This window comes from Actinoalloteichus caeruleus DSM 43889 (genome assembly GCF_000429185.2).
GTDB lineage: Bacteria > Actinomycetota > Actinomycetes > Mycobacteriales > Pseudonocardiaceae > Actinoalloteichus_B > Actinoalloteichus_B caeruleus.
This window is the reverse complement of record NZ_AUBJ02000001.1, coordinates 1844643-1959985: the sequence shown is the minus strand read 5'-3', so window position 1 is coordinate 1959985 and position 115343 is coordinate 1844643. Positions and strand designations below refer to the sequence as shown.

Below are 115343 nucleotides of genomic sequence, written 5' to 3'. Positions count from 1 at the left end.
CCGCGCCGGACGAGCTGGTCTTCGTGTCCTCGTTCAGCGGCGGCGAGGTGTTCCGCAGCGGTGTCACCTTCCGCCGGGGCCACGGCCGGATCTTCTACTTCAGCCCCGGCGACCAGGACTACCCCGTCTACCACCACCCCGACGTGCGGCGGGTGATCGCCAACGGGGTGAGGTGGGCGAGGCCGGACCGGCCGGTCGGGTCCCCGCCGAGGTTGCGCCGCTCCCCGGTGGGCTGGTGGGACGACGAGCCGGCGACACACTCGGGGGCCGCGTCCCCGGGTGCGGACCGATGACCGTCGGAGCCTTCCGCACCGTCGACCACCACGGCCCGCTGCGCGCGGTGGTCGTGGGGGCGGGAGCGATGGGGCGGGCCTGGCTGAACACGGTGGACGCCTCACCCACGGTCGACCTGGTCGGCGTGGTCGACCTCGACCCGAACGCGGCGACGGCGGCACTGTCGGCCTGCGGGGTGCCCCCGGTTCCGGTGTCGACCTCGCTCAGCGCCCTCGCCGAGGCCACCCTGCCCGATCTGGTCGTCGACGTCACCATCCCCTCCGCGCACTACTCCGTCACCCGGGAGGCCCTCGACCTGGGGTTGGCGGTGCTCGGCGAGAAACCGCTCGCGGCGACCCTCGCCGAGGCGATCGGCCTCGTGGTGGCCGCCGAACGCGCCGGCCGCCTGTTCGCCGTCAGCCAGAACCGTCGGCACAGCCCCGGGTTGGCCGCGCTGCGGCGGCAGGTGTGGACCTTGGGGGCGGTGGGCACGGTCAGCACCGAGTTCTTCCGCGCGCCGAGGTTCGGCGGGTTCCGCGAGGAGATGGAGCACCCGCTGCTGCTGGACATGGCGATCCACCCGTTCGACGCGGCCCGGTACCTGGTGGGCGGCGACCCGGTGACGGTGTGGTGCGAGGAGTTCAACCCGCACTGGAGCTGGTACCGGGGTGACGCGGCGGCCACCGCGATCTTCGAGATGACCGGGGGAGTGCGTTACCTCTACACGGGGAGTTGGTGCGCCCCCGGGTTGGAGACCTCCTGGAACGGGCGGTGGCGGGTCAGCGGGCGGCACGGGGCGGCGGTGTGGGACGGCGAGGGTGAACCCGTCGTCGAGCACGCGGTGCCGGTCGCCGGCGCCGCCGAGGCGGCGGCCGAGTCCCGGGCGCGCGGGTGGGGGTCCCCGTCGCCGACGGACATCGCCGGTTCCCTGGCCGACTTCGAACACGCCCTCCGGACCGGGCTCCCGCCGAGCACGGTGGCAGCCGACAACCTGCTGAGCCTGGCGATGGTGCACGGCGCCATCGCGTCGGCCGGCACCGGGACCAGGGTGGTCATCGCGGACCTGCTCGCCGAGGCGCACCGCGACGCCGTGGACGGGGCGGACGAGGACCTCCGACCCGCGCTGCGGGACTGGCGGCCGCCGACCCCCGGCGGGAACGGCGGCGGCAGCGGTGCGGGGACATGACGGTTTCCGGTCGTCCCGCACCACTCCCGCCTCGCGGCGGGGCCCGAGGCGGCCCACCGCCCCGCACCCCCGGATGGGAAGGCGGGCCAGACCGGGTGGCCCTGGCCCCCGCCCTGGGGCGGCCCATCCCACCGCACGCCCGAGCCATGTCCCGTGGGGCGCCCCGGCCGCACGCCGGCCCCCACCCGGTTGTCGGTTCCGGACGCCCAGCGCGGCCGGCTCCGGTGTCCTGACAGGAGGTGCAGATGTCCGATCCGACCAGTCCGATCCTCTCGACACCCCCAGCGGTGCAGCTCTACACGGTGCGGGAGCAGCTGGCCGCTGACCGCGTCGGCGTGCTGGCCGCCCTCGCCGGGTTCGGTTACGGCGCGGTGGAACCGTTCGACGTGCTCACCGACGCCCCCGGGCTGCGTGACGATCTCGACGCGGCCGGCCTGGCCGTCTGCGCCGTCCACGCCCCCGTCCTGTCGGAGGACGTGGACGCCCTGTTCGACGGGGCCCGGACGGTCGGCGCCGACACGGTCATCGTGCCGGTCGCGCCGCCGGAGCGGTTCGGCGACCGGGACGCGGTCACGGCGCTGGCCGCCGAGCTGAACGCGGTGGCGTCCCGGGCGGCCGACGCGGGTCTGCGGCTCGGCTACCACAACCACGAGTTCGAGTTCACCGACGTGGACGGCACCCCCGCGCTGGTGGTGCTCGCCGACGCCCTCGCCCCCGAGGTGGTGTTGGAAGTGGACACCTACTGGGCGGCGGTGGCCGGGCAGGACGTGCCCGCCCTGCTCCGACGGCTGGGGGACCGGGTCCGGTACCTGCACGTCAAGGACGGGCCGGTGACCAGGACCGACCCGATGACCGCCGTCGGCGCGGGACGCATGCCCGTCGCGGAGGTCCTCACGGCGAACCCGGCGGTGGAGTGGCGGGTCGTCGAACTCGACGACTGCGCCACCGACGTCCTCGCGGCGGTCGGGGACAGCCTCGACTGGCTGCGGGACAACGGGTTCGCCCACCCGGCCGGCGGCGGGAGCGACCGGTGACGGCCCCGGACCCGGTGGCGCCGCTCGGTGTCGCCGTCGTGGGCTGCGGGTCGATCAGCGACCAGTACCTGACGAACCTGACCTCGTTCCCGGAGGTCTCGGTGCTGTTCTGCGCCGACCTCGACGTCGACCGCGCCGCCGCCCAGGCCGCCCGGTACGGGGTGCCGGCCTCGGGGACGTTCGGGCAGGCCCTGGAACACCCCGGGGTGGAGCTGGTGGTGAACCTGACCGTTCCCGCCGCCCACGTCGAGGTGGCCTCGGCGGCGTTGGAGGCCGGGCTGCACGTGTGGAACGAGAAGCCGCTGACCCTGGACCTGGAGGACGGCCGGGCCCTGGTCGCCCAGGCCGGCCGGGTCGGCCGCCGACTGGGGTGCGCCCCGGACACCGTGCTCGGCACGGGTTTCCAGGCGGCTCGGCGGCTCATCGACGCCGGGGCCATCGGCACCCCGCTGACGGCGCTCGCGCTGGTGCAGGAACCGGGCCCGGACCGGTGGCACCCCAACCCGGCGTTCCTCTTCCAGCGGGGCGCCGGCCCGCTGTTCGACCTCGGCCCCTACTACCTGACGGTCCTGGCGTCGCTGTTCGGGCCCGCGCACCGGGTGGGAGCGGTGGGCCGGCAGGCGCTGACGACGCGGCGGATCGTCGCCGGTGACCGGGCGGGCACCGAGTTCCGCGTGGAGGTGCCCACGCACGTCTCCGCGTTGGTCGAGTACGCGGGAGGACCGGCGGCGACGCTGCTGTTCAGCTTCGACTCCCCGCTGCGCCGGCACGGGTTCGTGGAGGTCACCGGGACCGAGGCCACCCTGGCCCTGCCCGACCCCAACCACTTCGCCGGTGAGGTGCGGATCCGGGACCGGGGCGACGAGGAGTGGCGGGTGGCCGCGCCCCCGGTTCCCTCCGCCGGGCGGGGCCTCGGCGTCGTGGACATGGTCCGCTCGCTGCGGGCCGGCACCCCGCACCGGGCGAGTGGCGAGCTGGGGTTGCACGTCCTGGAGTTGATGACGGCGATCGAACGATCGGCCGCCGCCGGCGAGTTCGACACCGTGCGTGGTTCCTTCCCCATGCCCGAGCCGCTGCCGCCGGGGTGGGCGCCCGGGACGGCCACGGGGAGCTGACCGCCGCCGAGGACGCCCCGGTTCCCCGTGCGGGGAACGCGCACCCGGGGTGTCCTCTCCGGTAGCCGACGCCACCGGTGGCGTCGATCGACATCGACGGTCGGGGCGATCGTCGGGAGCCACGATGGCGTTCCGCCTGCTCCGCCGGGCCGTCCTCCGCCCGGCGGGCGCTCCCTCGTCCGCGCCGTCCGGCGCGCGTGCGTGTTCGCCGACCGGGAGTCCAGCCGAGACCGGGTCCGGACGAACCGAGGAGCCCGCACCGTCGGCACGGCCAACGCATGACGAGCCGCGTTCTCGACGTGCTCGCTTCGAGGTGGAAGTCCGGTGCCCGTCAAGGGCCTGGCCGAGGACCACCTGACCAGCGAGCCAGCGAAGCCAGCCAACCCGGCGGCCCGGCGACCCGGCGGCCCGTCGGACGGCGGCGTCCGGGGTGGCCGGCGGCGTCCCGCGCCGGCCGCGCCGTCGACCTGGCCGTTCCTGGCCCGTCCCGGAAGTGGCCGGACCGCTCCTCGCGCAGCGCCCGTGCGGTGGCCGTGCTCGCCGCACCGGCCGGTTCGGGCGCCCGCCCCGGCCGCTTCCGGCCGGGACACCCGCACCCCCGTGGGACCGCGTCGGGGGAGGGGGCCGGCGTTCCGGCAGTCGGGGGACGAGTACCGCGAACACCTCACATCGGACCCCGCGCACTCGATACACTCCCGCGCACGGCCAGCGGAGGAGCCAGCAGTGTCGGAGGACAACGCCCTCCTGCGCACCGCGCGGGAAGGCGCCCAGTCGCCCTCGTCGCCCGGCGAGTCGATGACGAGGCAGGAACTCGCGGACGCGGTGAACGTCCAGGTGAACCGCCTCAGCGGGGGACGCCACATCACCCCGGTGAACGCCAACCACATCGGCAAGTGGGAGCGGGGCGTGATCCGGTGGCCGGCCGCCCACTACCGCGCCGCGCTGCGCGACGTCCTCGGGGCCGCCACCGACCGGGAACTCGGGTTCACCCGGCCCGCCAGGGCACGGCGGTTATCCCCAGGCCCCACCACCGCCCCGCCCGAAGCGGACCACTCCCCACCCGCGTCGCACCGCCGGGCCGCCGCCGGGGGGAACGCCCGGGACCTGCTCGCCTCCCTCGCCGGCCCCACCGCCCACTACCGCCGGATGGAGCAGACGGTGTCCTCGGCCAGCCTCGGCCCGGCCGCCGAGGCGCACCTGACCCTCGCCGGCGAGGTCGTCCGCACCCGGTGCCGCACCCCCGAGGGCTACACCGTCCTGTCCGAGATCGCCGGCCTCTGCGCCTGGCTCGCCGCCGACCGGGGAGACGTCGACACCGCGCGGCGGCACTACGCGCGGGCGGTGCGGCACGCCGAACGGGCGGACAACCCGCTGCTGGTCGCCTACATGGTCGGCTCCCTCGGCCAGTACGTGGTGGAGACCGGCCAGCCCCGGGACGGGGTGGCCCTGTTGGACCGCGCCACCACCCAGCTCGGCGCGTCGTCCCCACCCGTCGCCCGGTCCTGGCTCTCCTCGCTGCACGCCGTCGGCCACGCGGCCCTGGGCGACCGCAGGGCGACTGCGGTGGCGCTGCGGCGTGCCGAACGGGACGCCGGCAGCGGCCGGGTGGAACCGGTGTGGCCCTGGGTGTTCGCCTTCGACGACGCCAGGGCGGCCCGCCACCGGGCGACCGCGCTGGCCCGCCTCGGGGACACCCGGGGCGCGATGGGTGCCCTCGCAGCGGCGGCACCCGCCCTGACCGCACCCAAACCCCGGGCCCTGGCGCAGCTCGACCAGGCCAGTGCCCTGGCCAGCGCGGGCCGGTGGGAGGAAAGCGACCGGCTGGCCGCCGAAGCGCTGCGCGTCGGGCGGGACCTGGGCAGCGAACGCATCCTGGTCCGGGTCCGTGCCCTCCACACGGCCCTGCCCCGCCGTGGCGGCGCCACGGCCCTCAACGAGGAGCTGACCGTGACCGACTGACGGGAGGACCGATGACCTGCTTGGCCATCACCGGGCACCGAGGACTCGGCCCGGACACCGAGGAACTCGTGGCCACCGAGCTGCGGCGCACCCTCGCCAAGCGAGCCGACGAGCTGCTGGTGGGGATGTCGTGCGTCGCCGACGGGGCGGACACCCTCTTCGCCCGGTCCGTCCTCGACGCCGGCGGGTCACTGGTCGTCGTCGTCCCGGCCGCCCAGTACCGCGACAGCCTGCCCGCCGGGCACCGCCCCGTCTACGACGCCCTGCTGGCCAGGGCCACCGACGTGGTGCGGCTGGGTTACCAGCGTTCCACCTCGGAGTCCCACATGCGGGCGGGGGTGCGGATGGTGGAGGAGGCCGACGAACTGGTGGCCGTGTGGGACGGGGAACCGGCGCGGGGCTACGGGGGAACGGCCGACGTGGTCCGGGCTGCCCGGGAACGCGGGGTGCCCGTCACGGTCGTCTGGCCCGAGGGAGCCCACCGCGACTGACCATTCCGGGAGCCATCCGGTGGCCCGGGCCCCGCGACGGCGTGGCCCGGCGTTTCCGCTGGCCCTGTTCCTGACGCTGGCACCCCTCCGGTGGACCGTGCCCGGTGTGTCGGGGAGCCGCCGGCCGAACGGTCCGCCAGGCCTCCCGCACGGGGGCGTCGTGCCCCACCGGCGGGAACTCCACGGCTCGGCGGCACACGCCCGGGACCTCCAGCTCGCGGCCCGCCGGCCTGGGCCAGGGAACGGCCGTGGCCGGTCCGGAACCGGACCGCCCCTCCCGGGCGGCCGGGCGGTCCCCCGTCTCCCGCGCCCCCCAGCCCGAACCCCTTCGCCGCCGGATCCGGCGGCGAACACCACGACCACGCGTCACGGCACCAGACCACTTCGGTCCCCTGGCGATGGCCGTGGTCTTCCCACCACCACAGGAGGAGCCGCGTGATGTCCCTCGCACCACCACCGCAGGACGTGCTCGTCGATCCGGGCGGGTCCACCCCCGGAACGCTCGACGCCGCCGACCCGGGCGGCGAACCCACCGCGTTAGCCCGCCCGCTCACGGACGCGCCCGAGGGAGCGGCCAGCGGGATCAGCGACCATGACCCCGACGGCGACCCGGTCGGGGGCCTCACCCCGCCCGAGTTCAACACCCCGACCGGTTTCCCGGGCGCCCGCGCCGTCGCCGTCCTCACCGGGGAGACCCCGAACCGCGCGGACGACGCGGTCCGGGGCACCCACCCGCGCGGGTGGGTGCGGCACCCCGCCCCGGTCCACCACCGGCCCGACGCGCACCGGCCCAGCCGGCCACGCGTGACGGGCGGCGCGGGCACCCCCGCGTCCTCGAAGGAGCGGGGCGGCGACCCGGTGGACGACAGGGTGCCGGACGAGGAGATCACCCACACCGACGCCCACGACCTCCAGGCCGGTAACGGCCCGGACCGGCAGTTGTCCCGGGGCGACCTCGCCCCGGCCTGCGCCCCGGTCGGGATCGGTGGCCGCGCGCAGGAGGCCGGCCAGTGACGGATGCCCTGGTCTGCCAGGACCTGACCAAGCGGTTCGACCACCACCTGGCCGTCGACTCGATCAGCCTCACCATCGCCCGCGGCGAGGCCTACGGCCTGCTCGGGCCCAACGGAGCCGGGAAGACCACCACCATCTCCATGCTCTCCGGGCTGCTGCGTCCCGACGCCGGCAGCGTCCACGTCGCCGGCCACGCCCTCGCCCAGGACCCGAGGGCCGCCAAAGCCCGCATCGGGTACGTGCCGCAGGAGATCGCCCTCTATCCGGAACTGACCGGGCGGGAGAACCTCCGCTACTTCGGACGCCTCTACGGCCTGGCCCGCCGGGCACTCCAGTACCGCATCGCGGAGGTCCTCGACCTGGTGGGGCTCACCGGCCGCGCCGACGACAAGGTCGGCGACTACTCGGGTGGCATGCAACGGCGCATCAACATCGGAGCCGCCCTGCTCCACGAACCCACCCTCCTCATCCTCGACGAGCCCACCGTCGGCGTCGACCCGCAGAGCCGCAACGCCATCCTGGAAGGGGTCGACGAGCTGGTCGCCGGGGGCATGAGCCTGCTCTACACCTCCCACTACATGGAGGAGGTGGAACGGGTGTGCCAGCGGGTCGGCATCATCGACAAGGGCCGGCTGGTGGCCGAGGGCACCAAACGGGAACTGGTGTCCCGGCTGGGCACCTCCGACCGGGTCGAACTGGTGCTCGACGGGGACCTGACCGCCGCCGCCGACAAACTCCGGGCCGTCGCCGGGGTCACCGAGGCGGTGCCCACCGGGACGTCCAGCCTCCGCCTGCTCGCCGAGGGCAGCAGACACCTGCTGCCCACCTTCATCGGCGCGGTCGAGGGGGTGGCCACGATCACCGGAGTCGAGATCACCGAGCCCGACCTCGAGGCCGCCTTCCTGCACCTGACCGGCAGCACCCTCCGGGACTGAACGGGACATGATCAGATCACTTCTCGTGGTGAGCGGCCACGAACTCCGCTCCCGGCTCCGCGACGGCACGGCCCTGCTGCTCGCCCTGGTCGCCCCCGTCGCCCTGGCCTCCCTGTTCGGTCTCGCGCTCGGAGGTGAGGACCCGCCGCTGCGCGCGTCGATCGGCATCGTCGACCTCGACGGCGGCGAGTTCCCCACCAGCGTCCGGCGTGAGGCGCTGGCCACCGACGAACTCCGGGACGTCCTCACGCTGCGCGACTACGACGACGAGGACCAGGCCGGCGTGGCCGTCGACGACGGCGAGATCGGCGCGGCGATCGTCTTCCCCCCGGGCTTCAGCGACAGCGTGGGAGCGGGCGAGGGCGGCGAGGTCACCGTGCTCACCTCCGACTCGACCCCGCTGGCCGGGGTGATCGCCAACAGCATGGTGGACCAGATCTCCGCGCTCGTCGAGGCCAGGACCCTGGCCGTGCGGGCCTCCCTGGACGCCGGTGTTCCGGCCGACGAGGTGCGGCTCTTCGTGGAGGAGAACGGTGCCGCCGGCCCCACCCTCACCCTCGACGCCGACCCGATGGCCGGCGGCAAGGTCGACGGCGCCGTCCACTACGCGTCGGGGATGGCGGTGCTCTTCGCCTACCTGGTGGTCTCGACCTCAACCCGCGGCCTGCTCACCGACCGGCAGTTGGGCACGCTCAGCCGGCTGCGGGTCGCCCCGGTGCCCCGGTGGACACCGGTCGTCGGCAAGGGGATCGTCGGTTTCCTGCTCGCCATGACCAGCGTCTGCGCCACCTGGGCCTCCTCGGTGCTGTTCTTCGGGTTGAGCTGGGGGGACCCGCTGGCCGTGCTGGCGCTGTGCGGGGCGCACGTGCTCGCCGCCACCGCGATCACCATGCTCGTCGCCGGCAACGCCAGGACCGACGCCCAGGCCGACGGGTACAACCTGGGCATCGCCTTCGCCTCCGGGATCCTCGGCGGCAGCCTCGTCCCCCTCCACGCCCTGCCGGACTTCCTCCAGGCACTCGCCCTGTTCACCCCCAACGGGTGGACGTCGACCGGGCTGGCCGGCCTCGCCGCCGGCGGTGACCTCGCCTCCGTGGCCGGCCCGATCGGTGTGGTCTGCCTGATCGCCGTCGTCGCCGGGAGCCTGGCGGCCCTCCGGTTCCGGAAAGGACTCCTCGGATGAGCCCGTCCCGTCGGCGACCCCGGCCGATCCTGGCCCTGGTGGCGGCGAACCTGCGACGCCAGGCCCGGGACCGCACCGGCCTGTTCTTCATGCTCGTCATGCCCTTCGTGACCATCGCCTTCGTCGGTCTCGCCCTCGGCGGCGGGTCGGACGGGGGGACCCGGCTGCCCGTGGGGGTGGTCGCCGGGAACGACGACCCGGTCGCGGCTGCCGTGCTGGAGGAGCTGGCGGCCAGCCCGAACCTCGACGTGGAACGCCGGGACACCGAGGAGGAGGTGCGGGCCGGCGTGCGGGAGGGACGCCTGGCCGTGGGCCTGCTCATCCCACCGGGCTCCACCGAGCTGGAACTCGTCATGACCCAAACCAACGGCACCGGCATGGCCGCCCGTGGCGCCGTCGACGTCGCCGTGGGCCGGGTCTCGGCCGTCCTGGAGGCCACCCGCGCCGCCGAGGCGGCCGGGGCCACCCCCGAGGAGGCCGCCGCGTCCGTGCGGGCCGCCCGGGAGGACCTGGCCGGGGTGGAGGCCCGCGCCCCCGACGACGCCGGCCAGGGAACGGACCCGAGGGGGTTCGCCTACACCGCGCCGGCGAACCTCGTGCTGTTCACCTTCATCAACTCGATGGCGGTGGCCGCCGCGCTGGTCGAGACCCGCCGGCTGGGCATGGTCCGCCGCTCACTGGCCGCCCCCGTCCGGCCGAGCACCGTGCTGGCGGGGGAGGCGTTGAGCCGGCTGGTGGTGGCGGTGGGGCAGGCCCTGCTCATCATCGTCGTCAGCGCCCTGATGTTCGACGTCTCCTGGGGCGACCCGCTGGGCGTCGCCGTGGTGGTGGGTGCCTTCTGCCTGGTGGCCACCGGGGCCGCCATGCTGGTCGGCAGCCTGGTCCGCTCCCCGTCCCAGGCCCCGGCGATCGGCCCGCCGGTCGGGATCGTGCTCGGGATGCTCGGCGGGTGCCTGTGGCCGCGTGAGGTGGCCGGGGAGACCCTCACCACCGTCGGCTACCTGTTCCCGCACGCCTGGGCGATGGACGGCCTGCTGACCCTCGCCCGCCCCGGGCAGGGCGCGGGCGAGGTGCTGGTGGAGACGGCCGTGCTGTTGGGGATGGCGGCGGTGCTGCTGGTGGTTTCCCTGGTGGTGTTCCGCCGCCGGGCCATGACGATGCGCTGACCGGTCCCGCTGGTCGGGGCGGTCGGGGCGGCGCGCCCACCGCCCCGACCGGCGCCGGCGGAACCACCACCCCGCCGCCCCGCCACCCCGTGAGCAAGGGGGCCGCCGCCTCCGACGGCCCCCAGAAGCCCTGACCGGCGTTCCGAGGGTGCCGCGAGGACGAGGGGGAACGAGGTCGGCGGCACACCCTGACGGTCGATCGCACCCACCGGCGCGCTGGTCCGATCGCCGCCGTGCCGGGGGCGCGAACACCGGGAACGCTGGTGCTGCCGTCGCCGCCGGCCACATCGGCCACCCGGGCACCAGCACGGTCCGGCGAGCTCCCACCCACGACCGACCGTCCCGCCCGCCATCCGTCGACCCGGGAATCGGGAGGACGGGGGGCAGGGTTCCGCGCCGAGCCGTCGCCCTCAGGCCGCGACGCCCATGCGGTGGGCCATCCCCCTTGCCTCCCGTGCGGCGGGCTCGGCGAGCCGGCGGCCCAGAACGAAACGCACGGCCTCCCGCACCAGGGGATTGTTCCTGGTCAGCTGCGGCGCGAGTTCCTCGGCGCGGCGAAGCACCCGGACCCCCCGCTCCCGGGTCCGGCCCGCCCGGACAAGGGAACGGCCGTAGTCGGAGTAGAACTGCGCCTGCCGGCCCCGGTCGGGCAGCGTGCCCGGGTCGACGCCCTCGGCGAGCCGTTCCACCAGGGTGTGCTCCCCGAGTTCCGCCGCGATCGAGACCCGCCAGAACGTGACGTTGGTGCGGCCGAACCACAGGTAGCCGAAACGTCCGGCGTCGGAGGAGAGCCGGTTCGCCACCACCTCCGCCTCGTGGAGGTGGTCGGCGGCACCTCGGGCGTCGGCGAGGGTCGCGTGCGCGAACGCCGCCGTCAGGTGCAGCTGCCCCGCCGCCTGCGCCACCCGGTGGTCGGACATCTCGTCCGCGAGCAGATCCAGCCAGCGGCCCGCCTGCCGGATCTGACGTTCCCGCCCCACTCCGCCGATCATGTGCGTGCGAACCCACAGCGCGTGCGCGGTGTGCTCGGGCCGTCCCAGGCGCTCGGCGACGCCCATGAGCCGGTCGGCCGCCACCCACGCCAGGGGGCGGACCCCGGTGTTCTTCGCGATGACCGCCGCCGCGTGGTAGCAGTCGGCCAGCGCGACCAGGGCGTCGGTGCGGTGTGGCGAGGACGCACGGCCCGCTGTCACGAGAAGTTCCTCGACGAGCCGGGGAAGCAGGTACCCCTGGGCCGCGTAGTCGGCGCGGGGCCGCAGGTCGGAGTTCAGCCGGCGCACGTCGGCCGCCACCTCGCCCCACGGCCGGACGGGCCGGTCCGGGACGTCACCCACGCGGTGGTCGGCCAGCACGGCGGCGAGGTCCTCGGTGACCGCACGCGCCTCGGCGGCGACCGGGTCGGGTGCGGACCAGGCGAGCGGCCCGCTGATCTCGGACGGGGCGACCCGCAGGGCGGCGGCGAGGGCTTCCAGCGTGGACCGGCGTTCCACCGGACGCGTGCCGGTCTCGATGTGGGAGAGGTAGGACTTGGTGAAACCGGACAGGTCGGCGAGGACCTGCTGCGACATCCCCCGGGCGTGGCGCAGGGCGCGAATCCGCCGCCCCAGGTGTTCGGTGTTGTCCATCATGGTCCTCCTCGGCGGCGGGACCGCCCACGACACCTCGACCTGCTCGTCCCTGGCTTCCAGCACGTGCCTCGTCCTGGGGGGTCGCGCGGGGAAGTGGCTCCGTCGCTCAGTGTAGCGGCGGCGGGGGTGCCAGCGTGCGAGCGGACGGGGCCCGCTCCGCTGTGGACAGGGGCTCGCAGGGCCTGGCCGCCGCCTGGCCGTGACCGGCCGCCGCCGGAGCAGGGCCGGCAGGCGCCGGCGGGGCCAGCGGTCGGCCCGACCCCCCAGCTCCGGTCGGCCCGTGCCCTGCATCCTCGGGCCCCGGCTGGTCGGGCGACTCCCTCGCCCTGCCACCGCGAGCCGTACGGTCCCCACGCCGCGGGCGCGGCCGCGCACCTCGTCGACCTCGCACTCCCCGGGGCAACGGGGATCCGCGCGTGGGTGAGGGCACCACCGATTCGTCGTCACTCACCCATACGGGCGGCCCGCATGGCCGGGCCGGGACTCACGGTTGGCGCTCAGTCGCGCTGCCCACCGCGTCCGACCGTCCCCACCGACGGTAGGGGCGCGCCCTCCCGGCTGTTCGCCAAGTGTCCCGCGCCCCCGGCCCACGGCACCCGGCGCCAGGGGCCGACCCCGCGGGGGAGCTCCGGTTAGCATCGCTCGCCGTGAACACACCGGGCGTGCTCCACGCCGAGATCGACGGCCACCCCGCCACCGTCGACCAGCTCCTCCTGCCCGCGACGGTCAACTACGGACACGTCACCACGATGCAGGTCCGCAACCGACGGGTCCGGGGGTTGGCCGCCCACCTCGACCGGCTCGACGCCGCCAACCGGGAACTCTTCGGAACCGGGCTCGACGGCGACCTCGTCCGCCGGCGCGTCCGCCACGCCCTGGCCGCCCGCCACGACGCCACCGTGCGCGTCAGCGCCTTCCAACCAGAGGACGCCCCCACGTCGTCCCTGCTGGTCACCGTCCGCCCACCCGCTGACCCACCGTCCGCTCCGCGACGCCTCCGCTCGGTCCGCTACCAACGCCCGCTGCCGCACCTCAAACACGTCGGCACCTTCGCCCAGCTCCACCACGGCCGCCAGGCCAGGCAGGACGGTTTCGACGACGCCCTGCTCGTCGGCCAGGACGACCTGGTCACCGAGGGCACCGTCAGCAACATCGGTTTCCTCGCCGGGACCGAGGTCCGCTGGCCGGAGGCGCCCGCGCTGGCCGGTGTCACCGAAGGGCTCCTCGTCGCGGGACTGACCGCGCGGGGCGTGCCGCAACACCGCCGCCCGGTGCGCCTGGCGGACCTGCCCGGGCTGTCCGCGGCCTTCGTCACCAACTCGCGCGGGGTGAGCCCGGTCAGCCAGATCGACGACCACCACTTCCCCGTCGACCCGGACCTGATGAGGACGCTGCACCACACCTATGCCTCGGTGCCCTGGGACCGGCTGTGAACGGTGCGGCCGGCACGGGGAGCGGGCACCTCCCTCCACCTGGCCCCGACCGCCGACCCGCCGGCCTGGGGGCGCCTCAGCCGGCGGCCCGGCCGCCGGCCCGCCGGAACTCCCGGGGGCTCATGCCCCGCTCCCGGCGGAACGCCGTGCTCAACGCGAAGGCACTCCCGTAACCCACGCGCCGCGCCACCACCTCCAAGGTCGCCGTCGACCCGCGCAGCAGGTCAGCGGCCAGGCTCAGCCGCCAGTCGGTCAGGTAGGACATCGGCGGTTCCCCCACCAACTCGGTGAACCGCCGTGCCAGCGTCGCCCGCGACACCCCCACCTCGGCGGCCAGCGCGGCCACCGTCCAGTTCTCCCGCGCCCGGTCGTGGAGCAGCCGCAGCGCCGGACCCACCACCGGATCCCCGGCCGCCGAGTACCAGCCGGGGGCGGCCGAGCCGGACCGGGTGAACCAGGCCCGGACCGAGGACACCACCACCAGGTCCAACAACCGGTCGAGGAACACCTCCTGGCCCGGCTCGTCCCGCGTGATCTCCCACCCCAGCAGGGAGACCAGCGACCCCTCACCCGCCTCCGCCGGGACGACGGCCAGGGCGGGAAGGGCCGTCAGCAACCGGCGGCCCACCGCCGCGTCCGCGTGGTAGGTGCCCGTCACCAGGACCGTGCCCTCCGCCGAACCCCCACCCCACGACCGGGCCCCCAGACGCAGCCGCTCGCACAACTCCTCCCCGCCGACCGTGGCCGACCGGTCCCCGGGGTGGATGACCACCGTCGGCGGCAGCTCCGGAGAGCTGGCCACCCGGTACGGGTCGGGACCCCGCAGCAGGGCCACGTCCCCCGGCCGCAGCCGGGCCGCCTCCCCGGCATCCGGAACCACCCACGCCTCGCCCCGCAACGGGGTCAGCACCGTCAGCGGAGCCCGGTCCCGCACCAGCAGCGACCACGGCGGGTCCAGCACCGACCGCACCAGGAACGCGCCACGCGCGCGAGCGCCGTCCAACAACCCGGTCAACGCGTCCACCGCCGCAGCCTAGACGCTCGATGAGGTTCTCGAGCCTCTCGGCGATGGATCGTCTCACCAGCCCGGGGTTCACTGTGACCATGACACAGCACCACAGGGCGGCCGGGGGCCCCGTCCTCCTCACAGCGGCCGCCACCGGACACCGGGTCGCCCGCCCCCGCTGCCGGCGCCGCCGGCCCGCCCCGGTTCCCCCGCGGCCACCCCGCCCGCCGCCCCCACCGGCCCGGAGCGGGCGCCGGTCACCGGAGGCCGCCGATGAGCGCGCTGGGCACCGGCGCCCTCGTCGCCGCCACCGTCACCGGCGGGCTCGTCGCCGGGCTGTTCACCGGATTCGCCTACGGGGTGATGCCCGCGCTGCGCCGCGTCGACGACGACACCTTCGTGCGGGTGATGCGACGGATCAACGAGGTCATCCCCAACCCGTGGTTCCTCCTGCCCTTCCTCGGCACCCCGCTCCTCGCCGCCCTCGCCGCCGCCACCCACCTCACCTCCGGAGGCGGAACCGCCCTGCCCTGGCCGCTCGCCGGACTCGCCCTCAGCCTCACCACCGTCGCCGTCACCGGCGCCGTCAACGTGCCGCTGAACACCGCGCTCGCCGCCACCGGGGGAACCGCCAGCACCGCCCGCCGCGCCTTCGAACGCCGCTGGACCCGCGCCAACGTCGTCCGTTCGGTGACCGCCACCGCCGCCGTCGCCTGTCTGGCACTGGGCCTCGCCCTCGACTGACCGCCGCCGCCGTCCGCCTCACCCCGAACTGGCCGCCACTGACCGCCTCACCCCTGACCGCGAGCCACCCCACCCCGGTCAGGGGGAGGCGGGCACCGCCGGGTAGGGGACGAAGGTGCTGGTGTTCTCGTCCACGGTCAGCTGCCGGCCCACCGCCGGGAACGCCCGCTGCGGGCACGCCGGCCGGTCGCACACCTTGCACCCCATCCCGATCGGCGTCGCCGCCTCCAGGTCGTCCAGGTCCAGGCCCGTGGAGTACACCAACCGCCGCGCGTGCCGCAGCTCGCAGCCCAACCCCACCCCGAACATCTTCCCCGGACTGCCGAACCCACCGATGTTGCGGCGCACCGTCCGCGCCACCCAGAAGTAGCTCTTGCCGTCCGGCAACGTCGCGATCTGCGTCAGGATCTTCCCCGGCGAGCTGAACACCTCGTAGATGTTCCACAACGGACACGCCCCACCCACCCGGGAGAAGTGGAAACCCGCGGCCGACTGCCGTTTCGACATGTTGCCCGCCCGGTCCACCCGCACGAACGAGAACGGAACCCCCCGCGCCCTGGGGCGTTGCAAGGTCGACAACCGGTGGCACACCGTCTCGAACCCGACGCTGAAGTGGTCGCACAACCGCTCGATGTCGTACCGGAACTCCTCGGCCCGCCGCAGGAACGACCCGTAGGGCAGGATCAACGCCCCCGCGAAGTAGTTCGCCAACCCCACCCGCGCCAACGACCTCGCCGCCGACCCCGAGAACGCGTACGAGTCCGCCAACGCGCTGATCAGCCGGTCGTGCTCCAACAGGGCGATCTGCGAGGCCATCCGGAACGCCTGCTGACCGAACCGCAGCGTCGGCGCCAACCGCAGCACCCGGGCCGCCGGCTCGTACCGGTGCTGCTCACCGGCCGCCTCGTCGACCCCCTCACTGGTCACCCGGACCCCGTGCGTCCCGGACAACCGGTCCCGCAGCGCCGCCCGCACCTCCCCGCGCCGCAGGTCCAGGCCCACCGCCAACCGTTCGGCGCGTTCGTCCAGCTCGGCGACGTAGTTCTCCCGCTCGTAGAAGAAGTCCCGCACCTCCTCGTGCGGTAACGGCGCCGCCGCGCTCCCGTGCGACCCGGTGCCGTTCTCCGCCGTCAACGCCGCCGTGTTCTCCACCGCGCTCCGGTAACGGCGGTGCAACCGGACCAGCGCCCGCGCGATCGTCGGCAGGTTCGTCGCCAACTCGGTCAACTCGCCCGTCGACGCCTCGGCCCCCACCTCCTCGTCCAGCAACGCCTCCCGCACCTCGGCCACCAAACGCCCCGTGTCGTCGTTGGCGAAGAACTCCGCGTCCACCCCGAACGCCTCGGTGATCCGCAGCAACACCGGAACCGTCAACGGCCGCACGTTCCGTTCGATCTGGTTCAGGTAACTCGGCGAGATCTCCAACAGCCTCGCCAGGTTCACCTGACTCATCGACCTGCTCTCCCGCAGGTGACGCAGCTTCGCTCCGACGAAGGTCCTGTCCACGACGACCACCCCTCCCGACGCCGCTGGCGGGGCCCGACCGCGACCGGGCGCGACCGGTCCAGCATAGGAAACGGGTCTTCGCGGAATTCGCGGAACAGCCGGGAGAAATTCGCGGAAATTGGCGGATTGGCAACCTTCCAGCGGTTATCCGTGGCGTGCCATCGTCGGGAAACCCCGCCGCACGATCGCGGACTTCGCAAATCGGAGGTGCCCGATGACCACGACCACGGATGACACCCGCACCCCGGGCCGGGAACGCACCGCCGCCCCCGACCCCGTCGACGCGGCGGACGCCCTGCGCCGCGAATGGGCCACCAACCCCCGCTGGCGCGGCGTCGAACGCTCCTACACCGCCGAGGACGTCCTCACCCTGCGCGGCAGCCTCGTCGAGGAACACACCCTGGCCCGGCGCGGGGCCGAGAAGTTGTGGCACCTGCTGGGCACCCAGGACTACGTGCACGCCCTCGGCGCGCTCACCGGCAACCAGGCCGTCCAACAGGTCCGCGCCGGACTGCGCGCCATCTACCTCTCCGGGTGGCAGGTCGCCGCCGACGCCAACCTCGCCGGCCAGACCTACCCCGACCAGAGCCTCTACCCGGTCAACTCGGTGCCCGCCGTCGTCCGCCGCATCAACAACGCCCTCGCCAGGGCCGACCAGATCTCCTGGGCCGAAGGCGACCGCGACGTCGACTGGTACGCGCCCATCGTCGCCGACGCCGAAGCCGGCTTCGGCGGGCCCCTCAACGCCTTCGAACTGATGCGCGCCATGATCGCCGCCGGCGCCGCCGGGGTGCACTGGGAGGACCAGCTCGCCTCGGAGAAGAAGTGCGGCCACCTCGGTGGCAAGGTCCTCGTCCCCATCCGCCAGCACGAACGCACCCTCAACGCCGCCCGCCTCGCCGCCGACGTCCTCGACGTCCCCACCGTCATCATCGCCCGCACCGACGCCCAGGCCGCGACCCTGCTCACCAGCGACGTCGACGAACGCGACCGCCGCTTCACCACCGGAGAACGCACCGGGGAGGGCTTCCACACCGTCCGCGCCGGCCTCGAACCCTGCATCGAACGCGGCCTCGCCTACGCCCGCCACGCCGACCTGCTGTGGATGGAGACCTCCGAACCCGACCTGGAGGTGGCCCGCGCCTTCGCCGAGGCCATCCACGACCGCTACCCCGACCAGCTCCTCGCCTACAACTGCTCACCCTCGTTCAACTGGCGCGCGCACCTCGACGAGGCCACCATCGCCCGATTCCAACGGGAACTGGGGCACATGGGCTACCGCTTCCAGTTCATCACCCTCGCCGGTTTCCACGCCCTGAACCACTCGATGTTCGACCTCGCCTCCCGGTACGCCACCACCGGAATGCCCGCCTACGTCGACCTCCAGGAACGCGAGTTCGCCGCCGAGGCGCACGGCTACACCGCGACCCGCCACCAACGCGAGGTCGGCACCGGCTGGTTCGACCGCGTCAGCACCGCCCTGAACCCGAACAGCTCCACCACCGCGCTGCGCGGCTCCACCGAGGAAGCCCAGTTCTGAGCCGAGGGAGGACGAGATGACGACCGCCACCCGACACACCCCGTTCCCCACCACCGGACGCGTCGAGATCCACGGCCCGCTCCGCGACCGGTACGACGAGATCCTCACCCCCGACGCACTCGACTTCCTGGCGCTGCTGGACAACACCTTCGCCGCCGACCGCCGACAGCTGCTCGACCGCCGCCGCCACCGCCGCGCCCGCCTCACCGACGGCACCGAGACACCCCACTTCCTGCCCGAAACCGCCGCCATCCGCGACGACCCCACCTGGCGCGTCCCCCCACCCCCACCCGGGCTCCTCGACCGCCGCGTCGAGATCACCGGACCCCCGGACCGGCGGATGACCGTCAACGCCCTCAACTCCGGCGCGAAGGTGTGGATGGCCGACTTCGAGGACGCCACCGCCCCCACCTGGGACAACATCATCGGCGGGCAACTCAACCTGCACGACGCCATCCGACGCCGCATCGACTTCACCACCGACACCGGACGCCGCTACCGGATCGCCGAGGACCCGGCCACCATCGTGCCCAGGCCCCGAGGCTGGCACCTCGTGGAGAAACACCTCCGCATCGACGGCCGACCCGTCTCGGCCAGCCTGGTCGACTTCGGCCTCCACGTCTTCCACAACGCGACCCGCCTCATCCAGGACGGCAGCGGCCCCTACCTCTACCTGCCCAAACTGGAGAACCACCGGGAAGCCCGCCTGTGGAACGAGGTGTTCCTGCTTGCCCAACGCGCCCTCGGCCTGCCCCCGGGCACGATCCGCGCCACCGTCCTCATCGAGACCATCACCGCCGCCTTCGAGATGGACGAGATCCTCCACGAACTCCGCGACCACGCCGCCGGGCTCAACGCCGGGCGCTGGGACTACCTGTTCAGCCTGATCAGAACCCTCGGCGGGCGCGGCGCCGACGTCGTCCTGCCCGACCGCGCCCGTCTCACCATGACCGTCCCCTTCATGCGGGCCTACACCGAACTGCTCGTCCGCACCTGCCACCGGCGCGGCGCCCACGCCATCGGCGGGATGGCCGCCGTGATCCCCAGCCGCGATCCGGACGCCAACCGAGAAGCCCTGGCCCAGGTCAGGCAGGACAAGGACCGGGAGGCCACCGACGGGTTCGACGGGTCCTGGGTCGCCCACCCCGCCCTGGTGCCGGTGTGCGGCGAGGCGTTCACCGCCGTCCTCGGCGACCGCCCCCACCAGCTCCACCGCACCCGCGACGACGTCGACGTCACCGCCGACCAACTCCTCGACCTCGGCGGCGCCGGCCGCGAGGTCACCCGGGAAGGCGTCCGCTCCAACGTCGGGGTGTGCCTGCGCTACCTCGACGCCTGGCTGCGCGGCAGCGGCGCGGTCGCCATCCACGGCCTCATGGAGGACGCGGCCACCGCCGAGATCGCCCGCGCCCAGCTGTGGCAGTGGATCCACACCGCCACCACCCTCACCGACGGCACCACCGTCACCCGCGACCTGGTCGGCGAGGCGCTGCGTGCCGAACTCGACGTGATCCGCGCGGAGAACCCGGAGGCCACCCGGCTCGACGCGGCGGTGGACATCCTCACCGCGACCGCCCTCGGCCCGACTATGCCCGACTTCCTCACCCCCCACGCCTACGCCCACCACCTCACCACCCACCGCTGACCCTGCCCCCACCCAGCCCCGCGCCCACCACCGGCCGGGGGACCACCGCCCACCACGGCCGACCCGCCGGTGAACCCGCCCAGCCCAACCATCCCCAGCCCTCCCGGCACCGCCCACCGCGTTCCCCGACCCGACGGGGGCGGGCCGCCTCGGGTCGGGGCCCGACGAACGGGGCCGCCCACCCGTTCGCCGCCGCGCCCCAGCCGCCGCCGCGCGGCGGGCCCCGACCGCACCCACGCGGGAGCGTCCCCGACGCCCCCGCGTCCCGGCCCCGCCCTCCCCGTCCCCGAGGGCGGGGCCCGCCCACGCCATCCACCCGCTGACAGGCCGGCGAGGTACACACCAGCCCCGCCTCCCCACAGCTCCTCCAGCGGGCATCCCCGCCTCGCCGCCAGCGGACCCCGCACCGGCTCCGGCCGCGCCGGGACGGGCACGACGACCCACCCGACGCCCACCGCTCCCACCGGAACACCAGGTCGACCGCCGCCGCCCCCACCGCCGCCACCCGGGAAGTCGATGACGTCCACCAGGCGCACGGTCTCCCACACCCGGCCGCCGTCCGCGTCGCGTCAGCAGCCCCACCGACGTCGTCACCACCGCCGTGGGCAACCCGGGGCGAGGGCCGCCCACCCAGGCTCGCGGCCAGCACCGGCGCCCCCGGTCCTCGCGCCGCCGGGACCCGAACGGCGAGTGCACGACCCGCCACGGCCCCACCCGGCATCCCGCCGCCCCGGGGACAGCGGAGCGGCCCGCGCCAGGGCCGCCGTGGTTTCCCCACCACACCTCCGCTCCGCGTCGTACGGCCTCAGCGCGGCGCCGAACGGTGAACCCTCGTCGTGGTGACGCGACATCCCCGGATCGAGTGGATCGGGTGGTTCGTTCCCACACCGGGTGGCGGGCCTCTTCTACGGTCACACCGTCCGAGGGCACCGTGGTCGACACGGGCCCTGGGCGGGCCGACGCCGGCGCGGCCACCGTCGTCCGGCCGGGTCGGCCCCCGAACCGGAGCCGATGCGCTCCCGCCCTCCGGCCCAGCCGGAGCGGAGGACACACCGGGACCGCCGGCGACCGACACACCAACCGATGCCGCACGTCGCGACGAAGGGCTGCCCGTGGCGATCACCGCCCTCGACCACCACGAGACCGGATACCGGCTGGAGCACGCGTACTGGCTGGCCAGAGCCGCGAAACTCGCCTACTCCGACGAGAGCGCGATCCGCGAGGCCGTGGGGGAGTGGGGCTTCGACCGGTTCCGCTTCCTGGAGGGCACGCCGGTGACGCCCCTCCCCATCGACCACACCCAGGCCTTCGTCGCCGCGTCCGACTCCATGATCATCGTCGCGTTCCGGGGCACCGAACCCACCCAGATCCGCGACTGGCTCACCGACGCCAACGCACCGGCCGGCCCGGGCCCCGACCGCCGTGGCCTGGTCCACCTGGGCTTCAGCCAGGCCCTCGCCTCGGTGCACCCGGCGCTGCTGGCCACCCTGGAGGAGTTCCGGGACAACGACCAGACCCTGTGGTTCACCGGGCACAGCCTCGGTGGCGCCTTGGCGCAGCTCGCCGCGGCCTGGCTCTACTTCGAGGACCCCAACCTGCTGGCTGACGGCATCTACACCTTCGGGCAACCCCGCACCTGCGACCGCGAACTGGCCACCGCCTACGACGGTGCCATCCGGGCCAGGACGCACCGCTTCGTCAACAACAACGACGTCGTCCCCGAACTACCGCCGGAGCCCTTCTACCGCCACGTCGAACGGGTGCGGTACTTCGACTCGCAGGGCCGGCTCCAGGAACGGACCACGCTGCTCGGCGGGGCCGTCGACCGGCTCCGAGGGCACACCGCCGACCCGCTCTCCCCGGGCGCGGACGCGCTGCGCGACCACCCGATCAACCGCTACCTGGAGTGCCTCGAGAAGAACCTCGCTTGAGTCCGGCGGACTCAGGCGGTCGGACGGCCCGGAGGCGGGCGGCAGGGGTGCTGTCGGGGTGACCGCCCGCCTCCGCGGTCGTCATGGGCGGCCGGTCAGGACGCCAACGCGTCCAACACGGCCTGCCCGTACTTCGCGAGCTTGTTCTCACCCACCCCGCTGATCCCGCCCAACGCGGTGAGCGTCGACGGTGACTCCGCCGCGATCTGGCGCAACGTCGCGTCGTGGAAGATCACGTACGCGGGCACGCCCTGCTCCTTCGCGGTGGCCGACCGCCACGCCCGCAGCCGCTCGAACACCGGCACCGCCTCCGCAGGCAGGTCCACCGGGGCGCTCCCCGACCGCTTCGCCGTCCGCGTCGACCCGCCCTCGGAGCTTCGCACCGCGTCGCGGCGCAGCGGCACCTCCCGCTCCCGACGCAACACCGCACCACTGGCCTCGGTCAGCCCCAGCACCCCGTGCTCGCCCTGGACCGCCAGCAGCCCCTGCGCCAACAACTGCCGGGCCACCGCCCGCCACTCCGCCTCCGACAGCTCGGTGCCGATCCCGAACACCGACAGCGTGTCGTGGTCGTGCTGGATGACCTTCGCGGTCTTCCGCCCCAACAGGATGTCGATCACTTGGCCGGCGCCGAACCGTTGCCGCCGCTCCCGGTGCAACCTCGACACCGTCGACAGCAGCTTCTGCGCGGCCACCGTGCCGTCCCACGTCTCCGGCGGGGTCAGGCAGGTGTCGCAGTTCCCGCACGGCTCACCGCGCTGCCCGAAGTAGGCGAGCAGCCGCACCCGCCGGCACTCCACCGTCTCGCACAACGCCAGCATCGCGTCGAGGTGCGCCACCAGGCGGGCCCGGTGCTGGTCGTCGCCCTCCGACCCGTCGATGAGCCGACGCTGCTGCACCACGTCCGGCAGGCCGTAGGCCAACCAGGCGGTGGACGGCAGCCCGTCCCGCCCGGCCCGCCCGGTCTCCTGGTAGTAGCCCTCCACCGACTTCGGCAGGTCCAGGTGCGCCACGAAACGCACGTCGGGCTTGTCGATGCCCATCCCGAACGCGATCGTCGCCACCACCACCAGCCCGTCCTCCCGCAGGAACCGCGCCTGGTTCGCCGCCCTGGTCCGACCGTCCAGACCCGCGTGGTAGGGCACCGCGGGGATGTCGTTGGCGACGAGGAACTCGGCGGTGCGTTCGACCGAGGCCCGGGACAGGCAGTAGACGATGCCCGCCTCGCCGGCGTGCTCGGCGCGCAACAACCGCAGCAACTGCCGCTTCGGGTCGTTCTTCGGCACGATCCGGTACTGGATGTTCGGCCGGTCGAAACTCGCCACGAACTGCCGCGCCCCACCCAGGTCCAACCGGGACACGATCTCGGCCCTGGTCGCCTCGGTGGCCGTCGCCGTCAACGCGATCCGGGGCACCTCCGGCCACCGCTCGTGCAGGTGGGAGAGCAACAGGTAGTCCGGGCGGAAGTCGTGGCCCCACTGCGCGACGCAGTGCGCCTCGTCGATCGCGAACAGCGAGATCGTGCCCCGGTCCAGCAACCGCACGGTCGACTCCAGCCGCAACCGCTCCGGCGCCAGGTAGAGCACGTCGATCCGCCCGTCGACGAAGGCCTCCTCCACCCGCTCCCGTTCCTCGGGCTCCTGGGTGGAGTTCAGGAAACCGGCGCGGACCCCCAACGCGGTCAACGCGTCCACCTGGTCCTGCATCAGCGCGATCAACGGGGACACCACCACACCCACGCCGTCCCTGACCAACGACGGGATCTGGTAGCACAGCGACTTCCCACCGCCGGTGGGCATCAACACCAGCGCGTCACCGCCGTCGACCACGTGGTCGACGATCTCCCGCTGCCCGTCCCGGAACGAGTCGTACCCGAAGACCCTGCGCAGCACCTCCAGTGCGTCCCGGGTGTCCTGACCGGTGTCGGTGGCAGCCATCCCGCGATTCTAGGGCCAGCCCCGGACACCCCCCGACCACGGTCGCCAGGCCGTCACCGCAGGTCAGAGTGGTTCCGCTCGTCACCATGAGGCCTCGGGCACCCGGCGGTCGCCCCGCCCGGGCCGCCCGGTGGCGGCGCCGCCCCGCCTCGCCCGTGCCCGCCCCGGTGCACCGGTCGACCCCGACGCCGCCAGCCCGAGGCCGGTGGTTTCGCCGATGCGCCCCGCCACGACCCGCCCGAACAATCGACGCACCCCCCGACCACCCGGGCCGAGGCCCCGGCGAGGCGGAGGCGTTCCCACTCCCGCCACCAGCCCACCCCGGCGGGCACAGCACCGCCCACGCCCCGTCGCCTCACGCCGCCCCCACCGAGAAGAGGAGCACAACGCCGTGCGTTCCACACTCTCCCGTCCCACCCCGCCCGCTCCCGGTTACGCCGCGCCCTCACCAGCGCGGTCCTCACCCTCGGGCTCGTCGCCGGCAGCCTCGCCGCCGCCCCGGCCGCCTCCGGCCAGGAGAACCCCTACGAACGGGGCCCGGCCCCGACCGAACGGAGCATCGAAGCCCTCCGCGGTCCCTTCTCCACCAGCAGCACCAACGTCTCCCGGCTCGCCGCCAGCGGCTTCGGCGGCGGCACCATCTACTACCCGACCAGCACCGCGGAGGGCACCTTCGGCGCCGTCGCCATCTCCCCCGGCTACACCGCCCTGGAATCCTCCATCTCCTGGCTGGGCCACCGGCTGGCCTCCCAGGGCTTCATCGTCTTCACCATCGACACCATCACCACCCTCGACCAGCCCGCCAGCCGGGGCCGCCAGCTGCTCGCCGCCCTCGACCACCTCGTCGACCACCGCTCGGTCCGCGACCGCATCGACCCCACCCGCCTCGGCGTCATCGGCCACTCGATGGGCGGCGGCGGAACCCTCGAAGCCGCCAGCAACCGCCCCAGCCTCAAGGCCGCCGTCCCGCTCACCGGCTGGCACCTGAGCAAGAACTGGTCCGACGTCCAGGTCCCCACCCTCGTCGTCGGCGCCGAGAACGACTCCATCGCCTCGGTGACCCTGCACTCCAAGCCCTTCTACAACAGCCTCCCGTCCACCCTGAACAAGGCCTACCTGGAACTCGCCGGGGCCAGCCACTTCGCGCCCAACATCTCCAACACCACCATCGCCAAGTACACGATCTCCTGGCTCAAGCGGTTCATCGACGACGACACCCGCTACGAGCAGTTCCTCTGCCCGGCGCCCTCCGGTGACCGCGACATCTCCGAGTACCGGGACACCTGCCCCCACAGCTGACCGAACACCCCCGCACCACCTCCGGGTGGGGCCGTCACCGACGGCCCCACCCGGCCGTGCGCCACCCGCCGCCGAAGAACGCGCCCGCCGGTCGAGCCCGCCCAGCCCGACCCCACCCGGGCGGCCCCACCCGGAGCCACGCCCGCTGTACACCCGCCCAACCGCACTCCGACATCACTGTCATTCCGTCCATTTACCCCGACAACCACGCCGGCTAATTTGTGAGAACCACGGCCGCCACCCGAACGTCGCGGGGAGAACCATGGATCTCAGCCTCACCCCGGAACACGCTGACCTGCGACAACTCGCGCGCAATTTCGCGGACGACGAGATCGCCCCCCACGCCGCGGAATGGGACCGCCGAGAGTCGCTCGACCTCGACCTCATTCCCAGAATGGGCGAACTCGGATTCCTCGGGCTCACCATTCCCGAGGAGCACGGCGGCAGCGGCGGCGACCACCTCGCCTACTACCTGGTCCTGGAGGAACTCGGCCGCGCCGACTCGTCCGTCCGCGGCGTCGTCTCCGTCTCCCTCGGACTCGTCGCCGCCACCATCGCCCGGCACGGCACCCCCGAACAGCACCAGCGCTGGCTACCCGCACTGTGCTCCGGCCGGGCACTCGGCTGCTTCGCCCTCACCGAACCCGGCACCGGCTCCGACGCCGGCGCCCTGACCACCCGCGCCGTCCGCGACGGCGACGACTGGCTCATCACCGGCGCGAAGACGTTCATCACCAACGGAACCTGGGCCGACGTCGCCCTCCTCCTCGCCAGGACCTCCGACGACGGCAGCCGGGGCATCACCGCGTTCCTCGTCCCCACCGCCAGCGCCGGCTTCCACCGCCGCGAGATCAACGGCAAACTCGGACTCCGCGCCCAGGCCACCGCCGAACTCCACCTCGACGGCGTCCGAGTCCCCGACACGGCCCGGCTCGGCGAGGTCGGACGCGGATTCCCCCTCGCCATGTCCGCCCTCGGCAAGGGCCGGGTGTCCGTGGCCGCCGGCTGCGTCGGCATCGCCCAGGCCAGCCTGGACGCCGCCCTCCGCTACGCCGGGGAACGCCACCAGTTCGGCAAGGCCATCGCCGGCCACCAACTCGTCCAACGGCTCCTCGCCACCACCGCCGTGGACACGGCCGCCGCCCGACTCCTCGTCTGGCAGGCCGCCGACCTCCTCGACCGGGGCCAACCCCACGAGACGGCCGCGTCCATGGCGAAACTCTTCGCCAGCGAAGCCGCCGTCCGCGCCGCCGACAACGCCGTCCAGGTCTTCGGCGGGTACGGCTACGTCGACGAGTACCCCGTCAGCCGCTACCTGCGCGACGCCAGGGTCACCACCCTCTACGAGGGAACCAGCCAGATCCAGCAACTCGTCATCGGCCGGTCCCTCACCGGCGTCGCCGCCTTCAGCTGACCAGCCCGGCCGTCCCGGCCCCGGACGTGCCCCATCCCGGCCACCCAGCCCAGCACCCACGAGAGGACACCCGAGCATGAGGGGATTCACCGACACCGCCGCCATCGTCACCGGAGCCGCCCAGGGCATCGGCGCCGCCACCGCCCGCCGACTCGCGGCGGAAGGCGCGGCCGTCGCGGTGGTCGACCTCAACGCCGACCGCGCCGCCGAGGTCGCCGCCGACATCGAGCGCACCGGCGGCCGAGCCCTCGCCCTCGGCTGCGACGTCACCGACCCCGACTCGGTCCAGACCACCACCGACCACGTCGTCGCGGAGTTCGGCCGGCTCGACATCCTCGTCAACAACGCCGGCATCACCCGCGACGACCTGCTGTTCAAGATGACCCTGCCCGACTGGAACGCCGTCCTCACCACCAACCTCACCAGCATGTTCCTCTGCACCCAGGCCGCACAGGCACACATGGTCCAGGCCAGGTCGGGACGCATCGTCAACCTGAGCAGCCGCTCCGCCCTCGGCAACCGGGGACAGTCCAACTACGCCGCCGCCAAGGCCGGCGTGCAGGGGCTCACCGCCACCCTCGCCCTCGAACTCGGCCCCTTCGGCATCCGCGTCAACGCCGTCGCCCCCGGCTACGTCGCCACCGACATGACCGCCGCCACCGCCCGCCGCGTCGGCTTCGAACCCGAGAAGCACCAGGAACGCGCCGCCGAACAGATCCCCCTGCGCCGCGTCGCCACCCCCGAGGAAATCGCCTCCACCATCACCTTCCTCGCCAGCGACGACGCCTCCTACGTCACCGGCCAGACCCTCTACGTCAACGGCGGATCCCGCTGACCCGGCACACCCCACCCACCCCACCCACACCGGAGGTCGCCAGGTGAACCTCACGTTCAACGACGAACCGAGGACAGCCCGCCCCGAGCCGCCGACCCGGCGCACCACCCGGACCGGCCCACCTCCCGCCAGCGCCCGCGCGACACCGCCCGCCGGACGCCCCCAGCCGCCCCCGGCGGTGCCAGATGAGGATCTTCGACTCGCCCGCCGCCCTCCTCGACGCCACCGGAGACCACCTCGGACCCGGACCGGCCACCGTCATCGACCAGGAACGAGTCGACACCTTCGCCGACGTCACCGACGACCACCAGTGGATCCACACCGATCCCACCCGCGCCGCGCACGGCCCCTTCGGCGGCACCGTCGCCCACGGCTACCTCACCCTGTCCCTGCTGCCCTCGTTCATCCGAGGGCTCTACCGGGTGCGGGGCGCCAGACTGATCGTCAACTACGGCCTCAACCGGGTCCGCTTCCCCGCGCCCCTCCGCACCGGGGACACCGTCCGCGCCACCGCCCGCCTCGACCAGGCCCACCAGGTCGGCGACGCCGTCCAGGTCCACCTGCTGGTCACCATCCAGGCCGACGGCGCCGACAAACCCTGCTGCGTCGCCGAATCCCTCAGCCGCTTCTACCCCGAGGAGGAGGCGTGACCGCGACCCTCTCCCTCACCAGCGTCCTGCGCGAATCCGCGCTCCGACACCCGGACAAGGTCGGTGTCGTCGACGGCGACAACCGCGTCACCTACGCCGAACTCTGGCAGCGTTCCCTCCGCTACGCCGCCGCCCTCCGCGAGCTGTGCCCCGGACCGCGTCCCACCGTCGCCCTGCTGGCCCCCAACACCGTGGAGTTCCCCACCACCTACTACGGGGCCCTCGCCGCCGGCTGCGTCGTCGTCCCCGTCCACCTGCTGTTCACCGCCCCGGAGATGGCCCACGTCCTGCGGGACAGCGGAGCCGACCTGCTCGTCTGCCACCACGCGCTGGCCGCCGTGGGCGCCGCCGCCTCGGCCGAGGCCGGCGTCCCCCTCGTCACCGTCGGCGGCGCCCCCTCCGGCGGTGACGCCGGCATCCCCGCTGACGGGGCGGCCGACGGGTCGACGCCCGTCCCGTCGCTGGACCAGCTCGCCGACACCACCACCCCCCTCCCGGTGGCCGAGACCACCGCACCGGAGGACCCGGCCGTCGTCCTCTACACCAGCGGCACCACCGGCGAACCCAAAGGCGCCGTGCTCACCCATCTCAACCTCGTCATGAACGCCACCATCTCCGCGTTCGACGCCAACGAGGTCCGCCACGCCGACGTCGTACTGGGCTGCCTGCCGCTGTTCCACACCTTCGGCCAGACCGTCAGCATGAACGCCTGCTTCCGGGCCGGCGGCACCCTCGTCCTGCTCGCCCGGTTCCACCCGGACACCGCGATCGACCTGATGCTGCGGGAAGACGTCGACGTCTTCCACGGCGTCCCCACCATGTACGTCGCACTGCTCGCCGCCGCCAGCCGACACGACCGGCTGCCCGCGCTGCGGCTGTGCGTCTCCGGCGGCGCCGCCCTCCCCGTCCCCGTGCTCGAAGGGTTCAGCACCACCTTCGACGCCCAGATCTACGAGGGCTACGGGCTGTCCGAGACGTCACCGGTGGCCACCGCCAGCCAACCGAGGTTCGGCACCCGCGCCGGAACCGTCGGCCACGCCATCTGGGGCGTCGAGGTGGAGATCGCCGAACTGGAGGACCCGGAACGGATTCGCCTGTTAGGGGAGGGGGAGCTCGGCGAGATCGTGGTGCGCGGCCACAACGTCTTCGCCGGCTACCTCAACCGCCCGCAGGCCACCGAACAGGTCGTCGTCGACGGCTGGTTCCGCACCGGCGACCTGGGCACCAAGGACGCCGACGGCTTCGTCCGCGTCGTCGACCGCAAGGGAGACGTCGTCATCCGGGGCGGCTACAACATCTACCCCCGCGAGGTGGAGGACGTCCTGGCCCGCCACCCCTCCGTGCGGCAGGTCGCCGTCATCGGCCTCCCCGACCCGGTGTACGGGGAGGAGGTGTGCGCTGTCGTCGTCGCGGAGGAGGGCGGCGAACCCGTCACCGAGGAAACCCTCGTGTCCTGGTCCCGGCCGCTGCTGGGGAAGCACAAGTACCCCCGCCACGTGCGCTTCGTCGACGAACTGCCGCTGGGCCCCTCCCACAAGGTCCTCAAACGCGAACTGCGCCGGAGACTCGCGGCGGAGCCGGGCGCGGAAGCCGGCTGAGCCGGGTCATCCGCCAGCAGTTCACAGCCTGTGGGAGTACCGGGGGAGGCGTCGCGGGAAGGGGCCTCGGCACCCGAACCCGGGCATCGCCGACGGGCGGAGGGCGGCTGGCCGCCGGTACCCCCGCTCCACGCGTTCCTCCTGCCACCGCCGGGCTGGCATCGACATCGGGTGCGGGTGGTATCCGCCGTTTCCCCGAGATCGAGCCGTCGAACGAGAAGCGGAAACCCGCTCGCGCGACGGCTGACCACCGCGACGCCCTGGTCATGACGCTGACGGCCATGACCAGGGGTCGCCGTGCCGGTCGCAGGACAGCCACCGAGCCACCGGCGGCGCTTCGTCGCACACTGGGCGCTTCGGCGCCATTACCCTGGCCGTGCCGTACCGCTGGTCCACGATCAGCCCAGCGGCATGCCGGGAGTCCACAGCGCCGCCGTCCGACGTGTCGCCAGTCTCGGAGCGTTCGCGTCATCCGGGGCTGGCAGGGACAACAGCGCGGACACGGTGTCCAGAAACGCTCCCTCCTCGCACCACACCACGTCGGACGGCGCGGGCTGCGAGGATGTCCGCATCCGGGCAGCCAGGCAGTCGTCCGGCCCGCTGACGTGCAGGTAGTCGCCGTACGCGCCTCGCGGCCGCTGACCGAACAGGGTCCACGGAACGTAGCGATCCCCCTGAGCATGGCGGAACACGAAGCCGTGTCGCACCAGCGCGCCCAACGCCGCGTCAACCTGTGCCGTCATGCCGCCCCCGATCACGACCCCGGCGGCGCCGAACACGCAGCCGCCAGACCCGGTACCGGATCTCCACCGCGTCCCGAACACGCTGGGAGCGGGCCACGACCCAGCCCGCGGTCAGCAGTTCCGCGAGCACCGCGCCACGGAGCACCGCCCAGACGACGTCGTACGCGGACGTTCGGCAGCTCCGACCGAAGGAACGGGCGCGCGCTGCCGACAGGACGAGCCTGGACCTCGTCCCTTCCAGCGAGGCAAGCCGGCCACCCGGCCCGGGGCGGGGTTCCGGCCTGCTGTGGAAGCGGCTTACGCGCCTCGGTGTCGGGCGGGTGGCATCGAACCGTGTGAGCACAGGCGTGAGCGGCGGTGTGATGGGTAACGTCACGCTCAACTCTCCTCAGTCAGCGTCGCTGAAGAGTGATCGTGTCCGCCTGCTCTGAGGCGGCCGAGATCAGCGACGACGCGAGTGGAAACCGACTTCGTCAGTTCCTCGGAGGCGCGATGAACCCGAACCGCTGAACGTCGTTCAGTGTTCCGTCGAGGCGGGGGCCGAGCCTCGCCTCGACGTTGGCCGATGGCAGGGCGTCAGACCACCAGCTCCTGACGACCGCGATGACACAACCAGCAGGAGCCCCGAGGGCATTCCGGACCAGCCCGGCACTCCTGGTCGTTGAGTAGGAACTCCTCGTAGGAGCGATGAGGACCAGGACGTGCCCCATCTGCGGGGCCGAGGTGTCCTGTTGGAACTCCTCGTAGGAGCGATGAGGACGAGGCCCCCACGACGGCAGGATCTGGGCGGAGACGGAGTTGGAACTCCTCGTAGGAGCGATGAGGACGCCGATCACTTCGGGTAACGCGCCGCGTTCCGTCGCGTTGGAACTCCTCGTAGGAGTGATGAGGACCGGCGACCTCACCGGCCCCGACGTGGCCCGCCTCCTGTTGGAACTCCTCGTAGGAGCGATGAGGACACGCGCGCTGTACCCGGCGCACCACATTCTGATCCGGTTGGAACTCCTCGTAGGAGCGATGAGGACTCGAAGGCCGTCACCGTCGTCCCCAGGGTGCCCGCGTTGGAACTCCTCGTAGGAGCGATGAGGACCCCGTCGGAGCGCCATCAGGGGCCCGCCGAACAAAGCGTTGGAACTCCTCGTAGGAGCGATGAGGACACGAAGTTGGGGTTGTTCCCCGCCGCCAGCAAAGCGGTTGGAACTCCTCGTAGGAGCGATGAGGACCCGAGAGTAAAGTCGCTGGTCACAAGGTATCTACAGTGGGATTCTGGGGGCTGTTCTGCAGCGAACCCGAGGTTTGACATCCGACCCGGGGGGTTCGCTGAAATGAGGTGGTCACAGGATATCTGGCGGCTCGTCGTCCGGGCGTCCCCATGCCTGGCGTTGCGGGTCGGTACCTGGCGGGAAGGTGTAGACGAGGATGTGGTCGTAGTCGGCATCGATGCGCTGCCGCAGTTCCTCGCGGAGGCGTACGAACTGGGCCGCGCTGAGTTCCCCCTCGAACACGCTCCGCTGCTGGTGGCGCAGGTACCTTCGGCACGTCCGCAACACACCGGCATTGCGTTCCGCCGCCGTGTCGTACACGAGAATGGTGTACACCCTCACCACCAGATCCGGAACGGTTTGTACGGTGTGCCCTCAAGGCAGGTGCGGGTCAGCGCGAGCGCGTCAAGGTAGATCAACTCGTCGTACGTGACCTTGCGGCCGAGCGTGCGGTGGTTGACGCTCTCCGCCAAGTCGTCGCGCACCGTCTTCACGATGAACTCCCGGCCCGCCTCGCTGAGCATCGCCTGGTTGGTTCCCACGTCGAAGTGGTGCTTCTTCAGCTGCTTGCGGTTGGCCAGGCGCAGCAGGATGCGCTCGGCGAACAGCGGTTTGAAGACCTCGGCGAGGTCGAGTGCCAGGGAGTGGCGGTGTCGTTGCGTGCTGGCGTGGAGGAAGGCGACTCCGGTGTGCAGCGGGGTGAGCCTCAGCCCGGTCAGGATCCGCGCGTACACGGTGCCGTTGATGAAGCTGATGACCGCGTTGCCGGCGTTGCGGGGCGGCCGCCTACTGCGTCCGTCGAGCTGGAGCCAGTCGGGCAGCTTGGTGTCGAGGGCCTCCCACGCGCTGCGTCGGAAGTTGCCTTCGGCGGCCATGAGCTGTTCGCGGGTGGTCGCCGCCTCGAGTGCCTCGGTCAGGACGCCGTAGGGCCGGGTGAGGAGCTTGCGGTCGATGACGCGGCGGATGTTGAACGCGGCGGTGTCGACGAGGCTGCGGGCGATCGTCAGGGACTCCCCGTCGTCGCTGGCGATGCGCGCCTGGTTGAGCGCCACCGTTCCTGACACCGAGGTCTCGGCGGGCAGGAAGGAGCCCGCGTAGTCGCCGTAGTGGGAGAGGATGTGGATGGCGACCCGGTGCTTGTTCAACAAGCTGATCATCGAGGTGTTGAGGTCCACCTCGGCCAGCGCGATGATGTCGCGAACATCCTCGATGGGGACGAAAGCCGGGGGCTTCCCCTCGCGTTCGACGCGGATGCTGTCGTCCTGGCGACGCAGTCGGCACGGGTTGAGCAGCCAGTAGGTTCGGGAGGCCGCTGGCATCACACGCTCCAGCAGTAGTCGCTGTAGCTACACCCTCGGCAGCGGCTCTTCGGGAGGCGCGGAGGTGATTCGGGGAGGGCGATCGTGGCGACGACCTGTTCGATGTCCTCGGACGCGTGCATGTGTTCCTCCTCCGTATAGGGGAACCGTTCGGTTTTCCGTGGTGACCGGTAGTGGAGCACCGCCCCCTGCACGTCGACGCCGACCCTGGTCAGCTGGTGGCAGTAGTGGCGGGCCTGGGCTCGGTCGGCTTCACGGCGTTTGTCGGAGTGCTTGACCTCGTGCACCCACAGCTGGTTGTCCAGGTGGTCCAGGGTGGCGGCCCCAAGGTCGACCGGGCTGAACCGGGAGTACGAGATGTCGTGGATGGCGGTGCCCAGCGCGACCGTCTCGCTGAGCTGTTCCGGTCGGAAGCCCCGGGAGTACAACCAGAGTTGGCGCCGGCAGTGGTACAGGTACTTGATGTGGACTCCACCCACATCGTCGGCGCTGATCACAGAATCTCTCCTGGTTGGTAGCGGGTTTCCCTCACGATGCCCTTGAGGCCGAGCTCCGGGTGGTAGTCGCCGTTGATGACGGTGATCCCGTGCCGGCGGTCGAAGTGGCCGCTGGAGCTGAGGTGGACGGGTAGCGGCAGCAGGAACCGGGAGGCGAGGAGGGCGCCCTGCCCCTTCTCACCCTGGCGCCGGTCGGCCTGGTAGTCGGCGAGGTCGTCGCTGAGGATGGCCTCGACGCCGTCGAAGGTCGCGAAGAACTCCTTCCGCAGGCCCTCGCGGTCCGCGAACGGGCTGCGGAAGTCGAGGTAGTCCTCGTCGAACCGCTCCTGGGAGACCAGCACCTCCTTCTCCCAGGTGTCGCCCCACGGCGAGTCGTAGATGGCGTTCAGCCACTGCTGGGCGTCGGCTTCGTCGATGGTCTCCCCGTCGTGGTTCTGGAGGGCTGCCCAGCACAGGCGGGTGGGGACCTCGTCATACACTCCGTCAGCCCAGGTCTCCTCACCTCCGCCGCGCCGCCTCCGGTACTCCGGCTCGCACACCCACACCGACGCGGGTGCTCGTTTCCCACGGCGGTTGACCCGCCCGAACCGCTGCAACAGCGCCTCCAGCGCTGCACCGGAGGTGTGCAGGACGTCGAAGTCGACGTTGAGACTCACCTCCACGACCTGGGTGGCCACCAGGAGCCCTCGGGACGACCGGCGATCCGTCCCGAACAGCTCGAGAATCCGCTTCTCCTTCTGGGCGCGGTCGCAGTTGCGGAACCGGGAGTGCAGCAGCACCGCCTCCCCACCCTGTTCCTTGGCCACCGGCCCGAGCAGGTCGTAGAGGTCCAAGGCGTCGGCGACGTTGTTGGCCACCACCAATACCGCCTGACCGGCGTGGAGATCGGCGGCGATCCGGTCGACCGACTCCGGCGAGGTGAGGTGCCCGCCGCCGATCCGCAGCCGGTGGCGCGGTGTGTGGCGCACGCCGGCGAACCCGTCGACCACGTCCAACCGGCCGGCGATGGTGTCGCGCAGGATGCGCCGGAACCGTTCGGGCAGTGTCGCACTCAGCACCCCCACCCGTCCTCCCAGTTCCTGTGTCCACAGCCGGATCATGGCGAGGAGCATTCCGAGACGACGGGGTTCGTAGGCGTGCAGCTCGTCGAACAGGAAGACGCTGTTCACGGTGTCGGCGAGGGTGGACGAGTCACCCGGACCGCCGAACGCGGCTCGCAGCAACTGGTAGGGCGTGGTCACGCGGAACAGCTCGCGGTGGGTGCGGCTCGCGTTGACGTGGTCCAGCGCGGTGGCGGCGTCCTCGACGGTCGGTTCGGGGCGGTCATCGGAGCCGGCGGCCCGGGCCTCGATGAGTTCGTTCAGGTGGAACATGCCCGCCCTGGAGTGCAGCACCCCGACGTCCTCGACGCCGTCCTCCTCCTGGAGGCGCAACGCCATCGCGTTGATGGACGCCAGGAACGGGAGCACGTAGAACACGCGGGGCAGGGCGTTCCGCTGCTCGGCGACCTGTCGCCACGCCGCCTCAGCCCACAGCAGGCCGCCCTCCGTCTTTCCGCTGCCCGTCGGCGAGACCAGCAGCAGGTGGTGTGCCGCGGCGGCTTCCTCCTGGGCGCGGGTCAGGCGGTGCCCAGCAGCCGCCAGCCGGACCCGAACCCGGTCACCGTAGCCGCGCAGGGGCTCCCCGGTGAGCAGTTCGCCATGGGCCGAGGCGACGTGGTCGGCTATCGTGACGACACCCTGGAGCAGGACCCAGGGCAGGCCGCCCTGCTCCGTCCCCGGATACCACCAGTCCTCGGCGAGATCACGGAGCAAGGTCAGGGTGCCTGCGCGGATGTCGTCACGGGTGAGCCCGCCCAGCCGGCTCCGATCCACCGGCAGACCCACCCGGGCCGCCGCGTCGGCGAACCAGGCCGCCAGCGCTCGCACCGTCCCGTCGTCCTCGGCGACGGTGAAGGCCTGCCCCAACGCCTGCTGGTCCTGGGAGAGGTTGTCCGGCAGGATCGAGCGCGTCGCGTCCCCGTGCAACGGACGGTGGTGCGTGACGACCGCCGCCGCCACGCGACGGCGAACCTCCTGATCGGTGACGAGCAGGTCGACGAAGCCCAACGACAGCACCTCGTGCCGCAGGCCCCAGCGGGTGTTCGTCCGCACCTGCCGCTGAAAACCGGGGTCGATCTTGCCGCCGTCGTGGAGGAGCGCGGCCAGCTGGACGGCGGGCCACCAGGACTCGTCCCAGATGCCGTCAACGACGCCGATCCTGGCTCGGATCAACGGCACCACCGCCGACGTCCGGGCGCTGTGTTCGGTGAGGCTCTCCCCGATCGTCGCCTCCTTCGCCGGGCTCTTGGCCCACAGGTGCGGCAGGTCCTCCGTCACGAGCGTGCCTCCACTACCTCGGGATGGGTCGGGGGTAGGGGCACGACGGCCTGACCGTCGTGCGTGGACCAGCCATCGTCCAGCACACCCCGGGCGGCGGCAGCATCACTGGAATGCCGGTAGTCGTCCCACCGCATCCGGGCCCGGTCCACGCTGATCGCCGTAGTGAGCCGTAGCCGGGTACCGACCGCGTCCGGGCGGTCCACGAGCAGCGCCGTGCCCTGCCTGCCCGGCTGCTCCCGCAGGTCCACCCACGCGGCCCGTGCCGAACAGAGGTCCTGGCTGCGCCCCAGCCGCAGCGGCCACACCGGCCGGCGGAACCGGCGGTACCACCGGTCGAGGTCCTCGAACAGCCAGACCGTCAACCGGACACCCCAGAGGTAGTCGCGATCCTTGGGAACCGGACTCGGTTGCCTGACCCCCTCAGCCAGCGGGTGGAAGGTCTCCAGGTCCGTTCCATGCCCCTCGGCGTGGCAGCACAGCGCGAACCGCGTGTCACGCGGAACCTGGCCCCACCCACCGGCGGCGGCCGCCAGCAGACCCCCGACGGTGGAGGGCGGAGGGCAGGGCAGCCCGACCTGGAGCCCGGGGTACAGCGGATTGCGGAAGGAGGCCACCGAGGCGTCGAAGGTGACCTCCAGAGCCGGGACACTCACGAGCGGTCCTCGAACCAGGAATCGAGGTCGCCACCCTCCAACTCCGCCGCCAACTGGCGGAGAACGACGCGGGGGTGGTCGAACACGACCTGCCCGGAGTCGACAAGATCCTTCAGTTCGCGTTCCGCCGCGTCCCGCTGCCTCTCCAGGTAGCCCGGGGCCCACCCGATGCGCACGGGGCCGTCGAGTTCGTCCTCCCACGCCCGCATCTCCGCCCGCAGCACGTCGAGCGCGACGACGGTTTCCCCCAAGTCGTGGCGCAGCAGCCGGGTGAAGGGGTTGTTGCCGCCCTTCACGGGCGCCAGGATGACCAGCGCGGGTGACCGCTCACCGTAGTGCAGGGCCTGCTTCGCCCCGCCCCGCAGCTCCGCGAGCGTCCGCCACAACACGGCAGCGCGGCGCCGGCGCTCGGCGAGGGGCAGGCGCAGGGCCTGCCCGAACCGGAAGTCGATCTCCTCCGCCCCGTTCACCCGCGCCTCCTTCGCGGCGTCCGGGTTCAGATCGGGCCGGTTGCCCTGCCCTTCCAACTGGAAGGTGCCGAGGCGGGCGAGGTCCAGCAGGACGGGGCAGGCCAGGTCGCCGGTGTAGTGCTCGTGTTCGTGGATCACCGGGTCCGCGCCCACCTCGAACCCCCGGCTCATCGTGCCGAAGTCGTGGGTGACCTGCCGGGGTGCCACGGACACGGCCGTACCCACGGCCAACACGGTGTCCCGGTTGAAGGACTTCTTCTCGATCGCGACCATGTACCCGAACAGGTCGTCGTCGAGGTACAGGTCCCCGCGCCCCTGGGTATGGGCCTGCTGCTTGGCGCCCTTGCCGGAGCGGATCACCGGCGAGCGGGCCTCACCGGGCGGCAGCGAGTCCCGCCACCACCGCCGGACCGCCTGCGCCGACACGTAGGGGAAGACCCGGTTACCAACCCGGGTCGCCTTGACCTTGCCGACGTTGTCCTCGCCGCGACCGTTGTTCGGCGCCCCCGCCTTGATCTCCAGCACCAGGGTGCCCACCAGGTACGTCACTCGTCGTTCTCCTTGTCCTCGCCGTCGGTGTGCAGGGTGTCCTCGATCGACCGGGTGTCGTCCGAGTCAGGGCGGTAGCCCTGGGAGTGGAGCTCGTGGATCACCGCGACGAACAGCAGGTTGCGCCGCAACCACGCCTGCTCGTCCGGTTCGAAGAGCCACCTCAGGTGAGTGGGCGTGACGAAGGGCTCGGTGGTGTCGATCAGGGAGGTCAGTTCCTCGCGGTCGCGCCACAACAGCCATTCCACGGCACCGTCGTTGAACCACTTCCGGAACGTGGTCGACTTCCGGTACGCCACCACGAAGGGCTTGACCTTCTTCCTCGTGGCCATCATGAGGGCCGCCGTTCGTTTGCCGAGGCCCTCGATCTCCTGGAGTTCGCGGTCGTTCACGTGCAGGACCTTTCCTACGAAGGAGCGGAGCGCGCCGACGAGCTGCCTGATCTCGTCACGCGTGTCGGGTGCCGAGGTCAGCAGGGGGACCAGGTATCGGAGGACCTTCGCGGGCAGCCTTCGCGGGGACCGCACCAGCTCACCCGCCAGCGCCGCCGCACCGGGAACCTTCTCCGAATGGCACGCGCGTTCCAATGAATTCCAGGGGTCCGACGTCCTGTCCTGTCGGACGGCGTGAATCCACTCGACGAGCGGCTGGTCCATACGCTGTTCGGTGAGTTCCTGCTCCTGGTTGTTGTTGGTGAAGATGATGAGGGACACGTCCGACCGGACCGGGTGCCCGTAGGCGCGGATCCGGTTCACGAGCAGGCTCTCCCGGACGTACGCCGGCCATTTGCTGGGGGTGACCGAAACCCTCCCGATGCGTTTCCGGGTGTCCTCGACCTGGTGCCGAGTGGCGAAGGAAAGGAAGTCCTCGTCCCAGGCGTGGGTGATCGTCGCGCGACCACCCTGGAAGTGGCACGCGTAGGGCAGGGCGTAGAAGCTGCCCAGGCAGGTCCGGCACAGCGGCATCCCGTCGTGACCGACGACCGTGGTGTTCCGGTACTCGGTGGACATCGCCAGCGGCACGTCCACCTTCCCGTAGAAGCCGCACGCCCGTCGCCCGCACAGCGCGCAGGGCGCCTCGGGCCAGGACTCCGGCGGACGCGGAGTCCGCCATTCGACGACCGCCTGGCCGCGCTGGTCCGCGCTCAGCTTCCGCAGGCTCGGGATGTTCATCTTGCTGTTGGGCCACAGGGCGTAGGAGGCCGACAGGAGGAACGCCCCCGGCTGCTTGGCGTCGGTCTCCCGCGTCGCCGCCACCGCGTCCTCGGTCATGCGGTTCCACACGCGGAGGAACCTGTCCTCGGAAACCCGCCGCGGATGTGACTCCTTCGCCAGCACGGCCAACGCGAACGCACCCACCCGTTGCAGGGGGTGGGCCGTCAACTCGACCAGGAACGGCTCCCCGGTGCTGGTCGCCCGCATGTCGGCCGCGGTCACGTCTCCACCGCCCCGAAACCGGCGATGTTCGCCGCTCCCAAACCCCACGACCACACGGCGGCCAGGGTGTCGGGAGACCCCACCAAGGTCACCCCAACCGCCGCACCCACCTTCGCACCGACGGTGTCGCCCTGGCCAACGGCGAAGGACCTCTTCGGGCCCACCCGCCATACCTCGGTCAACGAGATCTCCGGGTCCAACCCCAGCGTCTCGGCCTTGCGGCGCAGATTCCGGACGAAGAAGACGTCCCACTCCGGCTCACCGGGCAACAGCCACCGCTGCGACCGGAGCCGGGCCCCCGCCGCATCCCGCGCGGGCGGCCCCTTCACCACCACCGGTGTCGTCGTCGCCAGGCGCGCCGAGCCGTCCGAGAACTCGGGAGCCGGCACGCTCACCACGTTCTGGACCCGCAGCGCGACACCGCCCCAGTCCAGGACCCGAGCCCCGGCAAGGCCGGCGGCCAACGCCTCGATCACCTCGGGCAGGGGGCTACCGAACTCCAGCGTCCCCTCACCGCCCGCCGCGTAGCGACCCCGTTGACGCCGCGCTCGTGGGAAACGGGGAGCCCCACACCCCACCGGCACGAGCCGGTGGGGACCGAACCCGGCGCTGTGCAGCTCGGCGCCCAACGCGGGGGCGTTGTCCCCCAACATCTGGTAGACGATTCCCCGTCCCGGCCGCAGAACCTCCGCCCACGGAATGCCGGGGGCTGTCGTGGTCACCGTTGCTCGCAGTCGCATCGCACCTCCAATCCGCTGTCTTCGGGAGCAGTGACTACCACACGCCGCCGACCGGGGGAGTGCGGTTACGGAAGCGTCGGATGAGGTGAACCATTCCCGGAAAGCTGTGTCGTTGTACAGGGAAAATTTCCGACGTCAACATCGCGACGTTCTGCTGTTGGTGGCCGCTCGCGGGCGGGAGTTCTGGACTCTGCAAGAGTCTCTACCTGCGGTTTCGTCGTTCCAGGTGTTGGTCGCTGCCTGCGCGGTGAGTGCGTATCGCCATCCCCGGTGGAGCCTCTGGATCGCCTCCCTTCGGGCGTCGCTGAGCCGCGAGTAGGGCTCCGTGCGCTCGTTCGGGCCGGCGTCCAGCGACGCCATCAGTGACTTTTCCGCCAGGGGCTACCGGTCAAGTTTCACCCACTTAGCCCAATCCGCGGCCGTGCCAACTATCCAGGTGATCTTGCTCTTTCAGCGAACCCCCCGGGTCTCGCGCAGCGAGTGAGGTTCGCTGAAAGTTCGGCCGCGAGCAGGCACCCTCAGCAGTGGGAGCTCAGGATTGGCGGTAAGGGGTACTCCAAATGGCGGTATTCGAGCTTTGGGCCCTCGAACGGAGGCAACGGCAGGGGCAAGCTGCGGGGCGCTGGCATGGCTCTCCTCGCCCGCGAGCGAGGCGCAGCCGGGCACCGTTGACCCTGCTGGATCGTGGAGCGCCGCTGGCATGGACTCGACTCGCGGCCTGAGCCGTCTGCCCCTTCTACGGTGACTTGGCAGCCTCCGCGTAGCCGTGATGCGGAGTCGGAGTTGCGCCCCTGCGGAGACCCAGTACGTGGCCCCGCTGGAATCCGTCGCAAGAGCTAAGCCACACCTGGTGACCATTCAGAACCAGCGTGGGCTGAGCTGAAACTCGCCCTAGGACCGATGAGGACGAGATCCGGCGCCGTGTCTGACCTCGTGACCGGCCGGATGGAACTCCTCGTAGGAGCGATGAGGACCCCCACGGCTGCTCCGCTCGCGGCCGCTCGCCTCGCGTTGAAACTCCTCGTAGGAGCGATGAGGACACCCACGGCTCGGGACCTCGACGTGGTCGTTGACCTGTTGGAACTCCTCGTAGGAGCGATGAGGACACCCACGGCTCGGGACCTCGACGTGGTCGTTGACCTGTTGGAACTCCTCGTAGGAGCGATGAGGACTCGTCGCGCTCGGCGCGGCGTTGCCGACGGTCGGCGGTTGGAACTCCTCGTAGGAGCGATGAGGACCGGGGTGTCCGATGGTCGGACACCACTCATGGTGCCGTTGGAACTCCTCGTAGGAGCGATGAGGACGAGCCCCAGGTCCCGCGCCTTCCGGCGCTCTTCCTCGTTGGAACTCCTCGTAGGAGCGATGAGGACCCGAGAGTAAAGTCGCTGGTCAGGGCCTTCTTGCACGGTGCTTTTGGCGGCGCTTTTGCAGTGAACCTGAGGTTTGACATCTGACCCGGGGGGTTCGCTGAAATCTCCGTGCGCAAGCCTACCGTGCGCGTCGCGCCCAACCCGCCCGGTGCTCGGCCGTCAGCCCGCCCCCGGCCGCCGCAGGATGTCGAGCTCGCAGGCGGGTGCCGCGGGCCACGCGACACAGGCAGCCGGGCGAGCGCATGCAAGGCTCGCGTCGTGACGGTCTCGCAGCGACGGGCAGCTCCCGGAGCGGGCCTCGTTCGTCGTCTGCTCCACCTGGCGTCGTGCGGTACCGCGCCGGTCGCTCGACGAGCGGCCAACCGTTGGTGTCCCCACCTGACCAGGCGACTGGCTGTCGGCGGGGAGGAACGAGTCACCGGATCGGATGGTCCTCACCAGCATGGGACAAGCCTACGCTGGCGTACGGCAGCGGCGGGTTCGTGCGGCGAAGGGGACCTCGGTGAAACTCGAAGACGACCTCATCGGCACGAGGATTCGGCAGATCCGGCACTGGCGGGGCATGACCGCGTCCTCGGTCGCTGGCCTTGCCGGTATCAGCCGGTCCTACCTTTCGCGGATCGAACTCGGCGGGCGTGCGGTGAGTTCACGGTCGTTGCTCGAAGCGCTCGCGTCGGCCCTGCGGGTCGCCCCCTCGTCACTGACGTCGGAACCGCACAAGACGCTCCGCCGTGGTGACCAGAGCGCACACGATGTCATCCAGTCCTTGGACAGCGCACTCACCTCCGCGATGCCCGGAGAACGGCCGGAGGACACGACGCCGCGCCCGCTTCCCGCGCTGGCGGCGGCCATCGACAGCGTCAACGCTGCCCGCCACGCCTGCGACTACCTGGCCCTGGCGGATCTCGCGCCGCGCCTCGTACGTGAACTCCTGGTCCTGTACGCCTCGGGGCCTCATCGGCGACAGGCCGGTGAGTGGCTCGCCTCCACCTACCAGGCGATCATGGACGCGGCGAAAGCACTGCACGGTGTGGGGCTGCCGGCCCTGGCGTACACGCACGTCAGGACGATCGCCGAGGATCTCGACGATCCTCAGCTCCGGGGGCTGGGCTACTGGATGCGTGGTCAGGCGTTCGGTCCTGGCCGGCGACGTGAACAGGTGGCTTTCTCGGCCGCTGCGGCCGGATCGCTGGAACCGCACATCGGCGAGCCGGGCGTGCTCGAAGCGTATGGCCAGGTACACCTCAACGCGGCGCTGGGGGCGGTAGCCTCGGGCCAGCATGATGTCGCGGACGCACACGTTCGGGAGGCTAGGGACGCGGCGCGACGAGTGAGCGGCCCGGGGTCTCCGTGGGCGGGACTCTGGTTCGGCCCCACCAACGTCGCCGTCTGGTCGCTGGTGATCGCCTCGGAGAAGAAGGACATCGGCGCCGTGGACAGGATCGCGGGGCAGATCGACATTGACGTCATTCCCTACGCGGGGAGGCGAGCGGCGTTCTACTCGGAGTGGGGACGTGCGGTGCTCTCGGAGACCCGGTCCCGTGAGCGGGGCCTCGCGCTGTTGCTGAAAGCCGAGAAACTTGCCCCCCACCGCGTCCGCAACCACCCCCTCGTCCGGGACGCGGTCAGCAGCCTGCTCGTTCGGTCGCGCAGGGAAGCCGGTGCGGGCGCGTTGCGGGGCCTCGCCCTTCGGATGGGAATCGCGACCTGACCAAACCCACCCTCCCCGGTCAGGTTGGTAGCTGGACACGGTGTGGCACTTCCCCTCCGCAGCGCACCGCGGTGTCACGCCGATCACGATGACGGTCCGCCGTGTCGTCGGCGTGCGCTTGCGGGCGTGCGAGACGGGGGTCGGCCGGCGCCGGCCGCCTGCCGGGGTCGGCTGGTGACGGCTGGCCAGCCGGCCGTCCTCGCTGTGACGTGACCTGTGGCACGGCGACGGCGATGGCGTCCGTGTTCGCGTTCAGCAGGCGAGGCGGAGAAGCCCGACGTCCTGGGGTGCCGGTCGCCAGCCGTTCGGTGATCGGCGGCCCGCCGTACACCTCGGGCGGCGGCTCGGCCGGTGGTCCGCCCGGGAACCGTCACCGCCGTCCAGTGTCCCCCGGAGGCCGCGGTTCCGGTGCGGGCTGGCGGCACCGCATCGCCGGGCGCACCTCCCAGCCGTGCGGCGGAACGGTTCCCGTTCAGCGGCGCAGGACCGGGCCACCGCTGCGCGCTCACCGGCCGCCCCGGCCCAACGCGGTGGGCCACGTCGCACCGACCTCAGCACACCCCGCTCCCCGTTCCCCTCACTCGCCGAGGAGGCGTTGGGCTTCCAGGGCGAGGGCGAGTTCCAGCAGGTCGCGCTGCCGGTTCAGGGACCGCCCGCTGAGCTGTTCGTAGCGGCGCAGCCGGTTCAGCACGGTGTTGCGGTGGCAGAACAGCCGGGTGCCGGCCCGCAGCGCCGATCCGTCGCAGTCCAACCACACCTCCAGGGTGGACAGCAGGACCTTCCGGTCCGGCGGGTCGAGGTCGAGGACGGGGCCGAGGGCCCGCCGGGTCAGCGCGGCCGACAGCTCCGGGCAGCTCACCACCATCGCCGAGGGCAGGTGGTCCTCCAACAGGGCGACCTGGGCGTCGTCCTCGCAGGTCCGCAGCGCGGTGTCGGCGAAACGGCGGGCCGCGCCCACGGCGGCCAGTTCCTCCACGGCGGGGCTCACCCCGACCCGGCAGCCCCGGGGGACGGTCAGGGCGGCGGCGAGGTCGGCGACCGCCACGTCCCCGAGCTGGACGATGCCCAGTTCCTCCTCCACCCCGGTGTGCCAGATGATCCGGGTTCCGGGGACACCGACCCGCAGGCCCGGGTCGCGGAGCACCGCCCGGCCCTGCCCGGCGACGACCACCACCGCGTACCGCGCCTGCTGGGGGAGGTCCAGGGCGGCGGCCACCGCGGGCACGTCGGCCAGCCTCGTGCTGCCGTCCAGCAACGCCCCCACCAGGGCCCGCAGTCGTTCCTCCCGGCGCCGGGTGAGTTGGCCCTCCACCTTGCGGTAGGCGTCGGCGAGCAGGCCGCAGTGCTCGTCGACGAAGTTCCACACGTCGGCCGCGACGTGCACCAGCAGGTGCACCCGGTCGGGGTCGCTGCGGGTGGTGGCGTCGACCAGCCCCTGCCACACCACGCCACCGCCCAACCGGAAGGCGTGCAGCAGGGCGTCGAGGGGCAGCCCCTGCTCGGCCCGTTCGGCTCCGATCCGCCACGAGCAGCGGCGGGCGGACTCCCGGGTCTCCCGGGGGGCGAGGATCGACCGGATGTTGTGCTCCAGCGATTCGTGCACCTCCCGCCACAGGCCGTCGAAGTCGGTGGCGGCCGACCGGTAGGCGGGTTCCTGTTCCCGCAGCAGCGCGACGAGGTGGTCGGTGAGCTGGGGGAGTTCGCTGAGCAGGCTCCTGGCGGCGTGGTGGACGACGGCGACGGCTTCGGCGCTGGCGCGGGAGCGGATCGGCGGGCCGGCGGCGGGTAGTCCGGGGAGGGCGTGCGGGGCGCGGACCGAGGTCCTGCCGGTGGCCGGCCCGTGGGGGCGGGTGCGTGCGTCCGCGTGCGGCCGCCCGCCGAAGACGGTGCGGCCGGTCGGTTCGCCCGGGGTGGTGGGGTGGCGGAGCGGCGACGCGGGTCTGGTCACGGGTCTCACCTCGTCCTGTGTGGAGGGGCAGGGCGCGGCCCTGGGGCAGGGACGGTGGTCGGGGTGCGGCCTCGCCGCCCTCGCCGAGCGGTGCGGGCGGTGAGGGCGGCGAGGGTTGGCGGCTGGCCTGCGGGGCTGCGCCGGTGGGAGGACGGGGCCGCGAACGGCACCGGACCCGGCATCCAGGGGCAGGGGACGTGGTGCGCCGGCTCGACGGGGCGGGTCACGCGCCCGCCTCCTCGGCCTGGCCGCCCGGGTGGGAGGGCAGGGACCGTCGGCGCGGGGCGCTGGTCTCGGATGTGGGACGCGGTGGTGCCTCGCCGCTGGTCGTGGTCGCCGGGTTCCTGGGCCGACCGAACACGGGTTGTTGTCCCGGTGGCAGTCGCCGGCGGTGCGCGGTGGCCAGGGCGGTCACCGACGCCTGCCCGGCCGCCTCCCGGCCGGTGGGGTGCCGCCCGACGGCGACGCCGACGCCGACGCCGCTGGCCGTTGGGGTGTCGTCGCGGTCGGAGCCGCCGTTCGACAGCAGCAACGTCAGCTCGACGCGGGAGCGCACCCCGAGGGTCGCGAAGACGTTGCGGAGGTGGTGGTCCACGGTGCGCGGGCTGAGCCGCAGGCTCACCGCGACCTCCCGGTTGGTGTTACCGGATGCGACGGCGCGGGCGATCCGCAGCTGCTGCGGGGTGAGCCGGTCGGTGTCGACCGTCCTCCGGCGGCGGCCCGCGAGGTTGACGGCCCGGGGCGGCGAGTCGCCGACCGCGCGGAGCTCGTCGCGTGCCCGGGTCGCCCACTGCCTGGCCCCGCACAGTTCGAACAGGACGAGCGCGGCGCGCAGCTGGTCCCGGGCGGCTCCGGGGCTGCGGCGCCGGCGCAGCGCCTCCCCGTGGAGCAGGCGGGTGCGGCCCTGTTCGAAGCCCTGGCCGGCCCGTTCGTGCAGGTCGATCGCCTCCCGGAACAGGGCGTCCGCGCCGCTGTCGTCGGCGTGGAGCAGGGCGCGGCAGCGCAGCGCCTGTGCCCGCCGGTCCGGGTCGCCGGTGGCCGCCGCCCAGCGTTCGAACCGCCGGAGCGGGGCGTGGACGCCGTGGGTGTCGCCGGCGAGGACGGCCGCCTCCACCAGCGAGGGGACGGCGAACTCGCGGGCGGCGAAGTGGCCGCGTGGCCCGCTGCCGACCAGCAGCGGGCGGAGCCGGTCGGCGGCCGTCTCGGGCCGGCGACCCGCCAGGTCCAGCATCGCCAGTGCCCAGGTGGCCAGGGTTTCGGCGAACACCAGTCCCCGGGCGGCGGCCTCCCTGGCCGCCCGGGCCGCGTGGTCGTGGCAGGACTCCTCCTCCCCGAGCAGGGCCGAGGTGAACGCGAGGAGCGCGCGGTGGTGTGTGGCCTGGTTGGGCTGGCCGGCGCGGTGGGCGGCGCGCAGCCCGGCGGAGGCGTGGGAGTGGGCGCGGGCGTGGTCGCCGAGGACCAGTTCGGTGTGGGCCAGGTGTTCCAGCGCGATCGGGACCAGGGCGGCCGGCCCGCCGGCGCGGGCCGAGGCCAGCGCTCGGGCCGCCGCCGTCGCGGCGTCCCGGGGCGGCCGGCGGCGAGGGCGGCGACGGTGGCCGCGAACAGGGGGACGGCGCCGTCGAGCTCGCCGTCGAGCATCCTGCGCAGCAGGGGGTTCCTTCGTGGGCCGGCCGCGCAGCACGGCCGCCAGTCCGCCCGCGTAGTCGGCCTCCCAACCCGAGGGGTGCCGGCCGGGCCGTGGCGGGTCGGGGGTTGTCGTGGCGCCGGGAGTGGGCGTTCGGTGGCCTCGGGTGGGGTGCGGGTCCCGGGATGCCCGGGTGCCGGTGGACCGTCCAGGACGGTGTCGGTCGCACAGCCGAGCGGGGCGCCTCGCACCAGCTGACCAGCCCTCCTCCCGGGGGTGTGGCCGGGTGGCCGCCGGGTGAGCCCAGGGCTGGGTGTGGGCGGCCGCTCGGACACCGGCGAGGCGCGCCGCGAGGCGGACGTCGGGGAATCGGGGCGCCCTGGGCAGCCGGTGCCCCGAGGTCGGGGCGTGCGGGGTCTCGGCCGCGGGCGGTTCCCGGCCGCGGGGCGGTTCCCGGCCGTGGACGGTCCGGGTGGGTCGTCGGCCGCCGCGTGGTCGAGGGCGGCCAGGTGCCGGGGGAGGTCACCGCTGGCCCAGCTGGCCGCCAACCGGTCCATGAGCGCCGCCCGCGCCAACGGTCCGCCGTGGGGGCGCAACAGGGCGGCGGCCAGTTCCAGGGAGGCGTGCGCGTCGGAGACCACCCCGCCGCGCAGTTCCAGGGCTCCCCGCACGAGTTCCCGGCGGCCGACCACGTCGTCGTCGGCCGCCGGCAGCTCCGGGGCCGTCAGCAGCGCCCAGGCCCGGCGGGGGTCGCCGGCGAGCCAGGCGTGGTCGACGGCGGCGAGGACGCGGCGGGCGCGGCGGCGGGCGTCAGTGGTGAGCCGTGCCGCGCTGGCCAGCGCGGTGGAGCACTGGGCGTGGTCGAGCAGCGGTCCCCGGCCGGTCGGGGAGTGCCGGTCGACGGCGCGGGCCAGGGCGGCGGCCAACCGGTCGTCCGGGCCGACGGTGGCCGCCGCCCGGTGGCACAACCGGCGGAGACCGCCGGGCCCGGGGCCAAGGACGTCGGCCACCACCGCGTGGGCGGCGCGCAGGTGGGATGGTGGCGCCTCCCGGTAGACGGCGTCCCGCAGGTGGGGGTCGCGGAACCGGACGAGGTCGCCGTCGACGACGAGGAGCCCGGTGTCCTCGGCCGGGTCCAGGCAGGACGGGGACAGCCCGGCGCGGCGGGCGGCGCGGTGGAGCAGGTCCAGGGCGGGTGGCCCGTCGAACACCGTCGCGGCGGCGGCGACCAGCACCAGCCGGCGCGTGTCGGCGGGGAGGCGATCCAGGGTGGTGGGAGGTGGCCCGGCGCGGGCCGCGGGCGCGGACGTTCCCCGGTCCGGCAGTGGTGCGACGCCGCCGGGCGGACCGGGCGGCGTCGGGGGCGGGTCCACTCCGGGCGGTTCCTCAGCCGGGCGCGGCGGACCCGGGGTCGGGGGCGGCGGGTCCGTGGGTGCGCCCGCGCCAGCGGTCAACGGCTCGGCTGCCGCCGCGTCCGACGCGGCGAGCGGTCCAGCGGGGTGGCGGGCCGCTGTGGCGGGGCCAGCCGCCACCCGAGGCTCCGACCCGGCAGGTGGGCCGACCCGTGGCCGGGTGGTCACGGCTGGGGTGGGGCGGGACGCGGGCGGCGGCGGAACCTCCGGGCGGAGCAGGCAGGACACCGAGGTGGGGGCGCGGCGGTCCGCGCGGCCGTCCGGGCACGACCGCGTGCCACGGTGCGCGGTCGGGTGACCGCCAGGGCGTCGTCGCCTCGGTCGTGGATGCGGAGGCCGACCGAGTGGACAGGCTTTCCGATCACACCGGCCAAGTTACGCACGCGTGAACTCCGGCGGAAGACCGCCGCTCGGCCCCCCTCCCGGGGCCACTGTGCGCCCGCGAGCCGGTCGTGAGCGGTGTTTCCCCAGGGCGCGGCGGGTGTGGCGACCGAGGGGGCCGCGCCGGTGCCCTCCGCGTCGTCGTCGCGTTCTGTGCCCTGTCACATGGCGGCGTCGTCCCCGGTTGTGCAAGGCGCCAGAAGCCGCCGGCCCCGCTGTACAGGGGAGGTGGCCCGTGGTCAGGTGGGATGGCCCCGGGCGGCATCCGCCGGGCCGGGGCCGGCGAACCGCAGCCGTCGCCGGCCTGACCGGCGCCGCTGCCGGCGCCACCCCGGGCCCGTCGTCCCTCGACCCGACCGGCCCCGACCGGACGACCGGACCCGACCGTCCCGTGCCGGTCCGCCCAGCCGGAACACCCCGCCCCGGGGCCGGCGGCCGGCGCACGGCCGACGCCCCCGATCCCGCCGCCCCACGCCCCGCCCGCACCCGGAGGAGACCATGCCCGAGGCCGTCATCGTCGCCGCAGCGCGCTCCCCCATCGGCAGGGCCAGGAAGGGGTCGCTGCGCGACGTCCGCCCCGACGACCTCGCCGCCGCGATGGTCCGCGCCGCGCTCGACCAGGTCCCCGAACTGCCCGTCGAGGACGTCGAGGACCTCTACCTCGGCTGCGGGAACCCCAGCGGCGAGCAGGGGTTCAACATCGCCCGCGTCGTGGCGGTGTCGCTCGGCCTGGACGCCCTGCCCGGCGCGACGATCAGTCGGCACTGCGCCTCGTCCCTCCAGACCACCCGGATGGCGTTCCACGCGATCCGCGCGGGGGAGGGCCTGGCCTACGTGTCCGGCGGCGTCGAGTGCGTGTCCCGCATCGCCCGCCCCGCCGACGCCCAGGCCGGCGGGCGGGGTGAGAACCCCCGCTACGCGGCGGCGATGGCCCGCTCGGCCACCCGCGCCGGCGGCGGAGCCCCACCCTGGGAGGACCCCCGCCTGTCCGGTGAACTGCCCGACGTGTACCTGGCGATGGGGCAGACCGCCGAGAACGTCGCCCAGCACCGGGGGATCAGCCGCCGCGAACAGGACGAGTTCGCGGTGCGCTCGCAGCGGGCCGCCGCCCGTGCCCTCGACGACGGGTTCTGGGCCGAGGACATCACCCCCGTCACCCTCCCCGACGGCACCGTCGTCGCCGCCGACGACGGCCCCCGCCCCGGGACCACCCTGGACCGGCTCGCCGGGCTCGCCCCCGTGTTCCGGCCGGACGGGACCGTCACCGCCGGGAACTGCTGCCCGCTCAACGACGGCGCCGCCGCCCTGGTGGTGATGGACGAGGACCGCGCCGGGGACCTCGGCATCACCCCGCTGGCCCGCATCCGCTCCACCGGGGTGTCGGCGCTGTCCCCGGAGATCATGGGGCTGGGGCCGGTGGCGGCCTGCCGGCTCGCGTTGCGCCGCGCCGGGCTCGGCGTCGGCGACCTCGACCTGGCCGAGATCAACGAGGCGTTCGCCGCGCAGGTCATCCCCGTCCACCGCGACCTGGGGCTCGACGAGGACCGGCTCAACGTGCACGGCGGCGCGATCGCCGTCGGCCACCCGTTCGGCATGACCGGGGCCCGGCTGACCGCCACCCTGCTGCACGGCCTCCGCGTCCGGGACGGCCAGTTCGGCCTGGTGTCGATGTGCGTGGCCGGCGGGCAGGGCATGGCGATGGTCGTCGAACGCCTCTCCTGACCCCGGTGCGGTCCCGGCGCCGCCCACGGGCCGCACGTCACCCGGAGGCGAGGCACCGCCGACCACCCACGACCCATCCCGACCACCCGACTCCCGAACACCCCGAGCGCGTGGAGGACGCCGTGCCAGCACAGCCCCAGCTGCTCGACCAGCTGCCCCCGGACCGCCTGTACCTCGACGGCCGGTGGACGGCCCCGCGCACGTCGACGCCGATCGACGTGGAGGACCCCGCCACCGGGGAGCTGCTCGGCCGGGTCGCGGCGGCCGGCCCCGAGGACGTGCACGAGGCGGTGCTCGCCGCGGAACGGGCCTTCCCCGCCTGGGCGGCCCTGGAACCGGGTGAGCGCGCCGACCACCTCGACGCCCTGCGCGCGGCGATGGCCGACCGGGCCGCCGACCTCGCCGAGCTGGTCACCGCCGAACTCGGCACGCCGATCCGTTTCTCCCGCGCCGTGCAGGTCGGGCTGCCCCTGCGGGTGTTGGAGTCCACCTCGGCCCTGCTGCGCGACCCCGGGTTCGCGGCCCCGGAACGGCTCGGGCACTCGCTGGTCCTCCGCGACCCGGTCGGCGTCGTCGGCGGCATCACGCCGTGGAACTACCCGCTGCACCAGGCCGTCGCGAAGATCGCCGGCGCGTTCGCCGCCGGCTGCCCGGTCGTGCTCAAACCCAGCGGCCTCACCCCGCTGTCCGCCCTGGCCCTGGCGGACCTTGCCGACCGGGCCGGGCTGCTACCGGGGGTGCTCAACGTGGTCCCGGGTGGCGGCCGGGTGGTCGGGGAGGCCCTGGTCCGCCACCCCGGGGTGGCGATGGTGTCCTTCACCGGGTCGACCACCGCCGGCGCCCGGGTCGCCGCGCTCGCCGGGGAACGCCTGGCCCGCGTCGCGTTGGAACTGGGCGGCAAGTCCGCCTCCGTGGTGCTGCCCGGCGCGGACCTGGCCCGCGCGGTGCGGAGGACAGTGGACAGCTGCCTGCTCAACGCCGGGCAGACCTGCACCGCGCAGACCCGCCTGCTGGTGCGCCACGACCGGTACGCCGAGGCCGTCGACCTGGCCGTCGCGGCCAGCCAGCGGTACCGGCCCGGGGACCCGACCGACCCGGAGACCCGCCTGGGGCCCCTGGTCTCGGCCGACCACCGCCGCACCGTCACCGGGCACATCGCCCGCGCGGTCCACGACGGCGCCCGGTTGGCCGTCGACGGTCGGGACGCCGCCGGGCCGGACGGGCGCGGCCACTACTGCGGGCCCACCGTCGTCGTCGACGCCGACCCCGCCGCCGCCATCGCCCAGCAGGAGGTGTTCGGTCCGGTCCTCACCGTGCTGCCCTACCGGGACGAGGAGGAGGCCGTCCACATCGCCAACGGCACCCCCTACGGGTTGGCCGGCGCCGTCTGGGCCGAGGACGACGACACCGCCACCGCCGTGGCCCGCCGGCTGCGCACCGGGCAGGTCGACATCAACGGGGCACCGTTCAACCCGGTCGCGCCCTTCGGCGGCTACGGCCACTCCGGGTACGGGCGGGAACTGGGGCCGCACGGAATCACCGAGTTCCAGCAGCTCAAAGCCGTCCAGCTTCCGCTCTGACCACCTCGACCCCACGGGCCCCGGCCCGTCCCGGTCGCCGCGACCCCACCCCGCGAGGGAGCACACCATGCCGAGCACCGCCGTCGGCGCCGTCCTGCGCGCCACCGACCAACCGCTGCGGGTCGAGGAGATCGAGCTGCGCGACCCCGGCCCGTCGGAGGTCCGGGTCCGCATGACCGCCGCCGGTGTCTGCCACTCCGACCTGTCCCTGGCCCGGGGTGTGCTGCCCCACCACCTGCCGGCCGTGTTGGGGCACGAGGGCGTCGGCGACGTCGTCGAGGTGGGGGAGGGGGTGACGGGCCTGCGGGTCGGCGACCAGGTGGTGCTGAACTGGTCACCGCCCTGCCGGGACTGCTGGTTCTGCCGGGGCGGCCAGCCCTACCTGTGCCAGGCGTCGCTGCGGTACGCGACCCGCCCGCACGCCGTGGGCGCCGACGGCCAACCTCTGTTCCCAGGGCTGGGCGCGGCGGCCTTCGCCACCGAGACGCTGGTGGCCGAGGACGCCTGCGTTCCGCTGCCACCCGGCACCCCCGCCGTGGAGGCCGCGCTGCTGGGTTGCGCCGCCCTCACCGGCGTGGGGGCGGTGCGCAACGCCGCGCGTGTCCGACCCGGTGAGTCCGTGGTGGTCCTCGGGCTGGGCGGGGTGGGCCTGTGCGCGGTGCAGGCCGCCCGCATCGCGGGGGCGGACCCGGTGATCGCCGTGGACCCCGCGCCGGAGAAGGCCGCGCTCGCGGAGTCCCTGGGTGCCACCGAGGTGCTCGAACCCGGGCCGGAGCTGGCCCGGCGGGTCCGAAGGCTGACCGGGGGCAGGGGCGCGGACCACGCCGTCGAATGCGTCGGCCGCGCCACCAGCATCCGCGCCGCCTGGGACGTGCTCCGCCGTGGCGGGCGGGCCACCGTCGTCGGGCTCGGCGAGCGGAGCGACACCCTGACCCTCAGCGCCGCCGAGGTCGCCATGCTGGGCCGCACCCTCGCCGGCTGCATGTACGGGGACTGCGACCCGGCCGAGGACCTGCCCGTCCTGCTCGGCCTGCTCGGCGCGGGAGCCCTCGACCTGGGGTCCCTGGTGGACCGGCGGATCGACCTCGCCGAGGTGGAGGACGTCTTCGCCGACCTCGACCGGGGCCGGGGCGCGCGGGCGGTCGTCGTGTTCGACCAGGGCGACCAGGGCTGAGCGCCGGCCCGGTCCGGTGGTGTCCCCGTACCGGGCCGCACCGGCCACCCCACCCCCGGCCTCTCCCCGGGGTGGGCTGCTCTGCCGCGCCGCGGCGACCGAGGACGGCCCGGGGCACCGCGACCCGGCACGCGACCGGTCGGGTCACAGGTCCAGCCACATGATCCGCAGGCCGACGTCACCGTGCTCGGGGTGGCGGAACGCCCCGGGGGCGACCCCGAGCGTGACGAAACCCAGGCTCTCGTAGAGGCGGACCGCGCTCGTGTTGGTGTCGACCACGGCGTTGAACTGGACCGCCGCGAAACCGTTCTCCCGCGCCCAACCGATCAGGTCGGTGGTGAGAGCACGCCCGACGCCCGCGCCCCGCGCCGCCCGGGCGACCATCAGACTGCCGGACGCCACGTGGCTGCCAGGACCCGGACGGTTGGCGTACATGTTCGCGGTGCCGAGCACCCGGTCGCCGTCGGCGGCGACGACCGTCCTGGCCGGTGCCGGCAGCAGCCACATCCGCCGGGCGTCGTCCGCGCCCATCCCGGGGTCGTAGGGGAGGGTTCGCGCCTCGGTGACGACGTCCTCGACGATGGGCCAGATCCGGGGCCAGTCGTCAAGCCGCGCCGGGCGGATCGTGAAGTCCGGCGTGGCCGGCCGCCGGTCAGCCACGAGGCCCACCGCCGACGTGGAGGGCCCGACCGCTCGTGGGGTCGGCGTCCTCCACGTGGTCGAGCGCGGCGACGTGGTGGCCGTGGTTCGGGAGGGCGGGGGCGATACCAGCCGCGATGCGCGCGCCGCCACCCGTGAGGGGAGCCACTCGTGTTGACACGGGGCCATCCTGGCCGCTGTGACGGCGTCCCACCACCGGTTTCTCGGCCGAACCGAGCCGGCCTCGCCCCACCGCCGTCCCGGGGTCGTCGGAGGCACCGACGGGCTGGCCCGTCCGCCGTCACCGGTGGCCGTGGCGCCTCGCCGACCTGCTGACGCCCCTTCGGCCCGCCGCTGGCACCACCCGGGCGGTGGCAGGGCTGGTCGGGGCGGGCGGAACCCGGTCAGGCCAGCGCCGCCAGCTGGCGTTCGATCTCGCGGCGGCCCAGGGACCGCAGGTGCACCTCGTCGGGTCCGTCGGCGATCCGCAGCGACCTCGCGATCGCCCAGAACCGGGCCAACGGCAGGTCCTGGCTCACCCCCGCCGCCCCGTGGATCTGCACCGCCCGGTCCACCACCCACTCCACCGCCCGGGGGACGGCGATCTTGATGCCCTGGATCTCGTCGCGGGCGGCCCGGTTGCCCTCCCGGTCCATCCGCCACGCCGCCCGGAGCACCAGCAGCCGGCACTGGTCGATCCGCACCCGCGACTCGGCCACCCACTCCCGCACCACGCCCTGGTCGGCCAGCCGGCGGCCGAAGGTCGTGCGGGTCGCGGCCCGCGCGCAGGCCAGTTCCACCGCGCGTTCGGCCATGCCGAGCAGTCGCATGCAGTGGTGCACCCGCCCCGGGCCCAGTCGGGCCTGGGCGATCGCGAAACCCGAGCCGGGCTCGCCCAACAGGTTGGCGACCGGGACCCGCACGTCCTCGAACAGGATCTCGGCGTGCCCGCCGTGGTCGTCGTCGGAGTACCCGAACTGGCTCATGCCGCGCCGCACCGTCACACCCGGCGTGCCTGTCGGCACCAGGACCATGCTGTGCCGTTCCCGTGCCGGACCGTCCTCCGAGGTCCTGCCGAGGACGATCAGCAGTTCGCACTCGGGGGAGAGCGCCCCGGAGACGAACCACTTGCGCCCGTTGACGACGTACTCGGCGCCGACCCGTTCCACCGTGGTGGCGATGTTCGTGGCGTCGGAGGAACCGACGTCCGGTTCGGTCATGGCGAAGGCCGACCTGATCCTCGCGTCCAGCAGCGGTGCCAGCCACCGCCGCCGTTGGTCCTCGGTGCCCGCCAACGCCAGGATCTCCATGTTCCCGGTGTCGGGAGCGGCGCAGTTCAGCGCGGCCGGCGCGAGGCGGGGGCTGCGGCCGGTGATCTCGGCCAGCGGCGCGTACTGGAGGGTGGTCAGCCCGGCGCCGTGCTCCCCGGGCAGGAACAGGTTCCACAGCCCGCGCCGCCGGGCCTCCGCCCGCAGGTCGGCGAGCAGCGGCGGCGGCCCCCACTCCGGCCCCGGGTCGGCCTCGCCCCGGGCCAGGGCCTCCTCGGCGGGGTGCACGTGCTCGGCCATGAAGCCCCGCAGGCGGTCGGCCAGCTCGCGGGTGCGCTCGTCGTGGGCGAAGTCCATCGGGTTTCCTCCTCGGGAGCGGGGTCACGGGGGCGGGGGACGCCCGGGTTCGGCACGCGGCGTCGGGCGTCGACGCGGGCGAGGGGGCGGAACGCCGTCGTCGCCGGAACGACCCAGCGGAGACGGACCCGCCGTCCGCCGTGGACGGAACGGACACCGGGACGGGGTGGATCGGCCACCGGCGGGGGTGCCCGGGGGCCGGGGGTCAGGCCGGGCGGAGGGTGTGGCCGCCGTCGAGCACGAGGGTCTGCCCGGTGATCCAGGACGCGTCGTCGGACACCAGGAACGCGGCGGCCGAGGCGACGTCCGCCGGATCCCCCAACCTGCCCAGCGGGTAGGCCGAGGTCACCCGGTCCTCACGGCCCTCGTAGAGGGCGGCGGCGAAGCGGGTGCGCACCACGGCCGGGGCCACGGCGTTGACCCGGACCCGGGGCGCGAGTTCCACGGCCAGCTGACCGGTCAGGCGGATCAGCGCCGCCTTGCTCGCCCCGTACACCCCGAGGCCGGGGGAGGTGTCCAACCCGGCGATCGAGGCGACGTTCAGCACGGCGCCGCCGTGCTCGCCCAGCCACGCCTGGTGCGCCTCCGACACCCAGCCCAGGGCGGCGAACACGTTGACCTCGAAGGTCTTGCGGACGGCGTCGAGGCCGGCGGTCAGCAGCGGCCCCCGCACCGGGTTGGTGCCCGCGTTGTTGACCAGCACGTCGAGCCGGCCGAACCGTTCCACGGTGCGGCGCACCGCCTCCGCGCGGTGCTCGGCGTCGTGGCTGCGGCCCGGGACGGCGAGCACCCGGTCCGGGCCGCCGAGGTCGGCGGCGGCCTCCGCCAGCGGTTCGGCGTGCCGGGCGGTCACGCACACCCGAGCCCCCTCGGCGAGCAGGCGGCGGGCGATGGCCAACCCGATGCCCCGTCCGGCCCCGGTGACGAGCGCGACGCGACCGGCGAGGCGGGGGGTGCCGTCGGCGGTGGGGATCGGCACCGGCTCGTCGGGGTGGCCGGGGGTGCCGTCGGGACGGGGGTCCGAGGTCGTCACGGGTCCTCCTCGCGGGTCACGGGTCACTGGCTCGGGGTGTCGGGGCGGGCTGCCCTGGGATCAGCCGGGCGAGGTGCCGCCGGCCAGGTGCGGGTCAGTGGGCCGGAGGCGGCGTCGGAGCCGGCGCATCCCGTCCAGCCAGCGTTCCCGGTCCGTGGCCCGCCGGCGTTCGAACTCGCCGACCTCCGGATGGGACAACACCAGGAACCGGCCGTGCCGCAACGCGTCCAACGCCTCGGCGGCCACGTCCTCGGCCGAGCGCACCCCACCCGCCGCCGTCGTGGCCGGTGCCCCGCCGTCGGAGCCGGTCAGCATCGGCGTCGCCACCCCCTGCGGGCACAGGCAGGACACCCGCACCCCCGCGTCGTGGTGTTCGATGGCCAGCCACTCGGCCACCGCCACCGCGCCGTGCTTGGTCACTGCGTAGGCGGCCGAGTCCAGGTTGGTCAGCAAACCGGCCGCCGAGGCGGTCACCAACAGGCGGCCCTCGCCCCGGGCGACCATCCCCGGCAGCACTCGGCGGGCGACGTGCACGTGGGCGGCCACGTGCACCAGCCACATCCGCTCCCACTCCTCCGGGGACCCCAGCAGGCGGCTGCCGGCGATCCCGGCGTTGGAGCAGAACACCGACACCGGTCCCAGCTCGGCCTCCACTCCGCTGATCGCCCGGTCCAGCGCCACCGGATCCGTCACGTCGAGGGCCAGGGGAACGCCGCGCCCGCCGGGCAGCGCGGCGGCGACCCGGGTGGCGGCGGCGTCGTCGAGGTCGGCGACCACGACGCGGGCGCCCTCCTCGGCGAGGCCGGACGCCAACGCCCGTCCGATGCCCGAGCCGCCGCCGGTGACGACGGCGAGCCGGCCGTGGAAGGAGAAGGACGATGTCATGGCCTGCCTTCCTGCGAGGGGAACGTCGGCGTGCCGCGTGGAGGACCCGGTGCGGGGACGGGGCGGCCGGCCGGGAGCCGGCGGGGAGCGGGTCCGGGTGGTGGCCAGCCTAACGACGTCGGGCCCCGCCGCCATCCCACCGGGACGGGGCCCCAGCCGACCCCGACGGCCCTGTTCGGAGTGGGTTCACACTGGTCAGTCCATGTCCGCTGTGGACCGGTGTCGGGGCGTGCCGCCCGGGTGCCGGCGTGGCATCCGCTGCCGGCGCACAGGCTTCCCGGCGCGGTGGTGTGCGCCGCGACAGCCGGCGAGGCCGGACCGCCCCCGCCGTGTTCCGCTCACCCGCCGTCCAGGGCCCGGTGCCCGGCCACCGCCAGTGGGCGCACCAGGTCCCCGATGCCCTCGAAACCCGGTCCCGCCGTCCTGCCCTGCTGGTGCCGGTAGTGGATCCCCTCCAGGATCACCGCGAGCTTGAGGAAACCCAGCGCCACGTACCAGGGCAGACCGGCGGCGTCCCGCCCCGAACCGGCCACGTATCGGGCCACCAGCTCGTCCTCGTCGGGGAACCCGGGCACCGTGCGGGCGTTCACCGGGTCCTGACCGTCCAGGGGGGCACGCCGCCCGTACACCAGCAGCATCCCCAGGTCCGTCAACGGATCACCCAGCGTGGACATCTCCCAGTCGAGCAGGGCCCGCACGGTCCCGTCCGGACCGAACACCGCGTTGTCCACCCGGAAGTCCCCGTGCACCAGGGTGGGGGCGGGGGAGACCGGGACCGCCGTGGCCAGCGCGGCACGCAGCCCGTCCAGCTCGGGTGTGGGACGGCTGCGTGACCCCTCCAACTGGCGCCACCACCGCCGCAGCTGGCGGTCCAGGAACCCGGACGGTCGGCCGAAGTCACCCAGGCCGACGGCGTCGACGTCGACCGCGTGCAGCTCCACCAGCCGGTCGACCAGGCACCCACCGACCCGGCGCGCGTGCCCGCCCCCGTGGCCCCGCAGCGAGCCCGCGTTCGGGACCTCGCCCTCGACGAACTCCATCACGAAGAACGGCGCGCCCAGCACCGCCGGGTCCCGGCACAGCAGGAAGGGGACCGGGGCCGGAACCGGGGTGCCGGTGAGGGCGGCGAGCACCCGGTGTTCCCGACCCATGTCGTGCGCGGTGGGCAGCACGTGCCCCAGCGGGGGCCGGCGCACCGCCCACCGCCGGACCCCGTCCCACACCAGGTAGGTCAGGTTGGACCGCCCCCCGGTCAGCAGCCGGGCCCCGAGCTCGCCCACCACGCCCCCCGGCAGGTGCTCCGCCAGGTGCGCGCGCAGTCGCGCGAGGTCCAGGCCCGGCGGTCCGGCGGCGTCGCCCCCGGGCAGGTGCGCACTGTCGTCATCGCTCATTCCCCGATCGTCGGGGCGATACCCGCCACCGGAGGCGAGGACTGTGGCGGCGCACACACTGGGCGGGACGGGTTTGGGCGGCCGCCATGACTTGGCATGCGCCGCTGGACCCCGCCGAACGGCCCGTGCTGTCGTCGTTGCCACCAGCCGGCCCGGCGCCGTCGGCGGGAACCGACGGGCCCGCACCACCCCACCCGCGAGCCGCCCGCGCCCGGCGGGCCGGACCACGCCGTGTCCGCGTGCACACCAGTCCCGACCAGCACCGGAGAGGAGGCCAGCCACCATGACCACCGACCCGCGCCCCACCACCCCCGCCGGCCTCCGCGTCGACCGGCTCGACATCCGCTACGGGCGGGCGCTGCCGGCCGTGCGCCAGGTGTGCCTGCACGTCGAACCCGGTTCGGTCGCCGCGCTGCTCGGCGCGAACGGGGCCGGCAAGAGCACCCTGCTGCGCGCCGTGTCGGGAACCCTGCCGCTGCACGGCGGTGCCGTGACCGGCGGAACCGTCGAGGTGGACGGGCGGCCGCTGGACTGGCGGGACGCGGCGTCCACGGTGGCGGCCGGCGTCGTGCAGGTCCCGGAGGGCCGCCGCGTCTTCCCCGCGCTGTCGGTGGCGGACAACCTCGACGCCGGCGCCCTCGGCCCGCGCTCGCCCCGGGGCGCCCGGCGACGCGCCGCCCGCGACGAGGTGTACGACCTGTTCCCCGTGCTGGCCCGGCGGCGCGGCCAACCCGCCGGCACCCTCTCCGGCGGTGAGCAGCAGATGCTCGCGATCGGCCGGGCGCTGATGGCCGCCCCCCGGCTGCTGCTGCTCGACGAACCCTCCCTGGGCCTGGCGCCCCGCGTGGTCCAGACCGTCGCCGAGGTCATCCGCCAGATCAACCGGAGCGGCGTCACCGTCGTGCTGGTCGAGCAGAACGCCGCCCTGGCCCTGGGGGTCGCCGACCACGCCCACGTCCTCGACCTGGGCCGGGTGCGGCTGTCCGGCGCGGCGGCCCAACTCGCCACCTCCGACGAGGTCCGGCGGCTCTACCTCGGGGAGGCACCCGACGCGTCGGAGCCCGAACCGACCGGGACCGGCGCCGAGGGGGACGTCGAACCGTCGGACCAGGACCACGGCGACCACGGCGACCACGGCCCTCGGGCCCGCCGTGCCGACACCCGGCCAGCGGCGCCCGCTCGCGCCGAACCCGGCGGGAGTCCGGCCCTTCCGACCCCATCGGACCCGCGGGGCGTCGGCGACCGGGACGGCGAACCACCGATCCCGGGCCGGCCCGCCCACACCGGGCGGGCGGCGGTTCCGCTGCGGGTCCGGTCGTTGACCGTCCGCTTCGCCGGACTGGTCGCCCTGGACGACGTGGACCTGACCGTCGAACCCGGCAGCCTGCACGCCGTCATCGGCCCCAACGGCGCCGGCAAGTCCACCTTCTTCAACGTGCTCTCCGGGGTGTGCCGCGCGGCGACCGGCAGCGTGGTCCTCGGTGACCACGACCTCACCCGCACCGCACCGCACCGGATCGCGGCGCTCGGCGTGGCCCGCACCTTCCAGAACGTCGTCCTCGCCCGGGGCACCGTCTCCGACAACCTGATGCTCGGCAGGCACGTCCTCACCCGAGCCGGGCTGCTCGCCTCCGCGTTGCGGCTGCCGGGCGCGGTCCGCGAGGAACGGACGCACCGCGCGCGGGTGCGGGAGGTCGCCGAGCTCGTCGGCCTCGGCGACCTGACCGACACCCCGGTGGACCTGCTGTCCTACGGGGACCGCAAACGCGTCGAACTCGCCAGGGCGCTGTGCATGGAACCCCGGCTGCTGCTGCTCGACGAACCGGTGGCCGGGATGAACGGGGCCGAACGGCGCCGCATGGTCGACCTCATCGCCCGGGTCCGCGCCGAACTCGCCCCGTCGATCCTGCTCGTCGAACACGACATGCCCCTGGTCATGGGCCTGGCCGACGAGGTCACCGTCCTCGACTTCGGCCGCAGCGTCGCCACCGGGCCACCCGGGCGGGTGCGCGGCGACCCGGCCGTGATCGCCGCCTACCTCGGTGGCGTCCCCGTCCCCGTCCCCGAGTCCGCCGCCGGCCCCGGCACGGCGACCGCCACGACCCTGCCGGAGGACCCCAGATGAGCGGCGTCGCGGACATCCTCGTCAACGGGTTGGCCCTCGGCTCGGTGTACGCGCTGATCGCCGTCGGGTTCGTCGTCGTGTTCACCGTGTCCGGGGTCATGAACTTCGCCCACGGCTCGCTGCTGCTGCTGGGCGGCTACCTGACCGCCGTCCTGCACCCGCACTGGGGTTTCCTCGCCGCCGTCACCGCCGCCGTCGCGGTCACGGCCGCCGGCGCCGGACTCGTCGAACTCGTCTGCGCCAGGGGACGCCACCTCGGCCAGGCCCACGTGCTGACGATCGTGACGATCGGCGTCGACATCCTGCTGCTGGCCGAACTGTCCCGGCTGATCGGATCCGACGTCCTCTCCCTCGGCGACCCCTGGGGAACCGGGGTCGTGCGCCTCGGTGGGACGGTCATCGCCCAGTCCCGCATCGCCTCGGTGCTCGTGGCGGTCCTGCTCATCGCGACCCTGTTCGCCCTGCTCCGCTGGTCGCGGTGGGGCCTGTCGCTGCGGGTGGTGACGGCCGACCGGGAGGCCGCCACCCTGATGGGGGTCCGGCTGCGCCGCGTCCGGGTCAGCGCCTGGTGCGTCGCCGGGGCGCTGGCCGCCGTCGCCGCCGTCTTCCTCGCAGCCTTCCCCACCCCGGGCCTGGACCGGGCCACCGGGCAGGTCGCGCTGGCCGCGTTCCCCGCCGCCGTGCTCGGCGGCCTGACCTCGGTGCCCGGTGCCCTGGTGGGCAGCGCGCTCATCGGGCTCACCGAGGCCACCGTCACCAGCTACCGCACCCACCTGGGAGAACTCGGCCAGTCGCTGGGTGACGTCGCCCCCTACCTGATCATGCTGCTGGTGCTGCTGGTCCGCCCGAACGGTCTGCTCGGAGCGAAGGAGACCACCCGTGTCTGAACCGGCGGTCGCCGACCCCACGGCCCCCACCGCGCCCCGCCAAAGCCTCCCGCCCCGTCGACCCCCGACCCGGGCACTGGCCACGGCCGCGCTGCTGCTCGCCCTGCTCGTGCTGCCGCTGTACCTGCCACCCACCTGGATGCAGACGGGCCTGTTCGCGATGGCCGCCGCCGTGGGCGCGATCGGGCTGACCCTGCTGTCCGGGGTGGCCGGCCAGCTCTCCCTCGGCCACGCCTTCTTCCTCGCCGTCGGCGCCTACGGCTACGCCTGGGCCTCCGGTGAACCCGGAGCGCCCGGCGCCGGGCCGGGCGGCCTCGGGTTGCCGACCTGGGCCGCGGCGGTGCTGGCCGTCCTGCTCGCCGGGATCGCCGGCGGCCTGTTCAGCCCCATCGCCGGTCGACTCCACGGCATGTACCTGGGATTGGCGACCCTGGCGTTGGTCTTCGTCGGACACCAGCTGCTGGTGGGCCTGCCCGAGATCACCGGTGGCCACCACGGCCGCTCCGTCGAACCCCTGACCCTGGGCAGCTTCGCCTTCGCCGACGACCCGCCCGGGCTCGTCGTGCTCGGCGTGCCCTTCGGCGGCCTGGAACGGCTCTGGTACCTGGGGTTGGTGGCGGTGCTCGCCGCGTTCCTGGTGGCCCGCAACCTGGTGCGCGGCCGACCGGGCCGGGCGTTCGGGGCGCTGCGCGACAGCCCCGTCGCCGCGTCGGTGTTCGGCGTGTCCACCACCCGGTTCCGGGCCGCCGCGTTCGTGGTGTCCTCCATGTACGCCGGGCTCGCCGGGGTGCTGCTGGCCCTGGCCTTCCGCCGGGTCGTCCCCGACTACTTCGGCCTCGCCCTGTCCATCGACTACCTCGCCATGATCATCATCGGCGGTCTGGGGTCCGTGGGCGGCGCCGTCGCCGGTGCCGTGTTCGTCACCGTGCTCCCGCAGCTGCTCACCCAGTACTCCGACCACCTCCCGCTGGTCGTCGCCCCCGGTTCCGGCCAGGCCGGCGTCACCCCCGCCGAGCTGTCCCGCTACCTGTACGGGCTCGCGATCGTCCTGGTGCTGCTGCTCACCCGCCGAGGCCTCGCCGGCCTCGCCGAGCGGCTGCTCCACGCCCGCAGCCGCGACACCCCGACAGCGGGCGGACCGACAGCGGCCGTCGTCCCCCACGGGCCGACCGCACCGGAGCCAGGACCGACCGGGCACCGCCCAGCTCGGCACGTCCCCACCCACCCCGGCCCAGCCCCCGCCGAACCCGGCGACCCCGCCGGGCCGGCCCGACCCGACCCACCACCGGGCCGCTGGACCGTCCCGCCAAGGAGGACACCCCATGAGACGGACCCTTCCCACCTCCGGCGCGGCCGCCCTCGCCGTCCTGCTGACCCTCACCGCCTGCAGCTCCAAGGCCACCGGCACCCAGGGCGCGGACGGCGACGGCCCCTCGACCGGTCCCGGCGTCACCGACACCACCATCAGGCTCGGCGCGTTGACCGACCTCACCGGCCCGTACGCGGCGCTGAGCACCAGCATCGTCAACTCCCAGCAGCTCGCCGTCGAACAGATCAACGACGAGGGCGGGGTCTGCGGCCGCGACCTGGAGATCGTGGTCCGCGACCACGGCTACGACGTGCAACGGGCCACCGCCGGGTACGGCGAGATCGCCCCCGAGGTGGCCGCGATGCCGCAGCTGCTCGGCGCGCCCATGCTCGCCGCGCTCTCCGACGACATCGTCCGCGACGGCCTGCTGACCTTCCCCCAGAGCTGGGCGTCCAGCCTCCTCGGCCACCGCGAGATCCAGGTACCCGGCAACGTCTACGACATCGACCTCGTCAACGGCGTCGACTTCCTGCTCCGCACCGGACGCGTCGAACCGGGCGAGCGCATCGGCCACGTCTACCTCGACGACGACTACGGGCAGAACGCCGTCCTCGGCGCCCGCCACGCCGCCGAGGACGCGGGACTCACCCTCGTCGAGCAACGCGTTCGGGCCGGGGAGTCCGACCTCACCGGGCAGGCCGCCGCGCTCCGCTCCGCCGGCGTGACCGCCATCCTCACCAGCGTCGGACCCGCGCAACTCGCCTCCCTCGTCGGGGTCACCGCCTCGTCGGGAGACCCCGTCCCCGTCGTCGGCAACACCCCCTCCTACGCCTCCCAACTGCTGGAGACCCCGGTCGCCGAGGCCCTGGAGGACCACTTCTTCCTCATCAGCGGCGCCCCCGCCGCGTCAAGCGACCTCCCCGGTGTCCGGGAACTCGTCGCCGCCTACCAGGAGCGCTACCCCGGGGACGACATCGACGGCGGCGCGCTCTCCGGCTACTCGACCATGCGGTCGCTGGCCGAGACCCTCGCCGCGGCCTGCGAACACGGCGACCTGACCAGGGAGGGCATCGTCGAGGCGCACCGCTCCCAGGACCTCGTCGACGTCGGCCTCGGGATGCCGATGGACTTCTCCGACCCCGCCCAACCGCCCTCCTCCGATTCCTACGTCCTCGCGCCCGCCCGGGGCGCCGACGGGGGCCTCGTCGAGGTCGAGGCGGCCAGCACCGCCGACGCCGTGGCCGACTACCCCCTGCCCACGAGCTGACCACCCCCAGCACCACCGCCCACCCGACGCGGGCCGAGCCGGGCCCGCCCCGCCCGAAGCGGTACCCGGCCCGCCCACCACCACTGATCCGGAGCAGCTGATGGACCTCGCGCTGACCTACGAACAACAGGCCGTCCGGAACACCGTCCGCGACTTCGTCCGCAAGGAGGTGATGCCGCTGGAAGCCGAGGCGCTCCGCCGGGAACGGCGCGGCCTGCCCGGACTCGAACAGTCCGAACTGCGGGAACTCCAACAGCGGGCGAAGGCCTTCGGGTTCTGGGGGCTCGACACCCCCACCGAGTACGGGGGCATGGGCCTGCCCGCCGTCGACCAGTCCCTGGTGTGGACCGAGACCGGCCGTTCCTTCGTCCCCTTCCGGTTCGGCGGCAGCGCCGACAACATCCTCTACCACGGCAACGACGAGCAACGGGCCGAATACCTGCTGCCCACGATCGCCGGCGACCGGGTCTCCTGCTTCGCCATCACCGAACCCGGCGCCGGCTCCGACGCCGCCAACATCCGGATGACCGCGCGGCGCGACGGGGACGACTGGGTCCTCAACGGCGAGAAGGTGTTCATCACCGGCGGCAACGAGGCCGACTTCGCCATCGTCGTGGCCGTCACCGACCCCGACGTCGGCGCGCGCGGCGGGTCCACCGCCTTCCTCGTCGACCGGGAGCGGGGCTGGACCTCGGAGTTCATCCAGACCATGGGCGAGGGGGGACCGGCCTCCCTCGTCTTCGACAACGTGCGCGTCCCCCACCGCAACGTCCTCGGCGAGGTGGGCCAGGGTTTCGAACTCGGCATGAAGTGGATCGGCAAGGGCCGCTACGCCATCCCGTCGCAGGGGCTGGGCATCGCCGAACGGGCCCTGGAGATGGCCATCGAGTACGCCAACACACGCGAGACCTTCGGCCGCCCGATCGGGACGAACCAGGCGATCCAGTGGATGATCGCCGACTCGGAGGTCGAGATCGAGGCGGCCAGGGGGCTCGTGCTGCGCGCCGCCTGGACCGTCGACCAGGGTCGCGACCCCCGGCACAGCTCGGCGGCGGCGAAGCTGTTCGGCGCCGGCATGGTCAACCGGGTCGTGGACCGGGTGCTCCAGATCCACGGCGGCATGGGCTACACGCGCGAACTGCCCATCGAACGCTGGTACCGGCAGGTCCGGCTGTTCCGCATCTTCGAGGGCACCGACGAGATGCTGCGGTTGATCATCTCCCGCGACCTGCTGCGCGGCTACACCAGGGTCGGCGACCAACTCGGCTGACCGACCGACTGACCGACCGACTGACCCGACCAACCCGGACCGTGGGCGGGGGGTTCGAGGGGCGCTGGCCCGGCGTCCGGTGCGGCAGGCCACTCCAACCCGTTCCCCCGCGGGGCCGACCCGCGGCGACGCCGAGGACGTGAACGGCTCTGACATCAGCGCGCCCGGGCCGCCGCCCCACGGGCGGCCCCCGGCGGCGGCTGGCCGTCGCGCCACCAGCGGGACTCGCCACAGCGGGACCCGGCCGAGGGGCGACGCACACCGCCTCCCACCGCGAACGAGCCCGCCGCCGGCGGGCGCCCGCCTCGGCACCCGGCCGGGCACCGACAACACGCGGGGCGACCCCGCGACCTACGAACGAGGGAGGAAAGCGTGCGAGCGTGGCAGGTGCGGGAGACCGGCGAACCGAACCGAGTTCTCCAACTGGTCGACACACCCCAGCCGGAACCGTCCTGGGGCACCGTCGTCGTCCGGGTCAGGGCGGCCGCCGTCAACTTCGCCGACGTGCTGCTCTGCCAGGGCCGCTACCAGGTGCGTCCGCCGCTGCCGTTCACCCCGGGCGTGGAACTCTGCGGCGACGTCGTCGCCGTGGGGGAAGGGGTCACCGACCGGCGGGTGGGGGAGCGGGTGATCGGCCTGGCCGCGCTCCCCCGGGGAGGCCTCGCCGAGTACACCGTCATGGAGGCCGCCACGGTGTTCCCCGCCCCCGACTCGCTGGACGACGAGGAGGCCGCCGTCTTCTTCATCGGCTACCAGACCGGCTGGTTCGGACTCCACCACCGCGCCACCATCCAACCCGGCGACGTGCTGCTGGTGCATGCCGCCGCCGGCGGCGTCGGCAGCGCCGCCGTCCAACTCGGCCGGGCCGCCGGGGCCACCGTCATCGGCGTGGTCGGCAACGAGCGGAAGGTCGAGGTCGCCAGGGCGATGGGCGCTCACGTCGTCGTCAACCGCGCGCGGGAGGACCTGGTGGACGTCGTCAAGGACGTCACCGGAGGCCACGGCGCCAACGTCGTCTACGACCCCGTCGGCGGCGACTCCTACCAGCGCTCCACGAAGTGCGTCGCCTTCGAGGGGCGGATCGTCGTCGTCGGCTTCGCCGGCGGCACCATCCCCCAGCCCGCGTTGAACCACGCCCTGCTCAAGAACTACTCCATCGTCGGCCTGCACTGGGGCCTCTACGCCCGACGCGACCGGGAAGCCGTGGCCCAGGCCCACTCCCAGCTCACCCGACTGGCCAACGAGGGCATCGCCCGACCCCGGGTGGGCGAACGCCTGCCGCTGTCCGAGGCCGCCGCCGGGTTGCAGCGCCTCGCCGAGGGCAACACGGTCGGCCGGCTGGCGGTCTCCCCCGGACTGGGCTGAACCCGGGACAGGTGCCCGCCGGCCCGGAGTCCCGACCGGCGTCCGCGCCAGGCGAAGGCCTCCGCCGGAGCCGGAGAGGAGGGGAGGGGAGACCGCCCGGTTCATCCGGTGGCGTCCCGCAGCCGGGGCGCCACCGACTCCCGCCCGGGCGGAGGCCCCCGGGAAACCCTGTCGTCGTCCGGACGGCCGGGCGGTCGGGCCTGGTCAACCCGGGTCGACCGGGCGAGCGGGCGCGGCGGGAGGCGGCGCAGCGGGCCACTCAGCGGGGCACGCGCGCCAGGAAGTCGCGCACGTACCCCGCGACGACCTCCAGGTGGCTCTCCAGCAGGAAGTGGCCGCCGTCGACCAGTCGCACTTCCGCGTCCTCCGCGTCGCGGGCGAACGCGCGGGCACCAGCCGGCCCGAAGATCTCGTCGTTGGCTCCCCACACGGCCAGCACCGGGACCCGGCTGGTGCGCAGGTACTCGTGCAGCAGCGGGTAGAGCGGCCGGTTGTTCGAGTAGTCGCGGAACAGCGCCAACTGGACCTCGTCGTTGCCCTCGCGGGAGACCAGGGCGAAGTCGTGCGTCCAGGTGTCCGGGCTCACCACGCTGGGGTCGGGTACGCCGTGCAGGTACTGCCAGCGGATGGCGTCGAGGCTCAGCGCGGCGCGGACGGCGGGCTCGGTGCGGGGGCCCGGATCCGCCCCGTACGCCCAGAGGTCGTTCCAGAACGACTCGACGAACCCGTCCTCGTAGCCGTTGCCGTTCTGCGTGACCAGAGCGGAGATCCGTGTGGGACTCCGGAGGGCGAGCCGCCAGCCGATGGGGGCCCCGTAGTCCTGCACGTAGAGGGCGTAGCGGTCCAGGCCCAACTGGTCGAGCAGCCCGGCGGTCAGGTCGGCGAGGGCGTCGAAGGTGTAGGTGAAGTCCTCCACCGCCGGGGCGTCGGAGTGGCCGAAGCCGAGGTGGTCCGGCGCGATGACGTGGTAGTCGCCGGCCAGCAGCGGGATGAGCTCGCGGAACATGAACGAGCTTGTCGGGAAACCGTGCAGCAGGACGATCGTGGGGGCGTCGGCGGGGCCGGCCTCTCGGTAGAAGATCTCGTGGCCGTCGACCGTGGCGGTCCGGTGGTGCACCGAGCTCATATCTAACCTCTTTTATTGTTCGATCCGGTTAGTTGCTCGTCATGCAAGCACGGGATCGGATAACCTGTCAAAGGACTCGATGAGGTTAGGTGGTGTTCGGTGGACGCGCTGCTGGACCTGCTCAACAGCAGGCCACTGGTCAACGGCGAGGAACAGGACGCGCTCGGCGACCCGACCCGAGGCGCGCGCTGGGCACGGGACCACGGCGGCGACGGCAGCCCCGCGGAGCTGGCGCTGTTGCGCGCGGCGCGGGACGCCCTGCGGGACGTGGTGACCGGAGCGAGTTCGCCCGCCACGCTGGCGCCACTCCTCGAAGGGGTTCGCCAGATCCCGGAGGCCACGCCGGACGGTCTCCGCTGGACGCTCGAGACTCCCCCGCACGCCCGGCTGGCGGTCGAGATCGTCCTCGCCTGGGCGGCGACCGAGGAACACCAACCCGGCCGGCTCCGCCCCTGCGCCAACGACGGGTGCCAGCTGTTCCTGTTCGACCGCAGCCGCGCCAACCGCGCCCGCTGGTGTTCGATGGCCGTCTGCGGCAACCGCGAGAAGGCCCGCCGCCACTACGCCCGCACCCGCTGACCCGCCCCCGGTACGGGTCCGAACGCGCCTCCCACCCAGGTGAGGCCTGGTGGACCGCCAGAGGACAGCGCCGAACCAGGCCGAGACCGGCGGCCCCACCCCGCGGACGTGCGGCTCAGGGGCAGCACTCCGGCACATCCGGCGGGCGCGCGAGGGGAGGCGCGCACGCCCAGCCGGTCAGGCCGCCCTGGCACGCCCGAGCGTCGTGCCCACGGCCCTGCCCGGAGGCGGGCCGACCAGTGACACGCCCACCTCGGAGAAGCCGTGACCAGGAAGGAATCGTGCCCACTCGTCGGGGGAGTGGTCGTGCCGCATACCCGCGTCGCCAGGGCGTGGCCCCTGGCTTCCCGGCGGCAGGTGGGAGAACGCCAGAACTCCCCCGAGAATCATCCGTTCCCGCACGAGCGGCAGCAGGATGTCCGGGTCCGTGAACCACACGGCACCGAAGATCGACAGCACCACTACGAACGTCCCCGCCGTCCACGAGGAAAGCGGTGGCCTCGGCCGCGCGGAACTCCACACCTGGCAGATGGCCCCAGCGTTCCCGCGCGACCTCCTCACGGGTGGGGGCGACGTCGACACCGACCCCGGTGGCTCCGAGGGTCACGAGGTGAGCGAGGTCGTCCCCCCTGCCCGATCCCAGGTCCAACACCGCGCGCCCGGCTACTGGACCGAGCACGGTCCCGTCCGGGCCGTGGTCGGCGTACTGGGTCCAGCGCAGCCAGGTCCTCGCCTCACGACCGGTGGTCGCCCTGCGGGGCTTTCCGCTCACCGCGCCGCGCCCCCAGAGCTCCACCAGCGACGACGACATGCGGACGGTTCCTTTCCTGCCGGAGGGGACGCGGGGTGCTCCCACGGCCAGCGTGCGCCCGGCAGGTACTGCTCGGCCAGCACACCACCCTCCTCGGCGAAACGACACGCCTCCTCCGTGTCCGCCGCGACGCTCACCACCACCGAGACGTGGAACTCCTCGTCCAACTCCCGCGCTCCCTGGCAGACGCGAGGTCCAGATCGTTGGTGACGCGGGACGAGACCGCCCGACACCGAACCACTCGATCGGGCGTGGAATCAGGTCCAGGCATTGGACCAGCTGCCCGGTGCTGATGACGTGGTGGTCTGCCAGCGTGCTGTTCTGTCGCTCTCGCGCGGCACCACAACCCACGGAAGGGAACCGGATGACCAACGCCACCAGCACCTGCCCCGAGGACCTGCGCGAGCAGATGATCAACCACATCCGCACCGCCGGTCACCTGCCCTCCGAGCGCATCGAGCAGGCGTTCCGCGCCGTCCCCCGGCACCGGTTCGTGCCCGACGCCTCGGTCGAGGAGGCGTACGCCAACAAGGCGATCACCATCAAGCCCGGCAAGGACCGGCCGGCCAGCTGCATCTCCGTGCCCACGGTGGTGGCGATGATGCTCGGCCAACTCGATCCGCGCCCCGGAGAACACGTGCTGGAAATCGGTGCGGAACCGGATACAACGCCGCCCTCCTCGCCGAACTCGTCGGACCGACCGGCAGCGTCACCACCGTCGACATCCACCCCGACGTCACCGACCACGCCCGCCGCACTCTGGCCGACACCGGCTACGACCGGGTGCGGGTGATCACCGGCGACGGCGCCCTGGGCGCACCGGACCATGCCCCCTACGACAAGGTCATCGTCACCGTCGGGCCGTGGGACCTGCCCCCGGCCTGGTTCGACCAGCTCACCCCCGGCGGCACACTGGTAGTCCCGTCGCACTGGCGCGGGCAGGCCCGCAGCGTCGCCTTCACCCGTCAGGACACGCACCTGCGCGCGACCAACAGCCAGCTCTGCGGGTTCATCCCCATGATCGGCATCGTGCCCACCGGCGAGCGGACCGGCACGGTCGTCGAGAACGTCGTGCTGTACTGGGACACCGATCAGAACATCGACCCGGCCGCCCTGCACGAGGTGTTCACCGGACCCGAGAGCACCGTGTGGTCCGGCGCCTCCGTGGTCGCTGACGAGCCCTTCGACCACATCTGGCTTTGGCTGACCGCCATCGAACCCGGCACCTGCCGCCTCGACGCCGAAGACGAGGCCATCAAGGCTGGTCTCTGCCACCCCGCCTTCGCCTACCGCACGCCCGCGATCGTCGAGGGCGGCTCCCTGGCCTACCTCACCAAGCCTCGCCCCATCGACCAGGACGGCGAACGCCGTTACGAACTCGGCGCCACCGGACACGGCCCCGCCGCCGCCCAACTCGCCGAGCGGCTGGTCGCCCAGATCCGCCGCTTCGACCGCGACCGCGCCGCCCAGCCCGTCATCACCGCCTACCCCGCCGGAACGGCCGACGAGAACCTGCCCACCGGCGTGATCATCGACAAGCACCACGTCCGCATGGTCGCCACGCCCTGACCGGTCACCGCCTCGGCGACGCCTCGCACCAAGAACGTGGCGCGCCCGGCCCGGTGGGGGCGGGTGCACCATGTCTGGCCGAGCAGCCCGTGGAACCGCGACTTCGACGGCGAACGGCGAGGGGCACGGACTCGCGGGTCGCCGCGTCCTGCGGTGAGGAACGAGCCGGGACGCCCCCGCCAGCAGCGTGCCAGCTCGTAGGCCAGGCTGGTTCCTGGCGGCACGCGTCGGCGTCCGCCGGGCCGGCGGCCTGGACCTGCTGCTCACCGGGTAGCGCTCCCAGACCTCCACCAGCGACAACGACATGCGGACGGTTCCTTTCCTGCCGGAGGGGAGGCGAGGCGCGCTCCTGCGGCTAGCGTGCGCTCGGCAGGTACTGTTCGGCCAGCGCACCGGCCGCCTCGGCGAGACGACACGCCTCCTCCGTGTCCTCCACGAAGCTCACCATCACCGAGACGTGGACCTCCTCGTCCAACGCCAGCGCCACCTGGCACACGCGAGGGTCCAGATCGTCGGTGATGCGCAGTGCCCGTAGGGAGCCGACCTGGATCTCGTTCGCGGAGAAACCAGTCAGGTTGATCGTATCCACTCCCTTGTTCGCATCGAGTTGGAGCGTGAGGTTTCCCTGGCCGGTTGGAAGGGGCTCGTACCAGCACGAGTAAATGATTCCGAAATCGTCGAAGTGCGCGCTTTCCGGGTCAAATCCCAGTGCCGTCACCTCGTGCTCGGGAAGTACCTCACAGGGATGTGTGGCCTCGAGTTCCGCTCCGACGTCCCCGGGAGCCGTGTCCCCCGGAGGGCGCGAGGAAGTGGGAGGAGTCCCGGTGCCAACCGTGTTCTCCGGGATATCCGTGGAATCGATGGCTCTACCAGCGCTTTCCTGGGCACAAGCTGAGGCCGTGCACGCGGCGAGGGCCACCACCGCCCACCGACTCGCCGGGCCGATTCGCAACATCGTCCTCCTCACCTGTCAATCTGGTTCATCGATGCGGCGCTGTCCTCGTCGGTCTGACTCGTCGCGCGCGCACTCGCCCGAATAGCGGAAGCGAGATCCCGCAGTGTTTCGATGTAGAGCAGTAGGTTTTCGTAGGCGGAGTCAGGGAAACCGGCTGCGGAGGCTTGATCCTGCTGGGACATCAGTTTCGCCACCGGGCTCGAACCCAGCTTCACGTCCTGCCGCAAGAAACGGAAGTAGCCCAGTCGACGTTCTGCTCGGTCAGCGATGGCATCAACCTTGGTGGCCATTGCTTCGGCGCTGTCCCGGTCGATCGAGACCTTGCCTGCGGCCGCTGCGACCTTGAACTGATGGACGCTACCCGTCATCTTCCGCGTCACGGCAGAGGTGTCACCACCACCGTCGGACCTCCGTAGAGAGTTCGAGAACCCCTGCCCGGCCCTGAGAACCGTGTCTTCTCGCAGGTCGCGGGGCGTCTACCAGCGGGACCGCAGGTCCTTGGAGCCGTCCGTAGTAGACGAGCGGGGTCGGATGGTGCGTGCGGTTGGGATGACTCAAACCTTTCTGAGCCCAGCACAGGTAGACGAGCTGGTAGCTCTCTACCAGAAGGGCGCAACGCTGGTGGAGCTGGGCGAGCGGTTCAGCGTTCACCGCCGCACGGCGGCGGCCCGTCTGGTCCGCCGTTCGATCCCGATCCGCAGACGCGGTCTCAAATGAGTGCGACCTCGGCGAAGCCGTCGAGTTGCACACCGACGGGTCGAGTCTGATGGAGGCCGGTAGACATCCTCACCAGCGGGTTCCATGCCTCAACGTCAAGTCGAGCGGAGTGATCGTGGCGCGACGGGCGGGCCGCCGTAGGCTTGTCGGCATGTTCACACCGTCGAGCGCGAGCAGTTGCGCAAGGAGCTGATCGAGGCAGCTCACGCAGACGACGATGTGGTGGACGCCGCGCTCGTAGGCTCGGCGGCGACTGGGCGCGAGGACGCCTGGTCCGACATCGACTTGGTGCTGCAAGTGCGTCGTGACACCGACCCCGCGGAAGTGGCGAGTCGGTGGACCTCACAGTTCTACGACCTGCGCGGTGCGGCGCACCACCTGGACGTCATCGCTGGCGGTGTGCTCTATCGCGTCTTCCTTCTCGCGTCCTCACTGCAGATCGACGTATCGTTCTGGCCCGAGGACCAGTTCCGAGCCACTGAGTCCGGATTCAGGTTGCTCTTCGGCACCCCTCAGCCCTCGACCGAGCCCCGGGAGCCGGAGGCATCACGCGAGATCGGGATGGCCTGGCTCTACGCACTGCACTCGCGTTCAGCGATCGCTCGCAGACGCGTATGGCAAGCAACCATGATGCTTGACCAACTTCGCGATCAGCTCCTTGTTCTCGCATGCATGCGGCATGGCCTCAACCCACATCATGGCCGTGACGCCGATCGTCTGCCCACGCCCTTCCTGACCGTCTTGCGGCAGGCGCGCGCCGTGTCCCAGGCAGAACCAGAGCTGGCGCGCTCGCACACAGCTCTCGTCAGTGCGCTTGCTGACGAGGTCGCCCTCCACGACCCGGGACTCGCAGCAGACCTGGCCACGCCACTGGCCGCGCTTGCTCACGTCAGCGTTTGACGGCTCGTCGTCATCAGGGGTGTAGTCGCGGTCTGAAACCGCCGGCTTCCAGCAGGGACCGCGCGATGTAGCTCGTCCATGGCGACAAGGCATATTCCTCGCGAGCGATCCTCAGCCACCTGCGCGACCGCGGCATCCGCGTCGAGATCCCGCAACCGCGCGATCAGCAGGCTCATCGGAAACGACGCGGTCGCGCGGAGGGCGACCACCTGGGATCGACGCAGTCGACCACAAGGGCCGCAACCTCGTCGAGCGGCGCTTCTGCGATGTCACCCAGTGGCGTCGGCCCGGTCCGCACACGCGGAGGATTCGCTCCACGACCTCCCCTCGGCTAACCGCTGCCGCCGGGCCCGTTCGCCATGGCCAGCGCGCTCACGGCGGCGATGAGGGCGGATGCGGATGGCGTGGCCTCCGGCTCGATGAGCCACTGCAAAGCGGTGCCGATGATGACGGCAAGGACGAGGGATCCGAGCTGCCGGCCGGCTTCGTCGACGGCGGTGGGCTCGATGTCGAGCAGCATCGCGGCGATGCTCCGACGGTTGCGCTCATAGGTCGCGGCGAGCTGCTCCTGCACCTGGGGCGCGAACTCCGCTTCGGCGAATGCCTGCACGCTCGCCACGAGCGTGGCCCGCTGCTCGACGGATCCGGCGAGGAAGCCCTCGAGGAACTGCTCTAGGCGGGCGAGCGGCTCGGCCGCCTCCGAACCGATGCGAGCCTGCTCGATCGCGGTGCCCCACTCATCGAAGGACTCGAGGACCGCGGCGTTGAGCAGTGCCTCCTTCGAGCCGAAGTGGTAGCCGATCGCGGCGAGATTCGCGCCCGACGCAGCGGTGATGTCACGCGCCGTCGTACGCGAGTACCCCTTCTCGGCGATGCACCGCTTCGCCCCGGCGAGGAGATTCTGACGCTGTCCCATACTCCCGATCCTAACCCGAAGCCGTACGTACGTCTGGTACGCGCGTATTAGACGTGTGTATGGTGATGACGTGACCCTCACAACACCCCCTCTCGCAACCACCCGCGAATGGATCGCCACGAGCGTGCTGATCCTCCCCGCGCTCCTGGCCTCGATGGACCTCTCCGTGCTGTTCATGGGCTCCCCATGGATCAGCGCCGACCTCGCCCCCACTGCCAGTCAGCACCTGTGGATCATGGACATCTACGGGTTCGTGATGGCCGGACTGCTCATCACGATGGGCAGCGTCGGAGACCGGATCGGGCGGCGCAAGCTGCTCCTGATCGGCGCCGTGGCGTTTGGGACGGCATCGGCGCTCGCCGCTTTCGCGTCCAGCGCCGAGATGCTCATCGCGGCCCGCGCACTCCTCGGTCTGGGCGGCGCGACCCTTGCGCCTTCCACCCTCTCCCTCATCCGCGGCATGTTCCACGACGAGAATCAACGCCGCACCGCCGTCGGCATCTGGACCGGCGCGTTCACCGGCGGTGTCGCCATCGGGCCGATCATCGGCGGGCTCCTGCTTGAGCACTTCCACTGGGGATCGGTGTTCCTCATCAACATCCCTGTCATGGCTCTGCTGCTCATCGTCGCCCCGCTCGTCATCCGCGAGGCCCGCGACCCCCACCCGGGCCGGTTCGACCTGCTCGGCGCCGCTTTGTCGCTGGCAGCGATCCTGCCGCTCGTCTACGGCATCAAGAAGACCGCCGAGGACGGCGCCGGCTGGGCATCCGTCGCCGCGATCGTCGTCGGCGCGATCTTCGCCGCACTCTTCGTCGTCCGCCAGCGGACAACACCGAGCCCGATGATCGACGTCCACCTCTTCGCCCGCCCGGCCTTCAGCGGGTCCATCATCGCCAACGCCATCGTCGTCTTCGCCACCGCCGGAATGGGTCTGCTCTCGGTCACCTTCATGCAGACGGTGCTCGGTTTCGCGCCGCTCGCCGCCGCGCTCTGGATGCTGCCCACCGTCGCCGGCAGCTTCCTCGGCGTCGCGATCGCGTCCCTGCTCGCGCGCACGGTCCGCCCGGCGCTCCTGGTGTCGACCGGGCTCCTGGTCGCCGCGGTCGGATTCGCCGGGGTGAGCCTGGTCACTCCGGACTCGCACGTCGGCCTGCTGATCGTCGCCTACAGCACGCTGACGCTGGGGGTCGGAATGACGGCGACCATGGTCACCTCTCTCGTGCTCACCACCGCCCCACCGGAGAAGGCCGGTGCGGCTTCGGCCCTCGCCGAGACCAGCAGCGAATTCGGCGGAGCGCTCGGCATCGCCACCCTCGGCACGCTCGCGGGAACGATCTATCGCGGCGCGATGACGGCCAACCCGGTCCCCGGCGCCGAGAACGCAGCGGAAGCCGCAGGAGACACCGTCGGAGCGGCCGTGGCCGCCGCCCAGGAACTCCCGGCGGAGGTCGCCGATCTCCTCCTGAGGCAGGCCTTCGACGCGTACACGCACGGCCTCAGCGTCGCCGCAGTCGTCGGAGCAGCCGTTCTCGCGCTCGCCGCGGTCTGCGCCGGGCTCGCACTGCGCACCGTGACGACCCCACAGTCCACCAGCACGGAGGAGTAACGGCTCTATGAGCAACGACAGCGTCCGAGTCCCGCGAGCCCAGGCCTACGTCGGCGCCACGGTCATCGACGCCACGGGAGCACCGCCGCGACCAGACCAGGCCGTGATCGTCATCGACCGCGTGATCACGGCAGTTGGTCCGGCGAGCCTCATCCCTCTCCCCCCGGAGACCGTGATCCGGGACGTCCGTGGCAAGTACCTGATCCCCGGCCTCACCGACATGCACGTCCATAGCGAGTCGGAGACCGACGACCCGCGCCACTTCGCCAGCCTGTATGTCGCGAACGGCGTGACCGCGGTGCGCGAGATGTGGGGCCGGCCACGACTGCACCAGATCCGTCGGATGATCGAGTCCGGCGAACTGCTCGGGCCTCGCATGACCATCGCCAGCCCGCTGCTCGACGGCAGTCCCGCCCTGTGGTCCGACGTCCCGGACAGTCCGGTCGTCACGGTGGGCTCACGTGAGCAGGCGCGGCGCGCTGTGGCGGAGGCGATCGACGGTGGAGCGGACTTCATCAAGGTGTACTCCCGTCTGGGGTCGGAGGCGTACCGGGCCGTGCTCGCCGAGGCACAACTGCGCGGGACCACCGTCGCCGGCCATCGGTCGGATCATGTGCCGTTCCCCGAGCAGATCGAGTCGGGACAGCGGTCGTTCGAGCACCTCTTCGGTGGCATCTGGCCGGCCGCCTCCTCGGACATGGATCGGCTCGAAGCGGCCATGTCTCGGATCCAGACGGCCCCCGAGTTCCACCTGGGCAGCTGGATCAAGCAGGTCAGCCGGATCGAATGGGAGGCCGTCGCGTCCTACCGCCCTGCGAGGGCGGCGTCCCTCTTCGAACGACTCGTCGCCGCCGACGTCGCCTACACGCCGACCCTCGCGGTCCACGCGGTGATCGACCGCCCCGAGTCGATCCGACTCGACGACGAGCGGATGGAGTACATGGCGCCCGGCACACCCGACTCCTGGGACTTTCTTCGGACGGAGATCTACTGCGGGGGTCACCGTTCCCCGGCGGAAGCCGAGCAGCACCGCGAATTGTACGATTGGCGCCTGGCGACCGTGGGTGCCATGGACGAGGCAGGCGTCAGGCTGCTCGCCGGGACCGACTTGGTCGGCCCCGGGCTCTATCCCGGGTTCAGCCTGCATGTCGAACTGGAACAGCTCGTTGCAGCGGGCCTGACCCCGATGCGCGCCCTCCAGTGCGCCACGTTGGAACCGGCCAGGTTCCTCGGGCGCGAGCAGTGGGCAGGAACGGTCGAGGCGGGCCGCGTGGCCGACCTCGTGATCCTGGATGCGGACCCGATGAGCGACATCCGCAACACCCGGTCAATCCATGCGGTCATGGTCGACGGCTACCACGTTGACCAGGCCGAGCGTGGGGAACTGCTGGCGACCGCGCGACGGATCGCGAAGGGCGACCGATGAACCTTCCTCCGACACGCTCAGCTCATCGAGACACCGCGTGATTCCCCCGAGAGGACCATCCGCTATGACCATCGCATCCCTGAGCGCCATCATCGATTCCCCAGCAGCGCGTGTGCACGACATCCTGCTCGACGCACCGGAGCTGCCCGACTGGAACCCTGCCTTCGTACGGGTCGAAGGCCCGGTGCGCGCGACCACCGGCGTCGAGTATCGACTCGACGTCATCCGGGGTCTCCGCGGAACCCTCACCTACACCCGCATCGACAGCGACGCGATCACGATCTCCTGGCGGGTGCCCGGGCTCTCCGAGACCGGGCAGTGGCAGTTATCACCGCAACCCGTGAGGCAGCAGACGCGGGTCACACACACCGTCGAACGGCACGGACCTCTCGCGGCACTTCTCGGGCACGCTCTCGACACCCTTCCGAGATTGCGGCTGGAACGCCTCGCCGAACGGACCGCCGTTCCGCCGCCAGCCGACGGTCAGCCCGTGTAGGAACGGCATGCGGACACCGGGACGACACCATGAGTAGTACACGGTCGAGATCACTGGACTTGGTGAAGTGGTGCACCTACGCGGGCATGGTTGCCGGGCTGCCGACCGCACTGTGGCGACTGCCTCTGGTGATGGGGGCCACACTCGGTACTCCAGACTTCTGGCGCGAGCAGCAGAGCATCCCTGGCGCCGGCACGTGGTACCTCCTTCTGCTCTCGGCGATGCAACTCACCGCCATCGGATGCATGTTCTTCCTCACGATCGAGCCGAGCAAAGTGACCCCGCGCTGGCTGCCCACTAATCAGCGCCGGCTCGTGCCGGCGATCATCGGAGGGACGGGCATCGCGGGTGCCCTCGTGCTCGCTCTCCTCGTGACGATGTCCGTCATCGCATGGGACAAGGTCGACCCGTTCGCGAGCGCGGACTACGACGCCTGGGCCTGGGTGTGTGCCGGCTGCTATCTGCTCGCCGCCCTCTGGCCACCACTGCTCGGCGCAGCCTCAGTCGGATACCTGCGCCGCCACGGCGCACGAGCCGTGCAGTTCAACCAGGACACTTCGACGATGCGCGAGGAACCAAGAACCAGAACATGAGTAGGGGCGCGCTGAGCGGCAGCACTCGGACCACGCCACGCCGGTCACGGCATGCTGACGCTCCGACGCCGAGAGGGAGAGAGCGGAGATGTACAACCACATAGTTCGCAGCAAGGTCCGCGCCACCTTCGAACGGATCAACGAAGGCGACTACCTGACAATGGTGGATAGCCTGGCCCCGCAGTTCGAGTACCACTTCCACGGAGATCACGCGCTCGGAGGCCACAGAGTAACCAGAGACGCGATGATCCGCTGGTGGGAGCGTGCAACACGACTGCTACCCGGCGTGCGTTTTGATGTCCAGGAGGTGCTGGTCTCCGGCCGCCCGTGGCGGACGCGCGTCGCAGTGCGATCTCGTGTCTCCGGAGCGCTTCCGGACGGCGAGCGCTATGAGAACACTGTGTTCCAGTTCCTGACCTTGGCGTGGGGACGCGTCACCGACGTCGAGACCATGGAAGACCTGCAGGTCCTTGAACGAGCCCTCGATGTGGTGGAGGCTGCAGGCGTGTCCGAGGCTGCCGCCGCCCCCATCACGGACGCGTAAATCCTGCCGGTCCTCTGCTCCACACCAAAGCTGTCAGACCGAGGAAGGCTCGTTGACGAGTCAAGGCGACAACGAGACGCACCCCAACGCAGCGACTCCCGGCCGCAACATCCATCAACTCAACGGTGCGACTTTCAGTCACGACCAGAACAGGCGGTGAACAATGAACTCGCAGGCATCACGGGGTCGAATACGTCCGTGGCATCTGTGGATAGTGGCGATCGCAACATTCGCCTTGTACGTCGGCGGGGCGCGCGACTTCGTCCTCATCCTGATCCACGACCAGCACTACATCCGAGATCAGTTCGGCGCCGGCGGAATCGACTACTTCACCGACTACCCGCCACTGCTTCGCGCCGTCTGGGCGATCAATGTCCTTGCAGGACTGATCACTCCCGTGCTCCTGCTCGCACTCAATTGTTGGGCGGTGCCCACTGCTCTGGCCGCGACGATCGCCCAAGGCGTCCTTCTCGCCGTGACATTCGCGTTCCTCGACAGGTGGGCGATGCTTGGCGCGATGACCTCATGGTTCGACGTCGGCATTGGAGTGACCACCGCGCTGCTTGCCGGTTACTGCGAGACGATGCGCCGCCGCGGAGTCCTCGCATCGCCCGACTCGTAAGCGCCTTCAGAGACATAAGCGCCTCGAGACCCATCGGGTCGAACTCCCAATCGCCTACTTGGTCGGCCCCTCCACCCGTGACGGGTAATGGCAAGCGGCATCCCCCACCGCTCTCGGGTCGAACACCGACGTCACACACCTCACGCTCGGCCTCACATTCGTCGCGAGCGGCACGCCGAGGCTGACCGGCGTCATTGATGCGTCACCGCATCCTCGCCGAACTCGACAGCATCAACCGCCGCATCGACGCCCACCACGGCGAGCACGCCGACGCCCGCGCCCACCTGGACGACGCACTGAACCTGCTGGAGAGCTGCGCCGACATCTACAACCGGTGCGACGACGCCAACCGCCGCCTGTGCAACCAAGCCTTCTTCACCAAGGTCTACATCGACGAAGACGACGAACTGCGCGTCGAGAACAACCGGCCCTTCGAGATGCTGCTCGCCCCCCAGGTCAACGCCAACGCCCTCAACTGGACCCAGAACAGCGACAAGGCCCGAACCCCAACCAACGATTCTGTTGGCAAGGGTTCGAGCCTTGTGCGCGGGATGGACTCCACGTGCATTGAACCTCCCCTGGCGTACGCATCCAGCCCCTCATGGGGGGCGCGGCTGGTGGCATCTCCGTGTGGGGTCGGAAATGCCGGAACAGCCCCGCGTGCGCGGGGAGGACCAGCCGAAGAAAGTTTTGAGCGCCCGGTAGTTGGGAACAGCCCCGCGTGCGCGGGGAGGACACTTCTTGACCTGCGGCGTTACGGGCAACGCGACGGAAAGTCCTTCACTTTCCTCGCGGTCGCTCGCACCACCACACGCCTCCCTGCGGACAGTATGCCGCCCGCCGCTGTCGTGGTCACGCGTGCGGCGAATGTCGGTCCGCCCGTTTCGGCCCCGAACACGGCTCCTCGGCACATGGCGCGTGCCTGACAGCACCGTCGACACGACGGCGAACACGGAACCGTCCCCGGCGGACGCGAACCTCCCGGTCCGCTCGCACCCGCTGAGCGGCCACGGGATCGATGGGTGGGCTGACACGTCGACCTCGGGGGCCAGGCCGGACGCCTCGGTGACACCCCTCGACGGCGGAACCCGGAGGCGGCCGGCTGGCGGAGCGGGCGAGCCAGTTGCCCGGACCGGGTGTTGACACCCCGACCGGCCGGCAGGACGGTGAGACCACCACCGGGTCGGTCCACGGTGGACCCGGCGGTTCGCGACCCAGGGACGGGAGCGCCGATGTCCGCTGAGTTGATCTCCATCCTCGTGCTGGTCGCCGTGTTCGTCGTCGCGACCACCAGGTCGCTGAACATGGGCGTGCTGTCCTTCGCGGCGGCGTTCGGCGTCGGGACGCTGCTGGCCGGCATGGACGAGGACGCGATCCTCGCCGGTTTCCCCGGTGACCTCTTCGTGGTGCTGGTCGGGGTCACGTTCCTGTTCGGCTTCGCCAGGGTCAACGGGACCACCGACTGGCTGGTGCACTCCGCGTTGCGCCTCGTGGGAGGCCGCGTCGTCCTCATCCCCTGGGTGATCTTCGGGGTGGCCGCGTTGATGACCGGTATCGGGGCCGTCAGTCCGGCGGCGGCCGCGATCCTGGCGCCGGTCGCGTTGCGGGCGGCGAGGAACTACGGCATCGACCCCCTGCTGATGGGTGTCCTGCTCGTGCACGGCACCCAGGCCGGATCGTTCTCGATGATCAGTGTCTACGGGACCACGGTGAACGCGGTCGTCGCCCGGGAGGGGTTGGCGGGCAACCCGGCCGTGTTGTTCCTCGCGAGCCTGGCCGTCAACCTCGTGGTCGCCGCCATCGCCTTCGTCGTCCTGGGTGGCCTGCGGCTGCCCCGCACCGACGTGCGGGTCCCGTCCGAGCTGGAGCCGGATCCGACATCCGCACGGACATCCGCGCCGAGGGCCGAGACCCGGACGGCGACTGATGGGCCAGGCGGGGTGCGGGACCCGGCGGCGGGTGACGAGGTGCCCGGTATCGGTGCCTCCACCGGGGGTGGGGGCGCGGACGGCCGCTCCGACGCCACGTCCGGGACGGGCCCGAGCGGTGCTCCCCGGCTCACACCGGCGCGGGCCACCACGCTGGCCAGCCTGCTGGTGCTCGTCGTCGGAGCCCTCGTCCTCGACCTCGACGTGGGGCTGACCGCCATCACCCTCGGCGTGCTGCTCAGCGTGGTGTGGCGGGACACCGGGCGGGCCGCCGTCAACGAGATCACCTGGTCCACGGTGCTGTTGATCTGCGGGGTCCTCACCTACGTGAGCGTCCTGGAGACGATGGGCACCATCGACTACGCGGGGGAGGCCGTCGGGAACATCGGGGTTCCCCTGCTGGCAGCCCTGCTGTTCTGCTACATCGGCGGCGTCGTCTCGGCGTTCGCGTCCTCGGTCGGCATCATGGGCGCGCTCATCCCCCTGGCCGTGCCGTTCCTGCTGACCGGGGCCGTCGGGCCGGTGGGGATGGTGACGGCCTTGGCCGTCTCGGCGACGGTGGTCGACGTCAGTCCCTTCTCCACCAACGGCGCGCTGGTCCTGGCGAACTCCGCCGGCTTCGACCGTGATCTCCTCTTCCGCCGGCTGCTGATCTACGCCAGCATCGTGGTGGCCGTGGCACCGGCGCTGATCTGGCTGGCGTTGGTGGTGCCCGGCTTCGGCTGAACCATGACCGGCCAGCCGACCACGACGTCCCTCGTCGTCCGGACGTGGACCGCGAGCCAGGAGGTTCCCCGTGACCGAGCCGCTGTTTCCCGCCCTGCTGAACCCGCCCGCCCGCGAGGCCGTCCGGTTCGGGTCCGTGGCACTGGACTACCCGGGGCTGGCCGCGGCGGCCGGTGCGGTGGCCCGACGGCTGCGTTCGGTGGAGACCACGCGGGGGCGTCGAGCGCACGTCGCGGTGTGGGCGACGCCCACCGCGCACACCGCCGTGGCCGTGGTGGGGGCGCTGGTGGCGGGGGTTCCCGCCGTGCCGATCAACCCGAGGAGCGGGGAACGGGAGGTGGCGCACATCGTCGAGGACAGCGCGCCGGCACTCGTCCTCGCCGAACCCGGGGTGACCCTGCCCCGAGAGTTGGCGCGGGTCCCCCGGGTGAGCGTGTCGTTGACGGGCGACGGTGGCGAGCTGCCACCGGAACCGCCGGCCGAGCACCCCGCGCTGATCATCTACACCTCGGGGACGACGGGCGCCCCCAAGGGCGTGGTGTTGCCCCGCCGCGCGGTCGCCAGCACGATCGACGCCCTCGGGGAGGCGTGGCGGTGGACCGCCGCCGACGTCCTGGTGCACGGCTTGCCGCTGTTCCACGTGCACGGCCTGGTGCTGGGCATCCTCGGCCCGGTCAGGTTGGGCGGCACCGTGCACCACCTCGGGCGGTTCGGCACGGACGCGCTCGTCGAGCGCCTGTCGGCCGGCGGGACCATGATGTTCGGCGTGCCGACCATGTACCACCGGATCGCCGAGGAGATCGCCGACCGGCCCGACCTTGCCCGGGCGTTGTCCTCGGCGCGGCTGTTGGTGTCGGGGTCGGCGGCGCTGCCGGTGCACGACCACGAGCGCATCGGCGCGGCCACCGGGCAGCGGGTGGTGGAGCGGTACGGGATGACCGAGACGTTGATGAACACCAGTGTCCGGGTGGACGGGCCGGCGCGGCCGGGCACGGTGGGCGTCCCGCTGGCCGGGGTGCGGGTGCGGCTGGTCGACGACGCCGGCGCGGAGCTGACCGAGGACGACGGGCAGACCATCGGGGAGATCCAGGTGACCGGGTCGAACCTGTTCACCGAGTACCTGAACCGTCCCGACGCCACCAGGGACGCCTTCGACGGCGAATGGTTCCGCACCGGGGACATGGGCGTGCGGGACCCGGACGGTTCCCTGCGGATCGTCGGCCGGCGGGCCACGGACCTCATCAAGAGCGGCGGCTACAAGATCGGGGCGGGGGAGATCGAGAACGCGTTGCTCGACCACCCCGGGGTGGCGGAGGTGGCGGTGACGGGGGAGCCGGACCCGGACCTGGGTGAGCGGGTGGTCGCCTGGGTCGTGCCGGCCGCCGCGCCCCGCCCGTCCGAGGCGGACCTGGCCGATCACGTGGCGACCCTGTTGGCCCCGCACAAGCGGCCCCGGGTGGTGCGCTACCTGGACGCCCTGCCCCGCAACGACATGGGCAAGGTCATGAAGCGGGCGTTGGGTGGGTGAGCGGGTGCCGGCCCGGGTCCTGATGCGCGCCCTGGCGGCCGACGTCGTCGCGTCGGTCCCGGTGGACACCGATCCCCTGGAGGGGGATGGGCCGATCGGCTGGCCGGGGTACGGCGGTGCGCACGCCCGCGCGGCCGAGCGGTCCGGGGAGAGCGAGTCGGTGGTCTGCGGCACCGGCACGGTGGCCGGTGTGCCGGTGACCCTGGTGGCCTTCGAGTTCGGTTTCCTCGGCGGTTCGATCGGTCACCGCACCGGGCAGCGGGTGCGGGCGGCCCTCGCCCAGGCCCGGGAGCGGGGTACCCCGGTGGTGTCGCTCGTCGCGACCGGCGGCAGCCGCACCCAGGAGGGGATGGCCGCGCTGTCCCAACTGCACCGCATCGCCACCGAGATGGGCCGGACCCGGCTCGCCGGGGTGCCGCAGCTCGCGGTGGCCCTCGACCCCACCACCGGTGGGGGGTGGGCGACCCTGGCCAGCGGCGCGGACGTCACCCTGGCCACGCCGGGGGCGCAGATCGGCTTCGCGGGGTCCCGCGTCCGCCCGCCCGGCGACGAGGCCGCCTACACCGCCGAGGGGCAGTTCGCCGCCGGGCACGTCGACGCGGTCGTGCCGGAACGGGACCTGCCCGCCGTGGTGGGCCGCTGGGTGCGGTTGCTGACCAGGCCGGCGGTGGGGCCGGTCGCGCCGCCGGCCGCCCTGGGGCGGCGCGCCCTCCCCGCACCGGGTGGGAGGCGGTGAGCGCGGCGCGGTCTCCCCGGCGGCCCCGGGCCGACGCCTACCTCGACGCCCACTTCGACTGGCGGGAGGACATCCGGGGTGACCGCGTCGGGGGCGTGGATGACGGCGTGGCCTGCGGGTTCGGCTGGCGGGGCGAGCGGTCGGTGGCCTACGCGGCGCAACTGGGGACCCCGACGACACCGACCGGGTTCCGGACCGCGGCCCGGCTGGTGCGGCTGGCCGACCGGCTCGGTGTCCCGGTGCTGACGCTGGTGGACACGGTGGGCGCGGCCAACGACGGGGCCGCCGAACGGGCCGGGGCCGGGGGCGCGATCGGTGCCCTGTTCGCGGCGATCGCCGAGGCGAGGGTGCCGGTGACCACCCTGGTGGTGGGGGAGGGCGGTTCGGGTGGGGCGTTGGCGTTCGCCTCGTCGGAGAACACCTGGATGGCCCCGGACAGCTACTTCTCGGTGACCTCCCCGGAGGCGGCGGCCGCCATCCTGAAGCGGGATCCCTCCGAGGTGCCCGCCACCGCCGACCAGCTGCGGCTGCGCCCGCAGGACGTGGTGGGGTTGGGGCTCGCACGGGGCATCGTCCGCCCTGGGGCGTGAGGGCCGGTTCGGGACCACCCGCCCCAGGACCAGGTCCGGCCTCCCGGATGCGTCATCCCGCCGGCCGGGGTGGCTGGTGGTGCGCCCGGCTTCCAGGGTGGGAACTCCGGGCGGGGCCGCTCGTGGCCCGGTGGGGCGCCGGTCAGGGGAGAACGGGTGCCCCGCGGGCGGGGCGGGGGAGTGCGGGTTCCGTCCCGCAGCGGTGCCCGGTCGCGGGTGCGGCGGGGGCCCGACCGGGACCCCGGACCCCGGCAGCCCTCCCAGCCCCGCACGGCCGGCGATCTTGACGTCACCCACTGTGGACGGGGATCCGGGCGGGTGTGACGGTGGACATCCCCTCGCCCGAACGGGCGAACCGGGAGGTTAGGGTAGGCAAACCTGAACGCCCCCCTGGAGGTGTCCGTGACCCGCCCCCGCCGGTCATCCCGGCTCGCCGCGCCGTCGGCCGGCGTGCTCGGCCGGCTCCGGGTCCGAAGGAGGAGCCGATGACCGCCCCGAACGCCACCGTCGCACCCCGGCCCACGACCGCACGCCCCACGTCCACCGTCTGCCACGCCACGGTGACCGCCGCCCGCCTGGTCACCCCGAACATGATGCGGGTGACCTTCGGTGGCGGCCCCATCGCCACCGTCGGCAGCGGCGGGTACGACCAGCGCGTCAAGATCCTGCTGCCCCTCGACGGCGAGGACCGCCCCCAACTGCCCGCCGGCGACGACTGGTACCAGGCGTGGCGCGCCATGCCCGAGGCCCTCCAACCCCCCATGCGCACCTACACCATCCGGGAGCACCGCCCCGAACTCGCCGAGATCGACATCGACTTCGCGTTGCACGGCGACGCCGGCCCCGCCACCCGCTGGGCCAACCGCGTCCGGCCGGGCGCCGTCCTCGGACTGGTCGCGCCCGCCGCGCACCACCAGGGTGAGTCGGTCGGAGTCGAGTACCGTCCCGGAGCCGCCGACTGGCAGCTGTTGGTGGGCGACGCCACGGCCCTCCCCGCGATCGGGGCGATCGTCGAGTCGCTGCCTCCCGACGCCGTCGCCCGCGTGCTGGTGTCGGTGCCGGCCGAGGACGACGCGCAAGCGTTGGTCGCCGGCCCCGGCGTGGAGATCCGCTGGCTCGCCGAGGAGACCGGCGTCGAACCCGGGGATCGGCTGGTCGCGGAACTCGCGGGTCTCGACCTGCCCGCCGGCACCCCCTACGCCTGGGTGGCGGGGGAGGCCGGGCTCGTCGCCGCCCTCCGGCGGCACCTGCTCGGCGACCTCGGCTGGGACCGGCGCTCGCACTACTTCGGAGGCTACTGGCGGCACTAACATCCGGGGTGCCGTCGCCGACGCCGGCACCCGGCCCACGTCCGGCCCGCAGGTGGAAGCGCGCGCACCCCGCACCCGGACGACGAGGGACCCACATGAGTGGCAAGGACGCCAACCCGACCACGCGCCGCGCCGTCACCAGCGAGGCCGAACTCCGCGAGATCGTCGACGACCCGTTACCCGCGATGGCGAACAAGGCGATCCCCGTCATCGACGAGCAGTCCGGGCGGTTCATCCAGGCATCACCGTTCTTCCTGCTCGCCACCACCGGCGACGGCGGCGCCCTCGACGTCTCACCCCGGGGCGACCCGCCGGGCAGCGTCCTGGTCCTCGACGGCGGACGGTCCCTCGCCTTCGCCGACCGCCCCGGCAACCGTCGGTTGGACAGCCTGCGGAACCTGCTGCGCAACCCCGGAGTGGGCCTGTTGTTCCTGATGCCGGGCCGCCTCGAGACGCTGCGCGTCAACGGGCGGGCGACCGTCCTGCGCTCGGCCCCCTACTTCGACCGGTTGGCGTTGGAGGGCACCAGGCCGTCCCTGGCGGTCGAGGTGGCCGTCGACGAGTTGTTCGTCCACTGCGGACGATCGTTCCTCAGGTCCTCGCTGTGGGATCCGGCGGGTTGGCCGGATCCCGAGGCGGCGCCGAGCACACTGGCCATCCTGGAGAGCCAGCGGGCGGCGCGGTCGACGCTCACCGGCTGAGCGGGCCGACCGGCCACCCGGCTCCCTACCCACCCCAGGTCGACGCCTCCGTCCCACCGGCCCCAGCGAGGGGGCCCTCCGGGTCAGTCGTGGTGGCCGCTCGCGGGAGTCGTCAGCGGCAACCCCAACTGGGCGCGCTCGGTCACCCACCGGGTCGGCCGGTACCGGGGGTCGCCGGTGGTGACGAACAGGGCGGTCTGGAGGGCGAGGAGCCGGCGCGCGCCGATCCGGTCACCCCAGGACAGCGGGCCGTGCGGGTAGCCGAGCGCGAGGCTCACCGCGAGGTCCACGTCCTCCGGGCTGGCCAGGTCCCGCTCCGCGATGGAGGCGGCCACCCCGACGATCGAGGCCACCAGGCGCTGCGCCACCGAGCCGGCCGTGTCCCGCACCACCGACACCACCCGTTCCTCCGGGTCGCCTCCCGGACCGGCGAGGACCGCGCGGGCGTCGGCCACCACGGTGCCGTCCACGGCGGGAGTCGCGGCCAGCACGATCCGACCGCTGCCCGGAGCCAGCGACAGCGGGTCCACCCCGACGGTGCCGGCCGGGGGCAGCCGGTGCTCGGCGACGAGCGCGGCGACCGTCGTCCCCCACGTGGGCACGAGCACCGGGGTGCCCTCGGCCGCGACGGCCGGGTTGTCGACGAAACGCCCGCCCACCGCCACCAGCCGGTTCCGCAGGGCGGTGGCGTCCACCCCGGACCCCGCCACCCGGAACACCCGGCCCCGGTCCCCCACGACGGGTGGCTCCGCCGCCCGGGACGGGCCGGGGTCGCCGTAGGAGTAGAAGCCCTCGCCCGTCTTGCGGCCGTGCAGGCCGGCGGCCACCCGGTTCGGGGTCAGGAACGAGGGCCGCAACCGGTCCGAACAGCGGAAGCCCTGCCACACCGAGTCGATGACGGCGTCGGTGACGTCGAGCCCGGTGAGGTCCATCAACTCGAAGGGCCCCATCCGCAATCCGAGCACGTCCCTGGCGATGGCGTCCAGGGTGGGCACACCAGCGGTGGCCTCCTCCACCAGCGCCAACGCCTCCGTCACCAGCCCACGCCCGGCGTGGTTCACCAGGAAACCCGGGGTGTCGGCCACCACCACCGGCCGGTGCCCGCAGCCCCGCACGAACTCCGCGAGCAGCCCCGGGATCTCCGGTCGGGTCCTGGCGCCCGGCACGACCTCCACCAACCGCATCAGCGGAACCGGGTTGAAGAAGTGCAGGCCGGCCAGCCGGGACGGGTCGGCCAGGGACGCCGCGATCCTGGTGATCGGGATCGACGAGGTGTTGCTGGTGAACACCGTGTGCGCGGGCAGCACCTCCGCCAGCCGGGTGAACACCTCCACCTTGGTGGCCAGGTCCTCCCGCACCGCCTCCACCACCAGGTCCACCTCAGGCCCGGGCTCCCACGGCGAGTCGAGGGGCACCAGCAGCGCCCCCGCCGCCGCGCCCTGTTCGGCGCTCAACCGGCCCCGCTCGACCGCGCGGCCGAGCATCGACCGCGTGAACTCGACGGCCTCCCCCACGGCCGCCGGTCTCGCGTCGGCGAGCTCGACCGTGTGACCGGCCGTGGCCGCCCACTGGGCGATGCCCCGCCCCATCACCCCGGCACCGACGACCCTGACCCGCATCCGCGCCTCCCGTGCTGTTCCGTGTCCCCGCCCCGCGCCGACCGGCACCCGCCGGGCCGGGGCGAGGCGAGCACCACCGCGATCACGGTCAGCCTAGGCAGCAGGGCAAGGCTGGTCGGTCGTCACCGGCCCCGCCCGGTTGGCAGAATGCGGGGGCGTCCCCGTCATCTGCTGCGGGGAGCCGGTGATCAGGAGGGCACGCGATGGTCGAGGAAGCCAGGGTGGTCCGCGACGAGGGGCGCTCCCGGTACGAGGTGTGGGTCGGTGACACCCGGGCCGGGTTCGCCGACTTCCAGGAGGTCGGGAACTCCACGATCCTCACCCACACCGAGGTGTCCAACGACTTCGCGGGGCAGGGCCTGGGCACCCGGCTCGCCACCGGAGCCCTCGACGACGTCGTCGCGCGCGGCCACAAGATCGTCCCGGTGTGCTCCTTCATCGCCGATTTCGTCGCCAGGAACCCCCGCTTCGCCCCGCACGTCCGGCAGCCCCGCCCGCAGGGCGGTGGCGGCGATGAGTGACCTGTCCACCCAGCCCGCCGAGACCCGCTGCGGCTCAGCGACGACCAGCCGCCCGGTCCGCGAGCTCCACCCGGCCCGCGAGGTGCCCCTCGGCGGGATCCGGGGGGTGCGGGTGGACCGCGTGCTCCCCCAACGCACCCTGCCCACCGTGGGTGCCTGGTGCTTCCTCGACCAGTTCGGCCCCCAACGCATCCCGATGACCGTCCTACCCCACCCGCACATCGGCCTCCAGACGGTGACGTGGCCGATCAGCGGCGAGATCCGGCACCGCGACAGCGTCGGCAGCGACGTGCTCGTCCGACCCGGGCAGCTGAACCTCATGACGGCGGGCCGAGGCGTCTCCCACTCCGAGGTCTCCCCCGAGGGCGGGGAGGCCCTGCACGGCCTGCAACTCTGGGTGGCGCTGCCCGCCGACCGCGCCCGGATCGACCCCGGGTTCGAACAGCACCTCGACCTGCCCCGCCACGAGACCGGCCCGCTGCGGGCCACCGTCCTCATGGGTGACCTCGCTGGGGTCCGCTCCCCGGCGACGACGCACAGCCCCCTCCTCGGAGCGGAGCTGTCCCTCGCGCCCGGCCGGGCCGAACTGCCGGTGCGCGAGGACTTCGAACACGCCGTGTTGGTCGTGTCCGGCGAGGTGGAGGTGGACGGGGTCCGCGTCACCCCCGGTCCGCTGCTCTACCTCGGCACCGGACGGAGCGGGCTGGAGTTCCGAGGCGCGGCGGAGGGCACGAGACTCCTGCTGCTCGGTGGGGAGCCGTTCCCGGACGACCTGGTCATGTGGTGGAACTTCGTCGGTCGCGACCACGCCGAGATCGAGGCCGCCCGAGCCGACTGGGAGGACCACCACGGCAGGTTCGGTGTCGTGGCCGGCCACGGCACCGACCGCATCCCCGCGCCGGAGCTGCCCGGCGTCCGCCTGCGCCCCCGCCGCCGGAGCTGAACCGCTCCTCAGCCTCCCGCCGCGCGCGCCGTTCCCACCGTGCGCGGCGACACCCGGGAGCACGAACGCCAGCCCCCGGTCGACGCCCCGACATCGAGGCGGCGTCGGGGCGCGGGTGTGGGCCAGCCGGCGCGCCCGCCCCGTGCCACCGAAGATCGCATCGCCCGCGGCTGATCCGACCGCCCGCGCCGCTACCTCCGACCCGAGCCGAGGGAACCCCGGAGGCGGTACGCGAGGCCACCTCCCGCGTGCTCGCCGGGCGAGTCGGGCACTCCCGGATCCCTCGCTCCCGCGAGCGGGATCCCGGTGGGCCGCCACCGACATCTCGGCCGGTGAATCGCGTGTACCGACTCGTCCCGCCGCGCTCAAGTCGTGGTTAAGGAGAACTAAACCCGGACGCGGAAACGGATTCCGTGATCCCGAGCGCCCTTTACGGCTTCAAAGGGGGCTGTTAATGTCCGGCAGGGAATCAAGCCGATGGTGTGGGAATATCACGTACGTGCGGTGCGTCATCCCGGTCCGGTGGAGAAATCCTCCGGCCGGCGTTCGACCCGCCCGGTTCCGGTGGTTGCTCGTGTGCTGTTCGGATCCTTCTCGCGTGCGCGGTCCTTCCCCGCCGCCGACGGTGTTTCGACCGTCCGGATATCAAGGAGGCAACGTGACCACAGCGACCGCCGCCATGGAGACCGAAGCGGAACCCGGCCTCGCGGATCTGGATCTCGACATCCAGCTCGAGGTGACCGGAGGTGCTGACGCGACGTTCCGCCCCGAGATGTTCACGTTCGTGACCTGCGAGACGACGGGCACGTCCGGAACGTCCTGCAATCTGACGAACGGCTGCAACCCGCCCTGTTGCTGACGACGGGAGCGGTAGGAATTTCCTAGGAAGGTCAGAATCCGGCTGCCACCGGACTTGTCCGGTGGCAGCCCGATCTTCTCCGAGAAGGTTGCCCTCCATGACACGAGATCGCTGGTTCGAGGCCGCTGGCCCGATTTTCCTCCGTGCCGCATCCCTCCCTGGTGGTACGTTCGACAAAACCATCGCGAGCCTTGTCGACGTCGCGGCGAGCACGGATGCGGACCTGGTCGAATACATCACCGAGCTGGCCGCCAACGACGTCCTTCGGGAGGCCGTGGCCGTCTCCAGCGGTCACCTTTCGGAGGAAGTGGACAGAATTCTGGACGGCGGTTCGGTGAGCCGCAAGAAGTTGGTGCGGGTGGCGGTCGCCATGACCCGGTACGCGCGCCGCATCACGGGGCGGCCCACCCCGTTCGGGCTCCTCGCGAGCGTCTCGGTCCTGGGAGGCCCGGCGACGGACCGGGCCGGCTCCCACTCCTCCGCTCCGACGAAGACCGCACGCCCCGACGCGCGGTGGTTCGACGCGGCCTCGGCCACCTGGCGCGCCGATCCCGAGGTCCGCGCGTCCCTCCAGGTCGTGCTCAACAACCTCTGCGTCCAGCGGGGTGACAGGCTCGTCCTGCCCCACGTCCCGGTCCGGGCCGAGGGCACGGAGAAGCTGGGCAGCACGGAGGAGCTGCCGAGGGAGTTGACCATGCGGTTGACCCCGGTGTTGTCCTGGGTCCGGCGGAACACCGACCGCCCCCGGTCCTACTCCTCCCTCCTGGGCGAGATGGCCCGGGAGTTCCCCCGCCTCGGCCAGGACCGGCTGGACGCCTTCCTCGCCACCCTCGTCGCACACGAGGTCCTGCTCACCGAGTTCTCCACGACCAGGTTGGACGACGACCACCTGGCCACCCTGGAGGACCTGCTGCCCGCCGGGACGCGGGCCCGGCACGACATCCGCGTCGTGCGCGAGGCACTGTCCGACTACCGCGCCACGGCTCCCGGGCAGGGCGGTGACACGTGGCGATCCCTGCTCGACACTGTCACCGGCGTGACACCCTCCCGCTCGGCGGCCCCGCACGTCGACCTGTACCGGGACAGCGCCCTGCGCCTGCCCGCTCCCGTGCTCGACGAGGTCGAACGCTGCGCCTCCGCGCTGTGGTCCATGTCGGCGCCGAGCGACGCCTTCGCGCACATGCGGGGGTACCGGAAGGCGTTCACGGACCGCTACGGGCAGCACGGCGCCGTCCGGCTCACGGAGCTGGTCGACCCGCACCGAGGCCTGGGTTACCCGACCGGCTACCTCTACCCGCGCACGAGCACCACGCTCCCCACCGGGAAGCGACCCGCGAACGAGCGGGACACCGAGCGCCGCGAGGTCCTGGGCGAGTTCCTGCACCGGGGGCTGAACGACGCCACCAGGGAACTCGTCCTCTCCGACGACGACGTCCGCCGCCTGACGGTGGACGACGACGTCCCACCGCCACGGTCCCTGGACAACTGCTTCCAGGTCCTGGCCCCGGACGAGGAGCGGCTCGCCGCCGGGGACTTCACCCTGCACCTGGCCCCCGCCATCGGTTCCTACACGGCGGGGGCGATGAACGGCCGCTTCGCCGGGGCGACCGGCACGGCGGCCGACCTGGGCCGGCTGATGAGTGACCCCGACGGCGGGTTGCCCGCGCAGGTCGTGTTCCTCCCGGTGCTGCCCCGGGCGCTGAACGTGATGCACGTCCCTGACCTGCTGCCCCACACGATTCCCGTCGGCACCTTCGTCGACCCCGCCGCCGAGGGCGTCATCGACTGGCGCGAACTCGTCGTGGCCGCCGACAGCGACCAGCTGCGCCTGCACTGGGAGCGGACGGGCCAGGAGGTCCACCCCGTGGTTCCCCACGTCGTGAGCCTGAGCACCACCGCCCCCAACCTGGCCCGGCTCCTGGCCGAACTCCCCTTCTGCGGCGAGGGCAGGGTCTGGCAACCGTGGGACTGGGGTCCCTTCTCGACGTTGCCGTGCCTGCCCCGCGTCCGGCTCGGCCGGGTCGTCGTCTCCCCCCTGACCTGGCGGCCGAGCACCCGGATGCGGCACGGCGCGTCACGCGCCACCGGGTGGACCGAGGCGGTCACCCGGTGGCGGGACGACCTGCGGATCCCCGACCGCGTCCACATCGGCCGGCGGGACCAGGTCTACGAGCTCGACCTGTCCAGCCCCTTCCAACGGGAGATCCTGCGGCGGGAGATCACGAGGGGCGAGGTGACCGTCACCGAACCCCCGAGGGAGGCGGCGGACGGCAACGGTCTGCTGGGCGGCCACAACAACGAGGTGGTCGTCTCCCTGCGGCGCCTCGCTCAGCCGAACACCCGAGACCCCCACCCGGACCTGGACCCGCGACGGCTGGCCAACACCGAGGACCGCGTCACCCACCACCCCGGCGGGGAATGGGCGTTCGTCGAGATCCAGGCGGTCCCCGAGGTGCACGAGGAACTGATCACCCGGCACCTCCCCCGGCTGGTCGCCGACGTCGAGAACCACCTCGACCGCTGGTTCTTCATGCGGTACCGCGAGACGTGGGACCACATCAGGCTCCGCCTGCACGGCCCGGACGACACGCTCGCCCCCGAGGTGTGGGCCCGGCTCCTGCGGTTCGGCGCGGAGTCGCGGGAATCCGGCCTGATCAGGGACCTCAGGATCCGCTCGTACGAGCCGGAGGCCGCCCGGTACGGGGGCGCGGCCGGGCTGCGCGCCGCCGAGGAGTGGTTCTGGGCGGACAGCGTCCTGGCCACCGGCCTGCTGGCCGCCCACGGGCAGAAGGGGGAGACCCCGGACAGGAGCCACCTGCTGCTGGCCGGGTACGTCCACCTGCTCACCGCACTGGGCAGCTGGGACTGGCTCGACTGGGTGGACGCGCTGCCCACACCGGAGGGGGCGGCACCACCCCGGCGGGAGATCGAGGCCGCTCTCCAACTGCTGGACCCCGACCGGGCCCGGGCCCTCATCACCGGCTCGCTGCCCCCCGACCGCCACTGGGCCCTCCACACCAGCGGTGCGGCCGTACGGCGGCTGGGGGAGATCCTCCTGCCCGGCATCGGGAACGAGGACGGACGCGGCTGGCAGGACATGGCGGTGGGGAGCCTGCTGCACATGCACCACAACCGCCTGTACGGCATCGACCCGGCGACGGAGGGGGCGAGCGTGCGCCTCCTGGGCCACGCCGCCCGGGCCCGCCGAGGCCAGCTCCGGCACCGCGCGCGGACGCGGACCCGGACGTCCGCCGAGGGGAGGGACGTCGGATGACGCACACCGTGACCTCCTCGCACTCCCCACCCGTCCCTCGACTCGCCCGCCAGGCGTCCGCGCTCGCGGAGCGCATCGCGGACGTGCTGCGGGACGCGGGGAACCTGGAGGTGGAAGCCGAGGACGGAAGCAGGGAACCCTGGCAGACCCTGTCGCTGGCCAGCGGCTATGCCGGCATCTCCGTCCTGTTCAGCGACCGCGTGTCGAGGGATCCGGCGGAGCGGCTGGTCGCCCACCGCTACCTGGGCATGGCCAGCGCGGGCCTGGCCGGCCGCCAGGACCTGGCCCACGGGCTGCACTACGAGGTCGCCGGCCTGGGCTTCGCACTGGACCTCGCGCGGCGGGCCGGCGGCGGCTACGAGACATCCCTGGTGACGATCGACGCCCTGGTGATCGAACGCGCTCGCCGGCTCCGCCACCTGGTGCGGACGACACCGCTCGACACCATGGCGCGGTTCGACGTCCTCGACGGCCTGACGGGCTTCGCCCGGTACCTGCTGCTGCGCGGCGGGGGCACCGCCCCGGAGGTCGAGGAACTCCTGATCTCACTCGTCTCGATGGTCAACCCCGTCGAGCACGCCGGTCGCCACGTCCCGCGCTACTGGTCGACGGTGCCCCCCAACTGGCGCCCCGAGACGGGGGAGTCCCTGCGCAGGCACGGTCACCTCAACCTGGGGCTGGCCCACGGCATCGCCGGCCCGCTGGCCGTGCTGGCGACCGCGCACGCCGACGGCGTCGTCGTCCCCGGCCAGGCCGAGGCCATGAGCGCCCTGGTCACCCTGCTGGGCACCTTCCAGCGAGCCGACCGGTACGGGCCGTACTGGCCGGACGTCGTCTCACTGGAGGAGTTCGACGCCGGACGCTCCGACGCGGCGCGCGGCCGGGTCTCGTGGTGCTACGGCGCCCCGGGGGTCTCCCGAGCCGTGCAGCTCGCCGGGCGGGCCCTGGGCCGGCCGGACTGGCTGCTGCTGGCCCAGGAATCCGTGGCCTCGGTCGTCCGGATTCCCCTCGACGCCTGGCGCATCGACCACTGGTCCCTGTGCCACGGCTGGGCGGGTGCGCTGCACCTGCTCGGCTACTTCACCGACGGACCGGACGGGCACCTCGTCCGCCAGTGCAGGGACCGGGTCGTCGAACGCATCGTCCGCGCCGTCGACGGCGATCGGTTACCGACCTTCGCCGTCGGGCACGACCACATCGGGCCCGGGCGGGAACCCGCCGGGTTCCTCGGCGGCGCGGCGGGTCTCGCCCTCGCCCTGGACGACTACGCCGCGCCAGGGCGAGCACTGCCCTGGCCCAGCGCCCTGGCGGTGATGTGATGGACACCCACAGTTCCCCGGAGGCCCGGTCCGCCGAGGGCACGGGACACCCATCGGGGCACGCCGTGCGCGTCGGCGGCAGGACGTGGACGGTCCCCGACTTCCTACGGGCCCTCGCCGCCCAGCTCGACGACACCCCGCCCCACTCGGTTCCCTTCACCTCCGCCGACCTCCCCGCGCTCGACGCCTTCCTCGGAGCCGGGTTGCCGGCACTGCGGGCGCACGACGAACACCACACGTGGCTCGAGTACCGCCTGCGCCCACCGTCCCGCCCCCGGCACGAGCTGTACGGGGAGCTCCACACGCTGGTGCGCGAGCTCCTGGACGAGGGGCTCCTCACGCACTTCTACTTCGTGCACAAGGCGCAGGGCATCCGGGTGCGCTTCCACGTGCCCCCGGCGCACCACGCGGCGACGGCCGGGAAGCTGGAGGAGGTGTGGCGCGGTTGGGAGCGGACCGGCCTGATCAGCGGCCTCCGGCACGCGGTGTACGAACCGGAGCAGCACCTGTTCGGCGGACCGGCCGCGATGCGGTGGGTGCACGGCGTCTTCACCGCCGACTCGTTGTTCTGGCTGGGGCACCTCCGCCACGAGGAGCCACCAGTCCCCCTGTGGCGCGTCTCGCTGTCGATGATCCGGACACTGCTCGCCGAGCTGGGCATCACCGAGTTCGAGGACCGTGACGTGTGGGACAGGTTGCGGTGGCAGGCGGGCCGGACGTTCGGCTCGGAGGAACCGGCCGGCTGGGCGAGGACGTCGGCCAGGATCAACCAGGTGTGGAACGCTTCCGACTTCCTGAACTCCCCGCGTTCCTGGCCCCAGGTCGGCGAGGACCTCACCCGTTTCCGGGACGCGGTGGGCCGGGTGTGCGCGGCCTGGCGAGCGGAGCACCTCGAGCGTCCCGGCGCCCTCGTCGGACCTCGGGAGGCGGCCGCCTTCCTCGTCGTCTTCCACTGGAACCGGGCCCGGATGCCCCGGGACTGGCAGGTCGGCATCACCGAAGCACTCGCCCAGGGCCCATCCGAGGAGGTCGTGCGTGCCACGAGAACCACAGGCTGACCCCGTGGTGGGTGACGCCTTCGGCGCCATGGTCCGCGACTGCTGGAACGGGGGCGGCGGCGCCGGGGAGGTCACGGAGCTGCTGGAACGGGACGACGGGCAGTGGTACCGCTCGCCGGCGGCCGCCTACTTCGATCCCCTGGACGCGTGGCAGGACGTCGACCGGGAACTGGTGCGGGCCGTGCGCGGCTCGGTGCTGGACGTCGGCTGCGGCGCTGGTCGGGTGCTGTCCGTCCTCCGTGGCCGGGGGCATCGCGTCCTGGGTGTCGACGCCTCGGCCGGGGCGGTCCAGGTCTGCGCCGAGCGCGGCCTGGACGCCGTGGTCGGACGGCTCTCCGACCTCGGCCACCTCACCGGGGGCTTCGATTCGATCATCCTGACCGGGAACGGCCTGGGGCTCCTCGAAAGCCGGGACCGGGCACCGACGCTGCTCACGGAGCTGGCGAGGGTGGCCAACCCTGGGGCGGTCATCCTGGGGACGAGCTTCGACCCCGCACGACTGTCCTCTCCCGCCGAACTCGCCTACCAGGAGGAGAACCTCCGGCACGGGCGGCTGCCCGGCCAGTGGCGGCTCCGGGTGCGCTACGCCGACCTCGCCTCCGAGTGGTTCGACTACGTCTTCCTCGCTCCGGACGACCTGCGGACCCTCACCACGGGCACACCCTGGACCCTGGAGGACGTCTGGGCGGGCGAGTTCCACCACCTGGCGCGGCTGCGCCTGCGGTGAGGGCGAGGCGACCGACGGGCACCGCGAGCGCGACGTCGCGGTCCGGGCCGAGTCGCCCCGCAACCCGGCACACCCGCGCGACCCGGAGCGGCCGTTCGGGCGAGTCGTCCACCCGCAGCCGACCCGCCGGCCCGCGACGGCAGGGCACGTGCCCGCACCGGTCCCCAGCACAGGGCACCGCCCGGGCTCCACATCAGGCAGGGGTGGTCGGCCGGGTCCTCTGGCCCGGCCGGGTGGAAGGGAGGACCCGGCGCGCCGAGGTCGGGATCGACGGCACCCCGAGACGCGGTGAGCGGGCTACCTCCGACCCACGCGACCCGGTGCGCACCGCCGGGCGAGCCGCCCGCCCGGCAACGTGACCACCGGGGCGGCGTGACCACCGCCGACAGCCACTCCCCACGAGCCGAGGCCGGTCGAACTCCCCGTGGGAGGCCGGAGTGGTCCGTGGGACGGAGTGCCATCACCCTTCCAGCCGTACAGCTGGCTCCACCCGAGAACGGCAGCTGGCACCCCTGACCTCCCGCACCCGATCTGGTTGGCTCGACGGCGACGGACACCCGCGCCCCGACGCCCGCCCTCCGGCGCCGGCGATCAACCGCGCCCGCCTCGGACGGCGCCGTCCGCCCACGCACCAAGGCGCCACGGAACCGGCTGGTGGACGTCCACCCCCGCACGCGGCGAGGAGCCGTGTCCCACGCGCACCGCACGACCACCGCCCCACGCGGCCGAGGCCGCCGACGACAAGGACGACGACCACCGATGACCAGCACCACCAGAAGTTCCCGGACCCGGCCCACGATCGCCCTGGTGGTATCGAGCCTTCTCCTGGCCGCCTGCGGCACCGACACGCCCCCGCGCTCCGACGAACGCGACTTCCCCCTGGAAGCCCCCCGGCTCACCATCGACACCGGCAACTTCGACCTCCGCGTCGTCCCGGGCTCCGACGGCACCGTCACCGTGCGCAGGACGCTGACCGGCATGGCGGCCGAGGACGGCAACGCCACCTGGGCACTCGAGGGCGAGGACCTGATCCTCCACGCCCGGTGCGAGGGGTTCAGCCCGGGCTGCGGCGCGAGTTTCGAGGTCGCCGTGCCCCCGGACACGACGCTCACCCTGCGCGCGGAAGCCGGGCACATCGGCGCGACCGACATCCCGAACGACCTGGAGATCCACAACACCAACGGCACCGTCGACCTCGCCCACGTCGCGGGCGAGGTCGACGTCACCGGTGTCGCCGGCGCGATCACCGGGACCCGCCTGCGCTCCCCGGCGGTGCGCGTCCACAGCGAGAACGGCAGCGTCCGCCTGGGCTTCACCTCCGCGCCCGACACCGTGGACGCCGTGTCCCGCCACTCGTCGGTGACCGTGACGCTGCCCCCGGACGAGACCTACGCGATCAACGCGACCAGTGAGCACGACCGCGCGGACGTCGAGCTGCCGAACGACCCGACCAGCCCCCGCGACATCCGCGCCGCCAACGTCAACGGTGGGGCGGTGCTCGTCCGGGCAGGCTGACGGGGCAGCCCGGTCACCCGGTCCGCCCGGGCCAGCCCGAGGACCGGGCCTCGGCAGCCAGCCCGACGCGCGGGCGGAAGAGCGGAGGGACATCCCCGCCAACGAGGACCGCCCCGCCCCGTCACAGGGGCACTAGGGTCGGTCGCATGGAACCCCTGGTACCCGGGTATCGAGCTGGTTCACTCGCCGACGTCGTCCCGTCGCTGCTGGCCGGACTGGGCCTCCCCGGGACCTCGAACGTCCTCGGCCTGCCCGAGGCGACGAAGATCTGCCTCCTGCTCGTCGACGGACTGGGCTGGGAACTCCTGCGCGCCCACCCCACCGAAGCGCCGTTCCTGACCTCCCTGACCACCGGTCGCGCCCCGTTGGCCGCAGGCTTCCCCGCGACCACGGCCACCAGCATCGCCACCATCGGAACCGGCGTGCCACCAGGGGAGCACGGAATCGTGGGGTACTCCCTCGCCGTGGGTCGGGACGACCTCGTCCTCAACGCGTTGGGCTGGCACCGGCATGGCGACGGCCGCCCGGTGGACCTCCGCTCCCAGGTCGTCCCCGAGGAGTTCCAGCCCCGTCGGACGGTGTGGGAACGCGCGGAGGAGGCCGGCGTCGCGGTGCACATGGTCGCGCCCCGCGACCAGGACGGCAGCGGGCTGACCCGCGCGGTCCTGCGCGGCGGGCGCTTCCACGGCACCCACGCCCTCGGCGACCTGACGAGCGGTGCGGTGGCGGCGCTCCAGGCGGGGGACCGGGTGCTCTGCTACGCCTACCACGGTGACCTCGACGCCCTCGGTCACCTCCACGGGCCGGGCAGCGATCCCTGGCGCCACCAGCTCGCGCACGTCGACCAGCTCGCCGCCGCCGTCGCCGGGCGGCTCCCCGCCGACGGCATGCTGGTGGTCACGGCCGACCACGGAATGGTCTCGATCGGCGAGGACGACCGCGTGGACCTCGACACCGAGGCACCGTTGCGGGAGGGCGTCCGCATGATCGGGGGCGAGGCGCGGGTGCGCCACCTCCACACTGAACCGGGCGCCACCGCCGACGTGCTGGCCGCGTGGCGGGAACGGCTCGGCGACCGGGCGTGGATCGTGCGTCGGGACCAGGCCGTCGAGGCCGGCTGGTTCGGTCCCGTCGTCGCCGACCACCTCCGCCCCCGCATCGGGGACCTCGTCGTCGCCGCGCGCGGAACCCTGGGGCTGACGCGGTCACGGGCCGAGTCGCGGCTCAGCGGCTTCGTCGGACAACACGGCTCGCTGACCGCCGAGGAACAACTCGTCCCCCTGCTGGCCTTCCTGAACCCCTGACCCCCGACCCGTCCATCGGACCAGCACCACGGCCTGGTGCCGCACCGCCCGCCCCCGAATCCGGGACCACCGTGCGGCGGCCACCACGGCGCCGGGGATGCTGGGGCAGCGCCGTCGGTGACGGCGCCGGAGGCGAGGAGGAGTGGGCTGGTGGTCATCGACAAGGTGGCGTGGCTGGAGATCGTGGACGGCGCGGTGCTGTGCGCCCGGTCCCGGGGCAAGGAGCTGTTCTACCTGCCGGGCGGCAAGCGGGACCCCGGGGAGACCGATGTCCAGACCCTCGTGCGGGAGGTCGACGAGGAACTCGGCGTCGAGGTGCTGGCTGACTCGGCGGAACACGTGGCCACCGTCGAGGCCAGTGCCGACGGGAAGGCCGAGGGCGTGCTCGTCCGGATGGCCTGCTATCGCGCGGAGCACCGGGGCACCCCGGAACCCCGCGCCGAGATCGAGGAACTGGCCTGGTTGACCTCGGCGGACCGGGATCGGCTGTCCGAGGCTGGCCGCGCCGTGTTCGACGACCTGCGGGAGCGTGGCCTGCTCAGCTGACCCCTCCGCGTGGGGGTTGGCCGTCCGGCCGAGTGGCGCCGGGGCCGGCCCGGCTCCCGCTCGGAACCCGGCGGTGCACCTCGCCCCGCCCCCGGGGCGGTCGCCCCTCAGCGGTGGCCCCGGGACGGCCGCCGGACCCCGGCGGACGGGCCCGCCTCCGCGAGGCGCGGCGATCCTGGCGTGGGCAGTGGCGGTGGGTTGATCAGATCGCCGCGGCTCCGCTGGAGGACCTGCCCCTGACCGGCCCCGACCTGTTCCTCCGGACCGTGCCGCTCGGCGTGCCGCCGGACGAGCGGGACCGGCGCGCCTCCTCGAACCGCGCGGCGAGGATGTCGCCGCTCCGGGCGAGGACGTCACGAGGACCAGTGGGAACGCGCGGCGACGGAGGGCCCGGTCGAGAACTGGCTTACCGGCTGCTGGGTGAGGGGCCGGGTCCGGGTCAGGCGGCCACGGCGGCCGCCGATGTCGTCGCCGGTTCCCGCCGCAGCCTGCGCAGTCTCAGCAGGGTGCGGGCGCCGGTCGCGTAGACGAGCACGCTCAGCCCGACCAGCAGGATGGCGACCGGAACGGGCAGCGGCTCGGGCAGGCGCGTCGCGAACGTCCACAGGGTCCGCGACGCGTCGCCCCCGACGATCAGGATCAACGAGATGACGCCGGAGGCCATCGGTATCCACCCGGCGCCGAGGCACAGCCCGATCGTGACGCGCATCCCGTTCGCGCCCGGCGGCTCGACCAGGACGACCGTGGGCTCCCCCGGCTTCGCGCGGAGGTTCGGGTTCCCGCCCCGCAGTTTCTCCAGCAGCTCGGGGCCGTTCGTCTCGAGCCTGCGGTAGGTCAGCCGCCCGAACAGCCACAGGGCCAACCCGCCGATGAGCAGGCCGAGAGGCACACCCGACCACCGCAGCAGCGGGTCGTCGCGCAACGTCCCCAGGAGCACGACGCCGGCGACCGGCAGGGCGGCCGCGACCGAGGCGCCGATCATGATCCAGACCAGCCCGGTGATGTTGCCGCTGTCGGTGGCGGGGTTCGCGCTGCGGCGGTGGGCGTCGGGCATCCGGATGGGCACCATGACCGACAGCAGCGCCAACAGCCCGGCGCCGGTCCCGATGGAGCTGGCGAGGAAGCCGAGCGCCCATGGCCACAGCCAGCCCTGCCCGTCGACCAGGATCCCGATCACGGTCAGCGCCAGGGCGACCGGCACGGTGACCAGCAGCCACGCCAGCTGGCGCCCCCGCACGTCCACCCGCTCGACGCCCGGGTTCATCAGCGTCAGCCACAGCGCGCTGCCGTCGGCGCTGTACAGGTTCGCCGACGACGCGGCGGCGATGATCACCAGCGCGACACCGGCCCAGGGCAGGTAGGCCGTGACGCCCGCCAACAGTGGCAGCGCGGAGTACGTGATGGCGAACCACAGGGCGAAGAACCAGAAGTACGTGCGCAGCATGTCCCGGGGCCACGTCCGCAGCTCCTTGCCGATGACGGCGCCGAGCCTGGTCGACGGCAACCGGCCGACCAGGGTCCGGGAGGACACCTTCGGGCGAACCGCCGGCGTGCCGAGCGCGCCCGTCACCCGGCGGTGCAGCAGCCTCGACCACAACGCCAGCAGGCCGAGGACGAGTGCGACGAGTGCGACGAGCAGTCCGCCGGCCACCAGCCAGTCGGAACGTCCCGCGGCCTCGACGGCCGCGACTCCCCAGCCGGAGGGCAGCACCCGCAGGGTGATCGGCAACCAGGCCGGCCAGTCCCCGCGCAGCATCTCTGACTGGCCGAGCACGACCAGCAGGACGCCGATGTTCGAGGCGCACGCCACGATCACCGCCCACGGCACGGCGACCAACGCGGCGCCGACCCGGGAGCGCATCGTCTCGCCGACCAGCGCGATCGTGATCCGGGAGAGGAGCACCAGCGTCGCGAGCGTCGCGGGCACGGCCACCAACGCGACCAGCGTCGGCCCGATTCCGAGCCGGACGGCGAACACGACGAGGGCGAGGAACGCGAGCAGCGTGACCGCCGGTCCGATACCGAACAACGACATGCCGAACAGGCCGTTGGCCATCGTCCGCGACGACATCGGGACGCGGGTGAGGTGCTCGGGGCGCAGGTCGTTCCTCTCACCGCCGGCGAACAGCGGGCCGAGGACCCACCCGAGCGTCCACCCGGCGAACACCACCGCGAGCACGTCGGCCGAGATGGCCGCGTCGTTCACCGCCACGACGATCGTGCCCGCCGCGGTCAGCACGCCGAGCACGGCCCCCAGGGCCATCTCCGCCGCGTGCCCTCCGGTCATCGAGTTCCGGAGCATCGCGAGCTTCATCCGGATCAGGACCCCAACCACGAGAGCCCCTTCTCGCCCGGGGTCGACGCGCCGACGAGGCGGACGAAGGTGTCCTCGAGGCTGGCGCCGCCGCGCACCTCGTCGAGGGTGCCCTCGGCGACCGTTCTGCCCGAGGCGATCACCGCCACCTGGTCGCAGAGCATCTCGACGAGCAGCATGGAGTGGCTGGAGACCACCACGGAGCCGCCCCGGCTGACGAACTGCTGGAGGATCGATTTGATCGTCATCGACGAGACCGGGTCCACGGCCTCGAACGGTTCGTCCAGGACCAGCAGGCGGGGACCGTGCAGCAGTGCGGTGGCCAGGCCGATCTTCTTGCGCATGCCGGCGGAGTAGTTGCCGACCAGCGTCCGCTCGGCGCCGTCCAGCTCCATCACCGTCAGCAGCTCGTCGGCGCGCTCGGCGACCGCGCCGGCCTCGAGGCCGTGCAGCAGTCCCAGGTAGGTGAGCAACTCCCGACCGGTCAGTCGCTCGGGCATCGCCAGGCCGTCCGGTAACACGCCGAGCATCGCCTTGGCACGCACCGGGTCGGCCCAGACATCGACGCCGAACACCCGTGCCGTCCCGGCGTCGGGGCGCAGGAGCCCGACCGCCATGGACAGGGAGGTGGTCTTGCCCGCTCCGTTGGGGCCGACCAGACCGAAGAAGGAGCCACTCGGCACCGTCAGGTCCACCCGCGTCACGGCGTCGACGTCCCCGAACGCCTTTCGCAGGCCCCGAACCTCCAACGCGGGTAATCGCCCTCCGACCACCGGCGGTGCGGAATTCTCGCTGCGCTCGTGGGTCATCTGGCCACCAAAGGGGTCGTGGCGGTCAATTCCTGGAAATCCGGCGTCAAATCGGGCTGGGCGCGATTGGAGCGCGTCCATCCTAGCGGACCGGGATTCCGCTCAGTTGGCGGTCGAATGCCCCTGATTCCAGGGGAGGAGCAGGGGGTGGTCCGCCGCGCCGGACAGGCCGGGCACCCTCGGGGCCGGACGGGAAGGGCACCGGCCGCGTGGCCGACGAACGGTGGTCCCGACAGCCTGGACGGGAGCGAACACCGCCTGCCACGCTGTCGATTCCCCTCCTCGGGGGGCGGGACCCAGGACGCCTACCGCGACGGGCCCCTGGCCGACCCGCGTCACCGAGCCCGCCTCGGTGCCCGCGCTGTCCGGTTGTCGGAAAAGCGGCGATGGCGTTTCAGCACATGGTCGGTTCCGCCGCCTTCGCGGAACGGGGAATCGCGGAATGCGGAATCAGTTGGTACGGCATCACCGGTGAGGTAATCCGGTTCGACGAATGTGGTCCTGTCCTGGTGCGCCGCGCTCGGCCCCGGGGGGCGAAGGTGTTCTCCCCCCGGGACGCCCCACGGTTCGACGCGCCGTTCCTCGGGCGTTCATCGGGACAGGCGGCCGACTGGCGTTCACCGTCGAGGGCCTTTCCCGTGTCCGAGCGTCCCGAGCGTCCCGAGCCCCGGGTCCGGACGAGGACCAGGACCAGAAGTTCCGGCCACATCCCTCGGGCGGAGGCGTACTCCGGTGAGGCCACGAGGCTTCACCGACACCGCGTGGTGCGTGACCGCCCCACGGACCGGGTCGGACCGGCCGTGAGCGGCGGAGCTCCGCCACTCACGGCCGGACGGAGGAGGAGCCGGTCGCGACTCACCGGGTGGCGCGTCCGGCGTTCGGGACACCACCCACGGGAGGCGGCCCCGCCCACGGCCACGACGTGCGGTCCTCGGAGTTCAGTTGCCGACGCCGAGGCCGGACATCATCGGGGTCGGGTACCGGTCCCCTCGGGCGGCTCCCGGTGGCACGGCCTCCTCGATCGCGGCGAGGTCCTCCGGGGTGAGATCGATGTCGAAGGCGGGCAGCGCCTCGCCCAGCCGCCCCCGGGTACGGGCACCGACGAGCGGCACGATGTCCGAGCCCTGGGCCGCCACCCAGGCGATGGCCAGTTGCGCGACGGTGCGGCCCTTGGCCTCGGCGACCCGGCGGAGCGCCTCGGCGAGGGCGAGGTTGTGCTCCACGTGTTCCGCCGAGAACCGGGGGAGGAGTGCCCGCATGTCACCGGGTGCGGTGACCGGCGCGGCCGCCCAGTGCCCCGAGAGCAGCCCTCGGCTCAACACCCCGTAGGGCGTCATCCCGATGCCGAGCTCACGCAACGTCGGCAGCACCTCCGCCTCGACCGCGCGGGAGACCAGTGAGTACTCGATCTGCAGGTCGGCGATCGGGTGGACCGCGTGTGCCCGGCGGATCGTGGCCGCGTCGACCTCCGAGAGCCCGATGTGCCGCACGTACCCGGCGTCGACCATGTCCTTGATCGCGCCCACCGTCTCCTCGATAGGGACGGTGGGGTCGAGGCGGGCGGGGCGGTAGATGTCGACGTACTCGGTGCCCAGCCGGGTCAAGGAGTAGGCCAGGAAGTTCTTCACGGACTCGGGCCGGCAGTCCACACCGGTGAACGACATGCCGGGGCCGCTCAACCCCCCGAACTTCACGCTGAGCTGGTAGCCGTCCCGGTCCCGGCCGCGCAGGGCCTCGGCGAGGAGCAGTTCGTTGTGCCCCATCGCGTAGAAGTCACCGGTGTCGATCAGCGTGGTACCCGCCTCCAGGGCGGCGCGCACGGTGGCGATGGCCTCCGACCGGTCGGTGGCCCCGTAGGCACCTGACAGGCCCATCGCGCCCAGCCCCATGGCCGAGACGGTGGGGCCGGTGGTGCCCAGCGTTCGTGTCCGCATCACGATCTCCTTCGTCGTCGTTCTCCCCAGCCTGCGGGCCGGTCCGGGCGGAGGGGAGAGGAGCGTCGATCGTGGGAGTGGCGCTCCCTGGATGGGGGAGGCGGCTCGGGGCAGCATGGACCCATGGACCGCGAGGAACTGGCCGACTTCCTGCGCCGCCGCCGGGCGGCGATCCGCCCCGCCGAGGTGGGCATCGTCGAGGGCGGCCGCCGGCGGACCAGCGGCCTGCGGCGGGAGGAGGTCGCCCTGCTCGCCGGCATGTCAGTGGACTACGTCGTGCGCCTGGAGCAGGGCCGCAGCAGCCAACCCTCGGTCCAGCTCCTGGGGGCGCTGTCCCGGGCGTTGCGGCTGTCCAACGACGAACGGGCCTACCTGTTCCACCTGGCCGGCCACCGCCCCCCTCCGGCGGAGGAGGTGGCGCGGCTGGCCAGGGCCGGGCTGGTGCGCATGCTCGACCTGGTGGGGGAGACCGCGGCACTGGTCGCCTCCGACCTGGGGGAGGTGCTGGCCCAGAACCGCGCCTCGGTGCACCTGCACGGGGACCTCACCGGCTTCACCGGTGACCGGCGCTACCTCGTCCACCGCTGGTTCACCGACCCCGGTACCCGCGACCAGTACCCGCCCGAGGAACGGGAGCACCAGGCCCGCCAGCTCGTGGCCGACCTCCGCGCGACCGCCGGCCGGCGGACCGGTGACCCCGTGGTCACCGGGCTCGTCCACCGGTTGCGGGCGGCGAGTGAGGACTTCCGCCGGCGCTGGGCGGAACATGCCGTGGCCGTCCGGCGCGCCGACCGCAAGACCCTGCTCCACCCCCGGGTCGGCCGCCTGGTGATGGACTGCGAAACCCTGGTCACCCCGGACCAGGAGCAACTCCTGCTCGTCCTCACCCCGGCTGACGCCGACACCCGCAGACGGCTGGAACTGCTCCAGGTCATCGGCGCCGAGGAGTTCCCCACCGGGACCACGGCCGATTCGACCCGGTGACACCCCGTCCCCGCCCGGGGTCGCCGGACGGCTCGGCGACGGCGGTCGTCGTCGCCGGGCGTGGCCAGGAATCGGGCGGGCGCGGCCACCCGCGCGCTCCGGCGAGCCCCGCCCGGGCGACCCGACCTCGCGGAGCGGCACTGGCGGCGCCGGGCTGGTGGTGTTCCAGCACCCGCGCCACGCTGACCCACCACGGGGCCCTCGACCAGCAGGACACCGCCGTCGCGAGGTGATCGGGTCGCGACCGACGAGTTCCACCGGCGCGGGCGAGCACAGCAGGTGGTCCTCTGCCCCGGCTCGGCCTCGGCTCCGCCCCGGGGAGCAGGACGGGCCATCGCGGTCCGGCAGCGCCGCAATCGGCCAGTCGCCGGCGCGGGGGACGCGGCCCCGCCTGGCCCACACCCTCGGTGCGGAACACCCCACGGCTCCGCACCGAATCTCCGAGCCCCGTGCCGGCCTCACCGCCGGCCGCACCCGACCGGCTCCACCCGGGTAAGCGGCCGACCCCGGCGCCACGGGTGTGCGCGGGCAGCGGCGTTCCCGCTCCTCAGCCGTCCCAGGAGCCCGCCCGTGCCGCGTCCCGGACGAACTCCGTGAAGTCCCGGGGCGGCCGGCCCAGTGCCCGCCGGACCCCGTCGGAGACGTGGTCGTCCATGCCCCGGGGCAGCGTGGTCAGCACGTCGCCGAAACCCTCGGCGTCCCCGGACGACCACCCCTGGGTGACGAGTTCCGCCACGAACTCCACGACCGGCAGCGGCACGTAGCGCACCGCGCGGTCGGTCGCCGTCGAGATCAGGTCGACGGCGTCGCCCACGGTCAGCGCGGCGGGACCCTACAGCTCGTAGGTCTCGCCGACGTGCCCGTCCTCGGTGAGAGCCGCCACCGCGACCGCCGCGATGTCCTCGGCGTCGACGAAGGTGGCGGAGCCGTCCCCGGTCGGCAACCGCATTTCCCCGGCGAGCACGGCCTCCCGGAAGAACCCCTCGCTGAAGTCCTGCGCGAACCAGCCGGGGCGCAGGATTGTCCACTCCAGACCGCTGTCCCGGACCGCGCGCTCCCCGTGAATGTGGGTGTCGCCCCCGCCGTTCCCGTCCCCGAGGTACCCCGGGACGTCCACCCCCCTCCCGGACAGCAGGACGACGCGCCGGACACCGAGCGCGGCGGCCCGCTCCACGAACGCCCGCGTCAGCGCGGCGCCGTCCAACGGGACGAGGTAGACCGCAGCCGCCCCGGTCAGCGCCGGGTCCCAGGTGTCCTGGTCCCACCAGTCGAAGCGCACGGGACCGGAACGGGCGGCCAGCCGCACGGGCACACCAGCATTTCCCAGCAGGCGCGCCACCCGGCGGCCGGTCCTGCCAGTGGCACCGGTGACGAGAATCGGATCAACGCGCATGACCTCCAGTCAACCCCCCGCGATCGAGATGGAGATCGGTCACGAAGCTCGAACCGATGCCTGAGCGTCTACTCTGGTGCGGGTGGACATCCTCGCGGAACTGCTGTCCTCGGTGCGGGCGCACGGTGCCCTGCTGGCCCGCGCGGTGCTGGACCCGCCGTGGTCGGTGCGTTTCGACACCGAGGCTCCGCTGTCCCTGGTGACCCTGCTGGACGGGTCGGGGTGGATCACCCCGGTCGGCGGGGCACCGATCCCGCTGGCGCCGGGCGACATCGCCGTCCTCACCGGCCCCGCCTCGTACACCGTGTCCGACCCACCGGACACCCCACCGCGCCTGGTGGTGGTCGGCGACGTCGAATGCCGGTGGGCGGATGGCACCCCGTTCGACACCGACGCCCCGGCCGCCACCCGAACCTGCTCGGTCGACCCCGGCGGCTCCACCCAGCTGCTCACCGGGGTCTACGACGGGCGCACCGGGGTCAGCGACCGACTGCTGCGCGCGCTGCCCCCCGTGCTCGTCACCCGCGACGAGGACCGCCACTGCCCGGTGCTCGACCTGGTCTCCGAGGAGATCGTCACTACCCTGCCCGGGCACCAGGTGGTGCTCGACCGCCTCCTGGACCTGCTGCTCGTCTCGACGCTCCGCGCCTGGTTCGACTCCCACCCCGACCAGGCCCCGCACTGGTACCGGGCGGCCGCCGACCCCGTGGTCGGCCGCGCGCTGCGGCTGCTGCACGAGAACCCGGCTGCCCCGTGGACGGTCGCCACGCTCGCCCACGCCTGCGGCCTCTCCCGGGCCGCGTTCGCCCGCCGGTTCACCGCCGGCGTGGGAGAACCACCGATGAGGTACCTCGCGGAGTGGCGGGTGTGCCTGGCGGCGGACCTGCTGCGGGAGACGGAGTCGACGGTGGCGACCATCGCCCGCCGGGTCGGCTACGCGGACGCCTTCGCGCTCAGCGTCGCGTTCACCAGGCTCCGCGGGTGCAGCCCCACCGCCTACCGCCGCGCGGTGGCCACCGCCTCCCCGCCGGTGCCGGCGGGCGCACCGGTCGGGTCGCCACCAGGAGGCGGGGAGGGCCTCGCCTCTCCCGTCGGCACCGTCAGTCGTGGCGAGGCACGGGTACCGCGCGGACCGGGGCCCGGAGCACGTCGGTCATCCCGCCCGTGAACCGCCACCGCCGCATCACCCCGTGGAACTGGACGGCGTGCCCGCCGTAGGTGTCGGGGCGGTCGACGGGCCGGCCCTCCCCGTTGTAGGAACCGGGGGTGCAGGCCAGCAGGTACTCCTGGTCCATCGAACCGGAACGGCGCACCTCCTCCACCCAGGCCACCTCCGCCTCCGCCGTGGGTTCGACGTACCACGCCCCGCTCCGCTCGGCGGCGTCGATCACGGCGGCCAGGTGCCGGGCCTGCTCGTCCAGGCTGTGCGAGAAGTTGATCGACATGCCGTTCTGGGAGGGGCCGAGGAGGAAGCAGTTCGGGAAGCCGTGGCTGTAGAGGCCGTGCAGGGTGCGCACACCGTTCCGCCAGTGCTCGGACAAGCGCACGCCGTGCCGACCTCGGATCCAACCGCCGAAACCCGGTTCGTAGGGCGTGCCCTCGCTGAACCCGGTCGCCAGCACGACGCAGTCCACGGCGTACTCGACGCCGCCGCTGACGAGGCCGTGCTCCGTCGCCCGTTCCACGCCCCGCCCCCGGGTGTCCACCAGGGTGACCGTCGGACGGTTGAAGGTGGCCAGGTAGTCATCGCTGAAACCGGGTCGCTTGCAGAACTGCCGGTACCAGGGTTTCAGGGCCTCGGCCGTCTCCGGGTCGCGGACACAGCGTTCCACCCGGGACCGGAGGTGGTTCATCCGCCGGAAGTCCTCCAGTTCCATGCGCTCCGCCGCGTCCCCCTCGGGTTCCGAGCCGTGGGGGGCCAACCCGGGGAGGGGCACCCGCAACGACCGGAACAGCTCCGTCCACCCATCGGCCACCAGGTCCTCGTCCTGGTCCACGCCGCACACCACGGCGGTGAAGTTCTCCTGCCGGCGACGCTGCCAACCGAGGGCCAGCGCGCCCGCCCACTCCGGGGAGGTGGGACGGTTCCCCCGGCTGTCGACCGCCGCCGGCGTCCGCTGGAACACGTACAGGTGACCGGCGTCCCGCCCCAACGGGGGGATGCACTGGATGCCGGTGGCACCCGTTCCCACCACCGCGACCCGCTTGTCAGCCAGCCGGGTCATCGCCGTGGACGGCCCGCCGCGGTGTAGGCGTAGTCCCACCGGGCGGTGTGGAACACCCGACCCCGGAACGTGGACAGGCCCGGGATCGAGGGGAGCCGGAGCTCGCGGAACGGTCCGGTCGCCACCGCCACGTACCGGGCCCGAACCACGTCGTCCCGGTCGGTCAGCACCGTCCACCGCCGTTCCTCCTCGTCCCAGCGCAGCTCCGTGACCTCCGTCTGGAAGCAGGCGTCGCGGTACAGGTCGAACCGCCGACCGATCGCCCGGGCGTGCTCGAGGATCTCCTCGCCACCGCAGTACTTCTCGCTGGGCAACCGGCCGGTCTCCTCCAACAACGGGAGGTAGACGTAGGACTCGACGTCGCACTGCGCTCCCGGGTACCGGTTCCAGTACCAGGTCCCCCCGAAGTCGGCGGCGCGGTCGACGATCCGGATGCGCCGCGCACCGCGTTCCCGGAGGCGGGCGGCGAGGAGCAGACCGCCGAACCCACCGCCCACGATCAGGGTGTCGACCTCGTCCCGCAGCGGCGGCCGGTGGAACGCCGGATCGGCGTGCGGGTCGGCGGCGTGGTGCCCGAGGGGACCTGTCGGTGAGACGTACGTTCTGCCGGCGGCGCGCAGTCGGCGGTCGCGCTCGACGCGATAACGTTCCCGGAGCCGGGCGGGATCCGTTTCCGTCGCGCGCTTTTCGCTGCTCCCCGTGGGGGAGGATGTTGGTCCGGTCATCGTTCAACCCGTCCTCGTCGTGAACCGGGCACGGAAATCCGACGTCGACGAACGAGGAATGTCGGTGTGCCCTGGTGTTCCCCTGGCGCGGACGGCTGTTGACGGTGACACCCGAACACCCGCGTGCGGGCCGTCCCCGCAAGGGGACGGGAACGGCGGATCGCCCATTGATGACCTGGTCGGAGCGGGTGTAGGCCGTCCGGTCCCACCGAGGCTAGCCGGGTAGGCGCTCCCCGGTCCCGGTGGCGCTCGCCCCGAGGGCGAGCGGTGGTCCCCCATTCCGGAGGTGCCGGTTCCGCCGGAATATTTCCGGTACCGCCGGTGAGCGGGACAAACGGGGTGCGGGGCGCCGACAATGGTGTGGAGGAACCGTGGGCCCGTTCCGTGCGGCCCCACTGCTCTCGACCGGAAATCGAGTTCGGCGTGGGGCTGGTGTGGTTTCCCTTTCACGGTGGGAACGGCGGAATTCCAGGACCGCCGCTCGACCCCGGACCACCCACCGCCGGGCGGGCGTGCGTTCGACCGAGCTCGTCACCGACCACGGTGCCTCACGCGGTCCTGCCCGAAGGCTCAGGGGAGGTCGACGCGGTCGGCGTGCTCCTCGGCGGCGAGGAGTTCGTCCCCGTGCTCGTCGATCCACCGCGCCAGCGCCCTCAGCGGACCGCGCACCAGGCTTTCCCCGAGCGCGGTCAACCGGTACTCGACGTGTGGCGGCGCCGCCGGGAGGGAACGGCGTCCGACCAGTCCCTGGCGGACGAGCCTGCGCAGCGACTCGGTCAGCACCTTGTCGCTCAGCCCGCCGATCGCCCACCGCAGGTCCCGCCGCCGCTGGGCGCCCTCACCCAGCGCGACCAGCACCACCGGGTCCCAGCGGTGGGTGAACAGGTCGGTGGCGGCCCGAACCCGGCAGTCGGCCTTCAGCTCGACGCAGTGCGACTGGTCCGCGCGTGTCATCGGACCATTCTCGCCCCTGGTCTCCTACCGATCGGTGCGCGTCGCGATCCCTACCGTCCATCCCGTACTACCGAGGACACGGCGGAGATCGGAGTGGAGCGATGAGGATCGGGATCCTGGGCACCGGCACGATGGCGTCGGCGCTGGGCGCGGGTTGGGTGCGGGCCGGGCACGAGGTCGTGGTCGGAGGGAGGTCGAGGGACAGGGCTCGGCGGCTCGCCCACGGCCTCGGCGGCTCGCCCACGGCCTCGGCGGGACGGCACGGGCGGCCAGTCAGCGCGAGGCGGTCACCGGGCAGGAAGTCGTGCTGCTCGCGGTGCCCTGGGCCGGTGCGGCCGACGTGGTGCGCGAGGTGGGCGGGCCGACCGGAACACTGGCGGGAACGACGGTGATCGACCCGACCAATCCGGTCGACTTCACCACCGGGGCCCTGCTCGTCGAGCCGGGCGAGTCGGGAGCCGGCCGGCTGGCGGCACTTGCCCCGGGGCGCGGTTGGTCAAGGCGTTCCACCTGTTCCCGGCCTCGCGGTGGCCAGTGGCGCGCGACGGCGGCGCGGCGCCAGCGGTCGCGATGTGCGGCGACGACCCGGTCGCGGTGGAGCGCGTCGCCTCCCTCGTGCGTGACCTGGGTGGGGTGCTCGCCGCGCTGGGACGGCTCGACCGGGCCAGGCAGCTGGAGGAGATCGCCGGTTTCGCCACCAGCCTGGCGCTCTCCGGAACCGACCCCCGTTCGGCGTTGCCGAGCCTGCCAGCCTGACGACGGACGAGACGGGGAACCCATCTCGGGCCTCCCACCCCGGACGACCCCTGGGACGCGCCGGGCCGCACGTGGTGGCTTGCCCCGGGGGCGGGCCCGTCGACGAGCGCCCCCGCCGAGCCCGGGCGGGGGCGGCTCCGCCGGACCGGGCACCGTGCCCCACCGGGGACGATCACCGGAGCAGCGGCCCGCTCCACGGCCGAACACCACGGGGCCCGTCGAGGTGCCCGAGACCCCTGCCGACGCCCCTCCCGCCCGGAAACCGACGCTCAGCGGCTCGACCCACCCGGAGGTGCCACGGCCCGAGCCCCGGGCGAGGCCCAGCGCCTGCCGCGCGCGACGCACCTGCCCTTCGCGGCGTCGCCTCCCCCGGACCGGCGACGACCATCGCGCGCCCGGGGCCCACGACGCCCCAGCGGTGTGACGCCCTTCCGCGCGGCGCCCCCGGGGCGAGCGCGCGCCCCGACCCACCCGGGGTGCGGCGCTCCGCGTTCGTCGAGGTTCACCGAGGACGGATCGAGAAGGCGTGCCGGAACACGTTGCGCGGGTCCCACCTCGACTTGATCTCCTGGAGCCTCGGGTAGTTGTCCCCGTAGTAGATCGTGTGCCAGGGGACACCGGAGGTGTTCCACTCGGGGTCGGCCAGGTCGATGTCGGGGTAGTTGATGTAGGCGCCCGTGTTGACCTCGTCGGGGGTGGGAACACCACCTGTGGCGGAGTGGATGTCCCGGTAGATCTCCCGGATCCAGCGCAGGTGCTCCTCGTCCTCAGCCGGATCGGTCCACGCCACCATGTAGAAGGTCTTCAACGACGCCCCGCGGGGAACCGCCGTCGCCGCCGGGTCGACGGTGTTCACCCGCCCGCCGTAGGCGATGTACTCCATCGCGGCGCTGGGGCAGTGGTAGTCGGCCCTGGACAGGTGGCGGTACGCGGCCGCGAGCTGCTCACGGGTGTGCGCGCCGCGCAGGTCGGCGGACTTGACCTTCCGCCGCACCCCGATCGCACCCGGCCCCACGTCGGGGATCGCCAACAGCTGGCTGGTCGCCAACCACGGCAACCGCCGGCGGGTCACCGACGGGGCCACCGCGACCCCCTCGTTCAGCTCGGCGAGGAACCACGACATCCGCTCCTCGGCGTCGGGGACGTCCACCGGGATCTGGGCGTGCATCGCCAGGTGCCCGGCCGACCGGTGGAAGCACTCCAGCAGGGCGTAGAGCCCGATGTTGGGGGAGTCGACCGTGCAGTTCCGCAGCTGCCAGTCCAGGAAGTTGCTCACCAGCCGGACGTAGTCGGCCTCCGTCAGCTCGGCCCACGACCAGCTCACCCGCGCGACGTGGAACGAGGCAGGGGGGCGGGGCAGCGCCTCCTCGGGGGCGTCGCCCACCGCATCCGGCGACCGCAGCCAGTAGCGCGTGATCACCCCGAAGTTCCCGCCCCCGCCGCCGGTGTGGGCCCACCACAGGTCCCGGTTCGGGTCGTCCTCCTCCCGGGTCGCCACCACGGTGGACACCACGCCCTCGGCGTCGACGACCACCACCTCCACCGCGTGCAGGTAGTCCACGGTCAGGCCCAGCAGGCGCGAGAGCGGCCCGTAGCCCCCACCGGAGATGTGGCCGCCCGCCCCGACCCCCATGCAGAAACCGCCGGGGAACGTCACCCCGTAGTTCTTGTACAGCACCCGGTAGATCTGGCCGACCGTGGCACCGGCCTCCACCTCGAAGGCACCACGTTCCTCGTCGTAGCCCACGTGGGACATCGAGGACAGGTCCACGATGACGTCGACGTCGGGGGAGGCGACGAACGCCTCCCCGCAGTGCCCACCGGAGCGCACGGTGAGGCGCTTGCCCGCCGCGACCGCCTCCGACACCGCCTCGACGACCTGGGCCGTGGAGTAGGGCAACCGGAAGTACTCGGGTTGGGCGACGAACCGGTAGTTGTCGGCCCGGGCGAGCAGGTCGTAGCGGTGATCGTCCGGTTTCACGGTCACAGCCGCTCGGGTTGACACGATCGGGCACCTTCCAGTCGACGGGTTCCAGCGCACGAACGCCCGCGCTGGCCTGGGCGGGACGCGGACGAGTTCGGTGGCGGCCGCGTCCGAGCCCACCACCGGCGGAGGCGGCCGGCGTCGCGGGGGCCGGGCGGCGACGGTGACGCCGGCCCCGCGACGTCCCTACCGCCCGGGATCGTCCCGGATGACCGTCTTGGCCCGCATCAGGAACTCCCCGAGGTAGCCGTCGTGGGGAACCCCCGGTCGACTCCAGGTGGTCGGGTGGTCGCCCACGTGCACGTTGCGGATGCTGGGCTCCGCCACCAACCGGTCCACCAGCGCCTCGTCGTCCCCGAGCACGGTCAGCACCAGCGTGTCCCGGAGCGGGGCGATCCCGTCCTGCCTCGTCCACGGCGCCACCCACACGCAGGGGAAACCGAGTTCGATCCTGGCCTGCGGCGCGTCCGCCCGGTCCACCAGGAACACGGCGGGACGCAGCGCGGCGGAGCCGTCCCCGAGCGGGGCCACCACCGTGTCCCCCAGCAGGGAACGCGCGTCGCCCCGGCGGGAACGCAGGAACTCGTCGATGTCCCTGGCATCGGACTCCGCGCGCACCGGGAGCACCGCCCGCTCGTCCTCGGGGGGCAGGGCGGGCGCGTCGGCCAACCGGGCGGCGATCGCCTCGGCCACCGGCGCCGGGTCTCCTTCGACGAACACCGCCGTCGCGTTGACGCACCCGGTGCCCGCCTGGTCGGCGACCGACTCGACGACGGTGTCCAGGTGGCGGTCGACGTCGGCGCCGCTGGTCAGCAGGATCTTCGACCGCCCGGGGCCCTGGGGGAGCACCATCGGGCCGGCGCCGTACTTGCCGACCACGGCGTCCCCGCCGAAGGCGAGGGCGACGTCCG

General features: G+C 73.0%; 91 protein-coding genes, 7 pseudogenes and 2 CRISPR repeat arrays (2 of these 100 cut by a window edge). Of the genes and pseudogenes, 60 read left to right on the top strand and 38 right to left on the bottom strand.

All coding sequences use genetic code 11. The annotated features are described in order from the left end of the window. The 10 genes from G443_RS06740 to G443_RS06695 all read left to right on the top strand — a co-directional run. Nucleotides 1-293, top strand: the final stretch of a protein-coding gene (locus tag G443_RS06740) for a ThuA domain-containing protein (protein ID WP_026420476.1). 541 nt of this gene lie to the left of the window's left edge; 293 of the gene's 834 nt are visible here — the last part of the coding sequence; its start codon lies beyond the left edge, outside the window; its stop codon occupies nucleotides 291-293. After that, entirely contained in the window at nucleotides 290-1459 is a 1170-nt protein-coding gene (locus G443_RS06735; protein WP_081715727.1) for a Gfo/Idh/MocA family protein, read from the top strand. The genes G443_RS06740 and G443_RS06735 overlap by 4 nt, the downstream gene beginning before the upstream one ends. A 245-nt stretch (nucleotides 1460-1704) precedes the next feature. Further along, on the top strand, nucleotides 1705-2493 hold the full coding sequence (locus tag G443_RS06730; protein ID WP_026420475.1) for a sugar phosphate isomerase/epimerase family protein: 789 nt from the start codon (nucleotides 1705-1707) through the stop codon (nucleotides 2491-2493). Then, nucleotides 2490-3608 carry a Gfo/Idh/MocA family protein gene (locus tag G443_RS06725; RefSeq protein WP_026420474.1) on the top strand — a complete coding sequence of 373 codons (1119 nt, stop codon included), beginning with the start codon at nucleotides 2490-2492 and terminating at the stop codon, nucleotides 3606-3608. The genes G443_RS06730 and G443_RS06725 overlap by 4 nt, the downstream gene beginning before the upstream one ends. Nucleotides 3609-4331: 723 nt before the next feature. Further along, nucleotides 4332-5567, top strand: coding sequence for an NsdA family TPR-like regulatory protein (locus G443_RS06720; protein ID WP_245588955.1), 1236 nt, complete (start codon nucleotides 4332-4334; stop codon nucleotides 5565-5567). Nucleotides 5568-5578: 11 nt separating this feature from the next. Further along, nucleotides 5579-6058, top strand: coding sequence for a hypothetical protein (locus G443_RS06715; RefSeq protein ID WP_026420472.1), 480 nt, complete (start codon nucleotides 5579-5581; stop codon nucleotides 6056-6058). A 438-nt stretch (nucleotides 6059-6496) separates the two neighbouring features. Next, nucleotides 6497-7072 (top strand): hypothetical protein, encoded by a 576-nt coding sequence (locus G443_RS06710; protein WP_026420471.1) that lies wholly within the window; start codon nucleotides 6497-6499, stop codon nucleotides 7070-7072. Next, a complete protein-coding gene (locus G443_RS06705) occupies nucleotides 7069-8007 on the top strand; it encodes an ABC transporter ATP-binding protein (RefSeq protein WP_026420470.1) in 939 nt (312 codons plus the stop codon). The genes G443_RS06710 and G443_RS06705 overlap by 4 nt, the downstream gene beginning before the upstream one ends. Before the next feature lie 7 nt (nucleotides 8008-8014). Beyond that, complete coding sequence (locus G443_RS06700; RefSeq protein ID WP_035293037.1) at nucleotides 8015-9190, top strand: ABC transporter permease; 1176 nt, start codon at nucleotides 8015-8017, stop codon at nucleotides 9188-9190. Beyond that, nucleotides 9187-10356 (top strand): ABC transporter permease, encoded by a 1170-nt coding sequence (locus G443_RS06695; protein ID WP_026420468.1) that lies wholly within the window; start codon nucleotides 9187-9189, stop codon nucleotides 10354-10356. The genes G443_RS06700 and G443_RS06695 overlap by 4 nt, the downstream gene beginning before the upstream one ends. 410 nt (nucleotides 10357-10766) lie before the next feature. Here the strand turns inward: G443_RS06695 and G443_RS06690 are convergent, their stop codons facing one another. Next, the gene (locus tag G443_RS06690; protein WP_051314342.1) at nucleotides 10767-12047 is read right to left on the bottom strand and encodes a helix-turn-helix domain-containing protein; all 1281 of its coding nucleotides are present in this window, start codon (nucleotides 12045-12047) and stop codon (nucleotides 10767-10769) included. Between the two features lie 584 nt (nucleotides 12048-12631). Between G443_RS06690 and G443_RS06685 the strand changes: the two genes are divergently transcribed. Next, nucleotides 12632-13417, top strand: coding sequence for an aminotransferase class IV family protein (locus G443_RS06685; protein ID WP_245588954.1), 786 nt, complete (start codon nucleotides 12632-12634; stop codon nucleotides 13415-13417). 76 nt (nucleotides 13418-13493) lie between these two features. On the opposite strand, the gene G443_RS06680 is transcribed toward G443_RS06685, so the two are convergent. Then, a complete protein-coding gene (locus G443_RS06680) occupies nucleotides 13494-14441 on the bottom strand; it encodes an AraC family transcriptional regulator (RefSeq protein ID WP_026420465.1) in 948 nt (315 codons plus the stop codon). 255 nt (nucleotides 14442-14696) lie between these two features. On the opposite strand from G443_RS06680, the gene G443_RS06675 reads away from it, so the two are divergent. Continuing rightward, nucleotides 14697-15167, top strand: coding sequence for an anthrone oxygenase family protein (locus G443_RS06675; protein WP_026420464.1), 471 nt, complete (start codon nucleotides 14697-14699; stop codon nucleotides 15165-15167). A 78-nt stretch (nucleotides 15168-15245) separates the two neighbouring features. On the opposite strand, the gene G443_RS06670 is transcribed toward G443_RS06675, so the two are convergent. Next, the gene (locus G443_RS06670) at nucleotides 15246-16673 is read right to left on the bottom strand and encodes a short-chain fatty acyl-CoA regulator family protein (protein WP_026420463.1); all 1428 of its coding nucleotides are present in this window, start codon (nucleotides 16671-16673) and stop codon (nucleotides 15246-15248) included. A gap of 214 nt (nucleotides 16674-16887) precedes the next feature. Between G443_RS06670 and aceA the strand changes: the two genes are divergently transcribed. The 3 genes from aceA (at nucleotide 16888) to G443_RS06655 (ending at nucleotide 21789) form a co-directional block, all read left to right on the top strand. Next, the gene (gene aceA, locus G443_RS06665) at nucleotides 16888-18213 is read left to right on the top strand and encodes an isocitrate lyase (RefSeq protein WP_245588953.1); all 1326 of its coding nucleotides are present in this window, start codon (nucleotides 16888-16890) and stop codon (nucleotides 18211-18213) included. A gap of 16 nt (nucleotides 18214-18229) precedes the next feature. Then, nucleotides 18230-19858 carry a malate synthase A gene (aceB, locus tag G443_RS06660; protein WP_051314341.1) on the top strand — a complete coding sequence of 543 codons (1629 nt, stop codon included), beginning with the start codon at nucleotides 18230-18232 and terminating at the stop codon, nucleotides 19856-19858. 1112 nt (nucleotides 19859-20970) lie between these two features. After that, entirely contained in the window at nucleotides 20971-21789 is an 819-nt protein-coding gene (locus tag G443_RS06655; protein WP_026420460.1) for a lipase family protein, read from the top strand. Nucleotides 21790-21884: 95 nt separating this feature from the next. Here the strand turns inward: G443_RS06655 and recQ are convergent, their stop codons facing one another. After that, complete coding sequence (gene recQ, locus G443_RS06650) at nucleotides 21885-23726, bottom strand: DNA helicase RecQ (protein ID WP_026420459.1); 1842 nt, start codon at nucleotides 23724-23726, stop codon at nucleotides 21885-21887. A 429-nt stretch (nucleotides 23727-24155) separates the two neighbouring features. Between recQ and bdeA the strand changes: the two are divergent. From bdeA to G443_RS06625, 5 genes and pseudogenes are all read left to right on the top strand, one after another. Next, nucleotides 24156-25025, top strand: a pseudogene (gene bdeA / locus G443_RS06645) (bis(hydroxyethyl) terephthalate hydrolase); the annotation flags it as partial. A gap of 262 nt (nucleotides 25026-25287) precedes the next feature. Next, nucleotides 25288-26439 carry an acyl-CoA dehydrogenase family protein gene (locus G443_RS06640; protein ID WP_026420457.1) on the top strand — a complete coding sequence of 384 codons (1152 nt, stop codon included), beginning with the start codon at nucleotides 25288-25290 and terminating at the stop codon, nucleotides 26437-26439. Between the two features lie 76 nt (nucleotides 26440-26515). Next, nucleotides 26516-27274: a 3-oxoacyl-ACP reductase FabG gene (gene fabG / locus G443_RS06635; RefSeq protein ID WP_026420456.1), complete on the top strand. Its 759-nt coding sequence runs from the start codon at nucleotides 26516-26518 to the stop codon at nucleotides 27272-27274. Nucleotides 27275-27459: 185 nt separating this feature from the next. Beyond that, nucleotides 27460-27924 (top strand): MaoC family dehydratase, encoded by a 465-nt coding sequence (locus G443_RS06630; RefSeq protein ID WP_026420455.1) that lies wholly within the window; start codon nucleotides 27460-27462, stop codon nucleotides 27922-27924. Beyond that, nucleotides 27921-29522, top strand: coding sequence for a long-chain-fatty-acid--CoA ligase (locus G443_RS06625; protein ID WP_026420454.1), 1602 nt, complete (start codon nucleotides 27921-27923; stop codon nucleotides 29520-29522). The genes G443_RS06630 and G443_RS06625 overlap by 4 nt, the downstream gene beginning before the upstream one ends. 398 nt (nucleotides 29523-29920) lie before the next feature. Here G443_RS06625 and G443_RS06620 read toward each other — a convergent pair whose 3' ends face one another. The 9 genes from G443_RS06620 to G443_RS06580 form a co-directional block, all read right to left on the bottom strand. After that, on the bottom strand, nucleotides 29921-30265 hold the full coding sequence (locus G443_RS06620; RefSeq protein WP_245588952.1) for a hypothetical protein: 345 nt from the start codon (nucleotides 30263-30265) through the stop codon (nucleotides 29921-29923). A 665-nt stretch (nucleotides 30266-30930) separates the two neighbouring features. Further along, nucleotides 30931-31488: direct repeats of the CRISPR family, unit length 30 nt; unit sequence GTTGGAACTCCTCGTAGGAGCGATGAGGAC. Nucleotides 31489-31599: 111 nt separating this feature from the next. Next, entirely contained in the window at nucleotides 31600-31863 is a 264-nt protein-coding gene (cas2, locus tag G443_RS06615; protein WP_026066200.1) for a CRISPR-associated endonuclease Cas2, read from the bottom strand. A 2-nt stretch (nucleotides 31864-31865) separates the two neighbouring features. Further along, the gene (cas1b, locus tag G443_RS06610; protein WP_026420452.1) at nucleotides 31866-32846 is read right to left on the bottom strand and encodes a type I-B CRISPR-associated endonuclease Cas1b; all 981 of its coding nucleotides are present in this window, start codon (nucleotides 32844-32846) and stop codon (nucleotides 31866-31868) included. Beyond that, nucleotides 32846-33343 carry a CRISPR-associated protein Cas4 gene (locus G443_RS06605; protein WP_026420451.1) on the bottom strand — a complete coding sequence of 166 codons (498 nt, stop codon included), beginning with the start codon at nucleotides 33341-33343 and terminating at the stop codon, nucleotides 32846-32848. The genes cas1b and G443_RS06605 overlap by 1 nt, the downstream gene beginning before the upstream one ends. Then, nucleotides 33340-35721, bottom strand: a complete 2382-nt coding sequence (locus tag G443_RS06600) for a CRISPR-associated helicase/endonuclease Cas3 (protein WP_051314340.1) — start codon at nucleotides 35719-35721, stop codon at nucleotides 33340-33342. Before G443_RS06600 ends, G443_RS06605 begins: the two co-directional genes overlap by 4 nt. After that, nucleotides 35718-36377 (bottom strand): CRISPR-associated protein Cas5, encoded by a 660-nt coding sequence (gene cas5 / locus G443_RS06595; protein ID WP_026420450.1) that lies wholly within the window; start codon nucleotides 36375-36377, stop codon nucleotides 35718-35720. Before cas5 ends, G443_RS06600 begins: the two co-directional genes overlap by 4 nt. Then, complete coding sequence (gene cas7i, locus G443_RS06590; protein WP_026420449.1) at nucleotides 36374-37396, bottom strand: type I-B CRISPR-associated protein Cas7/Cst2/DevR; 1023 nt, start codon at nucleotides 37394-37396, stop codon at nucleotides 36374-36376. Before cas7i ends, cas5 begins: the two co-directional genes overlap by 4 nt. Then, nucleotides 37393-38832: a hypothetical protein gene (locus G443_RS06585; RefSeq protein ID WP_026420448.1), complete on the bottom strand. Its 1440-nt coding sequence runs from the start codon at nucleotides 38830-38832 to the stop codon at nucleotides 37393-37395. Before G443_RS06585 ends, cas7i begins: the two co-directional genes overlap by 4 nt. After that, the gene (locus tag G443_RS06580) at nucleotides 38829-39572 is read right to left on the bottom strand and encodes a CRISPR-associated endoribonuclease Cas6 (RefSeq protein WP_026420447.1); all 744 of its coding nucleotides are present in this window, start codon (nucleotides 39570-39572) and stop codon (nucleotides 38829-38831) included. Before G443_RS06580 ends, G443_RS06585 begins: the two co-directional genes overlap by 4 nt. A gap of 878 nt (nucleotides 39573-40450) precedes the next feature. After that, nucleotides 40451-40942: direct repeats of the CRISPR family, unit length 30 nt; unit sequence GTTGGAACTCCTCGTAGGAGCGATGAGGAC. A 502-nt stretch (nucleotides 40943-41444) separates the two neighbouring features. Here G443_RS06580 and G443_RS06575 point away from each other — a divergent pair. Then, on the top strand, nucleotides 41445-42653 hold the full coding sequence (locus G443_RS06575; protein WP_253860163.1) for a helix-turn-helix domain-containing protein: 1209 nt from the start codon (nucleotides 41445-41447) through the stop codon (nucleotides 42651-42653). A gap of 577 nt (nucleotides 42654-43230) precedes the next feature. Here the strand turns inward: G443_RS06575 and G443_RS25380 are convergent. After that, the gene (locus tag G443_RS25380) at nucleotides 43231-44601 is read right to left on the bottom strand and encodes a PucR family transcriptional regulator (protein ID WP_211237616.1); all 1371 of its coding nucleotides are present in this window, start codon (nucleotides 44599-44601) and stop codon (nucleotides 43231-43233) included. A 223-nt stretch (nucleotides 44602-44824) separates the two neighbouring features. Beyond that, nucleotides 44825-46282, bottom strand: a complete 1458-nt coding sequence (locus G443_RS06565) for a LuxR C-terminal-related transcriptional regulator (protein ID WP_308208838.1) — start codon at nucleotides 46280-46282, stop codon at nucleotides 44825-44827. Nucleotides 46283-48516: 2234 nt separating this feature from the next. On the opposite strand from G443_RS06565, the gene G443_RS06555 reads away from it, so the two are divergent. The 3 genes from G443_RS06555 to G443_RS06545 all read left to right on the top strand — a co-directional run bounded on the left by G443_RS06555 (nucleotide 48517) and on the right by G443_RS06545 (nucleotide 52494). Beyond that, a complete protein-coding gene (locus G443_RS06555; RefSeq protein ID WP_026420444.1) occupies nucleotides 48517-49740 on the top strand; it encodes an acetyl-CoA C-acetyltransferase in 1224 nt (407 codons plus the stop codon). 122 nt (nucleotides 49741-49862) lie between these two features. Next, nucleotides 49863-51320, top strand: a complete 1458-nt coding sequence (locus G443_RS06550) for an aldehyde dehydrogenase family protein (RefSeq protein ID WP_245588951.1) — start codon at nucleotides 49863-49865, stop codon at nucleotides 51318-51320. 67 nt (nucleotides 51321-51387) lie between these two features. Then, complete coding sequence (locus G443_RS06545) at nucleotides 51388-52494, top strand: zinc-binding dehydrogenase (protein ID WP_026420442.1); 1107 nt, start codon at nucleotides 51388-51390, stop codon at nucleotides 52492-52494. Nucleotides 52495-52638: 144 nt separating this feature from the next. Here G443_RS06545 and G443_RS06540 read toward each other — a convergent pair whose 3' ends face one another. The 6 genes from G443_RS06540 to G443_RS06515 all read right to left on the bottom strand — a co-directional run bounded on the left by G443_RS06540 (nucleotide 52639) and on the right by G443_RS06515 (nucleotide 58067). Further along, nucleotides 52639-53154, bottom strand: coding sequence for a GNAT family N-acetyltransferase (locus tag G443_RS06540; protein ID WP_051314366.1), 516 nt, complete (start codon nucleotides 53152-53154; stop codon nucleotides 52639-52641). Next, nucleotides 53147-53314 carry a hypothetical protein gene (locus tag G443_RS06535; RefSeq protein WP_245588950.1) on the bottom strand — a complete coding sequence of 56 codons (168 nt, stop codon included), beginning with the start codon at nucleotides 53312-53314 and terminating at the stop codon, nucleotides 53147-53149. The genes G443_RS06540 and G443_RS06535 overlap by 8 nt, the downstream gene beginning before the upstream one ends. 223 nt (nucleotides 53315-53537) lie before the next feature. Then, the gene (locus G443_RS06530; RefSeq protein WP_026420440.1) at nucleotides 53538-54758 is read right to left on the bottom strand and encodes an acyl-CoA dehydrogenase family protein; all 1221 of its coding nucleotides are present in this window, start codon (nucleotides 54756-54758) and stop codon (nucleotides 53538-53540) included. 205 nt (nucleotides 54759-54963) lie between these two features. After that, nucleotides 54964-55731 carry an SDR family oxidoreductase gene (locus tag G443_RS06525; protein WP_026420439.1) on the bottom strand — a complete coding sequence of 256 codons (768 nt, stop codon included), beginning with the start codon at nucleotides 55729-55731 and terminating at the stop codon, nucleotides 54964-54966. A gap of 120 nt (nucleotides 55732-55851) precedes the next feature. Further along, complete coding sequence (locus G443_RS06520) at nucleotides 55852-56676, bottom strand: SDR family oxidoreductase (RefSeq protein WP_026420438.1); 825 nt, start codon at nucleotides 56674-56676, stop codon at nucleotides 55852-55854. A 338-nt stretch (nucleotides 56677-57014) separates the two neighbouring features. Further along, entirely contained in the window at nucleotides 57015-58067 is a 1053-nt protein-coding gene (locus G443_RS06515) for a phosphotransferase family protein (RefSeq protein WP_051314338.1), read from the bottom strand. Between the two features lie 283 nt (nucleotides 58068-58350). Between G443_RS06515 and G443_RS25375 the strand changes: the two genes are divergently transcribed. The 6 genes and pseudogenes from G443_RS25375 (at nucleotide 58351) to G443_RS06480 (ending at nucleotide 66290) form a co-directional block, all read left to right on the top strand. Beyond that, nucleotides 58351-60192, top strand: coding sequence for an ATP-binding cassette domain-containing protein (locus tag G443_RS25375; protein WP_081715697.1), 1842 nt, complete (start codon nucleotides 58351-58353; stop codon nucleotides 60190-60192). Continuing rightward, complete coding sequence (locus tag G443_RS06500) at nucleotides 60189-61079, top strand: branched-chain amino acid ABC transporter permease (protein WP_026420436.1); 891 nt, start codon at nucleotides 60189-60191, stop codon at nucleotides 61077-61079. Before G443_RS25375 ends, G443_RS06500 begins: the two co-directional genes overlap by 4 nt. Before the next feature lie 139 nt (nucleotides 61080-61218). Further along, a pseudogene (locus G443_RS06495) lies at nucleotides 61219-62076 on the top strand (branched-chain amino acid ABC transporter permease); the annotation flags it as partial. 325 nt (nucleotides 62077-62401) lie between these two features. Then, the gene (locus G443_RS06490) at nucleotides 62402-63655 is read left to right on the top strand and encodes an ABC transporter substrate-binding protein (RefSeq protein ID WP_026420435.1); all 1254 of its coding nucleotides are present in this window, start codon (nucleotides 62402-62404) and stop codon (nucleotides 63653-63655) included. Nucleotides 63656-63755: 100 nt separating this feature from the next. Next, entirely contained in the window at nucleotides 63756-64925 is a 1170-nt protein-coding gene (locus tag G443_RS06485) for an acyl-CoA dehydrogenase family protein (RefSeq protein ID WP_026420434.1), read from the top strand. A gap of 372 nt (nucleotides 64926-65297) precedes the next feature. Next, complete coding sequence (locus G443_RS06480) at nucleotides 65298-66290, top strand: NADPH:quinone oxidoreductase family protein (protein WP_026420433.1); 993 nt, start codon at nucleotides 65298-65300, stop codon at nucleotides 66288-66290. A 259-nt stretch (nucleotides 66291-66549) separates the two neighbouring features. On the opposite strand, the gene G443_RS06475 is transcribed toward G443_RS06480, so the two are convergent. Then, complete coding sequence (locus tag G443_RS06475; RefSeq protein WP_026420432.1) at nucleotides 66550-67416, bottom strand: alpha/beta fold hydrolase; 867 nt, start codon at nucleotides 67414-67416, stop codon at nucleotides 66550-66552. Between the two features lie 99 nt (nucleotides 67417-67515). Between G443_RS06475 and G443_RS06470 the strand changes: the two genes are divergently transcribed. Continuing rightward, nucleotides 67516-67995: a CGNR zinc finger domain-containing protein gene (locus G443_RS06470; protein ID WP_026420431.1), complete on the top strand. Its 480-nt coding sequence runs from the start codon at nucleotides 67516-67518 to the stop codon at nucleotides 67993-67995. Between the two features lie 177 nt (nucleotides 67996-68172). Here G443_RS06470 and G443_RS06465 read toward each other — a convergent pair whose 3' ends face one another. Together G443_RS06465 and G443_RS06460 are read right to left on the bottom strand one after the other, a co-directional pair. Continuing rightward, complete coding sequence (locus G443_RS06465; protein ID WP_211237614.1) at nucleotides 68173-68454, bottom strand: hypothetical protein; 282 nt, start codon at nucleotides 68452-68454, stop codon at nucleotides 68173-68175. Between the two features lie 309 nt (nucleotides 68455-68763). Continuing rightward, the gene (locus G443_RS06460; RefSeq protein WP_253860162.1) at nucleotides 68764-68973 is read right to left on the bottom strand and encodes a hypothetical protein; all 210 of its coding nucleotides are present in this window, start codon (nucleotides 68971-68973) and stop codon (nucleotides 68764-68766) included. 125 nt (nucleotides 68974-69098) lie between these two features. Here G443_RS06460 and fxlM point away from each other — a divergent pair. Then, nucleotides 69099-70375 (top strand): annotated as a pseudogene (fxlM, locus tag G443_RS06450) (methyltransferase, FxLD system). Nucleotides 70376-70730: 355 nt separating this feature from the next. Here fxlM and G443_RS06445 read toward each other — a convergent pair. Together G443_RS06445 and G443_RS06440 are read right to left on the bottom strand one after the other, a co-directional pair. Next, complete coding sequence (locus G443_RS06445) at nucleotides 70731-71330, bottom strand: DUF3558 family protein (protein WP_081715724.1); 600 nt, start codon at nucleotides 71328-71330, stop codon at nucleotides 70731-70733. Nucleotides 71331-71338: 8 nt separating this feature from the next. Continuing rightward, nucleotides 71339-71710: a hypothetical protein gene (locus G443_RS06440; RefSeq protein ID WP_026420429.1), complete on the bottom strand. Its 372-nt coding sequence runs from the start codon at nucleotides 71708-71710 to the stop codon at nucleotides 71339-71341. Nucleotides 71711-72224: 514 nt separating this feature from the next. On the opposite strand from G443_RS06440, the gene G443_RS06435 reads away from it, so the two are divergent. Next, on the top strand, nucleotides 72225-72947 hold the full coding sequence (locus tag G443_RS06435; protein ID WP_026420428.1) for a nucleotidyltransferase domain-containing protein: 723 nt from the start codon (nucleotides 72225-72227) through the stop codon (nucleotides 72945-72947). Between the two features lie 331 nt (nucleotides 72948-73278). Here G443_RS06435 and G443_RS06430 read toward each other — a convergent pair whose 3' ends face one another. After that, complete coding sequence (locus G443_RS06430) at nucleotides 73279-73863, bottom strand: TetR/AcrR family transcriptional regulator (RefSeq protein WP_026420426.1); 585 nt, start codon at nucleotides 73861-73863, stop codon at nucleotides 73279-73281. Nucleotides 73864-73918: 55 nt separating this feature from the next. Between G443_RS06430 and G443_RS06425 the strand changes: the two genes are divergently transcribed. The 12 genes and pseudogenes from G443_RS06425 (at nucleotide 73919) to G443_RS06370 (ending at nucleotide 86669) form a co-directional block, all read left to right on the top strand. Next, nucleotides 73919-75469, top strand: coding sequence for an MFS transporter (locus G443_RS06425; RefSeq protein ID WP_253860161.1), 1551 nt, complete (start codon nucleotides 73919-73921; stop codon nucleotides 75467-75469). Between the two features lie 7 nt (nucleotides 75470-75476). Beyond that, nucleotides 75477-76895, top strand: a complete 1419-nt coding sequence (locus G443_RS06420) for an amidohydrolase family protein (protein ID WP_026420424.1) — start codon at nucleotides 75477-75479, stop codon at nucleotides 76893-76895. A 64-nt stretch (nucleotides 76896-76959) separates the two neighbouring features. Next, nucleotides 76960-77391 (top strand): SRPBCC family protein, encoded by a 432-nt coding sequence (locus G443_RS06415; protein WP_026420423.1) that lies wholly within the window; start codon nucleotides 76960-76962, stop codon nucleotides 77389-77391. A gap of 62 nt (nucleotides 77392-77453) precedes the next feature. Then, on the top strand, nucleotides 77454-77984 hold the full coding sequence (locus G443_RS06410) for a hypothetical protein (protein WP_026420422.1): 531 nt from the start codon (nucleotides 77454-77456) through the stop codon (nucleotides 77982-77984). 88 nt (nucleotides 77985-78072) lie between these two features. Further along, nucleotides 78073-78528, top strand: a complete 456-nt coding sequence (locus G443_RS06405; RefSeq protein ID WP_026420421.1) for a nuclear transport factor 2 family protein — start codon at nucleotides 78073-78075, stop codon at nucleotides 78526-78528. A gap of 214 nt (nucleotides 78529-78742) precedes the next feature. After that, on the top strand, nucleotides 78743-79150 hold the full coding sequence (locus tag G443_RS06400; RefSeq protein ID WP_026420420.1) for a hypothetical protein: 408 nt from the start codon (nucleotides 78743-78745) through the stop codon (nucleotides 79148-79150). A 197-nt stretch (nucleotides 79151-79347) separates the two neighbouring features. Continuing rightward, a complete protein-coding gene (locus G443_RS06395; protein ID WP_162147335.1) occupies nucleotides 79348-80076 on the top strand; it encodes a hypothetical protein in 729 nt (242 codons plus the stop codon). A 306-nt stretch (nucleotides 80077-80382) separates the two neighbouring features. After that, a complete protein-coding gene (locus tag G443_RS06390) occupies nucleotides 80383-81804 on the top strand; it encodes an SLC13 family permease (protein ID WP_026420418.1) in 1422 nt (473 codons plus the stop codon). A gap of 70 nt (nucleotides 81805-81874) precedes the next feature. Further along, nucleotides 81875-83332: an acyl-CoA synthetase gene (locus G443_RS06385; RefSeq protein ID WP_026420417.1), complete on the top strand. Its 1458-nt coding sequence runs from the start codon at nucleotides 81875-81877 to the stop codon at nucleotides 83330-83332. Nucleotides 83333-83354: 22 nt separating this feature from the next. After that, nucleotides 83355-84658 (top strand): annotated as a pseudogene (locus G443_RS06380) (carboxyl transferase domain-containing protein). Between the two features lie 485 nt (nucleotides 84659-85143). Continuing rightward, nucleotides 85144-85968 carry a siderophore-interacting protein gene (locus G443_RS06375; RefSeq protein WP_051314336.1) on the top strand — a complete coding sequence of 275 codons (825 nt, stop codon included), beginning with the start codon at nucleotides 85144-85146 and terminating at the stop codon, nucleotides 85966-85968. A gap of 95 nt (nucleotides 85969-86063) precedes the next feature. Further along, nucleotides 86064-86669, top strand: a complete 606-nt coding sequence (locus G443_RS06370; RefSeq protein WP_051314335.1) for an MSMEG_1061 family FMN-dependent PPOX-type flavoprotein — start codon at nucleotides 86064-86066, stop codon at nucleotides 86667-86669. A gap of 83 nt (nucleotides 86670-86752) precedes the next feature. Here G443_RS06370 and G443_RS06365 read toward each other — a convergent pair whose 3' ends face one another. Next, on the bottom strand, nucleotides 86753-88288 hold the full coding sequence (locus G443_RS06365; protein ID WP_026420415.1) for a 3-hydroxyacyl-CoA dehydrogenase NAD-binding domain-containing protein: 1536 nt from the start codon (nucleotides 88286-88288) through the stop codon (nucleotides 86753-86755). 203 nt (nucleotides 88289-88491) lie between these two features. On the opposite strand from G443_RS06365, the gene G443_RS06360 reads away from it, so the two are divergent. The 10 genes from G443_RS06360 to G443_RS06315 all read left to right on the top strand — a co-directional run bounded on the left by G443_RS06360 (nucleotide 88492) and on the right by G443_RS06315 (nucleotide 100354). After that, nucleotides 88492-88809 carry a GNAT family N-acetyltransferase gene (locus G443_RS06360; protein WP_026420414.1) on the top strand — a complete coding sequence of 106 codons (318 nt, stop codon included), beginning with the start codon at nucleotides 88492-88494 and terminating at the stop codon, nucleotides 88807-88809. After that, nucleotides 88802-89752, top strand: coding sequence for a pirin family protein (locus G443_RS06355; protein ID WP_026420413.1), 951 nt, complete (start codon nucleotides 88802-88804; stop codon nucleotides 89750-89752). The genes G443_RS06360 and G443_RS06355 overlap by 8 nt, the downstream gene beginning before the upstream one ends. A 658-nt stretch (nucleotides 89753-90410) precedes the next feature. Next, entirely contained in the window at nucleotides 90411-90611 is a 201-nt protein-coding gene (locus G443_RS06350) for a hypothetical protein (RefSeq protein ID WP_026420412.1), read from the top strand. Nucleotides 90612-90708: 97 nt separating this feature from the next. Next, entirely contained in the window at nucleotides 90709-93885 is a 3177-nt protein-coding gene (locus G443_RS06345) for a lantibiotic dehydratase (protein WP_026420411.1), read from the top strand. Continuing rightward, nucleotides 93882-95204, top strand: a complete 1323-nt coding sequence (locus G443_RS06340) for a lanthionine synthetase C family protein (protein WP_051314334.1) — start codon at nucleotides 93882-93884, stop codon at nucleotides 95202-95204. The genes G443_RS06345 and G443_RS06340 overlap by 4 nt, the downstream gene beginning before the upstream one ends. Further along, entirely contained in the window at nucleotides 95204-96262 is a 1059-nt protein-coding gene (locus G443_RS06335; RefSeq protein ID WP_051314333.1) for a thiopeptide-type bacteriocin biosynthesis protein, read from the top strand. Before G443_RS06340 ends, G443_RS06335 begins: the two co-directional genes overlap by 1 nt. Beyond that, complete coding sequence (locus tag G443_RS06330; RefSeq protein WP_035293031.1) at nucleotides 96240-96989, top strand: class I SAM-dependent methyltransferase; 750 nt, start codon at nucleotides 96240-96242, stop codon at nucleotides 96987-96989. Before G443_RS06335 ends, G443_RS06330 begins: the two co-directional genes overlap by 23 nt. Nucleotides 96990-97796: 807 nt before the next feature. Next, a complete protein-coding gene (locus G443_RS06325) occupies nucleotides 97797-98504 on the top strand; it encodes a DUF4097 family beta strand repeat-containing protein (RefSeq protein WP_155886266.1) in 708 nt (235 codons plus the stop codon). Between the two features lie 146 nt (nucleotides 98505-98650). Further along, entirely contained in the window at nucleotides 98651-99808 is a 1158-nt protein-coding gene (locus tag G443_RS06320; protein WP_026420408.1) for an alkaline phosphatase family protein, read from the top strand. Nucleotides 99809-99958: 150 nt separating this feature from the next. Continuing rightward, the gene (locus G443_RS06315) at nucleotides 99959-100354 is read left to right on the top strand and encodes an NUDIX hydrolase (protein ID WP_081715695.1); all 396 of its coding nucleotides are present in this window, start codon (nucleotides 99959-99961) and stop codon (nucleotides 100352-100354) included. A 439-nt stretch (nucleotides 100355-100793) separates the two neighbouring features. Here G443_RS06315 and G443_RS06310 read toward each other — a convergent pair whose 3' ends face one another. The 3 genes from G443_RS06310 to G443_RS06300 all read right to left on the bottom strand — a co-directional run bounded on the left by G443_RS06310 (nucleotide 100794) and on the right by G443_RS06300 (nucleotide 105411). Next, a complete protein-coding gene (locus G443_RS06310) occupies nucleotides 100794-102689 on the bottom strand; it encodes a hypothetical protein (RefSeq protein ID WP_051314332.1) in 1896 nt (631 codons plus the stop codon). Further along, on the bottom strand, nucleotides 102674-103477 hold the full coding sequence (locus tag G443_RS06305) for an ABC transporter ATP-binding protein (protein WP_051314331.1): 804 nt from the start codon (nucleotides 103475-103477) through the stop codon (nucleotides 102674-102676). Before G443_RS06305 ends, G443_RS06310 begins: the two co-directional genes overlap by 16 nt. Before the next feature lie 938 nt (nucleotides 103478-104415). Further along, nucleotides 104416-105411, bottom strand: a complete 996-nt coding sequence (locus tag G443_RS06300; RefSeq protein WP_026420405.1) for an aldo/keto reductase — start codon at nucleotides 105409-105411, stop codon at nucleotides 104416-104418. 123 nt (nucleotides 105412-105534) lie between these two features. Between G443_RS06300 and G443_RS06295 the strand changes: the two genes are divergently transcribed. Next, complete coding sequence (locus tag G443_RS06295; protein ID WP_026420404.1) at nucleotides 105535-106395, top strand: helix-turn-helix domain-containing protein; 861 nt, start codon at nucleotides 105535-105537, stop codon at nucleotides 106393-106395. A gap of 547 nt (nucleotides 106396-106942) precedes the next feature. On the opposite strand, the gene G443_RS25370 is transcribed toward G443_RS06295, so the two are convergent. Further along, on the bottom strand, nucleotides 106943-107209 hold the full coding sequence (locus G443_RS25370) for a Rossmann-fold NAD(P)-binding domain-containing protein (protein ID WP_308208837.1): 267 nt from the start codon (nucleotides 107207-107209) through the stop codon (nucleotides 106943-106945). Nucleotides 107210-107227: 18 nt separating this feature from the next. Then, on the bottom strand, nucleotides 107228-107788 hold the full coding sequence (locus tag G443_RS06290; RefSeq protein WP_308208836.1) for an SDR family oxidoreductase: 561 nt from the start codon (nucleotides 107786-107788) through the stop codon (nucleotides 107228-107230). An 82-nt stretch (nucleotides 107789-107870) separates the two neighbouring features. Between G443_RS06290 and G443_RS06285 the strand changes: the two are divergent. After that, a pseudogene (locus G443_RS06285) lies at nucleotides 107871-108803 on the top strand (AraC family transcriptional regulator); the annotation flags it as partial. An 85-nt stretch (nucleotides 108804-108888) separates the two neighbouring features. On the opposite strand, the gene G443_RS06280 reads toward G443_RS06285, so the two are convergent. The 3 genes from G443_RS06280 to G443_RS06270 form a co-directional block, all read right to left on the bottom strand. Next, nucleotides 108889-110013: a flavin-containing monooxygenase gene (locus G443_RS06280; RefSeq protein ID WP_245588949.1), complete on the bottom strand. Its 1125-nt coding sequence runs from the start codon at nucleotides 110011-110013 to the stop codon at nucleotides 108889-108891. Then, nucleotides 110010-110738: an NAD(P)-binding protein gene (locus tag G443_RS06275; RefSeq protein WP_245588948.1), complete on the bottom strand. Its 729-nt coding sequence runs from the start codon at nucleotides 110736-110738 to the stop codon at nucleotides 110010-110012. The genes G443_RS06280 and G443_RS06275 overlap by 4 nt, the downstream gene beginning before the upstream one ends. Before the next feature lie 570 nt (nucleotides 110739-111308). Continuing rightward, nucleotides 111309-111692 (bottom strand): winged helix-turn-helix transcriptional regulator, encoded by a 384-nt coding sequence (locus G443_RS06270; protein WP_026420403.1) that lies wholly within the window; start codon nucleotides 111690-111692, stop codon nucleotides 111309-111311. 101 nt (nucleotides 111693-111793) lie between these two features. Here G443_RS06270 and G443_RS25760 point away from each other — a divergent pair. The 3 genes and pseudogenes from G443_RS25760 to G443_RS06260 form a co-directional block, all read left to right on the top strand. Then, nucleotides 111794-111880, top strand: a pseudogene (locus G443_RS25760) (NAD(P)-binding domain-containing protein); the annotation flags it as partial. A 116-nt stretch (nucleotides 111881-111996) separates the two neighbouring features. Further along, nucleotides 111997-112041 (top strand): annotated as a pseudogene (locus tag G443_RS25755) (hypothetical protein); the annotation flags it as partial. A 185-nt stretch (nucleotides 112042-112226) separates the two neighbouring features. Continuing rightward, entirely contained in the window at nucleotides 112227-112448 is a 222-nt protein-coding gene (locus tag G443_RS06260) for a hypothetical protein (protein ID WP_253860160.1), read from the top strand. A 502-nt stretch (nucleotides 112449-112950) separates the two neighbouring features. Here G443_RS06260 and G443_RS06255 read toward each other — a convergent pair. Further along, nucleotides 112951-114453 (bottom strand): FAD-binding oxidoreductase, encoded by a 1503-nt coding sequence (locus tag G443_RS06255; RefSeq protein ID WP_245588946.1) that lies wholly within the window; start codon nucleotides 114451-114453, stop codon nucleotides 112951-112953. A 165-nt stretch (nucleotides 114454-114618) separates the two neighbouring features. After that, nucleotides 114619-115343: the 3' portion of an aldehyde dehydrogenase family protein gene (locus tag G443_RS06250; protein WP_253860159.1), read on the bottom strand. Its footprint extends 181 nt past the window's final position; only the last 725 of its 906 coding nucleotides appear in the window; its start codon lies off the right edge, out of view — the gene reads right to left on this strand; it ends in the stop codon at nucleotides 114619-114621.

Bases quoted from the DNA above. Each gene is read 5' to 3' on its own strand.
- G443_RS06370 (WP_051314335.1), top strand. From the start codon at position 86,064: ATGAGTGGCAAGGACGCCAACCCGACCACGCGCCGCGCCGTCACCAGC.
- G443_RS06630 (WP_026420455.1), top strand. From the start codon at position 27,460: ATGAGGATCTTCGACTCGCCCGCCGCCCTCCTCGACGCCACCGGAGAC.
- G443_RS06580 (WP_026420447.1), bottom strand. From the start codon at position 39,572: ATGCGACTGCGAGCAACGGTGACCACGACAGCCCCCGGCATTCCGTGG.
- G443_RS06365 (WP_026420415.1), bottom strand. From the start codon at position 88,288: ATGCGGGTCAGGGTCGTCGGTGCCGGGGTGATGGGGCGGGGCATCGCC.
- G443_RS06290 (WP_308208836.1), bottom strand. From the start codon at position 107,788: ATGCGCGTTGATCCGATTCTCGTCACCGGTGCCACTGGCAGGACCGGC.
- G443_RS06710 (WP_026420471.1), top strand. From the start codon at position 6,497: ATGTCCCTCGCACCACCACCGCAGGACGTGCTCGTCGATCCGGGCGGG.
- G443_RS06735 (WP_081715727.1), top strand. From the start codon at position 290: ATGACCGTCGGAGCCTTCCGCACCGTCGACCACCACGGCCCGCTGCGC.
- G443_RS06420 (WP_026420424.1), top strand. From the start codon at position 75,477: ATGAGCAACGACAGCGTCCGAGTCCCGCGAGCCCAGGCCTACGTCGGC.
- G443_RS06520 (WP_026420438.1), bottom strand. From the start codon at position 56,676: ATGACATCGTCCTTCTCCTTCCACGGCCGGCTCGCCGTCGTCACCGGC.
- G443_RS06430 (WP_026420426.1), bottom strand. From the start codon at position 73,863: ATGGGACAGCGTCAGAATCTCCTCGCCGGGGCGAAGCGGTGCATCGCC.
- G443_RS06545 (WP_026420442.1), top strand. From the start codon at position 51,388: ATGCCGAGCACCGCCGTCGGCGCCGTCCTGCGCGCCACCGACCAACCG.
- G443_RS06340 (WP_051314334.1), top strand. From the start codon at position 93,882: ATGACGCACACCGTGACCTCCTCGCACTCCCCACCCGTCCCTCGACTC.
- G443_RS06320 (WP_026420408.1), top strand. From the start codon at position 98,651: ATGGAACCCCTGGTACCCGGGTATCGAGCTGGTTCACTCGCCGACGTC.
- G443_RS06395 (WP_162147335.1), top strand. From the start codon at position 79,348: ATGCGTCACCGCATCCTCGCCGAACTCGACAGCATCAACCGCCGCATC.
- G443_RS06375 (WP_051314336.1), top strand. From the start codon at position 85,144: ATGACCGCCCCGAACGCCACCGTCGCACCCCGGCCCACGACCGCACGC.
- aceB (WP_051314341.1), top strand. From the start codon at position 18,230: ATGACGACCGCCACCCGACACACCCCGTTCCCCACCACCGGACGCGTC.
- G443_RS06405 (WP_026420421.1), top strand. From the start codon at position 78,073: ATGTACAACCACATAGTTCGCAGCAAGGTCCGCGCCACCTTCGAACGG.
- G443_RS06675 (WP_026420464.1), top strand. From the start codon at position 14,697: ATGAGCGCGCTGGGCACCGGCGCCCTCGTCGCCGCCACCGTCACCGGC.
- G443_RS06500 (WP_026420436.1), top strand. From the start codon at position 60,189: ATGAGCGGCGTCGCGGACATCCTCGTCAACGGGTTGGCCCTCGGCTCG.
- G443_RS06475 (WP_026420432.1), bottom strand. From the start codon at position 67,416: ATGAGCTCGGTGCACCACCGGACCGCCACGGTCGACGGCCACGAGATC.
- G443_RS06695 (WP_026420468.1), top strand. From the start codon at position 9,187: ATGAGCCCGTCCCGTCGGCGACCCCGGCCGATCCTGGCCCTGGTGGCG.
- G443_RS06640 (WP_026420457.1), top strand. From the start codon at position 25,288: ATGGATCTCAGCCTCACCCCGGAACACGCTGACCTGCGACAACTCGCG.
- aceA (WP_245588953.1), top strand. From the start codon at position 16,888: ATGACCACGACCACGGATGACACCCGCACCCCGGGCCGGGAACGCACC.
- G443_RS06295 (WP_026420404.1), top strand. From the start codon at position 105,535: ATGGACCGCGAGGAACTGGCCGACTTCCTGCGCCGCCGCCGGGCGGCG.
- G443_RS06335 (WP_051314333.1), top strand. From the start codon at position 95,204: ATGGACACCCACAGTTCCCCGGAGGCCCGGTCCGCCGAGGGCACGGGA.
- G443_RS06515 (WP_051314338.1), bottom strand. From the start codon at position 58,067: ATGAGCGATGACGACAGTGCGCACCTGCCCGGGGGCGACGCCGCCGGA.
- G443_RS06360 (WP_026420414.1), top strand. From the start codon at position 88,492: ATGGTCGAGGAAGCCAGGGTGGTCCGCGACGAGGGGCGCTCCCGGTAC.
- G443_RS06355 (WP_026420413.1), top strand. From the start codon at position 88,802: ATGAGTGACCTGTCCACCCAGCCCGCCGAGACCCGCTGCGGCTCAGCG.
- G443_RS06490 (WP_026420435.1), top strand. From the start codon at position 62,402: ATGAGACGGACCCTTCCCACCTCCGGCGCGGCCGCCCTCGCCGTCCTG.
- G443_RS06415 (WP_026420423.1), top strand. From the start codon at position 76,960: ATGACCATCGCATCCCTGAGCGCCATCATCGATTCCCCAGCAGCGCGT.
- recQ (WP_026420459.1), bottom strand. From the start codon at position 23,726: ATGGCTGCCACCGACACCGGTCAGGACACCCGGGACGCACTGGAGGTG.
- G443_RS06300 (WP_026420405.1), bottom strand. From the start codon at position 105,411: ATGCGGACACGAACGCTGGGCACCACCGGCCCCACCGTCTCGGCCATG.
- G443_RS06345 (WP_026420411.1), top strand. From the start codon at position 90,709: ATGACACGAGATCGCTGGTTCGAGGCCGCTGGCCCGATTTTCCTCCGT.
- G443_RS06485 (WP_026420434.1), top strand. From the start codon at position 63,756: ATGGACCTCGCGCTGACCTACGAACAACAGGCCGTCCGGAACACCGTC.
- G443_RS06730 (WP_026420475.1), top strand. From the start codon at position 1,705: ATGTCCGATCCGACCAGTCCGATCCTCTCGACACCCCCAGCGGTGCAG.
- G443_RS06620 (WP_245588952.1), bottom strand. From the start codon at position 30,265: ATGACGGCACAGGTTGACGCGGCGTTGGGCGCGCTGGTGCGACACGGC.
- G443_RS06530 (WP_026420440.1), bottom strand. From the start codon at position 54,758: ATGGACTTCGCCCACGACGAGCGCACCCGCGAGCTGGCCGACCGCCTG.
- G443_RS06390 (WP_026420418.1), top strand. From the start codon at position 80,383: ATGTCCGCTGAGTTGATCTCCATCCTCGTGCTGGTCGCCGTGTTCGTC.
- G443_RS25375 (WP_081715697.1), top strand. From the start codon at position 58,351: ATGACCACCGACCCGCGCCCCACCACCCCCGCCGGCCTCCGCGTCGAC.
- G443_RS06700 (WP_035293037.1), top strand. From the start codon at position 8,015: ATGATCAGATCACTTCTCGTGGTGAGCGGCCACGAACTCCGCTCCCGG.
- G443_RS06305 (WP_051314331.1), bottom strand. From the start codon at position 103,477: ATGACCCACGAGCGCAGCGAGAATTCCGCACCGCCGGTGGTCGGAGGG.
- fabG (WP_026420456.1), top strand. From the start codon at position 26,516: ATGAGGGGATTCACCGACACCGCCGCCATCGTCACCGGAGCCGCCCAG.
- G443_RS06445 (WP_081715724.1), bottom strand. From the start codon at position 71,330: ATGTTGCGAATCGGCCCGGCGAGTCGGTGGGCGGTGGTGGCCCTCGCC.
- G443_RS06275 (WP_245588948.1), bottom strand. From the start codon at position 110,738: ATGACCGGACCAACATCCTCCCCCACGGGGAGCAGCGAAAAGCGCGCG.
- cas1b (WP_026420452.1), bottom strand. From the start codon at position 32,846: ATGCCAGCGGCCTCCCGAACCTACTGGCTGCTCAACCCGTGCCGACTG.
- G443_RS06555 (WP_026420444.1), top strand. From the start codon at position 48,517: ATGCCCGAGGCCGTCATCGTCGCCGCAGCGCGCTCCCCCATCGGCAGG.
- G443_RS06270 (WP_026420403.1), bottom strand. From the start codon at position 111,692: ATGACACGCGCGGACCAGTCGCACTGCGTCGAGCTGAAGGCCGACTGC.
- G443_RS06280 (WP_245588949.1), bottom strand. From the start codon at position 110,013: ATGACCCGGCTGGCTGACAAGCGGGTCGCGGTGGTGGGAACGGGTGCC.
- G443_RS06715 (WP_026420472.1), top strand. From the start codon at position 5,579: ATGACCTGCTTGGCCATCACCGGGCACCGAGGACTCGGCCCGGACACC.